102 protein-coding genes, 1 tRNA gene, 3 rRNA genes, 7 pseudogenes and 1 riboswitch (2 of these 114 only partly in view) are annotated in these 115343 nt (G+C 71.5%); of the genes and pseudogenes, 38 read left to right on the plus strand and 75 right to left on the minus strand.

All coding sequences use genetic code 11. The features are described 5' to 3' along the window. The 23 genes and pseudogenes from WBK50_RS17965 to WBK50_RS18075 form a co-directional block, all read right to left on the minus strand. A protein-coding gene (locus WBK50_RS17965; RefSeq protein WP_341339426.1) for a copper transporter crosses the window boundary here: on the minus strand, positions 1–423 show its start. The gene continues 498 nt to the left of window position 1, outside the view; 423 of the gene's 921 nt are visible here — the first part of the coding sequence; its start codon is at positions 421–423; its stop codon lies off the left edge, out of view. After that, on the minus strand, positions 420–1607 hold the full coding sequence (steA, locus tag WBK50_RS17970) for a putative cytokinetic ring protein SteA (protein ID WP_341336728.1): 1188 nt from the start codon (positions 1605–1607) through the stop codon (positions 420–422). The genes WBK50_RS17965 and steA overlap by 4 nt, the downstream gene beginning before the upstream one ends. Positions 1608–1709: 102 nt before the next feature. Further along, positions 1710–3483 (minus strand): annotated as a pseudogene (gene recN / locus WBK50_RS17975) (DNA repair protein RecN). A gap of 58 nt (positions 3484–3541) precedes the next feature. Continuing rightward, the gene (locus tag WBK50_RS17980; RefSeq protein ID WP_341336729.1) at positions 3542–4456 is read right to left on the minus strand and encodes an NAD kinase; all 915 of its coding nucleotides are present in this window, start codon (positions 4454–4456) and stop codon (positions 3542–3544) included. Beyond that, positions 4453–5253, minus strand: a complete 801-nt coding sequence (locus WBK50_RS17985; protein ID WP_341336731.1) for a TlyA family RNA methyltransferase — start codon at positions 5251–5253, stop codon at positions 4453–4455. Before WBK50_RS17985 ends, WBK50_RS17980 begins: the two co-directional genes overlap by 4 nt. A 13-nt stretch (positions 5254–5266) precedes the next feature. After that, the gene (locus WBK50_RS17990; protein ID WP_341336732.1) at positions 5267–5473 is read right to left on the minus strand and encodes a hypothetical protein; all 207 of its coding nucleotides are present in this window, start codon (positions 5471–5473) and stop codon (positions 5267–5269) included. A 79-nt stretch (positions 5474–5552) separates the two neighbouring features. After that, positions 5553–6557, minus strand: a complete 1005-nt coding sequence (locus WBK50_RS17995) for an HAD-IIA family hydrolase (protein ID WP_341336733.1) — start codon at positions 6555–6557, stop codon at positions 5553–5555. After that, a complete protein-coding gene (locus WBK50_RS18000) occupies positions 6554–7687 on the minus strand; it encodes a hypothetical protein (protein WP_341336734.1) in 1134 nt (377 codons plus the stop codon). The genes WBK50_RS17995 and WBK50_RS18000 overlap by 4 nt, the downstream gene beginning before the upstream one ends. A gap of 1644 nt (positions 7688–9331) precedes the next feature. Beyond that, a 5S ribosomal RNA gene (rrf, locus tag WBK50_RS18005) occupies positions 9332–9449 on the minus strand. Positions 9450–9628: 179 nt separating this feature from the next. After that, positions 9629–12752 (minus strand): 23S ribosomal RNA (locus WBK50_RS18010). 375 nt (positions 12753–13127) lie between these two features. Continuing rightward, positions 13128–14651 (minus strand): 16S ribosomal RNA (locus tag WBK50_RS18015). The 16S, 23S and 5S rRNA genes sit together here, the layout of an rRNA operon. 530 nt (positions 14652–15181) lie before the next feature. Further along, entirely contained in the window at positions 15182–16459 is a 1278-nt protein-coding gene (gene tyrS, locus WBK50_RS18020) for a tyrosine--tRNA ligase (protein ID WP_341336735.1), read from the minus strand. 75 nt (positions 16460–16534) lie between these two features. Next, on the minus strand, positions 16535–17506 hold the full coding sequence (locus WBK50_RS18025) for an iron-siderophore ABC transporter substrate-binding protein (protein ID WP_341336736.1): 972 nt from the start codon (positions 17504–17506) through the stop codon (positions 16535–16537). Between the two features lie 67 nt (positions 17507–17573). Next, the gene (locus WBK50_RS18030; protein WP_341336737.1) at positions 17574–18218 is read right to left on the minus strand and encodes a DNA-3-methyladenine glycosylase; all 645 of its coding nucleotides are present in this window, start codon (positions 18216–18218) and stop codon (positions 17574–17576) included. Further along, positions 18219–19625 carry an argininosuccinate lyase gene (argH, locus tag WBK50_RS18035; RefSeq protein WP_341336738.1) on the minus strand — a complete coding sequence of 469 codons (1407 nt, stop codon included), beginning with the start codon at positions 19623–19625 and terminating at the stop codon, positions 18219–18221. Then, positions 19622–20833, minus strand: coding sequence for an argininosuccinate synthase (locus WBK50_RS18040; protein WP_297494733.1), 1212 nt, complete (start codon positions 20831–20833; stop codon positions 19622–19624). Before WBK50_RS18040 ends, argH begins: the two co-directional genes overlap by 4 nt. Then, on the minus strand, positions 20830–21369 hold the full coding sequence (locus WBK50_RS18045; protein ID WP_341336739.1) for an arginine repressor: 540 nt from the start codon (positions 21367–21369) through the stop codon (positions 20830–20832). Before WBK50_RS18045 ends, WBK50_RS18040 begins: the two co-directional genes overlap by 4 nt. Beyond that, the gene (argF, locus tag WBK50_RS18050) at positions 21366–22316 is read right to left on the minus strand and encodes an ornithine carbamoyltransferase (RefSeq protein ID WP_341336740.1); all 951 of its coding nucleotides are present in this window, start codon (positions 22314–22316) and stop codon (positions 21366–21368) included. The genes WBK50_RS18045 and argF overlap by 4 nt, the downstream gene beginning before the upstream one ends. Beyond that, the gene (locus tag WBK50_RS18055) at positions 22316–23494 is read right to left on the minus strand and encodes an acetylornithine transaminase (RefSeq protein ID WP_341336741.1); all 1179 of its coding nucleotides are present in this window, start codon (positions 23492–23494) and stop codon (positions 22316–22318) included. Before WBK50_RS18055 ends, argF begins: the two co-directional genes overlap by 1 nt. Then, positions 23491–24399 carry an acetylglutamate kinase gene (gene argB / locus WBK50_RS18060; RefSeq protein WP_341336742.1) on the minus strand — a complete coding sequence of 303 codons (909 nt, stop codon included), beginning with the start codon at positions 24397–24399 and terminating at the stop codon, positions 23491–23493. The genes WBK50_RS18055 and argB overlap by 4 nt, the downstream gene beginning before the upstream one ends. Further along, positions 24383–25543: a bifunctional glutamate N-acetyltransferase/amino-acid acetyltransferase ArgJ gene (gene argJ / locus WBK50_RS18065; protein WP_341336743.1), complete on the minus strand. Its 1161-nt coding sequence runs from the start codon at positions 25541–25543 to the stop codon at positions 24383–24385. The genes argB and argJ overlap by 17 nt, the downstream gene beginning before the upstream one ends. Further along, a complete protein-coding gene (argC, locus tag WBK50_RS18070) occupies positions 25540–26559 on the minus strand; it encodes an N-acetyl-gamma-glutamyl-phosphate reductase (RefSeq protein ID WP_445942271.1) in 1020 nt (339 codons plus the stop codon). The genes argJ and argC overlap by 4 nt, the downstream gene beginning before the upstream one ends. A gap of 199 nt (positions 26560–26758) precedes the next feature. Beyond that, a complete protein-coding gene (locus tag WBK50_RS18075; protein WP_341336744.1) occupies positions 26759–26932 on the minus strand; it encodes a hypothetical protein in 174 nt (57 codons plus the stop codon). A gap of 329 nt (positions 26933–27261) precedes the next feature. Between WBK50_RS18075 and WBK50_RS18080 the strand changes: the two genes are divergently transcribed. From WBK50_RS18080 to WBK50_RS18095, 4 genes are all read left to right on the plus strand, one after another. After that, on the plus strand, positions 27262–27828 hold the full coding sequence (locus tag WBK50_RS18080; protein ID WP_341336745.1) for a hypothetical protein: 567 nt from the start codon (positions 27262–27264) through the stop codon (positions 27826–27828). 238 nt (positions 27829–28066) lie between these two features. Then, positions 28067–28396 (plus strand): hypothetical protein, encoded by a 330-nt coding sequence (locus tag WBK50_RS18085; protein ID WP_341336746.1) that lies wholly within the window; start codon positions 28067–28069, stop codon positions 28394–28396. After that, a complete protein-coding gene (locus tag WBK50_RS18090; RefSeq protein WP_341336747.1) occupies positions 28397–29443 on the plus strand; it encodes an LLM class flavin-dependent oxidoreductase in 1047 nt (348 codons plus the stop codon). 142 nt (positions 29444–29585) lie between these two features. After that, entirely contained in the window at positions 29586–30164 is a 579-nt protein-coding gene (locus WBK50_RS18095) for a TMEM175 family protein (protein ID WP_341339428.1), read from the plus strand. Positions 30165–30171: 7 nt separating this feature from the next. Here the strand turns inward: WBK50_RS18095 and pheT are convergent, their stop codons facing one another. From pheT to uvrA, 7 genes and pseudogenes are all read right to left on the minus strand, one after another. Continuing rightward, positions 30172–32670: a phenylalanine--tRNA ligase subunit beta gene (gene pheT, locus WBK50_RS18100; RefSeq protein ID WP_341336748.1), complete on the minus strand. Its 2499-nt coding sequence runs from the start codon at positions 32668–32670 to the stop codon at positions 30172–30174. 33 nt (positions 32671–32703) lie between these two features. Beyond that, positions 32704–33747 (minus strand): phenylalanine--tRNA ligase subunit alpha, encoded by a 1044-nt coding sequence (gene pheS, locus WBK50_RS18105; RefSeq protein WP_341336749.1) that lies wholly within the window; start codon positions 33745–33747, stop codon positions 32704–32706. Between the two features lies 1 nt (position 33748). Next, on the minus strand, positions 33749–34573 hold the full coding sequence (locus WBK50_RS18110) for a TrmH family RNA methyltransferase (protein ID WP_341336750.1): 825 nt from the start codon (positions 34571–34573) through the stop codon (positions 33749–33751). Positions 34574–34607: 34 nt separating this feature from the next. After that, positions 34608–34997 carry a 50S ribosomal protein L20 gene (gene rplT, locus WBK50_RS18115; RefSeq protein ID WP_297494774.1) on the minus strand — a complete coding sequence of 130 codons (390 nt, stop codon included), beginning with the start codon at positions 34995–34997 and terminating at the stop codon, positions 34608–34610. 79 nt (positions 34998–35076) lie between these two features. Then, positions 35077–35271 carry a 50S ribosomal protein L35 gene (rpmI, locus tag WBK50_RS18120; RefSeq protein WP_297494777.1) on the minus strand — a complete coding sequence of 65 codons (195 nt, stop codon included), beginning with the start codon at positions 35269–35271 and terminating at the stop codon, positions 35077–35079. A 201-nt stretch (positions 35272–35472) separates the two neighbouring features. Beyond that, positions 35473–36027: pseudogene (gene infC, locus WBK50_RS18125) on the minus strand (translation initiation factor IF-3); the annotation flags it as partial. Between the two features lie 530 nt (positions 36028–36557). Further along, positions 36558–39449, minus strand: coding sequence for an excinuclease ABC subunit UvrA (gene uvrA, locus WBK50_RS18130; protein ID WP_341339429.1), 2892 nt, complete (start codon positions 39447–39449; stop codon positions 36558–36560). 459 nt (positions 39450–39908) lie between these two features. Here uvrA and WBK50_RS18135 point away from each other — a divergent pair, with 459 nt between their 5' ends. Further along, positions 39909–40583 carry an MBL fold metallo-hydrolase gene (locus tag WBK50_RS18135; RefSeq protein WP_341336751.1) on the plus strand — a complete coding sequence of 225 codons (675 nt, stop codon included), beginning with the start codon at positions 39909–39911 and terminating at the stop codon, positions 40581–40583. A gap of 27 nt (positions 40584–40610) precedes the next feature. Here the strand turns inward: WBK50_RS18135 and WBK50_RS18140 are convergent, their stop codons facing one another. Then, positions 40611–41387, minus strand: a complete 777-nt coding sequence (locus WBK50_RS18140; protein ID WP_341336752.1) for a helix-turn-helix domain-containing protein — start codon at positions 41385–41387, stop codon at positions 40611–40613. Positions 41388–41445: 58 nt separating this feature from the next. Here WBK50_RS18140 and WBK50_RS18145 point away from each other — a divergent pair, with 58 nt between their 5' ends. Further along, positions 41446–42042: a TIGR03086 family metal-binding protein gene (locus WBK50_RS18145; protein ID WP_341336753.1), complete on the plus strand. Its 597-nt coding sequence runs from the start codon at positions 41446–41448 to the stop codon at positions 42040–42042. A gap of 75 nt (positions 42043–42117) precedes the next feature. Here WBK50_RS18145 and WBK50_RS18150 read toward each other — a convergent pair whose 3' ends face one another. Then, on the minus strand, positions 42118–42684 hold the full coding sequence (locus WBK50_RS18150) for a TetR/AcrR family transcriptional regulator (RefSeq protein WP_341336754.1): 567 nt from the start codon (positions 42682–42684) through the stop codon (positions 42118–42120). 138 nt (positions 42685–42822) lie between these two features. On the opposite strand from WBK50_RS18150, the gene WBK50_RS18155 reads away from it, so the two are divergent. Continuing rightward, positions 42823–43227, plus strand: a complete 405-nt coding sequence (locus WBK50_RS18155; RefSeq protein WP_445942272.1) for a nuclear transport factor 2 family protein — start codon at positions 42823–42825, stop codon at positions 43225–43227. A 153-nt stretch (positions 43228–43380) separates the two neighbouring features. On the opposite strand, the gene WBK50_RS18160 is transcribed toward WBK50_RS18155, so the two are convergent. Continuing rightward, the gene (locus tag WBK50_RS18160; RefSeq protein WP_341336755.1) at positions 43381–44544 is read right to left on the minus strand and encodes a citrate/2-methylcitrate synthase; all 1164 of its coding nucleotides are present in this window, start codon (positions 44542–44544) and stop codon (positions 43381–43383) included. 70 nt (positions 44545–44614) lie between these two features. Here WBK50_RS18160 and WBK50_RS18165 point away from each other — a divergent pair, with 70 nt between their 5' ends. The 7 genes and pseudogenes from WBK50_RS18165 (at position 44615) to WBK50_RS18195 (ending at position 51415) form a co-directional block, all read left to right on the plus strand. Continuing rightward, the gene (locus WBK50_RS18165; protein WP_341336756.1) at positions 44615–45847 is read left to right on the plus strand and encodes a citrate synthase; all 1233 of its coding nucleotides are present in this window, start codon (positions 44615–44617) and stop codon (positions 45845–45847) included. 59 nt (positions 45848–45906) lie between these two features. Further along, a complete protein-coding gene (locus WBK50_RS18170) occupies positions 45907–46071 on the plus strand; it encodes a hypothetical protein (RefSeq protein ID WP_341336757.1) in 165 nt (54 codons plus the stop codon). A gap of 200 nt (positions 46072–46271) precedes the next feature. Continuing rightward, complete coding sequence (locus WBK50_RS18175) at positions 46272–47339, plus strand: maleylacetate reductase (protein ID WP_341336758.1); 1068 nt, start codon at positions 46272–46274, stop codon at positions 47337–47339. Beyond that, the gene (locus tag WBK50_RS18180) at positions 47336–48220 is read left to right on the plus strand and encodes an intradiol ring-cleavage dioxygenase (RefSeq protein WP_341336759.1); all 885 of its coding nucleotides are present in this window, start codon (positions 47336–47338) and stop codon (positions 48218–48220) included. Before WBK50_RS18175 ends, WBK50_RS18180 begins: the two co-directional genes overlap by 4 nt. A 68-nt stretch (positions 48221–48288) precedes the next feature. Next, a pseudogene (locus WBK50_RS18185) lies at positions 48289–49302 on the plus strand (FAD-dependent monooxygenase); the annotation flags it as partial. A 406-nt stretch (positions 49303–49708) separates the two neighbouring features. After that, entirely contained in the window at positions 49709–50014 is a 306-nt protein-coding gene (locus WBK50_RS18190; RefSeq protein ID WP_341339430.1) for an aromatic-ring hydroxylase C-terminal domain-containing protein, read from the plus strand. Between the two features lie 165 nt (positions 50015–50179). Beyond that, on the plus strand, positions 50180–51415 hold the full coding sequence (locus tag WBK50_RS18195; RefSeq protein WP_341336760.1) for an LCP family protein: 1236 nt from the start codon (positions 50180–50182) through the stop codon (positions 51413–51415). Between the two features lie 10 nt (positions 51416–51425). Here the strand turns inward: WBK50_RS18195 and WBK50_RS18200 are convergent, their stop codons facing one another. Then, positions 51426–51620 (minus strand): hypothetical protein, encoded by a 195-nt coding sequence (locus tag WBK50_RS18200; protein ID WP_341336761.1) that lies wholly within the window; start codon positions 51618–51620, stop codon positions 51426–51428. A gap of 142 nt (positions 51621–51762) precedes the next feature. Between WBK50_RS18200 and WBK50_RS18205 the strand changes: the two are divergent. Continuing rightward, positions 51763–53868, plus strand: a pseudogene (locus tag WBK50_RS18205) (prolyl oligopeptidase family serine peptidase). Positions 53869–53967: 99 nt separating this feature from the next. Here the strand turns inward: WBK50_RS18205 and WBK50_RS18210 are convergent. Together WBK50_RS18210 and WBK50_RS18215 are read right to left on the minus strand one after the other, a co-directional pair. After that, complete coding sequence (locus WBK50_RS18210) at positions 53968–55377, minus strand: MFS transporter (RefSeq protein WP_341339431.1); 1410 nt, start codon at positions 55375–55377, stop codon at positions 53968–53970. Between the two features lie 177 nt (positions 55378–55554). After that, positions 55555–56439: an MOSC domain-containing protein gene (locus tag WBK50_RS18215; RefSeq protein ID WP_341336762.1), complete on the minus strand. Its 885-nt coding sequence runs from the start codon at positions 56437–56439 to the stop codon at positions 55555–55557. Between the two features lie 121 nt (positions 56440–56560). On the opposite strand from WBK50_RS18215, the gene WBK50_RS18220 reads away from it, so the two are divergent. Together WBK50_RS18220 and WBK50_RS18225 are read left to right on the plus strand one after the other, a co-directional pair. Next, the gene (locus tag WBK50_RS18220) at positions 56561–56935 is read left to right on the plus strand and encodes an FKBP-type peptidyl-prolyl cis-trans isomerase (protein ID WP_341336763.1); all 375 of its coding nucleotides are present in this window, start codon (positions 56561–56563) and stop codon (positions 56933–56935) included. 8 nt (positions 56936–56943) lie between these two features. After that, positions 56944–57444: a metallophosphoesterase family protein gene (locus WBK50_RS18225; RefSeq protein ID WP_341336764.1), complete on the plus strand. Its 501-nt coding sequence runs from the start codon at positions 56944–56946 to the stop codon at positions 57442–57444. 80 nt (positions 57445–57524) lie between these two features. On the opposite strand, the gene WBK50_RS18230 is transcribed toward WBK50_RS18225, so the two are convergent. Continuing rightward, entirely contained in the window at positions 57525–58643 is a 1119-nt protein-coding gene (locus WBK50_RS18230) for a TerC family protein (RefSeq protein WP_341336765.1), read from the minus strand. Positions 58644–58920: 277 nt separating this feature from the next. Between WBK50_RS18230 and WBK50_RS18235 the strand changes: the two genes are divergently transcribed. From WBK50_RS18235 to WBK50_RS18250, 3 genes and pseudogenes are all read left to right on the plus strand, one after another. Next, complete coding sequence (locus tag WBK50_RS18235; protein ID WP_341336766.1) at positions 58921–59220, plus strand: antibiotic biosynthesis monooxygenase family protein; 300 nt, start codon at positions 58921–58923, stop codon at positions 59218–59220. Positions 59221–59254: 34 nt separating this feature from the next. Continuing rightward, positions 59255–62202, plus strand: a pseudogene (locus WBK50_RS18245) (alpha/beta fold hydrolase). Next, the gene (locus WBK50_RS18250) at positions 62199–63092 is read left to right on the plus strand and encodes an ABC transporter permease (protein WP_341336768.1); all 894 of its coding nucleotides are present in this window, start codon (positions 62199–62201) and stop codon (positions 63090–63092) included. Before WBK50_RS18245 ends, WBK50_RS18250 begins: the two are co-directional and overlap by 4 nt. Before the next feature lie 13 nt (positions 63093–63105). On the opposite strand, the gene WBK50_RS18255 is transcribed toward WBK50_RS18250, so the two are convergent. The 4 genes from WBK50_RS18255 to WBK50_RS18270 form a co-directional block, all read right to left on the minus strand. Further along, positions 63106–63873: an acetoin reductase gene (locus WBK50_RS18255; protein WP_341336769.1), complete on the minus strand. Its 768-nt coding sequence runs from the start codon at positions 63871–63873 to the stop codon at positions 63106–63108. Continuing rightward, positions 63870–64940 (minus strand): 2,3-butanediol dehydrogenase, encoded by a 1071-nt coding sequence (locus WBK50_RS18260; protein ID WP_341336770.1) that lies wholly within the window; start codon positions 64938–64940, stop codon positions 63870–63872. Before WBK50_RS18260 ends, WBK50_RS18255 begins: the two co-directional genes overlap by 4 nt. Positions 64941–65035: 95 nt before the next feature. After that, positions 65036–66016 (minus strand): GAF domain-containing protein, encoded by a 981-nt coding sequence (locus WBK50_RS18265; protein WP_341336771.1) that lies wholly within the window; start codon positions 66014–66016, stop codon positions 65036–65038. A 368-nt stretch (positions 66017–66384) separates the two neighbouring features. Continuing rightward, complete coding sequence (locus tag WBK50_RS18270; RefSeq protein WP_341336772.1) at positions 66385–67308, minus strand: EamA family transporter; 924 nt, start codon at positions 67306–67308, stop codon at positions 66385–66387. A 71-nt stretch (positions 67309–67379) separates the two neighbouring features. Here WBK50_RS18270 and WBK50_RS18275 point away from each other — a divergent pair, with 71 nt between their 5' ends. Beyond that, positions 67380–68327: a LysR family transcriptional regulator gene (locus WBK50_RS18275; protein ID WP_341336773.1), complete on the plus strand. Its 948-nt coding sequence runs from the start codon at positions 67380–67382 to the stop codon at positions 68325–68327. On the opposite strand, the gene WBK50_RS18280 is transcribed toward WBK50_RS18275, so the two are convergent. The 3 genes from WBK50_RS18280 to uvrB all read right to left on the minus strand — a co-directional run bounded on the left by WBK50_RS18280 (position 68279) and on the right by uvrB (position 72208). Beyond that, positions 68279–68617 (minus strand): MmcQ/YjbR family DNA-binding protein, encoded by a 339-nt coding sequence (locus tag WBK50_RS18280; RefSeq protein WP_341336774.1) that lies wholly within the window; start codon positions 68615–68617, stop codon positions 68279–68281. The two genes, WBK50_RS18275 and WBK50_RS18280, sit on opposite strands and share 49 nt — an antisense overlap. Further along, the gene (locus WBK50_RS18285; RefSeq protein ID WP_341336775.1) at positions 68614–69837 is read right to left on the minus strand and encodes a glycosyltransferase 87 family protein; all 1224 of its coding nucleotides are present in this window, start codon (positions 69835–69837) and stop codon (positions 68614–68616) included. The genes WBK50_RS18280 and WBK50_RS18285 overlap by 4 nt, the downstream gene beginning before the upstream one ends. 169 nt (positions 69838–70006) lie before the next feature. Beyond that, positions 70007–72208, minus strand: coding sequence for an excinuclease ABC subunit UvrB (uvrB, locus tag WBK50_RS18290; protein ID WP_445942273.1), 2202 nt, complete (start codon positions 72206–72208; stop codon positions 70007–70009). An 83-nt stretch (positions 72209–72291) separates the two neighbouring features. Between uvrB and WBK50_RS18295 the strand changes: the two genes are divergently transcribed. After that, positions 72292–72828, plus strand: a complete 537-nt coding sequence (locus WBK50_RS18295) for a DUF402 domain-containing protein (protein WP_341336776.1) — start codon at positions 72292–72294, stop codon at positions 72826–72828. Positions 72829–72831: 3 nt separating this feature from the next. Here WBK50_RS18295 and WBK50_RS18300 read toward each other — a convergent pair whose 3' ends face one another. The 5 genes and pseudogenes from WBK50_RS18300 to rpsA form a co-directional block, all read right to left on the minus strand. Further along, positions 72832–73431 (minus strand): hypothetical protein, encoded by a 600-nt coding sequence (locus tag WBK50_RS18300; protein ID WP_341336777.1) that lies wholly within the window; start codon positions 73429–73431, stop codon positions 72832–72834. Next, complete coding sequence (locus tag WBK50_RS18305) at positions 73428–74129, minus strand: RNA polymerase sigma factor (protein ID WP_341336778.1); 702 nt, start codon at positions 74127–74129, stop codon at positions 73428–73430. Before WBK50_RS18305 ends, WBK50_RS18300 begins: the two co-directional genes overlap by 4 nt. A 107-nt stretch (positions 74130–74236) precedes the next feature. After that, positions 74237–75430, minus strand: a complete 1194-nt coding sequence (gene coaE / locus WBK50_RS18310) for a dephospho-CoA kinase (protein ID WP_445942371.1) — start codon at positions 75428–75430, stop codon at positions 74237–74239. 36 nt (positions 75431–75466) lie between these two features. Continuing rightward, entirely contained in the window at positions 75467–76174 is a 708-nt protein-coding gene (locus WBK50_RS18315; RefSeq protein WP_341336780.1) for a hypothetical protein, read from the minus strand. Positions 76175–76461: 287 nt separating this feature from the next. After that, positions 76462–77887 (minus strand): annotated as a pseudogene (gene rpsA / locus WBK50_RS18320) (30S ribosomal protein S1). Positions 77888–78322: 435 nt separating this feature from the next. Here rpsA and WBK50_RS18325 point away from each other — a divergent pair. Then, a complete protein-coding gene (locus tag WBK50_RS18325; protein ID WP_341336781.1) occupies positions 78323–79141 on the plus strand; it encodes a class I SAM-dependent methyltransferase in 819 nt (272 codons plus the stop codon). 118 nt (positions 79142–79259) lie between these two features. Further along, entirely contained in the window at positions 79260–79655 is a 396-nt protein-coding gene (locus WBK50_RS18330; RefSeq protein ID WP_341339433.1) for a PaaI family thioesterase, read from the plus strand. A 45-nt stretch (positions 79656–79700) separates the two neighbouring features. On the opposite strand, the gene WBK50_RS18335 is transcribed toward WBK50_RS18330, so the two are convergent. The 6 genes from WBK50_RS18335 to WBK50_RS18360 all read right to left on the minus strand — a co-directional run bounded on the left by WBK50_RS18335 (position 79701) and on the right by WBK50_RS18360 (position 86401). Continuing rightward, on the minus strand, positions 79701–80423 hold the full coding sequence (locus WBK50_RS18335; RefSeq protein WP_445942274.1) for an ABC transporter ATP-binding protein: 723 nt from the start codon (positions 80421–80423) through the stop codon (positions 79701–79703). Continuing rightward, on the minus strand, positions 80423–81406 hold the full coding sequence (locus WBK50_RS18340; protein WP_341336782.1) for an ABC transporter ATP-binding protein: 984 nt from the start codon (positions 81404–81406) through the stop codon (positions 80423–80425). The genes WBK50_RS18335 and WBK50_RS18340 overlap by 1 nt, the downstream gene beginning before the upstream one ends. Further along, a complete protein-coding gene (locus WBK50_RS18345) occupies positions 81403–83166 on the minus strand; it encodes a branched-chain amino acid ABC transporter permease (protein WP_341336783.1) in 1764 nt (587 codons plus the stop codon). Before WBK50_RS18345 ends, WBK50_RS18340 begins: the two co-directional genes overlap by 4 nt. Next, positions 83163–84092 carry a branched-chain amino acid ABC transporter permease gene (locus WBK50_RS18350; protein ID WP_341336784.1) on the minus strand — a complete coding sequence of 310 codons (930 nt, stop codon included), beginning with the start codon at positions 84090–84092 and terminating at the stop codon, positions 83163–83165. Before WBK50_RS18350 ends, WBK50_RS18345 begins: the two co-directional genes overlap by 4 nt. Before the next feature lie 100 nt (positions 84093–84192). Next, positions 84193–85425 (minus strand): branched-chain amino acid ABC transporter substrate-binding protein, encoded by a 1233-nt coding sequence (locus WBK50_RS18355; RefSeq protein ID WP_341336785.1) that lies wholly within the window; start codon positions 85423–85425, stop codon positions 84193–84195. 346 nt (positions 85426–85771) lie between these two features. Beyond that, positions 85772–86401 carry an ANTAR domain-containing response regulator gene (locus WBK50_RS18360; RefSeq protein ID WP_341336786.1) on the minus strand — a complete coding sequence of 210 codons (630 nt, stop codon included), beginning with the start codon at positions 86399–86401 and terminating at the stop codon, positions 85772–85774. A gap of 127 nt (positions 86402–86528) precedes the next feature. On the opposite strand from WBK50_RS18360, the gene WBK50_RS18365 reads away from it, so the two are divergent. Next, positions 86529–86602 (plus strand) — tRNA-Leu (locus WBK50_RS18365). A gap of 572 nt (positions 86603–87174) precedes the next feature. Here the strand turns inward: WBK50_RS18365 and WBK50_RS18370 are convergent. From WBK50_RS18370 to WBK50_RS18410, 9 genes are all read right to left on the minus strand, one after another. Then, the gene (locus WBK50_RS18370) at positions 87175–88158 is read right to left on the minus strand and encodes a hypothetical protein (protein WP_445942275.1); all 984 of its coding nucleotides are present in this window, start codon (positions 88156–88158) and stop codon (positions 87175–87177) included. Continuing rightward, a complete protein-coding gene (locus tag WBK50_RS18375; protein WP_341336787.1) occupies positions 88158–88349 on the minus strand; it encodes a helix-turn-helix transcriptional regulator in 192 nt (63 codons plus the stop codon). Before WBK50_RS18375 ends, WBK50_RS18370 begins: the two co-directional genes overlap by 1 nt. Positions 88350–88475: 126 nt before the next feature. Next, a complete protein-coding gene (locus WBK50_RS18380; protein ID WP_341336788.1) occupies positions 88476–89522 on the minus strand; it encodes an AAA family ATPase in 1047 nt (348 codons plus the stop codon). 116 nt (positions 89523–89638) lie between these two features. Next, positions 89639–90577 (minus strand): bifunctional DNA primase/polymerase, encoded by a 939-nt coding sequence (locus WBK50_RS18385; protein WP_341336789.1) that lies wholly within the window; start codon positions 90575–90577, stop codon positions 89639–89641. A 318-nt stretch (positions 90578–90895) separates the two neighbouring features. Next, complete coding sequence (locus WBK50_RS18390; protein ID WP_341336790.1) at positions 90896–93136, minus strand: cell division protein FtsK; 2241 nt, start codon at positions 93134–93136, stop codon at positions 90896–90898. Further along, positions 93136–94056: a hypothetical protein gene (locus WBK50_RS18395; protein ID WP_341336791.1), complete on the minus strand. Its 921-nt coding sequence runs from the start codon at positions 94054–94056 to the stop codon at positions 93136–93138. The genes WBK50_RS18390 and WBK50_RS18395 overlap by 1 nt, the downstream gene beginning before the upstream one ends. Further along, a complete protein-coding gene (locus tag WBK50_RS18400; RefSeq protein ID WP_341336792.1) occupies positions 94053–94376 on the minus strand; it encodes a hypothetical protein in 324 nt (107 codons plus the stop codon). Before WBK50_RS18400 ends, WBK50_RS18395 begins: the two co-directional genes overlap by 4 nt. Next, positions 94373–94954: a hypothetical protein gene (locus tag WBK50_RS18405; protein ID WP_341336793.1), complete on the minus strand. Its 582-nt coding sequence runs from the start codon at positions 94952–94954 to the stop codon at positions 94373–94375. The genes WBK50_RS18400 and WBK50_RS18405 overlap by 4 nt, the downstream gene beginning before the upstream one ends. Continuing rightward, positions 94951–95235: a hypothetical protein gene (locus WBK50_RS18410; RefSeq protein ID WP_341336794.1), complete on the minus strand. Its 285-nt coding sequence runs from the start codon at positions 95233–95235 to the stop codon at positions 94951–94953. The genes WBK50_RS18405 and WBK50_RS18410 overlap by 4 nt, the downstream gene beginning before the upstream one ends. Before the next feature lie 116 nt (positions 95236–95351). Between WBK50_RS18410 and WBK50_RS18415 the strand changes: the two genes are divergently transcribed. The 3 genes from WBK50_RS18415 to WBK50_RS18425 all read left to right on the plus strand — a co-directional run bounded on the left by WBK50_RS18415 (position 95352) and on the right by WBK50_RS18425 (position 97078). Next, entirely contained in the window at positions 95352–95690 is a 339-nt protein-coding gene (locus WBK50_RS18415) for a GntR family transcriptional regulator (RefSeq protein ID WP_341336795.1), read from the plus strand. 141 nt (positions 95691–95831) lie between these two features. Next, entirely contained in the window at positions 95832–96590 is a 759-nt protein-coding gene (locus tag WBK50_RS18420; RefSeq protein WP_341336796.1) for a helix-turn-helix domain-containing protein, read from the plus strand. A gap of 5 nt (positions 96591–96595) precedes the next feature. After that, positions 96596–97078: an NUDIX hydrolase gene (locus tag WBK50_RS18425; RefSeq protein ID WP_341336797.1), complete on the plus strand. Its 483-nt coding sequence runs from the start codon at positions 96596–96598 to the stop codon at positions 97076–97078. Here WBK50_RS18425 and WBK50_RS18430 read toward each other — a convergent pair. Together WBK50_RS18430 and WBK50_RS18435 are read right to left on the minus strand one after the other, a co-directional pair. After that, a complete protein-coding gene (locus tag WBK50_RS18430; RefSeq protein WP_341336798.1) occupies positions 97070–97546 on the minus strand; it encodes an HD domain-containing protein in 477 nt (158 codons plus the stop codon). The two genes, WBK50_RS18425 and WBK50_RS18430, sit on opposite strands and share 9 nt — an antisense overlap. Before the next feature lie 265 nt (positions 97547–97811). Further along, on the minus strand, positions 97812–98021 hold the full coding sequence (locus WBK50_RS18435) for a hypothetical protein (protein ID WP_341336799.1): 210 nt from the start codon (positions 98019–98021) through the stop codon (positions 97812–97814). A gap of 650 nt (positions 98022–98671) precedes the next feature. Here WBK50_RS18435 and WBK50_RS18440 point away from each other — a divergent pair. Further along, the gene (locus WBK50_RS18440) at positions 98672–99397 is read left to right on the plus strand and encodes a PAS domain-containing protein (protein WP_341336800.1); all 726 of its coding nucleotides are present in this window, start codon (positions 98672–98674) and stop codon (positions 99395–99397) included. A gap of 359 nt (positions 99398–99756) precedes the next feature. Here WBK50_RS18440 and WBK50_RS18445 read toward each other — a convergent pair whose 3' ends face one another. The 6 genes from WBK50_RS18445 to WBK50_RS18470 all read right to left on the minus strand — a co-directional run bounded on the left by WBK50_RS18445 (position 99757) and on the right by WBK50_RS18470 (position 103894). Beyond that, positions 99757–100482 (minus strand): hypothetical protein, encoded by a 726-nt coding sequence (locus WBK50_RS18445; RefSeq protein WP_341336801.1) that lies wholly within the window; start codon positions 100480–100482, stop codon positions 99757–99759. A gap of 186 nt (positions 100483–100668) precedes the next feature. After that, the gene (locus WBK50_RS18450) at positions 100669–100968 is read right to left on the minus strand and encodes a hypothetical protein (RefSeq protein ID WP_341336802.1); all 300 of its coding nucleotides are present in this window, start codon (positions 100966–100968) and stop codon (positions 100669–100671) included. A 993-nt stretch (positions 100969–101961) separates the two neighbouring features. Next, the gene (locus tag WBK50_RS18455; protein WP_341336803.1) at positions 101962–102552 is read right to left on the minus strand and encodes a universal stress protein; all 591 of its coding nucleotides are present in this window, start codon (positions 102550–102552) and stop codon (positions 101962–101964) included. Between the two features lie 19 nt (positions 102553–102571). Then, positions 102572–102925 carry a fluoride efflux transporter FluC gene (locus WBK50_RS18460; RefSeq protein ID WP_341336804.1) on the minus strand — a complete coding sequence of 118 codons (354 nt, stop codon included), beginning with the start codon at positions 102923–102925 and terminating at the stop codon, positions 102572–102574. After that, positions 102922–103518 carry a fluoride efflux transporter FluC gene (locus tag WBK50_RS18465; protein ID WP_341336805.1) on the minus strand — a complete coding sequence of 199 codons (597 nt, stop codon included), beginning with the start codon at positions 103516–103518 and terminating at the stop codon, positions 102922–102924. Before WBK50_RS18465 ends, WBK50_RS18460 begins: the two co-directional genes overlap by 4 nt. Positions 103519–103615: 97 nt before the next feature. Beyond that, on the minus strand, positions 103616–103894 hold the full coding sequence (locus WBK50_RS18470) for a DUF3040 domain-containing protein (RefSeq protein ID WP_341336806.1): 279 nt from the start codon (positions 103892–103894) through the stop codon (positions 103616–103618). Between the two features lie 248 nt (positions 103895–104142). Continuing rightward, positions 104143–104207: riboswitch (Fluoride riboswitch) on the minus strand. A gap of 392 nt (positions 104208–104599) precedes the next feature. Between WBK50_RS18470 and fmdA the strand changes: the two genes are divergently transcribed. From fmdA to WBK50_RS35185, 6 genes and pseudogenes are all read left to right on the plus strand, one after another. After that, positions 104600–105853, plus strand: coding sequence for a formamidase (fmdA, locus tag WBK50_RS18475; protein WP_341336807.1), 1254 nt, complete (start codon positions 104600–104602; stop codon positions 105851–105853). A gap of 353 nt (positions 105854–106206) precedes the next feature. Further along, positions 106207–106857, plus strand: a pseudogene (locus tag WBK50_RS18480) (transposase); the annotation flags it as partial. 183 nt (positions 106858–107040) lie between these two features. Next, positions 107041–108801 (plus strand): aa3-type cytochrome oxidase subunit I, encoded by a 1761-nt coding sequence (gene ctaD, locus WBK50_RS18485; protein WP_445942276.1) that lies wholly within the window; start codon positions 107041–107043, stop codon positions 108799–108801. Positions 108802–109031: 230 nt separating this feature from the next. Then, a complete protein-coding gene (locus WBK50_RS18490; protein WP_341336808.1) occupies positions 109032–110036 on the plus strand; it encodes a cytochrome c oxidase assembly protein in 1005 nt (334 codons plus the stop codon). 186 nt (positions 110037–110222) lie between these two features. Then, the gene (locus WBK50_RS18495; protein WP_341336809.1) at positions 110223–110753 is read left to right on the plus strand and encodes a M4 family metallopeptidase; all 531 of its coding nucleotides are present in this window, start codon (positions 110223–110225) and stop codon (positions 110751–110753) included. Positions 110754–110804: 51 nt separating this feature from the next. Then, positions 110805–111017 (plus strand): protealysin inhibitor emfourin, encoded by a 213-nt coding sequence (locus tag WBK50_RS35185; RefSeq protein WP_445942277.1) that lies wholly within the window; start codon positions 110805–110807, stop codon positions 111015–111017. Positions 111018–111051: 34 nt separating this feature from the next. Here the strand turns inward: WBK50_RS35185 and WBK50_RS18500 are convergent, their stop codons facing one another. Beyond that, positions 111052–111225: a hypothetical protein gene (locus WBK50_RS18500; protein WP_341336810.1), complete on the minus strand. Its 174-nt coding sequence runs from the start codon at positions 111223–111225 to the stop codon at positions 111052–111054. Next, positions 111200–111712: a holin gene (locus WBK50_RS35190; protein WP_445942278.1), complete on the minus strand. Its 513-nt coding sequence runs from the start codon at positions 111710–111712 to the stop codon at positions 111200–111202. The genes WBK50_RS18500 and WBK50_RS35190 overlap by 26 nt, the downstream gene beginning before the upstream one ends. 67 nt (positions 111713–111779) lie before the next feature. On the opposite strand from WBK50_RS35190, the gene WBK50_RS18505 reads away from it, so the two are divergent. Together WBK50_RS18505 and WBK50_RS18510 are read left to right on the plus strand one after the other, a co-directional pair. Continuing rightward, positions 111780–112469, plus strand: a complete 690-nt coding sequence (locus WBK50_RS18505) for a patatin-like phospholipase family protein (protein ID WP_341336811.1) — start codon at positions 111780–111782, stop codon at positions 112467–112469. Next, entirely contained in the window at positions 112466–112873 is a 408-nt protein-coding gene (locus tag WBK50_RS18510) for a DUF3734 domain-containing protein (RefSeq protein WP_341336812.1), read from the plus strand. The genes WBK50_RS18505 and WBK50_RS18510 overlap by 4 nt, the downstream gene beginning before the upstream one ends. 249 nt (positions 112874–113122) lie before the next feature. On the opposite strand, the gene WBK50_RS18515 is transcribed toward WBK50_RS18510, so the two are convergent. Further along, positions 113123–113335 (minus strand): hypothetical protein, encoded by a 213-nt coding sequence (locus tag WBK50_RS18515; protein ID WP_341336813.1) that lies wholly within the window; start codon positions 113333–113335, stop codon positions 113123–113125. 199 nt (positions 113336–113534) lie between these two features. Here WBK50_RS18515 and asnB point away from each other — a divergent pair, with 199 nt between their 5' ends. Beyond that, on the plus strand, positions 113535–115343 hold the 5' portion of the coding sequence (gene asnB / locus WBK50_RS18520; RefSeq protein WP_341336814.1) for an asparagine synthase (glutamine-hydrolyzing). It continues 48 nt past the right edge of the window; the window shows 1809 of its 1857 coding nt (coding positions 1–1809); it begins with the start codon at positions 113535–113537; its stop codon lies off the right edge, out of view.

Consider the following 115343-nt stretch of genomic DNA (forward strand, 5'->3'; position numbering starts at 1 on the left):
GGCCGGGAGCAGCCGGGAGGTCAGCTCGTTGAGCTGGTCCGCGCGGGCCGGGTCCCCGACGGCGTCGGTCAGCGCGACGGTGCCGGTGACCTTCCCGCCCGCCTGCCCGACGAGATCGGCGACGGCGTCCGCGTCCGCCCGGGATCCCCCGGCGTCGACGAGCGCAACGGTCTTGTTGGTGAGCAGCCCGCTCACGGCGGCCGGGGCGACGCGCGCCGCGAACTGGTCCGCCGCACCCTGCTGGGCCACCAGCGCGTCGCGCTCGGCCGTCAGCCGGGTGACCTGTGTCCCGAGGTCGTCGCGCTGCGCGGAGACGGCCGAGAGCAGCCGGTCCGACAGGCCGCTCGCCCCCAGGACGACACCGACCGCGAGCGCGAGGAACACCGCCGCGATGGAGATCGCGTGGTAGCGCATCGAGATCACCGTACGAACCAACCCTTGATCGTCTCGAAGAGGCCCAGCCCGAGGTTCGTGACCCACGCGACGACCGCGTCGCCGGCGTCGGACACCAGCAGCGCCGCGACCACCGCGACGATCGCGGCGCCGAGCAGCAGGAGGAGCGCGCCGGTGGAGATGCGGCTGCGGTACAGCTGGGCGATGACCTGCCCGTCGACGAGCGTGCCGCCGGTCTGCAGGCGGGTCAGGAACGTGGAGGCGTTGGAGCCGGACCGGCCGCGGTCCAGGAACTCGGCCATTGTCGCGGACAGCCCGACCGTCACGATCATCGACGCGCCGTGGTGGTGGGCCAGCAGCAGCGCGAGGTCCTCGGCGTTGGCCGAGCTGGGGAACGTCACCGCGCTCGCGCCGAGGTCCTGCACCCGGTGCAGGCCGGGCGCGTGCCCGTCCGCGAACGCCGGGACGACGACGTCCGCGCCGCTGGTCAGGGCCTCCGTGGAGACGTCCGCCGGATCCCCCACGATCAGGTGCGGCTTGTGCCCGGCGGACATCAGCGCATCCGCGCCGGCGCCGACCCCGACGAGGACCGGCTGGTACTCCTTGATGTAGTTCTTCAGCTTCACCAGCTCGGGCACGTGGTCGAACCCGGCCGCGACGACCAGCACCTGCTTGCCGGCCAGGGACACGTCGACCTTCGGGACGCCGTGTCCGTCGAGCAGCAGCGCACGCTCCTGGCGCATGAACTCGATGGTGTTGGCGGCGAACGCCTCGAGCTGGTGGGTGAGCCCGGACTTGGCCTCGACCAGTGCGTCCGCGACGGAGTCCGTGGTCTGCACCGAGCCCCGGGCCAGCTCCACCTCACCGGCGTAGACGACGCCGTCGTGCAGCCGGATCCGCGTCCCGTCCTTGATCGCGTGCATCCCCTCGGCCCCCACGCCGTCCAGCAGCGGGATGCCGGCGTCCATCAGGGCCTCGGGGCCGAGGTTGGGGAACCGTCCCGAGATCGACGGCGACGCGTTGACGACGGCGGCGACCTCGGCCGCGACGAGAGCGTCGGCGGTCGCGCGGTCCATGTCGATCTGGTCCAGCACGGCGATCTCGCCGGGGCGCAGCCTGCGCAGCAAGGAGTCGGTGCGACGGTCGACCCGGGCCACGCCGGCAAGGCCGGGCAGCTCGGGGCGCGAGCGGTGCAGCAGCCCGGAGAGCTTCATGGGGGGCACTGTGACATTCGGGACGCGTGGTGCGGCGAAGGCACGCCGAGGGGAGGCCGCACCGTCACCGTCCCGAACGACCACACCGGCCGCGAGTTGCGGTCAGCGGCGCCGTGTGCATGCGGGCTTGCGGTCCGACTCCCGGTGGGCCCGGGCGGCGGCGAGCAGCTCCTCGGCGTGCGCCCGGCCGGTGTCCGTGTCGTCCAGACCGGCGAGCATCCGGGCCAGCTCGACGATCCGGTCCGCGTCCTGAAGCGTCCGCACGCTGCTGCGGGTCACCCCTTCGCCCCGCTTCTTCTGCACGACGAGGTGCCGGTCCGCGTAGGCCGCCACCTGCGGCAGGTGCGTCACGACGATCACCTGGTGGCGGGCCGCGAGCCTGGCCAGCCGCCGGCCGATCTCGACCGCCGCGCGGCCGCCCACCCCGGCGTCGACCTCGTCGAACACCATCGTCGGTACCGGGTCCGCCCCCGCGAGGGCGACCTCCAGGGCCAGCATCACGCGGGACAGCTCGCCGCCGGATGCGCCCTTGTGCAGCGGCTGCGGCTGCGAACCGGGATGCGGGACGAGCCGGAGCTCCACCTCGTCCACCCCGTCGGTCCCGGCCACCACGTACTCGCCGTCGACGAGCAGGGCGTCGTTGGCGTCCGGGCCCGAGGCCGCGCGGGGCGCGACCGACACGTGCAGCTCGGCATCCTTCATCGCGAGCCCGGACAGCTCCGCGGTGGTGTCCGCGGCGAGCCGCCCGGCGGCCTCGGCGCGCGCCGCGGAGAGCGCGACCGCGTGCCCGGCGAGGTCCGTGGCCAGCGCATCCCGTCGCGCGGCCAGTGCCGCGAGCGCCTCGTCGGACGTGTCCAGCCCGGCCAGCCGCTCCCGGGCGTTCGCCGCCCACTCGAGCACGCCGTCCGTGTCCGCCGCGTACTTGCGGGTCAGGGCCTTGAGCTCGGCCTGCCGCGACAGGACGACGGCGAGCCGCTCCGGGTCCGCGTCGAGGCGGTCCAGGTAGCCGCCCAGCTCCCCCGCCACGTCCGTCAGCACCGCGAGCGCCTCGCCGAGCCGCGGGTCCAGCACCGCGAGCTCCGGGTCCCCGGAGGCCTGCAGCCGGTTCCGCGCCTCGCCGACGAGCCCGACGGCGCCCGGGCTCTCCCCGTCGTCCGAACCGGCGAGCACCGCGCGCGCCAGCCCGGCGGCCTCGCGCAGGTCGTCCGCCTCGGCGAGCCGCTTGCCCTGTTCGACGAGCTTCCCGGTCCTCGCCCGGCTGCGGGTCCACGGACTCGATCTCGGTGAGCCCGAGCCGGAGCATGTCCGCCTCCTGGGCCAGCCGCCGCGCGCCGTCCCGCCTCTCGACCAGCTCGGCGCCGACCTTCAGCCATTCCGCGCGGGTCTCCCGGTAGGCGGCCAGCGGCTTGGCGACGGCGTCCCCGGCGTAGCGGTCCAGCAGCGCGCGCTGGTCCGCCGTCCGGAGCAGCCGGAGCTGGTCGTTCTGGCCGTGGACGGCGAGCGTCGCCTCCGCGAGCCGGCCCAGCACCCCGACGGGCACCGAACGGCCCCCGAGGTGCGCGCGGGACCGCCCGTCCGCCGACACCGTGCGGACCGCGATCAGCGTGCCGTCCTCGTCGACGTCCGCCGCGACCTCCTCGGCCAGCGCCAGTGCCGACGTCCCCGCGTCCTCGAACCTGCCCTCGACCACCGCACGCGGCTTGCCCTCGGACACCCGGGACGCCTCGGCCCGGCCCCCGCCGAGCAGGGACAGCCCGGTGACCACCATCGTCTTGCCCGCGCCCGTCTCACCGGTCAGCACCGTGAGGCCGGGGTCCAGTTCCAGCGTGGCGTCGTCGATCACGCCGAGGCCCTGGATGCGCATCTCGGCCAGCATGGGGCGCACGATACGGCGCGGGTCCGACAGCCCGGGGCGGAACACCCCGAAGTCCTCCTCAGTGGTCCTCGTCCGGAGCTCCGCGCCAGCCGCGAACCGGCAGGTCGAACTTGCGGACCAACCGGTCGGCGAACGGCTGCGCCGCCAGGCGCACCATCCGGACCGGGTCCTTCCCGCGGGTCAGCTCGACGCGCGCGCCGGGCGGCAGCACGAACGTCCGGCGACCGTCGCAGTCCAGCAGGGCGGGTGGGCCCGAGGCGGCGATCTCGATGGCGACCTCGCTGTCCGGGGAGATCACCATCGGCCGCGCGAACAGGGCGTGCGCGTTGCTCGGCACCAGCAGCAGCGCCTCGACCTGCGGCCAGATCAGCGGGCCGCCCGCGGAGAACGCGTAGGCCGTCGACCCGGTCGGGGTGGCGCAGATGACGCCGTCGCAGCCGAACGCCGAGACCGGCCGCCCGTCGACCTCGAGCACGACCTCCAGGATCCGCTCGCGCGAGCCCTTCTCGACGACCGCCTCGTTCAGCGCCCACGTCCGCGCGACGATGTCGCCGTCGACCCGGACCGCGGCGTCGACCGTCATCCGCTCCTCGACCTCGTAGTTCTTGTCGACGAGCGCCGCGAGCGCCTCGTCCAGGGACTCCTGCTCGGCCTCGGCGAGGAACCCGACGTGCCCGAGGTTGACCCCGAGCAGCGGGACCTGCGCCGCCCGGGCCAGGTCCGCGGCGCGCAGCAGCGTGCCGTCCCCGCCGAGGACGAGCACGGCCTCGGTCTCCGCCGCGCACGCGGGTGTGCCGTCGACGACCTTGGGTTCCATCCCCGGGGGCAGCGACGAGCCGTTGCCCACCTCGGCCCACTCGTCCGCGAGGACGCGGAGCCGGATGCCGTCGTCGGCCAGCCGTTTCGCGACCGCGGCCGCCACCCGCCGGTTGGTCTCCCGACCGGCGTGCAGCACCACCAGCAACTCCCTCACGCGGGTCCCTCCGCCACGGCCCTCGCCAAGGCCTGGTCGCCCACGTCGTCGCCGGTCCGGGACAGCCGCAGGAAGAACTCCACGTTGCCCGACGGTCCGGGCAGCGGGCTCGCCACGGCGCCCAGCAGGACGAGCCCATGGCCGCGCGCCGCGGCGGCGACCTCGGTGAGCGCGGCCAGCCGCAGTTGCGGGTCCCGCACCACGCCGCCCGCGCCGAGCCGTTCCTTGCCCACCTCGAACTGCGGTTTCACCATCGGCAGCAGGGTGCCCGTGTCCGTCGTGCACGCGACGAGCGCCGGCAGCACCGTGCGCAGCGAGATGAACGACAGGTCGGTGACCGTCAGGTCCGCCGCACCGCCGATGGCCTCCGGGGTGAGCGCCCGGACGTTGGTGCGGTCGTGGACGTGCACCCGCTCGTCGGACTGCAGGCGCCACACGAGCTGTCCGTACCCGACGTCGACGGCGACGACCTCGCGCGCCCCGCGGGTGAGCAGCACGTCGGTGAAGCCTCCGGTGGAAGCCCCGGCGTCGAGACAGCGCGTGCCCTCGACGACGACGTCCGGGAACGCGTCCAGGGCCCCGAGCAGCTTCTTCGCGCCGCGCGACGCCCAGTCCGGCTCGTCCGACACCTTCTCGACCTCGACGGGGGTCGCGCGGTCCACGAACGTCGCGGGCTTCGCGGCGGGCATGCCGTTCACGGTGACCCGGCCGGCCGCGATCAGTTCGGCGGCCTGCTGCCGGGAGCGGGCGAGTTTGCGACGGACGAGTTCGGCGTCCAGCCGGGCACGGGTCGGCACTGCGGTGATCCGGTCAGGCCTGGGGCCGGCCGGCCGCGAGAGCCGCGCCCAGTGCGGCGTGCACCCGCTCGAACGCCGCGACGTGCTCCGACGCCGGGGTGCCGGCCAGACCGTCCAGCGCCGCCATGGCCGCGTCGACCTCGCCGCGGACGGCCTCGATCGGCCGGGCGGCGACCGGGCGGGGGTCGCCCGGGCGCGGGGACGGGTTGGGGTACGTCATGGTCGGCGGCTCCGTGATCGGGACGTGCGGGATCGGGCGTCGGCCGTCACGGTAGTCGAGGGGCCCGACGGTCGGCCGGTCATCCCGAGGCGAGCTTCAGGGTCGCGAGGACCTTCGCCGCCGCATCCCCCTCGGCGCGGACCGCGGCGGGGCCTCCGCCCGACGCCCAGTGCGCACCGCAGAGAGCCCTCAGCGCGTCCAGCTCGGGCTCCGGCGAGCCGTCGCCGTCGCCGGTCAGGACCAGGTCGTCGGTCACCTGCCAGCCCGGCCGCGGGCCGGGAGCCAGCTCGTCCGCGGGGCGGGTGAGGGAGGACAGGTCCGCGGCGAGGTACGCGGGCCGCTGGTTCTCCGGCGCCGCCAGCACGTCCGCCGGGGTGGACACCCCGGTGAGGACGAGCAGGGTCGGGAGCCCGACGGCGTTGCCGCCGGCGATGTCCGTGTCCAGCCGGTCCCCCACGACGAGGCCCCGCTCGGCGCCCGTCGCGTCAGCCGCCTCCTGGATCAGCCGCGGTGCGGGCTTGCCCGCCACCTGCGGCTCCTTCCCGCTCGCGATCCGCACGACCCCGACCATCGACCCGTTGCCGGGCATCGGGCCGCGCTCCGTGGGCAGCGTCGGATCGACGTTCGTGGCGACCCAGAGGGCACCGCCGCGTACGGCGGCGGTGGCCTCGGCGAGCTGGCGCCAGCCGGTGTCCGGGGAGTGTCCCTGGACGACGGCGTCCGCCCCCTCGGCGGTGTCCGTGACGGTCAGCCCGCGACCCGTGACCTCCTCGACCAACGCCACCGTGCCCACCACCAGCACCGACGCCCCGGCCGGCAGCTGTTCGGCGAGCATCGCCGCGCCGGCCTGGGAGCTGGTGCGCACGTCGTCGGTCGCCGCCGGGAAGCCGAGCTCGGCCAGGTGCGCCGCGACCTCCGACGGCCGCCGCGACGCGTTGTTCGTGACGTAGGCGGTGCGGACGCCGCGGGCGGCCGCGTTCACGACCGCCTCGACGGCGCCCGGTACGGCGTCCTTGCCCGCGTAGAGGGTGCCGTCGAGATCGGCCAGAAGGACGTCGTGCCGGGCGAGGAGGTCGTCGGTCACGGGGTGGGGCCGCCGTCGGGGGTGTCGGCGGAAGGGTCCGCCCTGTCCTCGGACGTCTCGTCCGTGGCCTCCTCGTCGGCGGCTGCCGCGTCCGCGGTCGTCTCCGGCTCAGCCGGCGCCGCTCCGTCCGTGTCCGTGTCCGCGGCGAGGTCCTCGCCGGCCGACGCCTCGATGTCGACGACGTCGTCGGCATCCTCGTCGCTCGGCGGGTCGGCGAGCCCCGATTCGTCCGCGTCGTCGAGCTCGGCGTCGTCGTCGAGCTCGGCATCGGCGAGCTCCGGATCGTCGAGCTCGGCGTCCTCGGGCGGGACGGTGTCGTCCGCCTCGTCCTCGTCCTCGTCCGTCTCGTCGGCGACCTCCGCGTCCGTCGCCTCACCGGCGACAGCCGCCGCCGAGGCCCGCTGCTCCGGAGCGTTCTCCTCGACGCCGAAGACGATGTCGTCCTCGTCGTCCTCCGGGAGGTCCTCACCGGTCAGCTCGGCGATGCGGCTGAGCGCGTCCGTCTCGCCGTCCGTGTCCGCATCCGCCGCGTGGACGAACCACTGCACCGCGTCCGACTCGCGGCCGGCGGCGAGCAGGTTGTCCGCGTAGGCGTAGAAGAGCCGCGAGCTCCAGGGCTCCCGCCGCTTCGGGTCCAGGTCCTCGACCTGCAGCCCGACGACGGCGGCCTCGATCTCGCCGAGGTCCCGCCGCGCACCGGCGGCGACGATGGCGAGCTCGATCCGGTCGGCCCGGTCCAGTTCCTTCACCTCGGGACCGCGGGCCAGCTCGAGCGCCCGCTCCGGGCGGCCGAGGGCCCGCTCGATGTCCGCCATGACGGCGATGTGCCCCGGACCGCCACCCATCCGGCGGGCTGCACGCAGCTCGCCGAGGGCCTCGTTCCACTCGCCCGCGTGGTAGGCCACGATGCCCGCGGCCTCCCGCACGACGGCGATCCGCGACGCGCGGCGACGTGCGTAGCGGGCGTGCTCGAGGGCGCGCTCCGGCTCCTCGTCGACGAGCATCCCGGCGGCGACGAGGTGCCGCGCGACCTTCTCCGCGGTCTCCTTCTGGAGGCCCCGCAGGTCACGGCGCACCTCGGTGTCCAGTTCGCCCGCCTTGATCTCGTCCGGCAGGCGTGGCTCGGCCACGAACCCGGGCTCGGCGGATGCCTGCGCGAGCCGCGAGGGCTCGTCGCGGCGGAATCCGCCGCGGTCGTCCCTGCCGCGGTCGGCTCTGCCCCGGTCGCCGCCGGGCCGTTCGCTCCGGCGGTCTCCTCCGGGCCGGTCCCCACGGTCCCGGCCACCGGCGGCACCGCCGCGCCGCTCGCCGGACCGGGAGAACCCACCGGGACCACCACGCTCGCCGGCGCGCTGCGGACGGTCGCCGCGGGGCCCGCTGTCGCGGCGTTCGCCGCGGTCTGCCGGGCCGCGACGGTCCTGCGCGCCCCGGTCGTCCGAGCTCCGGTCCTCGCGGTCCTGGTGGCGAGGGCGGTCGTCCCCGCGGTAGCCGGAGGAACGGTCCTCCCGCGGCCTGTCGTAGCGGGGCTTGTCGTAGCGGGGCCGGTCGCTTCCGGGTCCGCCGCCGCGAGGCCGGTCGCCCCCGGGCCTGTCGGCAGGAGATCGGTCGTACCGCGGCTTGTCCTCACGCGGCCGATCGTCCCTGGAACGCTCGTACCGCGGCGCGTCGTCGCGAGAACGCCCGTAGCGGGGGCTGTCGCCCTGTGAACGGTCCGAAGACCGGCTCCCGTAGGACCGCTCGCCGCCCTGGCGCTCGTCCCGCCGGGAGTCACCAGGCCGGTCGTCCGGACGCTGGTGGCCGCCCCTGGAACCCCCGGAGCGGTCGTCCCGCGAGTAGGTGCCGCGCCCCTCCCGGTCGCGGTCCTGCCACGAGGTGCGGGGGCGGTCTCCACCGCGATCCGTCCCGCGGTCGCTGGAGGAGCGCCCGCCGCGGTCCTCACGAGGGGCGGACCTGCGGTCGTCGTCCCCGCGGTAGCCGCGGCGTTCCCCCTGCCCCGAACCCCGGGACTCACGGTCGCGGGAGTCCCGGTCGCGGGAGTCACGGTCGCGGGAGTCCCGGTCGCGGAAGTTCTTGCCCTCGTAGCCGCGTCCGCCGTCCCGCGGACCGCTGCCGCGCTCCGCTCCTCCGCGGCCGCTTCGCTCCGGGCCGGGCCGGTCCGAACCGCCACGGCGGTCGTCGTCACGGCGGAACGAGGGGCGACCCGCGCCGCCCCGGTCGTCGCGGCGGGGGGCGCCGCCGGGACGTCCACCCGGGGCCTTGCGGTCGTCCCCGCGGTAGCCCCCGCGCCGGTCACCGGTGGCGGGACGCCGGTCGTCGCCCCAGCTGTCGACGTATGGCTTCTTGTCACTGCCGCCCGTACCGCCAGGGCGGTCGCGGCGGTCGTAGCCGCCGGATCGCTCCGGGCGGCCACCGCCCTCGCCGCGCCCGCGCTCGGGACGGCCACGGCGGTCGTCGCCGCCATGGCTGTCGGCACGTCGGTCGGACGCCCGAGGGGCACCGCCCCGCCGGTCGTCACGGCCCCGCTCGTCGGCGCGGCCGCTCCAGCCGCTGCCGACCCGGCCCGTGGTCGAGCGGTCACGGCCCTGGTCTCGCCCGCCGCTGCCGGCGCGGGCGTCCCGGTTGCCGGAACCACTTCGGGATGATCGTTCTTTTCGGTCCCGGGGTTCGCGCTCGTTACGTCGCGGATTATCGCCGGAACCATCCGCGATACTCACGCCCACCAGAATACAAAAAGCAGGCCCCCACCTGACGGCGGGGGCCTACTTGATGTTGAATGTCGGCGGCGACCTACTCTCCCACACCCTGACGAGTGCAGTACCATCGGCGCTGGAGGGCTTAGCTTCCGGGTTCGGGATGGGACCGGGCGTTCCCCGCTCCGCCAAAACCACCGACAACACTATTCACCTATCCCCGCCCCGACCCCCACCGGATTCGAGAAACCTCGAACCCGAAAACGGGAAACCGACCCGGGTCGAACACCAACCCGCCACCCCCGAACCCCCGGTTTTCCCGGGGTATCGGGTGATGAGGGTTGTGTGCTCAGGGTCACACAGTGGATGCGAACAACTTGTTGTGGCAAGCCCTCGGCCTATTAGTACCAGTCAACTCCACCCCTCACAGGGCTTCCATCTCTGGCCTATCAACCCAGTCGTCTACTGGGAGCCTTAACCACGCAAGGTGGTGGGAGACCTCATCTTGGAACGAGCTTCCCGCTTAGATGCCTTCAGCGGTTATCCCTTCCGAACATAGCCAACCAGCCATGCCCCTGGCGGGACAACTGGCACACCAGAGGTTCGTCCGTCCCGGTCCTCTCGTACTAGGGACAGCCTTCCTCAAGTCTCCTACGCGCGCGGCGGATAGGGACCGAACTGTCTCACGACGTTCTAAACCCAGCTCGCGTACCGCTTTAATGGGCGAACAGCCCAACCCTTGGGACCTACTCCAGCCCCAGGATGCGACGAGCCGACATCGAGGTGCCAAACCATGCCGTCGATATGGACTCTTGGGCAAGATCAGCCTGTTATCCCCGGGGTACCTTTTATCCGTTGAGCGACACCCCTTCCACAAGGTGGTGCCGGATCACTAGTCCCGACTTTCGTCCCTGCTCGACCTGTCAGTCTCACAGTCAAGCTCCCTTGTGCACTTACACTCAACACCTGATTGCCAACCAGGCTGAGGGAACCTTTGGGCGCCTCCGTTACTCTTTAGGAGGCAACCGCCCCAGTTAAACTACCCACCAGGCACTGTCCCTGAACCAGATCATGGCCCGAGGTTGAGACACCCAATTCGACCAGAGTGGTATTTCAACAACGACTCCACAACCACTAGCGTGGCCGCTTCACAGTCTCCCACCTATCCTACACAAGCCGAACCGAGCACCAATACCAAGCTATAGTAAAGGTCCCGGGGTCTTTCCGTCCTGCCGCGCGTAACGAGCATCTTTACTCGTAGTGCAATTTCGCCGAGTCTGTGGTCGAGACAGCGCCCAAGTCGTTACGCCATTCGTGCAGGTCGGAACTTACCCGACAAGGAATTTCGCTACCTTAGGATGGTTATAGTTACCACCGCCGTTTACTGGCGCTTAAATTCTCCGCTTCGCCCCCGAAGGGACTAACAGGTCCTCTTAACGTTCCAGCACCGGGCAGGCGTCAGTCCGTATACATCGTCTTGCGACTTCGCACGGACCTGTGTTTTTAGTAAACAGTCGCTTGGGCCTGGTCTCTGCGACCGCCCAACCCTAGCCCGCAAGGGGCTTCAAGTCAGACGGCCCTCCTTCTCCCGAAGTTACGGAGGTATTTTGCCGAGTTCCTTAACCACAGTTCGCTCGATCGCCTCGGTATTCTCTACCTGACCACCTGTGTCGGTTTGGGGTACGGGCCGCAACAGCACTCGCTAGAGGCTTTTCTCGACAGCATGGGATCACCCTACTTCGCCTCAATCGGCTACGCATCACGTCTCACCCGTCACGACCCCCGGATTTACCTAGGAGTCGGGCTACACGCTTACACCAGGACTACCACCGCCTGGCGAGGCTACCCTCCTGCGTCACCCCATCGCTTGCCTACTACCGGATCGGGTCCCACGCTCCACCACACCCACCGCTCCCGAAGGAACAGGCGGGGGGCTTCGGATGGTTAGCATCACCGGCCTCGGCACGGACGCACTATCACGAGCACGGGAATATCAACCCGTTGTCCATCGACTACGCCTGTCGGCCTCGCCTTAGGTCCCGGCTCACCCTGGGCGGAACAGCCTGGCCCAGGAACCCTTGGTCATTCGGCGGAAGAGATTCTCACTCTTCATTCGCTACTCATGCCTGCATTCTCACTCGCACACCCTCCACGACTAGCTCACGCTGCCGCTTCACCGGATGCACGACGCTCCCCTACCCATCCCAACGACTACACCCAAAAACCGAAATCCTCGGGCGGATCAATGCTGGAATGCCACGGCTTCGGCGGTGCGCTTGAGCCCCGCTACATTGTCGGCGCAGGACCACTTGACCAGTGAGCTATTACGCACTCTTTCAAGGGTGGCTGCTTCTAAGCCAACCTCCTGGTTGTCTGGGCGATCCCACATCCTTTCCCACTTAGCGCACGCTTAGGGGCCTTAGCCGGTGATCTGGGCTGTTTCCCTCTCGACTACGAAGCTTATCCCCCGCAGTCTCACTGCCGCGCTAAAAGTACCGGCATTCGGAGTTTGGTTGATTTCAGTAAGCTTGTCGGCCCCCTAGACCATCCAGTGCTCTACCTCCGGTACCCACCACGCGACGCTGCACCTAAATGCATTTCGGGGAGAACCAGCTATCACGGAGTTTGATTGGCCTTTCACCCCTAACCACAGCTCATCCCCCAGGTTTTCAACCCTGGTGGGTTCGGGCCTCCACGTCGTCTTACCGACGCTTCACCCTGGCCATGGCTAGATCACTCCGCTTCGGGTCTATACCCCGCGACTATAAGCGCCCTATTCAGACTCGCTTTCGCTACGGCTACCCCACACGGGTTAACCTCGCCACGAAGCATAACTCGCAGGCTCATTCTTCAAAAGGCACGCCATCACCCAACAAGTAGGCTCTGACGGCTTGTAGGCACACGGTTTCAGGTACTATTTCACTCCCCTCCCGGGGTACTTTTCACCTTTCCCTCACGGTACTCGTCCGCTATCGGTCATCAGGGAGTATTTAGGCTTACCGGGTGGTCCCGGCAGATTCACAGCAAATTCCACGAGCTCGCTGCTACTCGGGGACAACGTCCAAACCGCTCACAATGTTTTCGCGTACGGGGCTCTCACCCACTACGGCGACCCTTTCCAGAAGTCTTCCACTAACACTGCAACACGGCTTCGCAGGCACGGCAGCGCCCACACGACGAAACCCCACAACACCGCATCCGCAACGCCTGCCGGCTATCACACGGACCCGGTTTAGCCTCTTCCGCTTTCGCTCGCCACTACTCACGGAATCACGGTTGTTTTCTCTTCCTGTGGGTACTGAGATGTTTCACTTCCCCACGTTCCCCCTAACACCCTATGAATTCAGATGCTAGTGACGCGTCATGACACGCGCCGGGTTTCCCCATTCGGACACCCTCGGATCACAGCTTGGTTGACAACTCCCCGAGGACTATCGCGGTCTCCCACGTCCTTCATCGGCTCCTGATGCCCAGGCATCCACCATGTGCCCTTAAACACTTGACCACAACAAGATGCTCGCATCCACTATGCAACACTCAACACACAACCACACCCCAACCAATCCCTGACCACCACCACCCCCACCCACCACTGGAAAAAACCCAGCGGCGCGGGAGGCGTTAGACGGTCCAGGCCGGGAGCAGCCCGAGAACCACACCGATCACCGGTGTCTCCTCAGGACCCAACAGTGTGCCAAGCCTCGCCGCCCCCCGAAAGGAAACGGCCTGCTGTCTCGTTCAGCATGAATTGGTATTTTGTGTTCCACCCAGCCACCCACCGACCCCAGGCCGGCGAAGCGGATTGTGTGAAAGGAGACCGACCACCCGCGGGGCATACCCACGGCGCCGGTTCAACCTCACCAACCGGTGAGCTCCTTAGAAAGGAGGTGATCCAGCCGCACCTTCCGGTACGGCTACCTTGTTACGACTTCGTCCCAATCGCCGGTCCCACCTTCGACAACTCCCTCCCACAAGGGGTTGGGCCGTCGGCTTCGGGTGTTACCAACTTTCGTGACGTGACGGGCGGTGTGTACAAGGCCCGGGAACGTATTCACCGCAGCGTTGCTGATCTGCGATTACTAGCGACTCCAACTTCATGGGGTCGAGTTGCAGACCCCAATCCGAACTGAGACCGACTTTAAGGGATTCGCTCCACCTCACGGTCTCGCAGCCCTCTGTATCGGCCATTGTAGCATGTGTGAAGCCCTGGACATAAGGGGCATGATGACTTGACGTCATCCCCACCTTCCTCCGAGTTGACCCCGGCAGTCTCCCATGAGTCCCCGGCATAACCCGCTGGCAACATGGAACGAGGGTTGCGCTCGTTGCGGGACTTAACCCAACATCTCACGACACGAGCTGACGACAGCCATGCACCACCTGCACACCAACCACAAGGGAAGCCCTATCTCTAGGGATGTCTGGTGCATGTCAAACCCAGGTAAGGTTCTTCGCGTTGCATCGAATTAATCCACATGCTCCGCCGCTTGTGCGGGCCCCCGTCAATTCCTTTGAGTTTTAGCCTTGCGGCCGTACTCCCCAGGCGGGGCGCTTAATGCGTTAGCTGCGGCACAGAGACCGTGGAATGGCCCCCACACCTAGCGCCCACCGTTTACGGCGTGGACTACCAGGGTATCTAATCCTGTTCGCTCCCCACGCTTTCGCTCCTCAGCGTCAGTATCGGCCCAGAGACCCGCCTTCGCCACCGGTGTTCCTCCTGATATCTGCGCATTTCACCGCTACACCAGGAATTCCAGTCTCCCCTGCCGAACTCCAGTGATGCCCGTATCGACCGCAAGCTCAGAGTTAAGCCCCAAGTTTTCACGATCGACGTGACACACCGCCTACGAGCTCTTTACGCCCAATAATTCCGGACAACGCTCGCACCCTACGTATTACCGCGGCTGCTGGCACGTAGTTGGCCGGTGCTTCTTCTCTACCTACCGTCACCCCGAAAGGCTTCGTCGATAGCGAAAGAGGTTTACAACCCGAAGGCCGTCATCCCCCACGCGGCGTCGCTGCGTCAGGCTTCCGCCCATTGCGCAATATTCCCCACTGCTGCCTCCCGTAGGAGTCTGGGCCGTGTCTCAGTCCCAGTGTGGCCGGTCGCCCTCTCAGGCCGGCTACCCGTCGTCGCCTTGGTAGGCCATCACCCCACCAACAAGCTGATAGGCCGCGGGCCCATCCCCAGCCGAAAAAACTTTCCACCACACACCATGCGACATGTGGTCATATCCGGTATTAGACCCAGTTTCCCAGGCTTATCCCAGAGCTGAGGGCAGGTCACCCACGTGTTACTCACCCGTTCGCCGCTCGTGTACCCCGAAGGGCCTTACCGCTCGACTTGCATGTGTTAAGCACGCCGCCAGCGTTCGTCCTGAGCCAGGATCAAACTCTCCAACAAAAACTGGCCCTACAAAAAAATGCCGACCGACGCATCAGGGACGGGGTCCCACGCCGGCCGAACTCATCTGGCACAAAAACCACCAAACAAGAAAACAAGCTCGACACACTGTTGAGTTCTCAAAAGACACCCGCACACCATCACCGGTCTCGCAACCAGCTCCGGGGCTCCGTCTGTCAGAAGCCTACCAGACCAACCCGGCCTGAGGCAACTCTCTTATGTTACGCAAGCCCCCCAGCGGCGTCAACCCCTGAAGTTCCCGCGCCCGGCCGATCCTCCCCCCACCAGGAGGGACCACCAACCGGAAGCTCGCCACCCACATCCCGGACCCTGACTCTGGGCCGAAGAGCTCGTCCCGGTCTGTCGTGCTGTCCGTTCCTGGCGACGAAGAGAAAGTTACACGCCCCGTCCGAGGCCCGTGAAAGGGGGGTACCCCTTCGGGGTTCTCGCAGTTCAGAGGGTCCTTCCGGCCCCTGCGGCTCGGGCGGCGGGGCATCCCGCGGAACGCGCCCACCACCCGTTGCCCCGCCTCAGGACTCGACGCGCACCCCGGCCAGGTTTCGCTTGCCCCTGCGCACCACGAGCCAACGGCCCGCGAGGAGGTCCCCCGCGGTCGGGGTCCACTCCTCGTCCGGCACCTTCACGTTGTTCACGTACGCACCGCCCTCCTTCACCGCGCGGCGTGCGGCGCCCCGGCTGTCCACCAGCCCGGTCGACAGCAGGAGGTCGACGATCGTCGGCTTCTCCTCGAGGCGAGTCGTCGCGTTCGGCACCTCGGACATCGCGGCGTCGAGGGTTGCGGCATCCAGCCCACCCAGCTCGCCGCGACCGAACAACGCCTGGCTCGCGGCGATCACCTGCTCGGTCTGGTGCTTGCCGTGCACGAGCGTCGTGAGCTCCTCGGCCAGCCGCTTCTGGGCGGAGCGCAGGTGGGGGCGTTCGACGACGTCGCGTTCGAGCGCCTCGATCTCCTCGCGCTCCAGGAAGGTGAACAGGCGCAGGTAGCGGCCCACCTCGGCGTCCCCGACGTTCACGAAGTACTGGTACCAGGCGTACGGCGACGTCATCTCCGGATCCAGCCAGATGTTGCCGCCGCCCGTGGACTTCCCGAACTTGCGGCCCTCGGAGTCCGTGACGAGCGGCGTCGTCAGCGCGTGCACGCTCCCGGAGTCCACCCGCCGGACGAGCTCCACGCCGCCGACGATGTTGCCCCACTGGTCCGAGCCGCCGATCTGCAACCGGCAACCGTGGCGCCGGTAGAGCTCGAGGTAGTCCTGGGACTGCAGGAGGAGGTAGCTGAACTCGGTGTAGGACAGCCCGTCGGACTCAAGGCGCCGCTTCACCGTTTCGCGGCCCAGCATCACGTTGACGGAGAAGTGCTTGCCGACGTCCCGGAGGAAGTCCAGCACCCCCTGCCCGCCCGTCCAGTCCAGGTTGTTCGCCACCAGCGCGCCCGTCGGGGAGTCGTCGAACTCCACGAAGCGCTCGAGCTGCCCGCGGATGCGCTCCGACCAGTTCCGGACGACGTCCGCGCTGTTGAGGGTGCGCTCCCCCACCTCCCGCGGGTCGCCGATCATCCCGGTCGCCCCGCCGGCCAGCACGATCGGGCGCGCTCCCGCCTTCTGGAAGCGCCGCAGCGTCAGCAGCGGGACCAGGTGCCCGGCGTGCAGGCTCGGGCCGGTCGGGTCGAAACCCGAGTACAGCGTGAGCGGTTCGGGACCGTCGAGGTCCCGCCGGAGCGCGTCGCGGTCCGTGCTCTGCGCGATCAGGCCGCGCCAGTCCAGCTCGTCGAGGATGTGCGTGCTCACGGGATCCATACTCCCCGGTCACGACGACGGCCGGTGCCTCGGGTGGGACACCGGCCATCCGGTCGGAGGAAGGCGTCAGCCGAGCGTGCCGGCCAGCTGACCCGGGAGCGTGTCCAGCACGGTCGGCAGGCTCAGCACGCTGGAGAAGGACAACGCCGCGGACGCCTGGTCGTCGAGTGTGACGACCTTGCCCTGCTGCACGTCCGTCAGGTTCGCATAGCCGGGCAGGGACTGGAACGCCGTCCGCTCGGCCTCGCTCGCGGTGATCAGCACCAGGACGTCCGCCTGGTTCAGCTTGCCGATCTCCTCGGTGGAGATCGTCGCGTAGAAGTTCCCGCCCGCGAGCTGGTCGAACTCGGCGGGGATGGTCATGCCGAGCGACCGGAGGAACCGGGCCCGCAGGTCCTGCGACCCCCATACGAAGAACGACGCGTTGTCCGCGGTGCTCGGCCGGACTCCGGCGGCGGCCTTGCCCACGAGCGCCGGGTACTGCTGCTTCACCTGCGTGAACCGGGCTTCCAGGTCGCCGACCAGCTTCTCCGCCTCCGCGGATTTCCCGAGCGCCTGCCCGGTGAGCCTGGTGGCGTCCTGCCACGGGGTGCCGTAGTCGATGAAGCCCTGCGGCGACGCGACCACGGGAGCGATCTTCGAGTACGTGTCGTACTGCTCCTGCGTCAGGCCCGCCGAGATCCCGATGATCAGGTCCGGGTGCAGCGCCGCGATCGCCTCGGTGCCGACCTCGCCGACCGGCAGCACCGTCGGCGTCTGCCCCTGGAGCCTGTCCTGCGCCCACTCCCACGTCGCGGACGGCTTCTGCCCGGTGAACTCGCGGATCCCTACCGGAACGGTGCCGAGCGCGAGGATCGCGTCCTGGTCCGTGTACCCGAGGGAGACGACGCGCTGCGGGGCCGCCGGAATGGTCGTGCTGCCGTACTTGTGCGACACCGTCACCGGGAAGGCGCCGCCGGGGGCCGCCGCGCCGGAGGACGGGGCCGATCCGCTCGCACCCCCGTCCGAACTGCACGCGGCCAGCGCGAACGCGGCCACGAGAACGAGGGACGAGGTCCTCAGAAGTCGGCGGATCGGCCGACGATCATTCTTCACGTAGGTGAGGTTAGGATGCCCTATCTGCAGGGTCCACTACCGGGGTACGGATCTTGCCCGGCCGGTACTGGCTCACCGCCGGGGAGCCGTCGATCCAGAACCGCCACGGCAGGTCGGCGGCCGCCGCGACACCCACCCGCGGGCCGCTGCGGATCACGCTGCGCGGCACCGGCTCGCCGGCCCGGACCCGGACCGGGGACGCCGGGTCGGTGACGTCGACGCCGTTGCGTTCGCGGGTGAGCCCCAGCAGCGACGCGAGCCGGGCCGGCCCCCGGGCGAGGTCGACGTCCCGCTTGGCGGCGGGCCTGCGGACGCGGGCCACCCCGGGGTCGGAGAGCACCTCCCCGGCGCGGAGCAGGACCGCACCCGCCTCCCCGTCGGCCATGCAGGAGACGTTGGCACAGAAGTGCATCCCGTAGACGAAGTACACGTAGAGGTGTCCGGCGGGGCCGAACATCACGGCGTTGCGCGGGGTCCGGCCGCGGAAGCTGTGCGACGCGGGGTCATCCGCCCCGCGGTACGCCTCGACCTCGACCAGGCGCACCTCGACCAGGCCGTCCGGCGTGTCCGCCTCGACGATGCAGCCGAGCAGCCTCGCCGCCGCGGGGAGCACGTCGGTGGCGAGCTCCTCGCGGCGGATCAGTCCTTCCGACACTCAGGCACTCACCCACGCACGGGCGTCCTCACTCGCGTCCCGCAGCTCGTCGAGCTGCTCGGCGACCCGCTCCCCCGCCGTCCCGCCGCGGGAGTTCCGCGAGGCGATCGAGCCGGGGACGGTGAGGACCTCGCGGACCGCGGCCGTGAGCGCCGGGTGGACGCCCGCGAGCTCGACGTCCGTCAGCTCCTCCAGGCCCACGCCACGGGCCTCGGCGGCCCGGACGCAGCCGCCCGCGGCCTCGTGCGCGACCCGGAACGGGACGCCCTGGCGGACGAGCCACTCCGCGATGTCCGTCGCGAGGGTGAACCCCGCCGGGGCCAGCGCGGCCAACCGGTCCGTGTGGAAGACCAGCGTGGCCACCATGCCGGCCACCGCGGGCAGCAGCAGGTCCAGCTGCTCCGCGGAGTCGAACAGCGGCTCCTTGTCCTCCTGCAGGTCCCGGTTGTACGCCAGCGGCAGGCCCTTGAGCGTGGCCATCAGCCCGGCGAGGTTGCCGATCAGCCGGCCGGCCTTGCCCCGCGCGAGCTCCGCGACGTCCGGGTTCTTCTTCTGCGGCATGATCGAGCTGCCGGTGGAGAACGCGTCGTCGAGGGTCACGTAGGAGAACTCCGCGGTGGCCCACAGGATGACCTCCTCGGCCAGCCGGGACAGGTCCACCGACACCATGGCCAGCACGAACGCCGCCTCGGCCGCGAAGTCCCGGGACGCGGTGCCGTCGATCGAGTTCGCCGACGACGAGTCGAAGCCCAGCTCCGCCGCTACGGCCTCCGGGTCCAGCCCGAGGGACGAGCCCGCGAGCGCACCCGACCCGTACGGCGAGACCGCGGCCCGCTTGTCCCAGTCCCGCAGCCGGTCGACGTCCCGCAGCAGCGCGTGCGCGTGCGCGGCCAGCTGGTGGCCGAGGAGCACCGGCTGCGCGTGCTGCAGGTGCGTGCGGCCGGGCATCGGCGCGTCCGGGTGCGCGGCGGCCTGCGCCACCAGCGCGTCGACAACGTCCAGGACGCCCGCGCCGATCCGGCGCGTCGCGTCGCGCAGCCACATCCGGAACAGCGTCGCCACCTGGTCGTTGCGGGACCGGCCGGCGCGGAGCTTGCCGCCCAGCTCCGGTCCGGCCCGCTCGATCAAGCCCCGCTCGAGCGCGGTGTGCACGTCCTCGTCGTCCGGGGCGGGCCCGAACGCGCCGGACTCGACGTCCGACTCCAGCTTCGTCAGCGCGTCGAGCATCCCGGCGAGCTCGTCGCCGCTGAGCAGGCCCGCCCGGGCGAGCACCCGGGCGTGCGCCTTCGAGCCACGGATGTCGTAGGGGGCGAGCCGCCAGTCGAAGTGCGTCGACTTGCTCAGGGCGGCCAGCGCATCGGCCGGACCGGACGCGAACCGGCCGCCCCAGAGAGCAGCCCCACTCACTGCGAGGAGCCCCCCAGCCGCTGCGCCCGGCGGGCGGCGATCTTGCTGGGCAGGCCCCAGAGCTGGACGAAGCCCTTGGCGAGGCTCTGGTCGAACGCGTCGCCCTCGTCGTAGGTGGCGAGGTTGAAGTCGTACAGCGACGCGTCCGAGCGGCGGCCCGTCGGGGTGGCGTTGCCGGCGTGCAGCGTCATCCGCACCTCGCCGGAGACGTACTCCTGGGTCTGCGCGACGAACGTGTCCAGCGCGTACTTCAGCGGGGAGAACCACAGGCCGTCGTAGACCAGCTCGGTCCAGCGCTGCGAGACCGTCCGCTTGAACCGGGCGAGGTCCCGCTCGACGGTGACGTTCTCCAGCTCCTGGTGCGCGGTGATCAGCGCGATCGCGCCGGGCGCCTCGTACACCTCGCGGCTCTTGATGCCGACGAGCCGGTCCTCGACCATGTCCAGGCGGCCGATGCCCTGACCACCGGCACGGCGGTTGAGCTCCTCGATCGCCTGCAGCACGGTGACGGGCTTGTCGTCGATCGCGACCGGCACGCCCTTCTCGAAGCGGATGACCACCTCGTCCGCGTCCCGCGGCTCGGCCGGGTTCTGCGTGTAGGAGTAGACGTCCTCGATCGGCGCGTTCCAGATGTCCTCGAGGAAGCCCGTCTCGACGGCGCGGCCCCAGACGTTCTGGTCGATCGAGTACGGCGACTTCTTCGTGACGTCGATCGGCAGGTTGTGCTGCTCGGCGTACTGGATCGCCTTCTCGCGGGTCCAGGCGAAGTCACGGACCGGCGCGATGCAGTTCAGCTCGGGCGCGAGGGCCTGGATGCCGACCTCGAAGCGGACCTGGTCGTTGCCCTTGCCGGTGCAGCCGTGCGCGACCGTCGAGGCGCCGTGGTACTTGGCCGCCTCGACCAGGTGCTTGACGATCAGCGGCCGCGAGATCGCGGAGACCAGCGGGTAGCGGTCCATGTAGAGCGCGTTGGCCTGCAGCGCCGGCAGGCAGTACTGCTCGGCGAACTCATCGCGGGCATCGGCGACCACGGCCTCGACCGCACCGCAGGCCAGCGCCCGCTTGCGGATCTCCTCGAGGTCCTCGCCGCCCTGGCCGACGTCGACGGCCACGGCCACCACCTCGGCACCGGTCTCCTCGGCGATCCATCCGATGCCCACCGAGGTGTCCAGCCCGCCTGAGTAGGCCAGTACGACCCGGTCCGTCATGGGAGTTCTCCTTCGTGCTGTTTGTTCGTGGGTAGTGCCTGGAGGCGCTGCGCGAGCCCGGCGCCGGTGAGTGGCTCGCGCGCGATCACGAAGATCGTGTCGTCCCCGGCGATGGTGCCGACGACGTCGTGCAGGGCCGCCCGGTCCAGCGCACTCGCAAGGTAGTGCGCCGCGCCGGGCGGGGTTCGGAGCACGGCCAGGTTGCCACTCGCGTCCGCCGACACGAGCAGCTCCCCCAGCATCCGGCTCAGCCTGGCGGTGCCGCCCTCGACACCGCGCACCGGGCTGCCGTCCTCCGGGATGACGTAGACGGGCGTGCCGCCGTCCGCACCGCGCAGCTTGACCGCACCCAGGTCGTCGAGGTCCCGGGACAGCGTGGCCTGGGTGGTCTCGATGCCCGAGGCCTCCAGCAGGGCGAGCAGCTCAGCCTGGCTGCGCACGGCGCGCTTGGTGATCAGCTCGACGATGCGGGCCTGCCGGGCGACCCGGGTGGCGGTACTGGAGCGGGCACCGCCGCTGGTGCGGGCGGTGGTCATCGTCCCGCTCGCCCCGGGTCAATCAGCCAGGCGAGGAGCGCCTTCTGCGCGTGCAGCCGGTTCTCCGCCTCGTCCCAGACCGCGCTCGCCGGACCGTCCATCACCTCGCCGGTGATCTCGTCCTCGCGGTGCGCCGGCAGGCAGTGCAGCACGATCGCGCCCTCGTTCGCGCGGGCGAGGAGCTCGGCGTTGATCTGGTACGGACGGAACGGCGCCGCCCGGTCCAGCCCGTCGTCCTCCTGGCCCATGGACACCCAGGTGTCCGTGACCAGCACGTCCGCACCCTCCACGGCCGCCTGCGGATCCAGGATCAGCTCGGCGCCGCCGCCGGTCTCCACGGCCCGGGCCTTCGCGTCGCGCAGGACGTCCGGGTCCGGGGTGAAGCCCTCCGGCGCGGCGATCCGGACGTGCATGCCGGCCGTCGCGCCGCCGAGGAGCAGCGAGTGCGCCATGTTGTTCGCGCCGTCGCCGAGGTAGGTCAGGGTGAGGCCGGCGAGGCGGCCGAAGCGCTCCTGGATCGTCTGCAGATCCGCGAGGACCTGGCAGGGGTGGAACTCGTCGGTCAGCGCGTTGACGACCGGCACCGACGACACGCTCGCCATCGCCTCGATGCGGCTCTGCCCGCCGGTCCGCCACACCACCGCGTCGACGAAGCGGGACAGCACCCGAGAGGTGTCCTCGATCGACTCGCCCCGGCCGAGCTGGCTGGTGGCGGCGTCGAGGATGACCGGACTGCCGCCGAGCTGGCTGATCCCCACCTCGAACGAGATCCGGGTCCGGGTCGACGGCTTGTCGAAGATCACCGCGACCGGCCTCGGCCCGGCCAGCGGGCGGTGCGCGAAGCGGTCCTTCTTCAACTCGGCGGCGAGGCCGAGGACCTCGGCCTGCTCGGTGGGCGAGAGGTCGTCGTCCCGCAGCATGTGCCTGGGTTCGGATGCGGAGGCCATCAGACGGTCCCGCCCGCGGAGTCCAGGATCCCCGGCAGGGCGTCGAGGAACCCACGGGCCTGCTCCTGGGTGAGGACCAGCGGCGGCGCGAGCCGGATCCGGGTCGGTACCGCGTTGTTGACCAGGTACCCCCGCTCCCGGGCGACCGAGGCCACGGCCGCGGAGACGGGCTGGTTCAGGCCGACGCCGATGTGCAGCCCGGCCCCCGACACGTCCGTGACCATCGGGTGCTTCATCTCCTCGATCGTGGTCGAGATCTCCTTGCCGAGCTGCGTGACGTGCTCGAGCAGGCCGTCGTTCGCGATCGTGCCGAGCACGGCGAGCGCCGCGGCGCAGCTGACCGGGTTACCCCCGAAGGTCGTCCCGTGCTGGCCGGGCTCGAGCAGCGCGCCCGCGTCACCGATCCCGATGCAGGCGCCGATCGGCAGGCCGCCGCCGAGCCCCTTCGCCAGGGTCACCACGTCCGGGACGATCCCGAGCGGCTGGTGCGCGAACCACGCGCCGGTCCGGCCGATCCCGGTCTGCACCTCGTCGAGCACCAGCAGCGCGCCCTTGGCCGCGGTGATCTCCCGGGCCGCCCGCAGGTAGCCCTCCGGCGGCACGATCACCCCCGCCTCACCGAGGATCGGCTCGAGGAACACCGCGGCGGTGTCCTCGGTGACCGCGGCCTCGAGCGCCGCGACGTCCCCGAACGGGATGTGCGAGACGCCCGGGGGCATCGGCTCGAACGGCTCCCGCTTGGCCGGCTGCCCGGTGAGCGCGAGGGCGCCCATGGTGCGGCCGTGGAACGCGTCCTGGCAGGCGACGAGGTGCGGGCGGCCGGTCCGCCGCGCGATCTTGAAGGCGGCTTCGTTGGCCTCGGCGCCGGAGTTGCAGAACAGGACCCGGGCGCCCGGCTGGTCCAGCAGCCCCAGGAGCTTCTCGGCCAGCTGCAGCGGCGGCTCGGTGATGTAGAGGTTCGACGTGTGCCCCAGCGTGGAGATCTGCCGGGTCACGGCCTCGACGACCGCCGGGTGGGCGTGGCCGAGCGAGTTGACCGCGATGCCGCCGACCAGGTCCACGTAGCGGCGGCCCTCGGCGTCCCACACCTCGGCGCCCTCACCGCGGACCAGCGTCAGCGGCGGGGTGCCGTAGTTGTTCATGAGCGAGTGCTGCCACCGCTCCGCGTACGTTGTCATGACGGCACCACCATCGTTCCGACTCCTTCGCTCGTGAACACCTCGAGCAGCACCGAGTGCGGCATCCGCCCGTCGATCACGTGCGCCTGGGGGACCCCGCCCCGGACCGCCCGCAGGCAGGCCTCCATCTTCGGCGCCATCCCGCTCTCGAGCTGCGGGAGCATCGGCTCCAGCTCGGCGGCGGTCAGCTCGCTGATGATCGACTCGGGATCGGGGTAGTTCGCGTACAGGCCCTCGACGTCCGTGAGCACCACGAGCTTCGTGGCGTCGAGGGCGGCCGCCAGCGCCGCGGCGGCGCTGTCGGCGTTGATGTTGTAGACCTGCCCGTCCACGTCCGGCGCGACGCCGGCGACGACCGGGATCCGGCCGGCCTTCACGATGTCCAGCACCGCGTCCGGGTTGACCTCCACGACGTCGCCGACCAGGCCGATGTCCACGGCTTCGCCGTCGACGAGCGCCGTGCGCTTCTCCGCGGTGAACAGGCCGGCGTCCTCGCCGGAGAGCCCGACGGCGTAGGGGCCGTGCTGGTTGATCAGCCCGACGAGCTCGCGCCCGACCTGGCCGACCAGCACCATCCGGACGACGTCGATCGTCTCGGGGGTGGTCACCCGCAGCCCGCCGCGGAACTCTCCCGGGAGACCGAGCCGCTTCAGCATCGCGCTGATCTGGGGGCCGCCGCCGTGCACGACGACCGGGTGGATGCCCGCGAGCCGCAGGAACATCATGTCCTGGGCGAACGCCTGCTTCAGCTCGTCGTCGATCATGGCGTTGCCGCCGTACTTGACCACGACGATCTTCCCGTGGAACCGCTGCAGGTAGGGCAGGGCCTCGGCGAGCACGCCCGCCTTCTCCCCCGCCCGCTTCAGCCGGGTGGCGAGGCCGGTGGTCTCAGGAGGAGTAGGCACTGTTCTCCTCCACGTACGCGTGCGACAGGTCCGTCGTGAGGATCTCCGCGACACCGTCCCCGAGGCCGAGCGACACCTCGACGAGGATGTCCTCGCCCGACAGGTCCGCCGCGGTACGGTCCCCGGCCGCGACGCCGCCCGCACAGAGCAACGCCCCGTTGATCGTGACGTCCAGCTTCTCGGGGTCGAGGTCCGCGTCCGCGTAGCCGGCGGCCGCGGCGACCCGGCCCCAGTTCGGGTCCGAACCGAACAGCGCGGTCTTGACCAGGCTGTCCCGGGCGACGGTACGGGCGACCGTCACGGCGTCGTCCTCGCTCGCCGCCCCGGTGACCCGGACCAGGATGCGCTTGGTGACGCCCTCGGCGTCCGCCTGCATCTGCTTCGCCAGGTCCTTGCAGACCGCCGTGAACGCCGCGGTGAGCGCGGCCGGCGCGGGGGTGACGCCGGAGGCGCCCGAGGCCAGCGCCAGCACGGTGTCGTTGGTGGACATGGAGCCGTCGACGTCGAGCCGGTCGAAGCTGACCCGCACGGCCGCGCGGAGGGACTCCTCGAGCGTGGCAGCGTCGACGACCGCGTCCGTGGTGACCACGGACAGCATCGTGGCCATCGACGGCGCGATCATGCCCGCGCCCTTGGTGAGGCCGCCGACGCTCCAGCCCGCCTCGTCGACGTGCCGGGCCTCCTTGGGCACCGTGTCCGTCGTCATGATCGCGGTGGCGGCGGCCAAGCCGGTCTCGGCCGTGGACTCGAGCGCGCCGACCGCCTTCTCGACCCCGGCCAGCACGGTCTCGCGCGGGAGCTGCGCACCGATCAGCCCGGTCGAGCAGATCGCGATGTCGATCGCGCCGCACCCGAGGAGCTCGGCGGCCTTCTCGGCCGTCGCGTGCGCGGTCTGGAAGCCCTCCGGACCGGTGCAGGCGTTGGCGCCGCCGGAGTTGAGGACGACCGCGCGCAGGGTGCCGGTGGACACGACCTGCTGGGACCAGAGGACGGGCGCGGCCTTGACCTTGTTGCGGGTGAAGACGCCCGCGGCGGTGAACTCGGGCCCGTCGTTGACGACGAGGGCCAGGTCCGGGCGGCCGTTGACCTTGATCCCGGCCGTGACGCCCGCGGCCCGGAAACCCTGGGGACCGGTGACGCTCACGGTGCGACTCCCGTCGTCGGCAGGCCGGCGGTCTCGGGGAGACCGAGGGCCAGGTTCATGCACTGGACGGCGCCGCCGGCCGTGCCCTTGGTGAGGTTGTCGATCGCCGAGACGACGACCAGCCGCTTCGCGTCCGCGTCCACCGCCACCTGGAGCTGGACGTTGTTGGAGCCGAGGGTCGCGCCCGTCGTGGGCCACTGGCCCTCGGGCAGCAGCTGGACGAAGGGCTCGTCCGCGTAGGCCTTCTCGTAGACCTCGCGCGCGTTCGCGCCGTCGCCCGTCAGGGAGGCCGAGCAGGACGCGAGGATGCCCCGCGGGAGCGGGGCCAGAACCGGGGTGAAGCTCACGGAGACCGGTGTACCGGAGGCCCCCGACAAGTTCTGGGCGATCTCCGGGGTGTGCCGGTGCACGCCCCCCACGCCGTAGGCGGAGAGCGAGCCCATGACCTCGGCGCCGAGCAGGTGCGGCTTGAGCGACCTGCCCGCACCGGAGGTCCCGGTCACCGCGGTGATCACGACGTCCGGCTCGACGAGGCCCGCGACCAGCGCGGGGAACAGGGCGAGGCTCGTGGCCGTCGGGTAGCAGCCGGGGACGGCGACCCGCTTCACGCCGCGCAGGGCGTCCCGCGCGCCGGGCAGCTCGGGCAGGCCGTACGGCCAGTGTCCGGCGTGCTCCCCGCCGTACCAGCGGTCCCACGCCGCCGCGTCGTTCAGCCGGTGGTCCGCGCCGCAGTCCACGACCACGGTGTCGTCCCCGAGCCGGGCGGCGATCTCCGCGGACTTCCCGTGCGGCAGCGCGAGGAAGACGACGTCGTGGCCGGCGAGGACCTCCGCCGTGCTCTCCCCCAGGACCCGGTCGGCCAGCGGCGCCAGGTGCGGCTGGAACTCGCCCAGTCGCCTGCCCGCGTTGCCGCCCGCCGTCAGCGCGCCGATCTCCGCATCCGGGTGCCCGAGGAGCAGCCTGAGCAGCTCTCCCCCGGCATACCCGCTGGCCCCTGCCACCGCGATCCGTACCACGCGGATGAGTATGCAGACCGATGCAATCTCATGCAAGCCGGTTCTGTCGGACCTCACTCTCACGGTGCGCCTCGTGATTGCTCCCGGCGCGCCGCGCGTCGCGGAACCCCGGCCCCCTGGCTGGTCGAGGCGCTGCGGACCGGCCCGGCGGCCGTCGCGGACCCGGAGGCGCGCCCGGCGCTCGCCGGGCGGGAGGCGCTCAGGCACCTGTGACGAGCAGCTCCGCGAGGCCGTCGGGGTAGAGGACCGCGCGTTCCTCGCGGACGTCGGTGAGCGGGGGCCAGAGCACCGGCTCGGCCGTGTCCAGCACCACGAGGTCGTCCCGCGCGTACAGCGCGGCGTCCCGCAACGTGGCGTCGAAGAGCAGGGCCACCTCGTGCCAGGGCCGCGGCCTCCGCTCCGGTCTCGCCGAACTCGACGCCGCCGCCCAGAGGCCGGTGGAAGACCTTGCCGGTGGCGGGGTCGTCCCCGCGGAAGACCAGCAGATCGTCCCCGCGCGTCACCAGGGCGAGGGCGAGGACCCTGATCCGGCCGGCCGGCCGGGGGTGCGCACGCGGCGACGCGGTACGCGCTGCCGCTGCTGTTCGGCGGCCCCGTGGCCGGGAGCACATGGCCGCCGTCGTAAGGCATGGGCAGCACGCTGGCGGGAACAATTCCGCGAAACGGCCACGAGCGGGCACGGCGCGTCGCTACCGTCCGCCCGTGCGCCGAACACGCCCTCTCCGCGCGCTGAGCGGCGGTCTCCTCCTCGTGGTCGTGTCCAGCGGATGTGCGCGGACGATCGAGGGGAACGCCGTCGCCGAGCCGCCTCCGACCACGGGCACCGCGGTGGCGGCGCCCGCCCGGAGCACCGGCCCCGTGCTGCTCGGCGACGCGGTCCGGGACGAGTGCCTGCTCGACGCCGCCGAGCTCACCGCGCTGCTCGACACCCCGGTCGATCCACCGGAGAACCGCACGACGACGCGCGCCGACGGCACCACGGCCCGCGGCTGCACCGCCGCCGCCACGGAGGGCGACCCGCCGGCGCTCGCCGCGGTGAACGTCTACGGCGTCCGTGACGGCGCACCGGCCGACGTGGTCCGCTCGGGTCTCGGGCGACGGGAGTTGTCCGAGGTGGGCGATGCGGCGGCGGTCGTCGACACCGCGAGCGGCCCGACGATGCAGATCGCGTCGCGGAAATACCTGGTCACGATCGCGGTGGCCGAGCGGAGGCCGTCGGACGCGCAGTGGCGGGCCGCGGGCCGCGCGGCGTTGTCGCGCCTGCCCTGACCCGGTCCATTCGTGGCGGACCGGGTGATCTGGGTGGCGCTGCTGGTCGTGCTCGGCGCCGGCAGCGCGGCGTTCCGCGTCCCTTCCCGGCGCAAGCGGCGCGGCACCGGCACCGGGACGGACCGGGACACCGCCGTGGACCTGCTCCAACAGCACGGCGGCGGCACCGTCTCCTCACCGTCTCCTGGATGGCGACATGGCCCGAGAACCGGTACTTCGGCAGCGACGACGGGCGGTCGTGCCAGGCCTGGCAAACCCACGCCGCGTCGCGATCGGGCGGGGGGACCCGATCGGGCCGCCGGAGGACCGGGTCGCGGTGCTGCGGGAGTTCGCCCGCAGCAGCGAGATGTCCGGGCTGGTCCCGTGCGTGTTCTCCGCCTCCGACGCGACGGCCCGCGAGGCCCGAGCGCTGGCCGCTGGTGGCGACGTCATGCGGCGCCGGGACGACGGCGCCTTCCGCCCGGTGGTCGAGTTCCTGATCGCGTCCAGCTGCCCGGCACCTCGGTGCGGGAGCTGCTGCAGCTCGTCCGATCCGGCTGACCGGCGCTCCGGGAACAGGAGCGGATGATTGATCGTTCAATCCGGCGTGGAACTGGGCGTGTACACCTTCGCGGACATCGATCCCACCGGCGCGGGCGTCGGCCCCGCACAGCGGGTGCGGGAGGTCGTCGAGGAGATCGAGCTGGCGGACCAGGTGGGCCTCGACGTCTATGGCGTCGGTGAACACCACCGTGCGGACTACGCCGCGTCCGTCCCGGCGATGATCCTCGCCGCGGCCGCGGAACGGACCGAGCGCATCCGCCTGACCAGCGCGGTCACCGTGTTGTCCTCCGACGACCCGGTGCGGGTGTTCCAGCAGTTCGCGACGCTGGACCTGCTGTCCGAGGGTCGTGCCGAGATCATGGCCGGCCGCGGGTCGTTCACCGAGTCCTTCCCGCTGTTCGGCCACGACCTCGCGGACTACGACGAGCTGTTCGCCGAGAAGCTGGACCTGCTCCTCGCCGTGCGGGCCGACGAGCGGGTGACCTGGTCCGGAAAGCACCGCTCCGCGCTCACCGACCAGCCCGTCTTCCCGCGCCCGGTCCAGGACCCGCTGCCCCTGTGGGTCGCCGTCGGCGGCAATCCGCAGTCCGTGGTGCGCGCCGGGCTGCTGGGCCTGCCGATGGCGCTCGCGATCATCGGCGGCATGCCGGAACGCTTCGCCCCGCTCGCGGATCTGCACCGGCGCGCCCTCGCCGAGGGCGGGCACGGGCCGGCGCCGCTGAGCCTCAACCTGCACGGCTTCGTCGCCGACGACGCGGAGCGGGCGGCGGACATCTACTACCCCGCGCACTCCGGGGTGATGAACCGCATCGGGCAGGAGCGCGGCTGGGGCCCCACCTCCCGCGCGGCGTTCGAGGCGATGACCGGGCTGCGGGGCGCGTACGTCGTCGGGGACCCCGGGCTGGTCGCGGAGAAGATCCTCTTCCAGCACCGGTTGTTCGGCCACGACCGCACACTGCTGCAGCTCCCGATCGGTGACGTGCCGCACGCCGACGTCATGCGGGCGATCGAGCTGCTCGGGACGAAGGTCGCGCCGCTGGTGCGGTCGGCGATCACGCAACGCGCCGACTGACGCGGCACTGGGCTCCGCACATGGCTGACGCGCCCGGGGAGCCGGACCTGAGCGCCGTCGCGAGCCCCCCGTCGGGTATCCCTGCCGCGCAGGACTACGGCGCGGAGGACTTCGGCTCCACCGAGCGGGCGCGGCGGAACGCCTGGCGTTCTTCTCCGACGCGGTGGTCGCGATCGCGATCACCCTCCTGGCGATCGAGCTGCGGGTGCCGCAGGGCGACTCGGTGGCCGAGCTCGCCGCGGGCTTCGCCGCGAACTGGAACCAGTACCTCGCGTTCCTGATCAGCTTCGCGGTGATCGCCCGGCACTGGACCCTGCACCACCGGGTGTTCCGCTACGTCGGCCGGGCCTCGACCGGCGTCATCTGGCTGAACATGGCATGGCTGCTGCTGATCGTGGTCACCCCGTTCATGACCCGGGTGATCGAGGAGGGGCACCTCGGCCTCGCCCGGTTCGGCGTCTACGCGCTCGCGCAGTCCCTGCAGGTCGGTGTGTTCGCCCTGATGGTGGCCCTGGTCGCCCACCAGCGCGCGTTCGTTCCCGGCACCCCGGAGCACCTGCGCCGCCGGGGCTGGGTGCTCCCGGTGGTCACCGGGATCGGCTTCCTGACCTCGGTCCCGCTGGTCCCGCTGGTGGGCCCGTGGGCGTTCGCCCTCTGGGCCGTGATCCCGGCGGTACTCGGCCGGATCCTCCCGGCGACGGGCGTCATCGGCCGTACCTGAGCCGAGGTCAGCGCAGGACGGCCCCGCAGCGCTCCGCCGCGACGGCGATCGCCGCGTCCCGCGCGGCGTTCGCCTCCTCGTTGGTGAGGGTCCGGTCGGCGGCGCGGAAGCGCAGGGAGTAGGCGAGCGAGCGGTTGCCCTCGCCGACCTGGTCCCCGGTGTAGACGTCGAAGAGCCGGACGTCCTCCAGCAGGTCCCCGCCGCCGGCGGTCAGCGCGGACGCCACCTCGGCGGCCGGCACGTCGTCCGCGGTCACCAGCGCCACGTCGACCGTGACCGGCGGGTACGGCGAGACGCGCGGCGCCGGGCGCCGGTCCTGCAGCGGGATCGCGTCCAGGTCCAGCTCCATCGCGCAGGTCCGCGGCGGCAGCCCGAGGGCCTCGACGACCTTGGGGTGCAGCTCGCCGGCGTGCCCGACGACCCACTCCCCCACCCGCAGCGCGGCGCAGCGACCCGGGTGCCACGGTGCGAGCGCCGCCTTCGTCACCTGCAGCTCGACGCCCGCGACGGCGCCGACCAGCCGGCCGGCCTCGATCGCGTCCGCCCAGCCGGCCTGCCGGCCGCGTCCCCACCAGCCGAGCGGCTCGCGGTTCCCGGCCAGCACGGCACCGACGTGCCGCGGCTGCGCCGGCAGGGCGGCCTCGATCATGGCGATCTCGGCGTCCGACGGCCGCCCGGTGACGCCCGGGTCCGGCATCGGCACCTGCTGTGCGTGCGGCAGCACGACCTGGCCGATCTGGAAGAGCGCCAGGTCGTCGAACCCGCGCGCCTTGTTCCGGACCAGTGTCTCGAGCAGCCCGGGCAGCAGGGTCGTGGTGAGCCTGGGCCGGTCCGCGTCCAGCGGGTTGAGGACCTTCACCGTCCTGCGGCGGACGTCGCCGGCGTCGAGACCCAGCGCGTCCCACATCGCGTCGCCGACGAACGGGAACGGCTCGACCTCGACGAACCCGGCCTCGGCCAGCGTGCGGGACACCGCGCGGGTCCGGACCTGCGCCGGGGTGAGCCCGCGGCCGGCGGGCGCGGCGGGCAGCGTCGACGGGATCGTCTCGTAGCCCTCGAGCCGCAGCACCTCCTCGACGAGGTCCGCCGGGGAGTCCAGGTCCGGCCGCCAGGACGGCGGCGTCGCGACCACCACGCCGCGGCCGTCCGCGCCGGTCTCCAGCTCGACGGTGCAGCCGACCTGGGTGAGCCGCTGCACCGTGACACCGCGGTCGTAGGTCACGCCCGCGGTCCGGTCCGGCAGGTCCAGCGCCATCCTGACGGGCGGGAGCACCGGCGCGGCGCCCACGTCCGTGCGGCCGGGCTCGACGGTGCCGCCGCCGTACTCGGCCAGCAACCTCGCGGCTCGCTCGGCGGCGATGGGCGGGAGCTGCGGGTCCACGGCCCGCTCGAACCGCTTGGACGCCTCGCTGGGCAGCTTGTGCCGGCGCGCGGACCGGGCGATCGAGGTCGGCTGGAAGTGCGCGGCCTCGATGACCACGTCGACGGTGCCCTCGGCGGACTCGGGGATCTCGGTGGAGGCCCCGCCCATGACCCCCGCGAGGGCGATCGGGCCGGAGTCGTCCGTGATCACCAGGTCGTCCGGGTCCAGCGTGCGCTCGACGTCGTCGAGGGTGCGGAGCTTCTCGCCCTTCGCGGCCCGGCGCACGACGATCTCGCCCTGCAGCCGGGTGGCGTCGAACGCGTGCAGCGGCTGGCCGAGATCCAGCATCACGAAGTTCGTGACGTCGACGGTCAGCGAGATCGGTCGCATCCCGGCGGCGAGCAGCCGGCGCTGCATCCACCACGGCGTCGGGGCCGAGGCGTCGACGCCCGAGACGCGCCGGGCGACGTACCGCGGGCAGCCCACCGGGTCGTCGATCCGGACGGGCCAGGAGTCGGCCTTCTCCTCCGGCACCTCGACGCGGGCCGCCGGGTCCGTGTAGTCCTCGTCCAGGGACGCCGCGAGCTCGCGCGCGATCCCGCGGACCGCGAAGCAGTAGCCGCGGTCCGGCGTGATGGCCAGCTCGATCACCGGGTCGTCCAGGCCGAGGACCGGCAGGGCGTCGTCGCCGGGCTCGGCGGAGCCGGGCGGCAGCACGAGGATGCCGCTGTGGTCCGCGCCGAGTCCGAGCTCCTTGGCCGAGGCGATCATGCCGTCGGAGACGTGGTCGTAGGTCTTCCGCGCGGCGATCGGGAAGGGACCGGGCAGCACGGCGCCGGGCAGGGCGGCGACGATCAGGTCCCCGACGGCGAAGTTCCGTGCGCCGCAGACGATCCCCCGCCGCACCGGGGTGCCGTCCGGGCCGGGGCCGAACTCGACCTGGCAGTACCGGATCGGCTTCTTGAAGCCCGTGAGCTCCTCGATCTCGGCGACGCGCCCGACGGTCAGCGGCCCGGTGACGTCCGGCGTGCCGTGGATCTCCTCGACCTCGAGCCCGACGCGGACGAACGCGTCCGCCACGGCGTCGACGTCCGACGGGACGGACGCGACGTGGTCGGCGAGCCAGGACAGGGGGACGCGCACGGGCTTACTCCTCGACTGTGGTGCTGAGAAAGGTCAGACGCCGAAGGCGCAGCTGAAACGCACGTCGCCCTCGACCATGTCCCGCATGTCCGGCAGGCCGTTGCGGAACTGCAGGGTCCGCTCGAGGCCCATGCCGAAGGCGAAGCCCGAGTAGACGTCGGGGTCGATGCCGCAGGCGCGCAGGACGTTGGGGTTGACCATGCCGCAGCCGCCCCACTCGACCCAGCCGGCGCCGCCCTTCTTCTCCGGGAACCAGACGTCGACCTCAGCCGACGGCTCGGTGAAGGGGAAGTACGACGGGCGCAGCCGGGTCCGGGACTCACTCCCGAACATGGCACGGGCGAACGCGTCGAGCGTGCCCTTGAGGTGGGCCATCGTGATGCCCTTGTCCACGGCCAGGCCCTCGACCTGGTGGAACACCGGGGTGTGGGTGGCGTCCAGCTCGTCCGTGCGGAAGGTGCGGCCCGGGCAGACGACATAGACGGGCAGCTCGCGCTCCAGCAGGGCGCGGACCTGCACCGGCGACGTGTGCGTGCGCAGCACGAGGCCGGACTCCTGCGAGTCACCCAGGTAGAAGGTGTCCTGCATCGTCCGTGCGGGGTGGTCCTTACCGAAGTTCAGCGCGTCGAAGTTCAGCCACGACGACTCGACCTCGGGGCCCTCCGCGACCTCCCAGCCCATCCCGACGAACACGTCCGCGATCTGCTCGGAGATCTGCGTGAGGGGGTGCCGGGCGCCGCGCGGGCGGCGATCCCACGGCAGGGTGACGTCGACCGACTCCTCGACGAGGACGCGGGCGTCCCGCTCGGCGAGCAGGACCTCACGGCGCGCGTCGTAGCCGGCCTGTGCCTCCTGACGGGCGGCGTTGACCCGCTTGCCCGCGTCCGCGCGCTCCTTGCCGGGCAGCGAGCCCAGCGAGCGGCGGGCCAGCAGCAGCGGCGCCCTGTCCCCCAGGTGCGCAGGCTTGACCGCGGCGAGCGCGTCGAGATCCGCCGCCTCCGCGAACGCCTCCGCCGCGGCCTTGACCGCGGCGTCGAGGGACGCCGGATCGAGCAGGTCGGAGTCGTTCTCGGTCATCTCACACCTTTTTGATTGCTTCGTGGCTGCTACCGGGTGTCACGGGGACGCCGGTGATCCTAGAGCGCCGGGCTCCGGCGCTCGCGTACAGGCAGACCGCCGCGGCGGTGGCCAGGTTGAGGCTCTCTGCACGGCCGTAGAGCGGGACGCGGACGCGGTGGTCGGCCGCCTCCGCCACGCTCTCCGGGAGGCCGTGCGCCTCGCCACCGAATATCCAGGCGGTGGGGCGCGCCAGCACCTCGGCGGCGGCGGGATCGTGCAGGTCCAGCTCGCCCTGGCCGTCCGCGGCGAGCAGGGTGAGGCCGGCGGCGCGACAGGCGTCGAGGACGGCGCCGGTGTCCCTTTCGCGGGCGAGGGGCAGGTGGAAGACGCTGCCGGTGGAGGCGCGCACGGCCTTGCCGTTGTGCGGGTCCACCGTGTCCCCGGCGAGGACGACGGCGTCCGCCCCGGCCGCGTCGGCGGCCCGGACGACGGTGCCGGCGTTGCCGGGCTCCGCGACGGCGGCGAGCACCGCGACCAGCGTGGGAGCGCCGTCCAGCGCCGTGGACAGCGGCACGTCGAGGAGATCGCAGATCGCGATCAGCCCCTGCGGGGTGACGGTGTCCGAGAGCGTCTCCGCCGCCCGGTCCGTGACGATCGTGACCGGGACGCCGTCCGCCTCGGCGGTGGCGATCAGGTCGGGATTGCGCTCGAGGGCGGCCGGGGTGACGAAGAGATCGTGGACCCGGGCTCCCCCGAGCGCCTCGCGAACGGCCTGGGAGCCCTCGACGAGGAACTTCCCGGCCTTCTCACGACCCGCGCGCCGCAGCAGCTTGCGGGCTGCCACGACGCGCGGGGTTCGTTCAGTGCCGAGCACCTGATCAGGCGGCGGTGTTCTCGGACTTCTCGCCCTGGGCCGGGACGTTGGCCCGCGACACCTCGACGAGGGCGGCGAACGCGGCCGGGTCGCTGATCGCGAGCTCGGACAGGTTCTTGCGGTCCACCTCGACGCCCGCGACCTTCAGGCCCTGGATGAAGCGGTTGTACGTCATGCCGTTCGCACGGGCCGCCGCGTTGATGCGGGTGATCCAGAGCTGGCGGAAGTCGCCCTTGCGGGCGCGGCGGTCGCGGTAGGCGTAGTTCAGCGAGTGGAGCATCTGCTCCTTCGCCTTGCGGTACAGCCGCGAGCGCTGGCCTCGGTAGCCACTGGCCGCCTCGAGGGTGCTGCGGCGCTTCTTCTGGGCGTTGACCGCGCGCTTCACGCGTGCCATGGGTCAGTCCTGTCTCTCGGTCGACCGTCCCGGTGCGGGTGACGCACCGGCCGGCCGGGGGTTCAGCGGAAGGAGGGGATCAGCGTCCGAGCAGCTTCTTGATGCGCTTCTGGTCGGGCTTGGCCACCTCGACGACGTGCGACAGGTCGCGCGTCTCCTTGCTCGACTTGACCTCGAGGCGGTGCCGCAGGCCGGCCTGCTGACGCAGGAGCTTGCCGGTGCCGGTCACCTTGATCCGCTTCGCGGTGCCTTTGTGCGTCTTGTTCTTGGGCATGGCTGATCCGTTCAGTGGTGACGTCCGGGGGCGGGCGTCAGTGTCGTGTGGTGCGCTCACGACCCGCGCACCGGGGTGCGCGGAACCGTGTCAGGCCGTCGTCTCCTCGACCGGAGCCTTGGGCGCGGTGGCCTCGGGCACGGCAGCCTCCGACGCGGCGGCCTCCGACGCGGCGGCCTCCGACGCGGCGGCCTCGGCCGCGGCAGCCTCCGACGCGGTCGGGGAACCCGGCCCGCGCTTCACCGGCTTCTTGGTCGGAGCGATCACCATCGTCATGTTGCGGCCGTCCTGCTTCGGGGCGGCTTCGACGACACCGAGCTCCTCCACGTCCTTCGCGAGGCGCTGCAGCAACCGGTACCCGAGCTCGGGTCGGGACTGCTCGCGTCCGCGGAACATGATGGTGACCTTGACCTTGTTGCCACCCTCGAGGAAACGGACCACGTTGCGCTTCTTGGTCTCGTAGTCGTGGGTGTCGATCTTCGGCCGGAGCTTCTGCTCCTTGATCACCGTGAGCTGCTGGTTCCGCCGGGACTCCCGGGCCTTCTGCGCGCTCTCGTACTTGAACTTGCCGAAGTCCATGAGCTTGCAGACGGGCGGGCGGGCCTGGGCCGCGACCTCGACGAGATCCAGCTCGGCCTCTTGCGCCAGCCGCAGGGCGTCCTCGATACGCACGATGCCGACCTGCTCGCCGTTGGGTCCGACGAGCCGGACCTCGGGAACGCGGATTCGGTCGTTGATGCGTGTCTCAGTGGTGATGGGGTCTCCTCATATTGACGTCGTTTCAGGCGACGACAAGCAAAGACCCGTCGATCGTGACGGACGGCGCCACCCACGCGAGGTGTTGCTGCGCCGAGCCGTCGGACCGGGACCCGGACACCTGATGATGCTTCGGTGAGCGGGTGGGAGCGGGGCTCCACTTGAACGCCCTGACGCGCATATCAACGCGCGACGGGGTGGTCGCATTCCGAAGGGTAGCAGCCCCCGACTCACGGACGCGAAACGGGTCTCCGGTCAGAGCCGGGGCGGCTCCGCCTTCGGCCGCCCGCCGCGCGCCCGGGTCGGGACCGGACAGCGGGTGTGACCCAGGTCTCGAGGACCTGGCGTCGCCCCCGCCTCGACCAGGAGGACACGGGAGGCCGGCGTCACGGCCTACCGACGACCTGCGCGCCGCCGACGTCCGGCCGGACATCGGGCCTGCGACCCCGGTCGTCCACGACGCGGGCACGGGCGAGATCACACCTCGCTGATCCGGTTCGATCCCGGCGGGGTCCGTCGGGATCGACCGCTCAGCTGGCCGCCGCGACCTTCTTCCGGCGGGTCTTGCGGACCGGCGGCGCGGCGGGCTCGACCAGGTCCTTCAGGAACTGGCCGGTGTAGCTCGCCTCGGTGGCCGCTACCTGCTCCGGTGTGCCCTCGGCGACGACCGTGCCCCCGCCCGAGCCGCCCTCCGGACCCATGTCGACCACCCAGTCCGAGGTCTTGATGACGTCCAGGTTGTGCTCGATGACGATCACCGAGTTGCCCTTGTCGACCAACCCGTTGATCACCAGTAGCAGCTTGCGGATGTCCTCGAAGTGCAGGCCCGTCGTCGGCTCGTCGAGGATGTAGACCGTCCGGCCGTTCGAGCGCTTCTGCAGCTCGCTCGCCAGCTTCACGCGCTGCGCCTCGCCACCGGAGAGTGTGGGCGCGGGCTGGCCGAGCCGCACATAGCCGAGCCCGACGTCCACGAGCGTGCGCAGGTACCGGGCGATCGAGTTGATCGGCGCGAAGAACTCCGCGGCCTCCTCGATCGGCATGTCCAGGACGTCCGCGACGGTCTTGCCCTTGTAGTGCACCTCGAGCGTCTCCCGGTTGTACCGGGCGCCCTTGCACACCTCGCACGGGACGTAGACGTCCGGCAGGAAGTTCATCTCGATCTTGATCGTGCCGTCTCCGGAGCACGCCTCGCAGCGGCCGCCCTTGACGTTGAACGAGAACCGGCCGGGCTGGTAGCCGCGGACCTTCGCCTCGGTGGTGGCCGCGAACAGCTTGCGGACCTGGTCCCACACACCGGTGTAGGTGGCCGGGTTCGAGCGCGGGGTGCGGCCGATCGGCGACTGGTCCACCCGCACGAGCTTGTCCAGCTGCTCCACGCCGTTGATCCGGGTGTGCCGGCCGGGCACCTGGCGGGCACCGTTGAGCCGGTTCGCCAGGACCGTGGCGAGGATGTCGTTGATCAGCGTGGACTTGCCCGACCCGGACACCCCGGTGATCGAGACGAGCCCGCCGAGCGGGATGTCCACGTCGATCCCGCGCAGGTTGTGCTCCCGCGCGCCGACGATGGTCAGCTTGCGCTCCGGGTCCAGCTCGCGCCGCTTCTCCGGCACCGGGATCGAGCGCCGACCGGACAGGTAGGCGCCGGTGAGCGACGTGTCGTGGGACTCGAGGTCCGCGACGGTACCGCTGTGCACGATGAACCCGCCGTGCTCGCCGGCGCCCGGGCCGATGTCCACGGCCCAGTCCGCGGCACGGATGGTGTCCTCGTCGTGCTCGACGACGATGAGCGTGTTGCCCAGCTCCTTGAGCCGGGTCAGCGTCTCGATCAGCCGCCGGTTGTCCCGCTGGTGCAGGCCGATCGACGGCTCGTCGAGCACGTAGAGCACGCCGACCAGGCCGGAGCCGATCTGCGTGGCCAGCCGGATCCGCTGCGCCTCACCGCCGGACAGCGTGCCCGCGGCCCGGTCCAGCGACAGGTACTCCAGGCCGACGTCCAACAGGAAGCCCAGGCGGGCCTGGATCTCCTTGAGCACCCGGCCTGCGATCATGGCCTGCCGGGAGTCCAGGACCATGCCGTCCAGGAACTCGGCGCACTCGGCCACCGACATCGCCGAGACCTCGGCGATCGACCGGTCCCCCTGCTCGCGGTGCCCGAGCGTGACGGCGAGGACCTCGGGCTTGAGCCGCGCGCCCTTGCAGGCCGGGCACGGCACGTCCCGCATGTAGCCCTCGTAGCGCTCCCGCTGGGACTCGGACTCGGTCTGGTCCAGCCGCCGGTCCAGGAACGGGATGACGCCCTCGAAGCTCGCGTAGTACGAGCGCTCGCGGCCGTAGCGGTTGCGGTAACGGACGTGGACCTGGTCCTCGCTGCCGTGCAGCACCGCCTTCTGCGCCTCGGCCGGCAGCTTCCGCCAGGGTGTGTCCATCCGGAAGCCGATGCTCTTGGCCAGGCCGGAGAGCAGCCGGCCGAAGTACTCCGCGTTGTGCCCGTTGTTCCACGGCGCGATGGCGCCGTCCGCCAGGCTGAGGTCCGGGTCCGGGATGACGAGCTCCGGGTCGGTCTCCTTCTTGACGCCGATGCCGTGGCACTCGGGGCAGGCCCCGTAGGGCGAGTTGAAGGAGAAGGTGCGGGGCTCGAGGTCGTCCATGGTGAGCGGGTGGCCGTTCGGGCAGGCCATGCGCTCGGAGAAGCGGCGCTCGCGGCCCGGGTCCGTGTCCGCGAGATCCACGAAGTCCAGGACCACCAGGCCGTCCGCCAACCGCAACGCCGTCTCGACCGAGTCCGTCAGCCGTTGCTTGGCGCTCGCCTTGACCGAGAGCCGGTCCACGACGACGGAGATGTCGTGCTTCTCCTGCTTCTTCAGCTTCGGCGGGTCGCTGAGCTGGTGCACCGTGCCGTCGACCAGCACTCGGGAGTAGCCCTGCGACTGCAGCGAGGAGAACAGGTCCACGAACTCGCCCTTGCGGGTCCGCACGACCGGGGCGAGCACCTGGAAACGGCTGCCCTCGTCCATCTCCAGGACCTGGTCCACGATCTGCTGCGGCGTCTGCTTGCGGATCACGCTCCCGCAGACCGGGCAGTGCGGGACGCCGGCGCGCGCGTAGAGCAGGCGCAGGTAGTCGTACACCTCGGTGATCGTGCCGACCGTGGAGCGCGGGTTGCGGTTCGTGGACTTCTGGTCGATCGACACCGCGGGCGAGAGGCCCTCGATGAAGTCCACGTCCGGCTTGTCCATCTGGCCGAGGAACTGCCGGGCGTAGGCCGAGAGCGACTCGACGTACCGGCGCTGGCCCTCGGCGAAGATCGTGTCGAACGCGAGGCTGGACTTGCCGGAGCCGGACAGACCGGTGAAGACGACGAGGCTGTCCCGGGGCAGGTCGAGATCGACGCCGCGCAGGTTGTGCTCGCGGGCGCCGCGCACGACGAGTCGTGGGGCGTCACCGTCCGGGGTGTGGACGGTGAACCCCTCGGTCTCGTTCGTCCCGACAGGGCGATCTGCCACGGAAGGCGCCTCCTCAAGTTCCGATCCGATCGAGCTCGACCAGGCCCGATCAGGGTCCGAGCCGGGTCGGCGCGCACGCCGGACCCGCCTCGCGTCGATGCTAAGCGGGGGGTACGACAGTTCCGCTGCTCGGTGCCGGACTCCGGCACCCCGGTCGGTGGACGAACACCGGCGCGCGCCGGGCGTCCACCACGGGTGACCGGAGCAGTACCGCCGACCACCCGGGTCAACGTGCTACCCGCCGGCCGACTTCCCGAACCGGAGATGTCGGTGCCCACACCCAGAGTCGCACACATGTTCGAGGACGATGTCCGCAGCCCTTCCCCCGCCCCGTCCCGACGGGTCTCGGCGGCGCGGCCGCCGCGTTAGGCTGCGGCCGTGGACGTCCTCGAGGAGTACTCCGGTCACACCGATCCGGGCGGGCCCGCGATCCGTCGCAGCCTCGCGCCGCTGACGATCAGCAAGTTGTCCGTCGGGCCGATGGACAACAACGCGTACCTGCTGGTCTGCACCGCCACGCAGGAGGCGCTGCTGATCGACGCGGCGAACGAGCCGCAGCGGATCGCGGACCTGGTCGGCGCGGGCGACACGCGACCGGAGCTGCAGCACCTGGTCACGACCCACCGGCACAAGGACCACTGGCAGGCGCTCGGCGCGGTCGCCGGCATGTTCCAGACCCGGCAGATCGCGCACCCGCTGGACGCGCCGGAGCTGCCGATCCCGATGGACGAGCTGGTCTCGCACGGGGACACGGTCGCGTTCGGGCAGATCGAGCTGGAGGTGATCCACCTCCGTGGGCACACGCCCGGTTCGATCGCGCTGCTCTACCGCGGCCCGGACCGCCCGCACCTGTTCACGGGCGACTCCCTCTTCCCGGGTGGACCGGGAAAGACCTGGTCGGCCGAGGACTTCGGTTCCCTGGTGTCCGACCTGGAGTCCCGCGTGTTCGGCGAGCTGCCGGACGACACCTGGGTCTACCCGGGGCACGGGGACGACACGACCCTCGGCAAGGAGCGGCCGTCGCTGCCGGAGTGGAAGGCGCGCGGCTGGTGAGCAGGCGGGCCGGTGCCCGCCGGCCCGTCAGTACCGCCGCGCGTACCGCGTCGGGGGTTCGCCGAACAGTGCGGCGAAGTCCCGGCTGAAGTGGGCCTGGTCCGCATAGCCGAGCTCGCCCGCGAGGTCCGCCCAGACGATCGCGTCCCCGCGCTCCATCCGCTCGGTGGCCTCGTGCAGCCGGTAGCGGCGGATCACCCACTTCGGCCCGACGCCGACGTGCTCGGCGAAGAGGCGCTGCAGGCGCCGGACACCGGCGCCGACCCGAGCGGCCAGCTCGTCGACGCGGGTGATCGTGGGGTCAGCGGCGACCTCGTCGACCACGCCGGCGACCATCTCCGCGGCGGGATCCGGTTCGGGTCCGGCCGCGAGAAGCCACCGTTCGACGGACGCGACGTCCGAGGCTCGCCGTGACCACGGCGGGAGCCCGGGCACGTCGGCCGCGGGCAGGACAAGGTCCGTCAGGCCGGACACCGACGCGCGGAGGAACGGCCGGAAGCCACCCGGGCGGAACTCGACCCCGAAGACCCGTCCCCGCCCCTCGAGGACCCGGACCACGTGCCCGCTCGAGACTCCGTGCACCTGCGGCGCGCCGCCGTCGCGGAAGATCAGATGCACGTGCGGGTACGGGACGATCAGCTGGTGGTAGGGCTCGTCGTAGTCCCACTCGACGATCCAGTACCGCCGGACGAACGGCGCGAGCTGCGCCGACGGCCCGGGGAAGTCGTGGCGCTGGAACCGGGCCCAGGCCCCGCCGAGCGCACGGGAGTCCTCGGGTCCGGGGCGGGGCGGCACGCCGTCCATGGTGGCACCTGTCGCGTTCCTTCAAGACGGGCCGCGGTCGACGCTCTACCGTGCGGGCATGCCCCCGACCGACCTCGTCGCCGCGTCCGTCCTCCCCGCCGCCGTCGCGCCGATCTCCGCGCTGATCCGCGCGGTCGACCCCGCCCGGCTCGACGCCCCGACCCCCTGCGCCGACTACGCGGTCCGCGACCTGCTCAACCACCTGCTCTTCTGGGGCCCGGTCCTGGCCGCGGCCGGGCGGCGCGAGACCGCGCTGCCGCCCGCGGAGTCGGAAGCCGACGTCGACCTGGTGGTCGGCGACTGGCCGGCGGCCTTGACCGCGGTGTTCGCGGACGTCGCCGAGGCGTGGGGCGACGTCGGGGCCTGGGAGGGGACGACGTCGATGGGCGGGCCCGAGCCCCTGCCCGCCTCGATGGTCGGCGGGATGGCGGTGGGCGAGCTGGTGGTGCACGGCTGGGACCTCGGACGCGCCCTCGACCTGGAGCCGATGTGGGCGCCGGACGTCCTCACGGTCGTGCACGCCGAGGTGGCGGCCACCGCAGAGATCGGTCGGGAGATGGGCGTCTACGGCGCCTCGGTGCCGGTCCCGGAGGAGGCGCCGGTGCTCGACCGCCTGCTCGGCCTCACGGGCCGGGACCCGCACTGGAGGCCCTGATCGAGCCGGCTGCGTGAGCCGCTCGAGCGGCGCAGAGTGGCGCTCGAGCCACTCGAGCGGCGGAAACCGCCCCACTCACGCGGCGGACGCACTCACCAGCGCCTCCGCCGCTGCGCGAGCCTGGGCCGCCGGCGCAGCCGTACCCAGGATCCCCGCGGCGACCATCGCCCCCTCCGCGAGCAGGAACACCTGCGGCGCGAGAGCCTCCGGCAGGCCCGCCTCGCGGACGAGCCCTGCGACGTAGTCCGCGAAGGCGCGCTTGTGCTCGCGGGCCAGCCCCGCCACGACGTCCGACGTCGCCCCCAGCTCGCCGTGGCCGTTGATCCAGGCGCAGCCGCGGAAGCCGGGTTCGCGGAACCAGGTCTCGAGCCAGTCGAACACCGCGAGGACGCGCTCCCGGGGGTCGTCGACCTGCTCCACGAACGCCGCGAGCCGGCCGCGCCACCGGACGTCACGCCGCTGCAGGTACGCCTCGACGAGCTGCTCCTTGGCCGGGTACAGCGAGTACAGCCGCTTGAGCGAGACGCCGGAACCGCCGCGGATGTCGTCCATGCCGACGGCCTGGATACCCCGGGCGTAGAAGAGGTCCTCGGCGGCGTCGAGCAGCCGGGTGCGGGCGGTGTCGGGATCGAGCGGGGCCATCCGGAGTCCGTACTTGCGAAGGAGAACTGACGTTCTCTAGCCTACGGGGAGAACGCCCGTTCTCATACTCGCGAGGAGTCCACCGATGGCCGACCGCCCGCCGCTCCCCCGTTCACGCTCGAGACGGCGCGACAGAAGGTGCAGGCCGCCGAGGACGCGTGGAACACCCGCGACCCCGAGAAGGTGGCGCTCGCCTACACCGAGGACTCCGTCTGGCGCAACCGCGACACCTTCGTGCAGGGCCGCGCCGAGATCGTCGCCCTGCTCAAGGCGAAGTGGGAGCGCGAGCTGGACTACGCGCTGCGCAAGGCCCTCTGGACGTTCGCGGACAACCGGATCGCCGTCCGGTTCCAGTACGAGAGCCACGACGCGGCCGGCATCTGGTACCGCAGCTACGGCAACGAGAACTGGGAGTTCGACTCCCACGGGCTGATGGTCCGGCGCGAGGCCAGCATCAACGACGTCGTCATCGACGAGTCCGAGCGCAGGATCTTCGGGCCGCGCCCCGAGTCGGAGCGCGGCCAGGAGATCCCCCTCCGGTAGGTCACGCGGGCGGTCCCGCGCCGCGCGCGCCGTCGGCGGAGCGGGTAGCGCCGGACGGCGCGCACGACGCCGCACGACGCCGCACGACGCGCCTCGCGCCACGTGGCGCGCATGCCGCGGAACGGCGCACGCCGGGCCCGCCCTCGGGGGCGGCTACGCCGCCGGGACCGGTTCCGGCGCGGGCGGCCCGACGTAGCGGGCGGCCGGCCGGATGATCCGCCGCTCGGTCGCCTGCTCCAGGACGTTGGCCGTCCAGCCGACGACCCGGCTCACCGCGAACGTGGGCGTGAACATCGAGCGCGGGATCCCGCAGAGCTCCATGACCACCCCCGCGTAGAACTCGACGTTCGCGTACAGCCGCCGCTCGGGCTTGAGCTCGGCGAGGATCTCGACGACCCGCCGCTCCACGGTCATCGCGAAGTCCGCCAGCTCGCCGCCCAGCTCCGCGGCGACCTCCCGCAGCATCAGCGAGCGCGGATCGTCCGTCCGGTAGACGGCGTGACCGAAGCCCATGATCCGGTCGTGGGCGAGGACCCTCGCGCGTACCCACTCGTCGATCCGGTCCGGCGTCCCGATCTCGTCCAGGCCGGCCAGGGCGCGGTCCGGGGCGCCGCCGTGCAGCGGTCCGGAGAACGCGCCGATCGCCGCCACCACCGCGGACACGACGTCCGCGCCGGTCGAGGCCACGACCCGGGAGGTGAACGTCGAGGCGTTGAACCCGTGGTCGATCGTCGCAACCAGGTACTTCTCCACCGCGGCGGCGTGCCGCGGCGGCGGGACCGAGCCCGTGACCATGAAGATCCAGTTCGCCGCCGCGGAGAGGTCGGCACGCGGCTCGAGCGGCTCCAGGCCGGACCGCAGCCGGTGCAGCGCCGCCAGGACGGTCGGCGTCACGGCGCAGACGAGGAGCGCGTTCTCGCGCCGGGTCGCGGCGTCGGCGTCCCACAGCGGCGGGACGTCCCGGGCGCTGCCGATCAGGGAGAGCGCGGTCCGCAGCGCCATCAACGGCTGGAGCCGCTCCCCCGCCGCGGCGATCGCCGGCAGCACCTCGCGCAGCTCGTCGGGCAGCACCCGCAGCGGTGCCACCTCGCCGGTGAAGCGCCTCGCCTCCGCCGGCGTGGGCAGGCGCCCCTCGACGAACAGGAACCAGACGTCCTCGAAGGTCCTACCGCGCGCGAGGTCGACCGCGGAGTACTGGCGGTAGTGGTAGAAGCCCTCGCTCCCTCGCACGTCCCCGATCTCGGTGGACGTGACGACGACGTTGCGGAGCCCGGGCGGGACGGTGATCGGACCGTCCGTGTCGGTCGTGAGAGTCATGCCGTGACTGTCGACCCGCCGATCAACTATTGTCAATATTGATCCAGTCAACATGGGAGGGCCGAGGACCATGGCCGGAGACACGTTCCTGACCACCGCGGAGGCCGCGAAGCGCCTCGACGTGAAGCCCGAGACGATCTACGCCTACGTCAGCCGCGGGCTGTTGACCAGCGTCCGGTCCGGGGCGCGGCGGGGCAGCCTCTTCGCGCAGGACGACGTCGACCGCCTCGCCGAGCGGGGCCGCGAGGGCCGCGCCCCCTCCGGGGCGATCGAGCGGATCCGCACCGCGATCACGCTGCTGGAGGACGACGAGCTGTACTACCGGGGCCGCCGGGTGACCGACCTGGCACGCACGGAGTCCTTCGAGTCCGTCGCGCACCTGCTCTGGACCGGGCGCCCGGAGCCACGGGCCTTCACCGCGCCGGCGGCGCTGGTGGACGTCGCGGGCACCGCGATCGCGGCCCTGCCGCCGTCGGCGGAGCTGACCGACCGGATCCGGGTGGCCGTCGCGGCCGTCGGCGCGGCCGATCCGCTGCGGTACGACCTCGCGCCGGACGCGGTGGTGCGAAGGGCGGAGTCGCTGCTCGCGATACTGGCGGAGTCGCTGTCCGGAGCCTCCGGCGGCAGCATCGCCGAGCGGCTCTGGCCCGCCCTCGCACGCCACCCCGAGCCGGGTCCCGGCGGCCCGGATCCCGACGACCAGGGCGGGGACGGTTCGGACGGCCGAGTGGGCCCGGCCGTCCTGGACCTGCTGCTCGTCCTCCTCGCGGACCACGACCTGGCGGTGTCGACCCTTGCCGCACGCGTCGCCGCGAGCGCCCGGGCGAACCCGTACGCGGTCGTCTCCGCCGGGCTCGGCGCCATCGACGGGCAGTACCACGGTGGCGCCAGCGCGATGGCCCACCGCTTCCTGGCGGACGCCCTCGACGATCCGGTGCGGGCGCTCTCGGACCGGTTGCGCACCGGCGTCCGGGTTCCCGGCTTCGGTCATCGCGTCTACCGCCACCACGACCCGCGGGCGGACCTGCTGTTCGCCGTGCTGCGGGACCGCGTTCCGGACGCTCCCGTCCTCGCCGCCGTGGACCGGGTGGTGGAGGGTCTCGCCGGGAGGCCCGGGCTGTTCGCCAACATCGATCTCGGGCTCGCGGCGCTCTCGCACGCCCTGGACCTGCGCCCGGATGTCGGCGAGGCCGTCTTCGCGATCGCGCGCACGGCCGGGTGGGTCGCGCACGCGCTCGAGGAGTACGACGAGCCGGGCCTGCGATTCCGCCCGGAGGGCGTCTACGTCGGCCCGCGCCCCTGACCGATCACCGCGACGTCGAGGTCCGGGTGCGCCGCGGCGGCGGCTCCCGGCGGCGGCAGGTGCAACAGCCCCAGCTCGGCCCGCCGAGCGCGGACGTCCGCGAGCAGCCGGCGCGCACGGCCCAGGAGGTGGGCGCCGGCGTCGGTGAGGTCGACGCCGCGGCGGTGCCGGACCAGCAGCCCGGTGCCGAGCTCGTGTTCCGGGCGCGCGAGCTGCGCCGCTGAGCGGAGGGTGGGTGAGGTGGAGCCGCGCGGCGACCCGGGTGAGGGGACCGCTCCTCCGCGACCGTCACGAAGTACCGGAGCTGCCGCAGGTCCCACATTCGAGAGTGAGCCTCATATCACCGATGAGTAGTGGACAGATGACAGAGCGTGCACAAGGGTGGTCGCGCAACCCCTTTTGGACGACGAACCCCGGAGGTCCGGTGGATCGCTTCACCTACGACGCCCTTCCCGGCCGGGTCGTCTTCGGCGCCGGCACCTCACGGACGGAACTGGCCCCCGAGCTGGCGAGGCTCGGTGCGCACCGGGTGCTCCTGGTGGCCAGCGGCTCCGCCGTGTCCCCGGCCCGGGAGCGCACGAAGGGCCTCCCGGTGGTCGGCGAGTTCACCGAGGTCCGTGAGCACGTCCCCGTCGCCGTCGCCGAGCGGGCCCGCGCGCGGGCCGTCGAGGTCCGCGCGGACGCCCTGCTGGCGTTCGGCGGCGGGTCGTCGGTCGGGACCGCCAAGGCGGTCGCGCTGACCACGGGCCTGCCGATCCTCTGTGTCCCGACGACGTACGCGGGCTCCGAGGTCACCCCGGTCTGGGGCATGACCGAGGGCCGCCGCAAGACCACCGGGCGCGACGAGCGCGTCCTGCCCCGCGCGATCGTCTACGACCCCGAGCTCACCTACGGGCTCCCGGTGCGGATCGCCTCGGCGAGCGGGCTGAACGCGATGGCCCACTGCGTCGAGGCGTTCTGGGCGCCCCGCGCCAACCCCGTCTCGACGGTCCTGGCCGAGGACGGGGTCCGGGCCCTCGCCGAGGGCCTGTCCCTGATCGTCGACGAGCCGTCCGCCGAGGCCCCCCGTGCCGACCTGCTCTACGGGGCGTACCTCGCGGGCGCCTCCCTCGCGGGCGCGGGCTCCGGTCTGCACCACGCGATCTGCCACGCCCTCGGGGGCGCCTACGACCTGCCGCACGCGCTGACGCACGCGACCGTCCTGCCGCACGTCGTCGCCTACACGCTGCCGTACGCGGCGGAGGCGGCGCGGCGCATGCGCCGCGCCCTCGACACCGACGACCCCGTGGGCGCCCTGCGTGCGCTCGCCACCCGGCTCGGCATCCCCGCCGGGCTACGCGAGCTGGGCCTGGCCGAGGACCAGCTCGAACCGATCGTCGAGAGGCTCGACGGACACCTCCCCCCGGGCCATCCCCGACCGACCGACCGTGACGCGCTCCGCGCCCTGCTGCACGACGCCTGGGCCGGCACCACCCCGAAGGAGACCGTGTGACCAGTACCGACAGCGAGCAGACGGCGAGAGAGCAGGCCGTCACCGACGAGGTCGTCGCCAGCTTCGCCGAGGCGAAGGACGACCGGTACCGCGAGGTGATGGAGAGCCTCGTCCGGCACCTGCACGCCTTCGCCCGGGACGTGCGGCTCACCCAGGAGGAGTGGGATGCGGCGATCGCGTTCCTGACCCGCGTCGGGCACCTGACCGACGACCGGCGGCAGGAGTTCATCCTGCTCTCGGACGTCCTGGGCCTGTCGATGCTGACGGTCGGGATGAACGCCCCACCGCAGCAGGACGCCACCGAGTCGACCGTGTTCGGCCCGTTCTTCGTCGACGGTGCCCCCGAGATCGAGCCCGGCGGGGACATCGCACAGGGCGCGCCCGGCATCCCGTGCTGGGTGTCCGGCAGCGTCCGGGCGACCGACGGGAGCCCGGTCCCCGGCGCCCGGATCGACGTCTGGGAGGCCGACGAGGACGGCTTCTACGACGTCCAGTACGAGGGGAACCGCACGCAGGGCCGCGGCTGGCTGCGCTCCGGCGCGGACGGCGGCTACCGCTTCTGGTCCGTCCGCCCCTCGCCGTACTCGATCCCCGCCGACGGCCCGGTCGGCGACCTGCTGGCCCGCGGCGGGCGCGGCCCGATGCGGCCGGCCCACCTGCACTTCATGGTCAGCGCGCCGGGCTTCCGGCGCCTGGTGACCCACATCTTCGTCGACGGCGACGAGTACCTGGACCGCGACGCGGTCTTCGGGGTGAAGGACTCCCTGGTGTACGCGTTCACGGAGCGGAACGGCGGGGCGGCGCCGGACGGCAGTGCCCGGGAGGGCGTGTGGAACGAGGTCTCGTTCGACATCGTGCTCGCCCCCGAGGAGGCCGCGTGAGCAGCTCGGCCGACGCCGCCGGCGGCGTGGACATCGAGACCGCCGGCTCCCTGACGACGGACGTCCTGGTGATCGGCAGCGGGCCGGCCGGCGGTGGTGCGGCGCTCGCCCTGGCGACCCTCGGCGTCGACCACCTGGTGATCACCAAGTACCGCTGGACCGCGAACACCCCGCGCGCCCACCTCACCAACCAGCGCACGGTCGAGATCTTCCGGGACCTCGGCATCTCCGACGACGTCCTCGCCCAGAGCACCCCGCACGCGCTCCTGGGCGACACGGTGTTCTGCACCAGCCTGGCGGGCGACGAGATCGGTCGCCTGCGGACCTTCGGTACCCACCCCGCACGCGTGGCGGACCACGCCCTCGCCAGCCCGTCGCCGCTCTGCGACATCCCGCAGACCCTGCTGGAGCCGATCGTGGTCGGGCACGCGGCGTCGAGGGGCAGCCGGTTCCGGTTCGACACCGAGTACCTCGGGCTCGAGCAGGACGCCGACGGCGTCACCGTCCGCTGCCGGGACCGGCTGACCGGCGCGGAATTCACGATCCGGGCGAAATACGTGATCGGCGCGGACGGCGGCCGGAGCCGGGTCGCCGCGGACCTCGGGCTGCCGTTCGAGGGCGAGATGGACACCGCCGGCAGCATGAACATCGTCTTCCACGCGGACCTCACGCACCTGGTCGAGCACCGGCCGAGCAACCTGTACTGGGTGCTGCAGCCCGGGTCGGACGTCGGCGGGATCGGCATGGGCGTGGTGCGGATGGTCCGGCCGTGGAACGAGTGGATGGCGATCTGGGGCTACGACATCACCGCCCCTCCCCCGGAGCTCGACGACGCCGAGGCCACCAAGATCGTCCACGAGCTGCTCGGCGACGCGTCGATCCCGGTGACGATCCGCTCGACCTCCCTGTGGGGCAACAACAAGATGTGGGCGACGCGGTACCGCAGCGGCCGCGTGTTCTGCGCCGGGGACGCCGTCCACCGGCACCCGCCGTCGAACGGGCTGGGCTCCAACACGTCGATCCAGGACTCGTACAACCTCGCCTGGAAGCTCGCGTACGTGCTGCGCGGCGCCGCGGGCGAAGGCCTGCTGGATTCCTACGACGCCGAGCGGGCACCCGTCGGGAAGCAGATCGTCCTGCGGGCCAACAAGTCGATCGAGCAGTTCGGGCCGATCTTCGAGGCGCTGGGCCTGTCGGACGGCGCCGAACCGGAGGTCATGCGGGCGCGGATCGACGCCCGGCTCGACGACACCCCGGAGGCCGCGGAGCAGCGGGCCAAGCTGCGCGACGCCCTGGAGCTCAAGAACTACGAGTTCAACACGCACGGGGTGGAGCTCGGGCAGCGCTACGCCTCCGGCGCGGTGGTGCCGGACGGAACGCCCGAACCCGAGTACACCCGGGATCCCGAGCTCTCATTACCACCCGACGACGTGGCCGGGCGCGCGGTTGCCGCACGTCTGGCTCGTCGAGCGGGAGTCCGGGCTGAAGGTGAGCACGCACGACGTCGTCGGCAAGGGGCGGTTCGCCCTGCTCACCGGGATCAGCGGCGGGGCCTGGGCGGACGCGGCGGCGAAGGTCGCGGACCAGATCGGGATCGAGATCGCCGCGCACGTGATCGGGCCGGGCCGCGAGCTGACCGACGCCTACGAGGACTGGGCACGGGCCCGGGAGGTCGCCGAGTCCGGCTGCGTGCTGGTGCGCCCGGACGGTCACGTCGCCTGGCGCTCGGCCTCGCTGACCGACGATCCGATGGCCGAGCTGAGCCGCGTGCTGACGACGGTCCTGAGCCTCTGAACGGCGGCCGGACGGGCGTCGCGGCTGGTCCGGACGGCCGAATCTGATCACACGCGTCGCGCGGGTGCGGGCCGGTCGCAGTAGTGTCCTGCGATCGGCTGCACCCGTCGGCCGAGTCTCGACGGACCGAGCAGCGTCGCCTTGTCCTGGCCTGGAGAGGACCGGATGGCCGAGTCGCGCGCGCGTGCCGTGCTCGTGGGTGCGGGACGGACCGCGCTCGCGCTGGTGTCGATCGGGGTCCTCGTCGTCACGGGGTACGCGTGGAACGCGTACCGCTCGATCTCCACCCAGCTCACGACGAGCACCGTGCTGGGCGGCACGCTCCCGCCGCCCGCCCCGTCCGGCGCCGCCCGGCAGGCGTTCACCGCCCTGCTCGTCGGGCTGGACAGCCGGACGGACGCCCAGGGCGACCCCCTGCCGGCCGACGTCCTCGCGCAGCTGCACGCGGGGGGCGATGACGGTCAGCTGCACACGGACACGATCATCCTGGTGCACGTCCCGGCCTCGGCGACGGAGCCCGTCGTCGCGGTGTCCTTCCCGCGGGACTCCTACGTCCCGATCTCCGACGGCAGCGGCCGACACAAGATCAATTCGGCCTTCGGGCGGGGGTACCGGGCCGCGGAGGCGCAGCTGCAGGCGCGGGGCGTCGGTGGCGCGGAGCTGGACCGGCGCGCCCGGGAGGCCGGGCGGCGCACGCTCGTCGACACCGTGGAGGCCGTCTCCGGCATCACCGTCGACCACTACGGCGAGATCAACCTGGCCGGGTTCGTCGAGCTGACGAACACCCTCGGCGGGATCCGGGTGTGCCTCAACGGCGCGGTCGACGACTCGGCGTACTCAGGGGTCGAGCTGCCGGCCGGCCCGCAGACGCTGCAGGGCGCCGGCGCGCTCGCGTTCGTGCGGCAGCGGCACGGGCTGGAGGACGGCGACCTGGACCGGATCACCCGCCAGCAGGCCTTCCTCGCGGGGCTCACCAACCAGCTGCTCTCGACGGGCACCCTCGGGGACCCCGTGCGGATGTCCGGCCTGATGTCCGTGGTCACCCGCTACGTGGTCGTCGACGCCGGGTGGAACCTCGACGCCGTCGTCGGGCAGCTCGGCTCCCTCGCCGGGACGGACGTGGTGTTCCGGACCGTCCCGACGATCCGGCCGGACCTGCAGACCCCGGTCGACGGGATTGCCGTCGAGGTCGACGACGCGCGGGTCCGCGGGTTCGTCGCGACGGTCCTGAACGGCGACCCGCGGGCCGGCGACGGGGAGTCGGCCGCGGCAGGCCCCGTCCGGGCCGGCGCCCCGGCGGGCGTGACCCCGACCCCGACGGCGGGGCCGGGTCCGTCCACGGCCGCTCCCCCGAGCAGCCGGCCGGTGATCGACGCCGGCGGCGTCACCTGCGTGGACTGACCGGCGCCCGTCAGGTCTCCGGGTCCGCCCTGCGCTCCAGGCTGGCGGCGCGCGCCCGGATCGCCTCCGCCGGCCAGCCCGCGACCTCGCGGAGCTGCTCCGCGACCGCCACCTCCACCGCGGCGTGCACCGCCGCGGGCGAGACGGACGGATCGACGTCACGGGCGGCGGCCAGCGTCCGCGCGGACAGGTACACAGTGATCATCGGCGCTCCACCTCCATCGGGGGAATACCCCTCCAACGCCTCGGGGCACCCCAGGCAGCGCCCCGGACGGGTGGCTGACCGTGAACGGTCCGCCTCCCGGGGTCGGCGGGACCCCGGAACCGTTCGCGGGCAGACTGACCCTGTGACCGAGTCCTTCCCGCGTCTGCAGGCCCGTACCCGGCGATTCACCCTCGGCGCCCCGCGCGGCGTCACGATCTCCCCGGACGGCGGCCGCGTGGTCTTCCTGCGCAGCCGCGGCGGCACGGATCCGGTGACGTGCCTGTGGACCTACGAGCTTCTCCTCCGGGGAGGAACGCCTGGTCGCGGACCCGCGTGAGCTCGACACCACGGCCGAGGAGGACCTGCCGGCCGAGGAGCGGGCCCGCCGCGAACGGGCCCGCGAGCAGGCCGGCGGCGTCGTCGGCTACGCGACGGACCGGGCCGTCACCAGCGCGTGCTTCGCCCTGTCCGGGCAGCTCTACCTGGCCGACTTCGCGGGCGGGCTGTCCCCCGGCTGATCGAGACGGACGGCGCGGTGATCGACCCGCGGCTGGACCCGTCCGGGGCGCGGATCGCGTTCGCCTCCGGCGGTGGGCTGCACGTGCACCTCGTCGCGGGCGGGACGACGGAGACGCTCGTCTCCCCGGACGGCGAGAACGTCACGTGGGGCCTCGCGGACTTCGCCGCCGCCGAGGAGATGAACCGGATGCGCGGGTACTGGTGGTCCCCGGACGGCGACGCGCTGGTGGCCGCGCGGGTCGACGAGTCCCCGGTGCGGCGCTGGCACATCGCGGACCCGGCGAACCCGGACCGCACGCCGACGGCTGTCGCCTACCCCGCGGCGGGGACGCCCAACGCGGCGGTCACCCTCGAGATCGTCCGGCTCGACGGGAAGCGCGTCCCCGTCACCTGGGACGTCGACGCGAACGAGTACCTCGCGGACGTCGTGTGGGACGCCCACGGGCTGATGATCGTCGTCCAGCCGCGGGACCAGAAGGCCCTGCGGACGCTCGCCGTGGACGTCGCGACCGGGGAGACCACCCCGCTGGACGAGCGCACGGACCCGATCTGGGTGGAGATCGTCCCCGGGGTGCCCGCGCGGACCGGCGACGGCACGCTCGTCCAGATCGACGACCGGGACGGCGCCCGCCGGCTCGTGGTCGGCGGGGGGCCGGTGACGCCGACCTCGCTGCAGGTCAGGAGCCTGCTCGACATCGACGACGACACGCTGCTCCTCACCGCGTCCGAGGCCCCGGAGACCATCGGGCTGTGGACCTGGTCGGCGTCGGCCGGCCTGACCCGCCTCTCCCCCGAGGGTGGCCTGCACTCCGGGAGGCTCACCGGCGGGACCCTGGTGCGGTCCTCCACCGATCTCGACTCGCCGTCGTCGATGACCGTGGTGGCCGACGGCGTCGAGCACGTGATCCCGTCGTTCGCCGCGGACCCCGGGCTGGCGCCGTCGGTGACGCTCCTTCGGGCGGGGCCGCGGGAGCTCAGCACCGCCGTGCTGCTGCCGTCCTGGTGGGCGCCCGGTACCCCACTGCCCGTGCTGATGGACCCGTACGGCGGGCCGCACGCCCAGCGCGTCCTCGCCGCCCGCAACGCGCACCTGACCAGCCAGTGGTTCGCGGACCAGGGGTTCGCGGTCGTCGTCGTCGACGGGCGGGGGACGCCGGGGCGCGGCCCCGAGTTCGAGCGCGCGGTGCACCTGGACCTGGCCCAGCCCGTGCTCGACGACCAGATCGACGCGCTGCGGGACGTCGCGACCCGCTACCCGGACCTCGACCTGGACCGGGTCGGCATCCGCGGCTGGTCCTTCGGCGGGTACCTCGCGGCACTCGCGGTGCTGCGCCGCCCGGACGTCTTCCACGCCGCGGTCGCGGGGGCGCCCGTCACGGACTGGAGGCTCTACGACACCCACTACACCGAGCGGTACCTCGGCCACCCGGACACCGAGCCCGCGGCGTACGAGCGCTCGTCGCTGTTCGGAGACGCCGCGGTGCCGCCGTCGGAGGACCGGCCCAACCGCGCGTTGATGCTGATCCACGGCCTGGCCGACGACAACGTGGTGGCCGCGCACACCCTCCGGCTCTCGTCGGCGCTGCTCGCCGCGGGGCGGGCGCACGAGGTGCTGCCGCTCTCCGGGGTCACACACATGACGCCGCAGGAGGTCGTGGCGGAGAACCTCCTGCTGCTGCAGGTGGAGTTCCTCCGCGAGGCGCTCGGGGTACCTGCTCCCCCGTCGTGATCACCGGGGCGATGAGCGGTCCGAGCGTCGCGTGGACGCGGTCGGAGGAGCCCTGAGGTGCCTCGCGGAACGATCAGGAGGGACGGCGGGACCGTCGCGTCACTCGTGCAGGAAATGGTGCGGCGGGCCGTCCCGGGGGTCCCGCTCGACCTCGTCGCCCGAGCCCCGTCGCTTCTCGTTCCCCAGGTCCGCGATCCCGATCCCGAGCGCGATCAGCGTGGTCGTCACCGCCACCCCGAGCGCGACGGCGATCGCGAGGTGGAAGTTCCGGCCGGTCCCCGCGAGCACCCCGAAGTAGACGCCGGCGACGATCGCCGTCCCGATCGCCGCGCCCACCCGCTGCCCGGTCTGCAGCGCGCCACCCGCGGAACCCGCCATCCGGACCGGCACGTTCCGCAGCGTCATCGTGATGTTCGGGGAGATGACGAACCCGCCGCCGATCCCCCCGAGGAGCAGGGCGGGGGCGACGGCGAACCCGGCCACCGACGGCGGGGAGAGCAGCAGGATGACGGCCGCCGCGGCGATGCCCGTCGCGACCGCCGAGAGGCCGAACACGGTCAGCCTGCGGCCGTAGCGCTCCACCAGCCGGCCGGCGACGACGGCCGAGACCGCGGAGCCGACGGCGAACGAGGTCACCGAGAGGCCGGACTGCAGCGGCGTGTAACCGAGTCCGCCCTGGTAGAACTGCGCGAACACGATCCAGACGCCGCTGAAGCCGGTGAAGTAGACGAGCCCGAGGAGCGCGCCGGGGGCGTACCCGGGGGTCCGGGTGAGCAGTCGCAGGTCGAGCAGCGGCTCCTTCTCCCGGCGCAGCTCGCGACGTTCCCACAGGACGAACACGACGCCGAGCACCACACCGATCGGGAAGAGCCAGGACAGCCGGGACAGCCCGCCGGACTCGGCCTGCACCAGCGGTAGCAGCAGGGCGAGGACCGCCCCGCCGAGCAGCCCGACGCCCACCCAGTCGATGTGCCCGCGGGGCCGGTCCGAGCTCAGCTTCGGCAGCAGGCGCGCGGCCAGGACCAGCGCGAGCACCCCGATCGGGACGTTGACGTAGAAGATCCAGCGCCAGCCGTCCGGTTCGCCGAACAGCGCCAGCAGCGCCCCGCCGACGATCGGGCCGGCCGCCGTCGAGATGCCGACCGTCGCGCCGAAGAGGCCGAACGCGCGGCCCCGCTCCGCCCCCCGGAACAGGCTCTGGATCAGCGCCGAGTTCTGCGGCGCGAGCGCGCCCGCGGCCAGGCCCTGCGCGAGCCGCGCGACGATCAGCCACGTGATGCTCGGCGCCGCCCCGGCCAGCGCACTGAACCCGACGAACGCCGTCAGGGCGATCAGGAACATCCGCCGCCGGCCGAGCGCGTCGCCGAGCCGGCCCGCGGGCACGAGCGCGAGCCCGAAGGTCAGGGCGTAGCCCGAGACCACCCACTGCGCGCCCGCCGCGCCGGTCCCCAGGCCCTGCTGGATCGACGGCAGCGCGACGGACACGATGCTGACGTCGAGCAGGGACATGAAGCCCGCGGTCAGGGTGACGCTCAGGGCGCGCCAGCGGCGCGGGTCCGGGGTGTCGTCGTCGGACGAGCCGCCGGTCGACGACCGGACGGGGGCCGTGCTCACGGAGTCGGGCTCGGGAGAGGACGTCTCACGGTGGAAAACGTACCCCGGTCCGGCGGGGCTCGCCGTCCGGACTCAGCCCGCCCAGACCGGGTCGCCGACCCGCACCGCGCCTCCGGTCGTCACGTCCGCGTAGGCGCCCGCGCAGGCCCACGTCCCCATGCCCGGGATGGTCCGACGGTTCATCCGGGCGATGGTGCGCAGCGTGTCCCGGTCCTCCGCGAAGCCCTCCTGGGCGAGCGTCGTCATGACGCAGCGCATGGTCGGCATGGTCACGATGATCCGCGCGTCGCCGACGGCAAGGGTGTCCCCGACCCACTCGTCCTCGACGAACCCGGGTCCGCCGGGGGGATCCAGCAGCAGGTTGGGCCGGTAGCGGCGGGGGTCGAAGACGGAGCCCGGCGCGGCCTCGGACAGCGCGCCGAGCGTGGCGGTCGTCATCAGGTGCAGGACCGCGAGGTCCAGGAACGACTCCCCGGGTGCCAGCCCGGCCGTCCCGATCCGGCTGACGGCCTCGCCCTCCTCGCTGTGCTCGACGGTCGTGTCGTCGATGAACTTCTGCGGCGCGAGGCCTTCGATGTCCGGCCACTGCTCCTCGAACTCGGCCCCCACGGCGGGGTCCGACGACAGCGTGACGGACCGGCCGAGCAGCGCGGACAACGCCTCGTCGAGGCCGGGCTCGTCGCTGCGCAGGGTCCGGCCGTCCGGCAGCGTGACGGCGACGGGCGCCGGCGGCCCGTCGAGCCGCGGCTCGGCGAGGAACGCGGCGCGGCAGCCGAGCAGCGCGCCCCACTTGCGCGGGTACTTGGCGCTGGCCACCGTTCCGTCGGCGGTGTCCACGACCGCGTAGGTCCGGTCCCCGAGCGCCCCGCCGGGTGTCAGGTGCAGCAACTCCACCTGCTCCCCCTGCATCGACTTGACGGGGTAGCGGTGCAGCGCGGAGACGGTCGCCAGTGCCATGGGTCCGGTATAGAGGATCTTCCGATTCTCGCGCCACCGCCGATCGGAGTGGCCCGGGTGTCTGGCACGCTTGGCTGCCGGCCGCCGCTCGGCGGTCGGACGCCAACGGAGAGGAGCCCACGTGGCCCCGCAGAAGCCCGAGGTCGACCCGATCGACGGGCCCGTGCCCACCGACCTCGAGATCACCGACATCACCGTCGGCGACGGCCCCGAAGCCACCGCCGGCAATCGCGTCGCCGTGCACTACGTCGGGGTCGCGCACTCCACCGGCGAGGAGTTCGACGCCTCCTACAACCGCGGTCAGCCGCTGCAGTTCGGCCTCGGCGCCGGCCAGGTCATCCAGGGCTGGGACCAGGGCGTCCAGGGCATGAAGGTCGGCGGCCGCCGCCGTCTCGTCATCCCGCCGCACCTGGGCTACGGGGACCGCGGCGCCGGTGGCGCGATCAAGCCGGGCGAGACCCTGATCTTCGTGGTGGACCTGCTCCAGGTCGGCTGACCGGCGTCATGACCCGCCTGCTGCTGATGTCCGACACCCATGTCCCGGTGCGGGCGAAGGACCTGCCCGCACCCCTGTGGGAGGCGGTCGACGCAGCCGACGTCGTCGTGCACGCCGGGGACTGGATGGCGGTCGAACTGCTCGACGCACTCCGGGCCCGGGCGGCACGGCTCGTCGCGGTCTGGGGCAACAACGACGGCGACGCGCTGCGCGCCCGGCTCCCGGAGGTCGCGTACGCCGAGATCGACGGCGTGCGGCTCGCCGTCACGCACGAGACCGGCGCCGCGCAGGGCCGGGAGAAGCGCTGCGCGGCCCGCTTCCCGGACGTCGACGTGCTCGTGTTCGGGCACAGCCACATCCCGTGGGACTCCACTGCGGAGAACGGGTTGCGGCTGCTCAATCCGGGTTCACCGACGGACCGGCGCCGGCAACCGACGCACACCTGGATGACGGCCGAGATCCGCGACGGCGCACTCGCCGACGTCGTCCTGCACCCTCTCGAAGGCTGATCCACGACGAGCGCTGCCGCACGACGACGCCCGGCCTCCCCGAGGAGGCCGGGCGTCGTCGTGCGGCAGTTAGTGGGCAGCTAGTGGGTCGGACGCGGGGCCGAGTGCGCCGCGTCGTCCCGGGCCTGCTCCTCGTCCACGCGGCGGTCGTGCTCCTCGATCGCCCGGGCCTCCGCGGCGTCGTGCGCGACCGGCGGGCCCTGCATCCCGCCGTGCGCGTCGGCCAGGGCCGGGTTGCGGCGCACCGCGACCAGGCTGACCACCGTGGTGATCGCCAGGACCCCGACGATGACCGCCAGCGAGAGCCCGATGCTGACCTCGGGGACCGGGATCGGCCGGCCGCCGTTGAGGAACGGCAGCTCGTTCTCGTGCAGCGCGTGCAGCACCAGCTTCACGCCGATGAACGCGAGGATCACGGCCAGGCCGTAGGACAGGTAGATCAGCTTCGTCAACAGGCCGCCGAGCAGGAAGTACAGCTGGCGCAGGCCCATCAGTGCGAACGCGTTGGCCGTGAACACCAGGTAGGACTCCTGGGTGAGGCCGAAGATCGCCGGGATCGAGTCCAGCGCGAACAGCAGGTCGGTGAGGCCGATCGCGATCATCACGATGAGCATCGGGGTGACCCAGCGCTTGCCGTCGAGCTTCACGGTGGTCTTGGAGCCGTGGTACTCGTCGGTGACCGGGAGGATCTTCCGGACGGCCTTGACGATCCGCGGTTCCTTCCACTCCTCGTCCCCGCCGCCCATGCCCTGGCGGACCATGTTGACGGCGGTGTAGAGGAGGAACGCGGCGAAGATGAAGAAGACCCAGGCGAACTGCTCGATCGCCGCCGCGCCGACCGCGATGAAGATGCCGCGCATGACCAGCGCGATCACGATGCCGACGAGCAGCACGCGGTGCTGGTGGATGGGCGGTACCGCGAACGACGACATGATGATCACGAAGACGAAGAGGTTGTCCACCGAGAGCGAGTACTCGGTGATGTACCCGGCGAAGAACTCACCGGCGTACTGTCCGCCCGCGAAGAACCAAATCCCGAGGCCGAAGAGCACAGCGAGGGCGACGTAGAAGAGCACCCAGCGGGTGGCTTCCTTGATCGTCACCGCATGCGGCTTGTGGTCGACGAGGAACAGGTCGGCCAGGATGATGGCGACCAGGCCGCCGATCGTGGCGAACCACAACCATACGGGGACGTTCATGAAAACCTCCGGGAGTCTCGGGCAGCGAGCAGCGGCCCGAGGTCTCTCCCACCGGTTCACGTGACGCGAGCCGATCGATGGCGCCGGGGTCCGGTCCCGCGGGGCGGGTCCGTCACCGTGCTGACGACGCCACCGCCAACGGGATACTCCCCTGCGGTGCACGCCCAGTCTCCCCTGCCGGTCCGCACGAGGCCAGCCGGGGTGAGCGAACACACCGGGCGTATCCCCCGAACGTGGCGGAACCGGGCGCCGCGGCGCGAGGTGCGAGGATCACCACATGGTCATCGAGATCGCCGACTTCACGGTCCGCCCCGGAACCGAGGACGAGTTCGCCTCCGCGTACCGGGAGGCCAGGCCACTGCTCGCCGCGACGCCCGGATTCCTGGGCGCCCGCATGACGCGCGGGATCGAGTCCCCGAGCAGGTTCGTGCTGCTCGTGGAGTGGGAGAGCGTCGAGGCGCACACGGACGGCTTCCGCAACTCGGACCGCTACCCGCGCTGGCGGGAGCTGATCGGGCCGTTCTTCGCGGGGGACCCGCACGTCGAGCACGCGGTCGAGGTGCCCGCGGGCGACTGAGAACCGGCTGAGGGCGGACGCGCGCCGTGGCCGGATGCTCCAATACCGTCGTCGCGTGGCCCGCCTCCGCCGGCCGACGTGCCTGCGTGCGCTCGGCCCACCCCTGCTCGCCCTCGTGCTCGTCGCGTGCTCGTTCCTCGTCGCTCCCGGGACGGCGCTGGCCGCCGATGCGGGCTCCGTGACCACGGCCGAGCAGACGATCGAGGTGCGCGGCGGCCCCGGCGTCCCGGCGCCGGTCGGCCTGGACACCACGCTCTACCTGCCCGCGACGACCCCCGCCCCGGCGGTGCTCCTCGCGCACGGTTTCGGGGGGAGCAAGGCCTCCGTCGACGCCGACGCCCGCGAGCTCGCCGGGCGCGGGTATGTCGCCCTGACCTGGTCCGCGCGTGGGTTCGGGAAGAGTGGCGGGCAGATCGCCCTGGACTCTCCGGACTACGAGGTCGCGGACGCGCAGCAGCTCGTCGACTGGCTGGCCACACGCCCCGAGGTGCAGCAGGACGGCCCCGGGGACCCGCGGGTCGGTGTGACCGGCGCCTCCTACGGCGGCGCTCTCTCCCTGCTGCTCGCGGGCTACGACCGCCGGGTCGACGCCCTGGCCCCCGTGATCACCTGGAACGACCTGTCCCAGGCGCTGTTCCCGGCCGCGGGCAGCGCCACCGACCAGCCCGTCGACACCCCCGCGCGCGGCACGTTCGGCGCGGACGGGGTGTTCAAGCGGGGTTGGGCGGGCGTGTTCTTCTCCTCGGGCTCGAGTGGGGGGTCGGGCGGGGGCGACACCGACGGCGGGACGCCCTCCGCCGACGCGAGTGGTTCCAGCACCGGCACTCCGGCCGCCTCGCCGGCACGGGGGGCGGAGCCGGAGTCCCCGCCGCCGCGGCCGCCCAGGCCGGCGCGCCGCTGAACTGCGGGAAGTTCACCGCCCAGGTCTGCGCCGCCTACACCGAGGCCGCCACCACCGGCCGGCTCTCCCCCGCCACCGCGAACCTGCTGCGCCGCTCGTCGCCGGTCAGCGTGACGGACCGGATCACCCAGCCCACCCTGCTCGTGCAGGGCGAGCGGGACACCCTCTTCGGCCTGGACCAGGCGGACGCCAACGCCCGGCAGATCGCCGCGGCCGGGGGCACGGTCAAGGTCAGCTGGTACTCGGGCGGCCACGACGGCGGCGCCCCGGACCAGGCGGTCCGGGACCAGATCGGTGCGTGGTTCGACCGGTACCTGCGCGGGGACACCGGCACGGTCGACCCGGACTCCGTCACCAACACGGAGACGACGTTCACCTACGACATCGAGAGCGGCGTCCGGGCCGGGCGCAACACCTCGACCGGGCGGACGGTCGTCGCGGGCGCCTACCCGGGCCTGCCCGGGGCCCCGGCCGTCGCCACGCAGGCGCTGCCGTTGCAGGGCGAGCCGCAGGTCGTCGTGAACCCGGCAGGCGGGAACCCGTCGGCGATCACGTCGTTGCCGGGCCTGGGCGGGTCGCTCGGCAACCTCGCCGGCCAGCTGTCGTCGTTCACCTCCGACCTGCCCGGCCAGTCCGCGTCGTTCCCGGCCGCTCCGCTGGACCAGCAGGTCGTGGTGGCCGGCGCCCCGCGCGTCGACCTCACGGTCTCCCGGGTGCCCGGCCAGCCGGCGGGCGACGAGGCGGTCCTCTTCGCGCGGACCTACGAGGTCGGCCCGGACGGGCTGCGGCAGCTGCTGGGCAGCGCGGTCGCGCCGATCCGGGTGCCGGTCCCGGCCGACGGCTCGCCCGCGCGGGTCTCGGTGACGCTGCCGGGCGTCGTCGCGCCGATCGAGGCCGGCAACCGGCTCGTCGTCTCCGTCGCGACCACGGACCAGGGTTTCACCACCCCGGCCGAGCCCGCCGTGTGGCAGGTCGGCCTGGCCGACGGTTCCCAGCTCGACATCCCGGTCGTGCCGGGCCGCTCGGTGACCGCGAACACGGTCCCGTTCGCGCCCTTGATCGGGATCGGCGTGGTGCTGCTGCTCGGCCTCGTCGCCTGGGTCGGCGCGCGGATCCGGCGGCGCCGGGCGGACGTCCCGAGCGCCGGCGCCGGGAACGCCCCGCCGCTGGAGATCACCGGCCTCGCGAAGACCTACAAGGGCGGGTTCAGCGCGGTCAAGGACGTGTCGTTCACGGTGCAGCCCGGCCAGGTGCTCGGGCTGCTCGGCCCGAACGGCGCCGGCAAGACGACCGTGCTGCGCATGCTCATGGGTCTCATCCGGCCGACCGCGGGCACCATCCGGGCGTTCGGCGAGCCCGTCGGGCCCGGTGCCCCGGTGCTGGCCCGGATCGGCGCGTTCGTCGAAGGGCCCGGGTTCCTGCCGCACCTCTCCGGCGCGGACAACCTGCGGCTCTACTGGGCGGCCACCGGTCGTCCGGTGGCGGAGGCGCACTTCGACGACGCCCTGGAGATCGCCGGGCTCGGCGCGTCCGTCGAGCGGCGGGTCGGCACGTACTCCCAGGGCATGCGACAGCGGCTCGCGATCGCCCAGGCGATGCTCGGCCTGCCGGAGCTGATGGTGCTCGACGAACCCACGAACGGGCTCGACCCGCCCCAGATCCACGCGATGCGCGAGGTCCTGCGCCGCTACGCCGCCGGCGGCCGGACCGTGCTGGTCTCCAGCCACCTGCTGGCGGAGGTCGAGCAGACGTGCGACCACGTCGTCGTCATGCACCAGGGCAGGGTCGTGGCGGACGGGACGGTCGAGGAGATCATCGCCGGGGGCGGGGCCGCGACGTTCGGGGTCGACGAGCCGGACAGGGCCGCCGAGGTGCTCGGCGCGCTCGCCGGGGTGCGCGAGGTCGCCGTCGAGGGCCGGTCGGTGCACGCGGAGCTCAACGGCACCCCGCGGGCGTCGGCGGTGCAGGCGCTGGTCAGCGCGGGGGTCTCGGTGGAGTCCGCCGGCCCACGGCGCCGGCTCGAGGACGCGTTCCTGCAGCTGGTCGGAGAGACAGTGGACACGAAGGACGGCACGCCATGACCGATTCACCGTCCACGAGGAAGGGACACGTCGGGTCGTTGGCGGCCGACGGGTCCGTCCGGGCGCCGTACCGCCCCGGCCACACGCTGCCGCTGCGCGTCGAGCTGGTCCGCCAGCTCAAGCGCCGCCGCACCCAGGTGGCGTTCGGGCTGGTCGCGCTGCTGCCGATCATCCTGTGGATCGCGTTCCAGCTCAGCAGCGACGACTCCCCCGGGACCTCGCTGAACCTCGTCGACCTCGCGAAGGGCAGCGGCACGAACTTCGCCGTCTTCGCGCTCTTCGCCTCGGCGGGGTTCCTGCTGGTGGTGGTCGTGGCCCTGTTCTTCGGGGACACGGTGGCCTCCGAGGCGTCCTGGTCGTCGCTGCGCTACCTGCTCGCGGCGCCCGTGCCGCGGGCCCGGTTGCTGCGGCAGAAGGCGATCGTCGCGGGCTTCCTGTCGCTCGCGGCGCTGCTCCTGCTGCCGATCGTGGCCCTGATCGTCGGGACGCTCGCCTACGGCACCGGAGACCTGGTCAGCCCGACCGGCGAGTCCCTGACGTACGGGGCCGCCGCCGGCCGGGTGCTGCTGGCGGGCATCTACGTGGCGCTGAGCCTGCTGTGGGTGGCGGCGCTGGGCCTGCTGCTCTCGGTGGTCACGGACGCGCCGCTGGGCGCGGTCGGCGGCGCGGTGATGGCGTCGATCGTCTCGCAGATCCTGGACCAGATCACCGCCCTGGAGGACCTGCGGAACTACCTCCCGACGCACTACGCCACGGCGTGGTCGGACCTCCTCGCCACCCAGATCGACTGGGGCGACATGACCAGCGGCGTCTTCTCCTCCGTGGCGTTCGCCGCGATCTTCTTCGCGGCGGCCGCCTTCCGCTTCCAGCGCAAGGACGTCACCAGCTGACCCACCCGCCGGGTCACACCATCACGATGCCTCCGTCGATCATCACCGCCTGGCCGGTCATGTAGTCCGCGTCGCGGCCGGCCAGGTAGCTGACGAAGCCGGCCACGTCCTCCGGGGTCTGGACCCGTCCCAGCGCGATCAGCTGGGAGTACTGCTCCAGGGTCTCGCCCTTGGCTTTGCCGTTGTAGGCGGACATCCGCTCGTCGATCAGGTCCCACATGTCCGTGCCGACGATACCGGGGCAGTACGCGTTGACCGTGATCCGGTGCTTCGCGAGCTCCTTCGCCGCCGCCTGGGTGAGGGCGCGGACCGCGAACTTCGTGGCCGAGTAGTGGCCGAGGAAGTCGAAGCCCGAGTGCCCCGCGATCGACGACGCGTTGATGATCTTGCCGCCGGTGCCCTGCTCGATCATGCGCTCCGCGGCGGCCTGCAGCCCGTAGAGGACGCCGTACACGTTGACGGCGAAGATCGCCTCGAGGTCCTCGGGCGTCACCTCGAGCAGTGTCTTGACCTGGGCGATCCCGGCGTTGTTGACCATGACGTCCACGCTGCCGAGCTCGCCGGCCACCTCGTCGACCATGGTGAACACCGCGGCGCGGTCCGTGACGTCGCACGCCAGCGCCGTGCTCGTCCCTCCGGCCTCGGCGATCTCCGCGGCGACCGCCTCCGCCCCCGCCTTGTTCACGTCGACGACCGCGACGGCGTGCCCGTCCTTCGCCAGCCGGAGCGCGATGCCCCGGCCGATCCCGCGGCCGCCGCCCGTCACGATCGCGGTGCTCATGCCAGGACCTCCTTCGGGGAGACGAGGATCTTCACGTTCTCCTCCTTGTTGTCGATCAGCTCGCGGAACCCGCCGGACACCAGGGCGTCGAGCCCGATCCGGCCGGTGATGAACTGCTCGGCGTCGACCTTCCCGTCCTGCAGCAGCGCGATGACGTCCGGGTGGTCGCCGCAGTACGCGAGCGACCCGATGAGGTTGACCTCGCCCATGACCAGGTCGTTCACGGCGACGGACGGCACGTGGCCCCAGATCGCGACGTTGCAGACGGTGCCGCCGGGGCGCACGGACCCGATCGCCGAGGCCAGCACCGCGTCGATCCCTGCGCACTCGAACGCGACGTCCACGCCCACGCCGTTCGTCAGGTCGCGGATCGCCTGCGGGGCGTCGTCGGTCGTCGGGTCGAGGACGACGTCCGCGCCGGCCCCCGACGCCTTCGCCTTCCGGGCGGCCGCCGGCTCGACGACGATCACCTTCGCCGCCCCCGCCGCGCGCAACGCCGCGGCCGTCACCAGCCCGATCGGCCCGGCCCCGAACACCGCCGCGGTGCCGCCCTCGCGGATCCCGGACAGCCGGACCGCGTGGTACCCGACGGCCAGCGGCTCGACGAGCGCACCGAGGTCCGTCGGCAGGTCACCGAGCGGGTGGATCCAGCGCCGGTCGACGACGCAGCGCTCCGCGAACCCGCCCTGGTCCCCGGCCAGGCCGACGAAGCCGAGGCTGCGGCAGATGTTGTAGCGGCCGGCCTCGCAGGCCGGGCACTTGCCGCACACCCAGTAGGGCTCGACGGCGACCCGGTCCCCCTCGGAGATCCCGGTGACACCCGAGCCCACCGCCGAGACGACCCCGGCGAACTCGTGGCCCAGCACGACGGGCATCTCGACGCCGGTGAGCGGGTGCGGCGCACCCTTCGGCGGGATGAAGATCGGGCCTTCGAGGAACTCGTGCAGGTCGGTGCCGCAGATGCCGCACCAGTCGACCGAGACCTCGACCTGGCCGGGCTGGACCTGGGGGTCCGGCACGTCGTCGATGCGGATGTCGCCGGGACCGTGGAACCGCGCTGCTCTCATCAGACCTCCTGGGACGGCGTGACTCCGGCGTCACGCGATCCTCAGTCCAACCCCCGGCGCGCGGCGGCGCCAGGGTTGCAGCGGGGTTGCACGCGCTACCGGCGCAGGGTCGCGAGCCCGCGGATCCCCGGCGCGCTCGACTCCCGCAGCAGCGCGACCTCCCCGGGGTCCGGCATCGCGACCTCGACCTCCGGCGCGATCCGGTACGGCCGCGCCAGCAGCAACCCGCCCAGCGAGCGGCGCAGCCGCGACATCTCGGCCCGGACGGTCACCAGATGCTCGCGGTCCCCGTAGAGCGCGACGGACAGGGCGGCCGCGTCCATCCCGGCGGCACCGGCGTAGGCCAGCAGGACCAGCAGCTCGGCGTGCCGGGTCGACAGCGGATGCACCCAGCGCGTCGAGCCGCCGACGATCGCGCGCGGCGGGCGGGCCGCGAGGTCCAGGCCGAGCGACAACGTCCGGGTGTCCGCGAGCCGCAACAGCCAGCCCCCGGGCACGGGCTCGGGCACGCAGACGCCGACGCCGTGCACCGCCAGCGGCAGGTCCGCCCGCGGCACCGCGACCCGCTCGATGCTCGGCATGCCGGTGACGGCGGCGACCCAGCCGTGGTCGTCGACGACCAGCCCGGCGCCCCCACGCAGGCCGGAGAGCAGCGGCGCGGCGACCCCGCGGAGGGTCTCGAGCCTGCTCTCGTGCTGGCGCCAGAGGCTCGCCTCGGCGAGCTTCACGGCGGTGCCGACGAGCGCGACGGTCGTCGGGTGGATGGTCTCGGCCGGCCCGCTGACGTCGACGACGCCGAGCAGCTCCCCGGTCCGCGGGTCGTGCACGGGGCACGCCGTGCAGGTCCAGACGTGGTGGCTGCGCACGAAGTGCTCGGCCGCGAAGACCTGCACCGGGGCGTCCTCGGCCAGAGCGGTGCCGATCGCGTTGGTGCCGACGGAGGCCTCGGACCAGTCGACGCCCTCGGTGAAGCCCAGCGCGTCCGCGCGGTGGCGGACCCGGTTGGAGCCCTCGCGCCACAGCAGCACGCCGTCCGCGTCGGTGACGACCATGACGTGCCGGGCGTCCTCGGCCACCGACGTCAGCGACGACCGGGAGCTCGGGCAGCACCCGGTGCAGCGGGGACCTGACGCGGCGCCGCTCGATCTCGTCCGGCCCGAGCGGGCCGGCGGGCTCCCCGTGCTCGGGGTCGACCCCCTGGGCCCTTGCCCGGGTCCAGGACCGCGCGACGAGCCGGCGGAGGTGCGCGGGTGGCGTGTCCCCGGAGAGCACCGCGTCGTGCACCTGGGCCAGCATGCGGGCGTGCCGGCCGACGTCGGTCCCGGGCCGGACCGCGCAGACGCCTTCCTCCACCAGACCCTCCCGACCGTCCCGGTACGACGGCGACGCCGGGACGTGAGCCTCACCATAGTCGCCGGGACGGCGTTCGGCCCCCGCCGGACGGTCAGGCCGCGGCCGCGGAGGTCTCCTCCTCGGTCCCCACGACCTCGTCCGGCGTGGTCCTGGCGGGCCGCGGCGTCCCGAGCATGACCCCGCCGACGATCACGACCGCCGCGACGAGCTCGACGACGCTCGGCCGCTCCCCCAGCACGATCGCGGCCAGTGCGATCCCGACCACGGGGACCAGCAGCGAGTACGGCGCGACGACGCCGGCCGGGTACCGCTGCAGCAGCCACGTCCAGATCCCCGAGCCGACGACCGTCGCGAACACCGACAGGTAGACGACCGCGCCCAGCCCGGGCAACCCGTCGAGGGCGAAGGAGGCCCACAGCGAGTCGATGCCCGCGGTCGGGCCCTCGGTGAGGGCGGACATCGCGAACAGCGGGACCGGCGGGACCACGCACATCCAGAGCGTCAGGTGCAGGGGCTTCGGGGGAGCGGCGAGGCGGCTGCACAGGTTGCCGAAGGCCCAGCCCAGCGCCCCGCAGAGGGTCAGGAGCACCGGCAGCACCGCCGCGCTCTGGGCCCGCGCGACGGCGATCACCGCCAGGCCCAGGACGGCCAGCCCGATCCCGGCCGCCTGCCGCGCCGACATCCGCTCCCGCAGCAGGACGGCCCCGAGCAGCACGGTGAACGGTGCGGAGGCCTGCAGCACCAGCGAGGCGAGACCGGTCGGCATCCCGACGTCCATCGCGACGAACAGGAAGACGAACTGGACCGTCCCGAAGCCGAGGCCGTAGCCGAGCAGCCAGCGGACGGGCACCTGCGGGCGCGGCACGAACAGCAGCGCCGGGACCGCGATGACGAGCATCCGCAGCCCTGCGAGGAACAGCGGCGGGAAGTGCTCGAGGCCGACGTGGATGGCGAGGAAGTTGCCGCCCCAGAGGGCGGCCACGAGGACGGCGAGCAGGCGGTCACGGGTGGTCACCGCTCCACCGTCCGTTCTCCTGTCTTGAAAGACCAGCGATAGGAAATGAAGAGACTGTTTAGAGTGGCTTCATGGATGTCCAGCGCCTGCGGGTGCTCTGCGAGCTGGCCGACCGGGGCTCCGTGACGGCGGTCGCCACGGCCCTCTCGTTCACCCCCTCCGCAATCTCGCAGCAGCTCAAGGCCCTGGCGGACGAGGTCGGCATGCCGCTGACCGAGCCGGCGGGCCGGGGGCTGCGGCTCACCGCCGCCGGGCAGGCCCTCGTCGGGGAGGCGGAGCACGTGCTGGCGGCGCTGGCCCGCGCCGAGGCCGCGGTCGGCCGGCTGCGGACGACACCGCAGGGCGTCGTCCGGATGGCGCTGTTCCCGTCCGGCGCGCGGTTGCTGCTGGCGGGGCTGCTGCACCGGGTCAGCGCGATCGACGGGGTGGAGCTCCAGGTCAAGGACGTGGACATGCCGCCGACGGCCGTGCCGACGCTGGCCGCGGACCACGACATCGTGCTCACCCACCGGGACGAGCGCAGGGAGCCGCAGCGCAGCGCGCGGCACCGGATCGTGCCGCTGGTCCGCGAACCGCTCGACGTCGCCCTCCCGCCGCGGCACCCGCTCACCCGGCACCGCAGGCTGCGGCTCGAGCAGCTGGCCGACGAGCCGTGGATCAGCGTCGAGGTCGGCTGGCCCATCGACGACGTGCTGCGCTCGCTGACCACGCTCACCGGCACCCGGCCGCGGATCGTCCAGCGGATCAACGACTTCTCGGTGACCGAGGAGCTGGTGGCCGCGGGCGTCGGCGTCGCTCTGCTCCCCCGCTGGTCGACGGACGACCGCGGTGGCCGGCGGCTGCTCATGCGCGAGCTGGCCGGGGTGCGGGCGGCGCGCATGGTGGAGGTGGTGATGCGGGAGAGCGTGGCGGAACGGCCGGCGGTGCGGGCCGTCGTCGAGGCGCTGCAGGACACCGTGCGGGCGGTCACTCAGCCCGGGCGCCTGGCCTTGGGCAGCCGCGACACCACCGCGTCGTAGGACTCGTCGACCAGCTCCAGCAGCTCGTCGTCCGGCACCGTGCCGTCGAGGCTGACCACGTTCCAACCGTAGCGCCCGATGTACGGGGAGGCCGTGACGGCGCCGGGGAACCGTTCCCGCAGCTCGGAGGCCTCGTCCGACGTCCGGCCGCACTTCACGCCGATCCCCTCGCCGCCGAGGAACACGAAGATCTTGTCCCCGACCTTCGCGACGAGATCCCCCTCCCAGGGCCGGTCCTCGACCGCACCGGGCTTGGCGAGGGCGTAGGCGGCGATCTCCTCCGGCGTCATGACGCGGGAGTGTGCTCTGTCCGCCGCGAGTAGTGCCACCAGCCGACGGCCAGCAGCGCCACGGCGACGACGACGTAGCTCGCGCCGGCGAGCTGCTGCAGCGGGTTCCAGCTCAGCTCGGCCCCGTTGTTGCTCGGGAGCCAGCGGAACGGCGCGACGTAGAACGCCACGACGAGCACACCCCCCACCACGGCCCAGCCGCGGGAGCGGTCCCGCAGAACGTGGGCGCCGACCGCGACCAGGGCCGGCGCGACCCAGACCCAGTGGTGCGACCAGGACGTCGGCGAGACGACCAGGGCGAACGCCGCGACCGCGGACAGCGCGATCGCCGGGTCCGCCCGGCGCACGATCGGGACGGCCAGGAAAAGCAGGATCAGCGCCACGACGAACCAGACGGCCGTCAGCGCGGTGCCCGTCATCCCGAGGCGCGCGAGCACGGCCTGCACGGTCTCGTTGGTGTAGAAGACCGAGCCGCTGACGCCGGACGCGGGGCCGCCGAACCAGTACCGTGCCGACGCCGACGCGTCGACGAGGAACCCGAGCCCGGTGGCGACGACGCCGGTGACCACCGCGACCGCCGCGGACCGGAAGTCCCGGCGGAGCAGGAAGTAGAGGACGAACGCGGCGGGCGTCAGCTTGATCGCGGCGGCCACGCCGACGAGCACGCCCCGCGGCCAGCGGGTTCTGGGCGCCAGGCAGTCCACCGCGACCAGCGCCATCAGGATCAGGTTGACCTGGCCGAACTCGAACGTCTCCAGCACCGGCTCGATGACCAGCATCAGCGGCAGCGCCACCGACGCGACGGACAGCGCTCCCCCGCGGCCACCGGCGGGCCAGGCCCGCACGGCGACGACGTACAGGGTGACCGCGAGCGAGGCCAGGGACAGGACGAACAGCAGGATCCAGGCCGCGCTCCACGGCAGCAGGGCCAGCGGCGTGAGCACCATCGCCGCGAACACCGGGTAGATGAACGGCAGGGCCAGGCCGCTGATCGTGGGCGGGAGCGAGCCGTACATGTCGCCGCCGTCGAGCCACGCCTGCACGCCGAGCCGGTAGACCTCGAGGTCGATGTGGTAGCCGTGCGTGTGCAGCAGCAGCCCGGCGAGGACCAGCGCGAGCACCGGGATGCTGATTCGCAGCGTCGTCCTGGGGGACGCGATGCGGAGCCGGAACCGCCCGACGGCGTCGGCTGCGCCCGGCGGGGTGCTGGAGACGGTCAAGCGCGGTCCTTCGCCGGGTTCCTGCGACGGAACGTGATCGGGTGGTGGTCGTGCGGTACACACCGTAGCCCGGGTGGTGGGAATGGCCGACAGCGGGCGAACGGGTGGCCTATCACCTCGAGCGTCGACGGGGGCAGGCCGGGAGCCCCGACCCGAGGGCGGCCCTGCGTCAGCTGATCCCCGCCGCGTCCATCCCCCGCAGCTCCTTCTTCAGGTCCTGGATCTCGTCCCGCAGGCGTGCGGCGAGCTCGAACTGCAGGTCCCGGGCCGCGGAGAGCATCTGGTCGCTCATCGACTGGATCAGGTCCGCGAGCTGGGCGCGGGGCATGTTCTTGGTGTCCTGCCCGCTCGCGACGCCCGAGCTGGCCCCGGCGCGACCCGGCTCCCCCGCGGCCCGCTTGCCCCGGGACTGGTTGCGCCCCGAGCCGCCGATCTGGACCTCCGTCTCCTCGGCCTCCCGGTAGACCTGGTCCAGGATGTCCGCGATCTTCTTCCGCAGCGGCTGCGGGTCCAGCCCCTTCTCCTCGTTGTAGGCGATCTGCTTGGCGCGGCGGCGGTCCGTCTCGTCGATCGCGTACCGCATCGAGTCCGTGATCTTGTCCGCGTACATGTGGACCTGACCGGAGACGTTGCGCGCCGCGCGCCCGATCGTCTGGATCAGCGAGGTGCCGGAGCGCAGGAAGCCCTCCTTGTCCGCGTCCAGGATCGCGACGAGGGAGACCTCGGGCAGGTCCAGGCCCTCCCGCAGCAGGTTGATGCCGACCAGCACGTCGTACTCGCCGAGCCGGAGCTGGCGCAGCAGCTCGACGCGGCGCAGCGTGTCGACCTCCGAGTGCAGGTACCGGACCCGGATGCCCAGCTCGAGCAGGTAGTCCGTGAGGTCCTCGGCCATCTTCTTGGTGAGCGTGGTGACCAGCACCCGCTCGTCCCGCTCCGCGCGGTCCCGGATCTCGCCCACCAGGTCGTCGATCTGGCCCTTGGTGGGCTTCACGACGACCTCCGGGTCCACCAGGCCGGTGGGCCGGATGACCTGCTCGACGAACTCGCCGCCGGTGCGGGAGAGCGCGTAGGGCCCCGGGGTGGCGGAGAGGTAGACGGTCTGGCCGATCCGGTCCGAGAACTCCTCCCAGGTCAGCGGCCGGTTGTCCACCGCCGACGGGAGCCGGAACCCGAACTCGACGAGGTTCCGCTTCCGGGACATGTCCCCCTCGTACATGCCGCCGATCTGCGGGACCGTCACGTGCGACTCGTCGATGACGAGCAGGAAGTCGTCCGGGAAGTAGTCGATCAGGGTGGCGGGCGCCGTGCCGGCGGCGCGGCCGTCGATGTGCCGGGAGTAGTTCTCGATGCCCGAGCAGAACCCGACCTGGCGGATCATCTCCAGGTCGTACTGGGTGCGCATGCGCAGCCGCTGGGCCTCGAGCAGCTTGCCCTGGTTCTCCAGCTCGGCGAGCCGTTCCTCCAGCTCCTTCTCGATGTCCCGGACCGCGCGCTCCATCCGCTCCGGGCCGGCGACGTAGTGCGTGGCCGGGAAGATCCGCACCTGGTCCACCTGCTTGACGACGTCCCCGGTGAGCGGGTGCAGGTAGTAGAGGGCCTCGATCTCGTCACCGAAGAACTCGATCCGGATCGCCAGCTCCTCGTACGCCGGGATGATCTCCACGGTGTCCCCGCGCACCCGGAACGTGCCGCGGGCGAACGCGAGGTCGTTGCGCGTGTACTGCACGTCCACCAGGGCGCGGAGCAGCGCGTCCCGCTCGACCTCGCCCCCGACCGTCAGCTCGACGGACCGGTCCAGGTACGACTGCGGGGTGCCCAGGCCGTAGATGCAGGACACCGAGGCGACGACCACGACGTCCCGCCGGGACAACAGGTTCTGCGTGGCGGAGTGCCGCAGGCGCTCGACGTCGTCGTTCACCGAGGAGTCCTTCTCGATGTACGTGTCCGTCTGCGCGATGTACGCCTCGGGCTGGTAGTAGTCGTAGTACGAGACGAAGTACTCGACGGAGTTGTTCGGGAGCATGTCCCGCAGCTCGTTGGCCAGCTGCGCGGCGAGCGTCTTGTTGGGCGCCATCACCAGCGTGGGCCGCTGCAGCCGCTCGATCAGCCAGGCCGTGGTGGCCGACTTGCCGGTACCGGTGGCGCCGAGCAGCACGACGTCCTGCTCGCCCCGTTGGATCCGGGCCTCGAGCTCCTCGATCGCCGCGGGCTGGTCCCCCGCGGGCTCGAACTCGCTGACCACCTCGAAACGGCCGCCGGTGCGGGGGATCTCCCCGACCGGGCGGTGCTCGGAGTGCGCGAGCGGGGTGTCCTGCTGTGCCTGCTCACCCCGGTGGGCCGCCGATCCGGGAACCTCTGTCGCAAATGCCACGCGTTCCAGAGTACGAGCACCTCCCGACAGTTTCCGGCCCGCGAGTCCCCCGCACGACCGGGAAGTCCGGCAGGATCGGCGAGATGCACCCGCCGAAGATCCAGACCTTCGACGTGCCGGCCGGCGTCAACATCGACAACAAGGGGTTCCGCCGCGAGGTCGCCGAGTACCGGGAGGCCCCGTTCGGCCTCTACATGAGCCGGGCGATCGTCGGCCGTGCGAGCGCGTACTGGATCGAGTCCTGGCTGCTGCCGGACCTCGGGATCTGCGTGAGCGACTGGTCCTGGAACCCCGGCCACCACCGGGACCAGGACTTCTACCTGGACATCGCGCTGATCGAGCCCGAGCCCGGCGGGGTGTGGCGGCTCACCGACCTCTACCTGGACATCGTGGTCGGCAACGGCCGGTGGAGCCGCGTGCTGGACGTCGACGAGTTCGTCGAGGCGGTGGGCGCCGGCCTGATCGACGCCGCGGCGGCCGAGTACGCGATGCACCGCACGCTCGGGGCCGTGGCCGCCCTCGCGGCCCACGGCCACGACCTGGACGCCTGGCTGGACACCGAGGGCATCGCGCTCACGTGGAGCGGTGCCCCCGGATCGGGGATCCGACCGGCCGGCTGACGGTCAGGCGAGCGAGGCGTCCGCGGAGCTCGACGTCGACGGCTGGCTGCTCGACGACGGCGGCAGCGCGGTCGCCGACGAGGTCGGCGTCGGGTCCACCGTCCCCTCGTCGTCCGGCTCGGTGGTCGCAGTGGTGGTGGAGGGTGGCTTCGAGCTCGTGACGGACGGTTTCGTCGTCGGGGGTGTTCTGGTCGTGACGACCGGCGCCGGGGCCACGGGCTCGACGGCCGGCGGCGGGGTCGTCGTGGTCCGGCGCGGGGTGCGGCGCGTCGTGGTCGTCGGGTCGGCCTCCTCCACCACGGGGGACGGCGCGGCGACCGGCGCCGGGGACGTCGTGGTCGTGACGGGCGCAGTGGTGACCGGAACCTCGCCGGCGGGCGCGGTGGCGACCACGTTCGCGGCGGGCGCGGTGGCGACCCCGACCGCGGTGACCCCGCCCAGCCCGCCGACGCTGATCACGGCGGCGGCCGCGGCGGTGCTCGCGCGGGTCAGCGTGCCCGCGCGCCGCAGCACGACGTCGAGAGGTGGGAGCGTCACCCCGGCCGCGAGCTCGTCGTCGAGCCGGCGCAGCTCGGCCGAGACCCGTCCGTACGGGTTGGTCACCGGGAAGTCCCCTCGTCGTCGGTCCAGTCGTAGCCGCGGTCGTACGGGCTCGAGTACTCCGCGTGGACGGGCGGAACGTCCGGGTCCACCCCGAGCACCTGCGGCAGCACGTCCGCCATGCCCTCGGCGACGACCCCGCGGGCCCGGGACAACCGGGCCGCCACGGTGCCGGCCGACACGCGTTCCAGGGCGGCGACCTCCGCCGGCGCCATCCCCGCCATGTGCGTGAGCACGATGCACCGGCGTTCGGGGGCGCCGAGCCGGGCCAGGGCGCCGAGCACGGCCCGCGTCCGCGGGTCCACGTTCTCGGAGTCCGGTACGTGGGGCGAGCGGAGGCCGACCCGGGAGAGCATCTGCCGCCAGCTGCGCATCGAGGAGCGGACGGCGACCCGGCGTACCCAGCCGGCCGGGTCCGGGCCCTCGCGGACCTCCGACCAGCGGCGCCAGACGCGCGAGTAGGCCTCCTGGACCAGCTCGTGGGCCTCGCCGGAGTCCAGCGTGATCGCGAAGAGCTGGGCGACGAGGCGCGGGTAGTGGGCCTCGAAGTGAGCCCCGAAGTCCGCCCGGAGGTCCGTCCCCGGAGACGTCCATCCCTCGTGGTCCGGCTCGACACCGGCGGGTCCGGCAGCGTCGGCCAGCCGCACGGCGCCGCCGTCCGCCTTCCCGCCGACGATGTCGTCCTCGGCCAGTGCGCTCACCGTTCGTCCCCCTCGGCACGACCTCGGGCTCGGCCGTCACGGATGCCCTGTCTACCTTTCGAAGAACGAGAGGACCCCGTTACAGGTTCGCCCTTGCTCCGATCGGCCTAGTGATTCGGCTCATCGATCGTGTCGGCGGGGGACCATCCGGTCTCTTCCGCCCACCGCTCCGCGCTCGGCAGCACCGTCTCGGACCGCGCTTCCGTGCGTCCGGCGCAGCGGGACGCGCCCTGCTCCCCGGCGGGCTCCGCCGCCCCGGCACGCCCGGCGGCCAGGAGCTCCGCCCGGGCTGTGGCGTCCGCGCGCAGCCAGTCCCGGACCAGCAGGGCCTGGCGCCAGCCCGACGAGCCGTGGACCCGCACGTGCAGGAGCGCGGGGCGGCCGGGGTCCGCGGAGGCGTGCCGGCACGTGCCACGCGCATCGTCCTGCGTGCTCGGCACGCAGGCGGGGAAGCCCGCCTCCGCCAGCGCGTCCGCGACCGTCACCGCGTCCTCGACCGACGCGACCGCGAGCTGCAGGTCGATCACGTCCTCGGCCGGGAGGCCGGGGACCGCGGTCGGGCCGACGTGCGCGACGCCGAGGCTCTTCTCCCCCGCCGCCGCGGCGATGCGCGACCGGAGCCGGCTCGCCTGCGCCGGCCAGGACCCGTCCGGGTCGACGAGGCCCCGGGCGCCGCCCCGGGCCGGCCGGCGCAGCCGGAGGTTCTCCTCGAACGGGAGCAGGCGCTCGTGCCACAGCGCGTCGACGGCGGCGGTGAGCGCGTCCGGGGAGCCGTTGTTGTCCAGCCAGACGTCCGCTGCGGCGCGCCGCTGCTCGTCCGTCGCCTGCGCGGCGATCCGGGCGCGGGCGTCCTCCTCGGACATCCCGCGGCCGCCGACCAGCCGGGACACCCTCACCTCGGCGTCCGCGTGCACGACCACGACCAGCGGCGAGGCGGCGGCGATACCGCTCTCGACCAGCAGCGGGCTGTCCTGCACGACCACGGCGTCCGGCCCGGCCCCGGCGACCAGCTCCGCGGCCCGCTTCCCCACGAACGGGTGCACGATCCCGTTGAGCGTCCTACGGGCCTCCGGGTCCCCGAACACGAGCGACGCGACCTTCGGCCGGTCCATCTCGCCGTCGGGCCCGAGGACCTCCTCGCCGAACGCCTCGACGACGGCGGCGAGCCCCTCGGTCCCGGCGGCGACGACCTCGCGGGCGATCTGGTCCGCGTCGACGAGGACCGCGCCGAGCTCGACCAGCCGTCGCGAGACGGTGGACTTGCCCGATCCGATCCCGCCCGTCAACCCCACCCGCAGCACGTCGATCACGCTACACAGGGCGGTCTCCGCGCGATCTCAGCGGTTCTGCGCCGCCACGGCGCTGGGATCGGGCGCGCGTGTGCCGTCCGACGCCGGGGTGACCCCGGCCGGCGGCGTGGTCGTCGGCGGCCCGGCAGGCTGGGTGGCGCCGACCTTCGGGAGCACCCGCAGCGCGAGGTCGACGAGCCGGTCCCCCGGGGACCTGCCGGCCACCGGTTGCGACGCGGGCAGGATGAACGTCAGCGTGTCGACCCCGTAGACGACCGCCAGCACCGTCTCCGAGGAGCGCTCGACCAGGACGGCCGAGGCGCTCCCCAGCATGATGTCCCGCGACGGCGAGCCGTCCCGCTCGGCGGCCGTGTTGAGCTGCCACTGCTTCGACGCCGCGGCGGCGTCGGTGTAGCGGCCGACGTTGAGGTCGAGGAGCTTGCCGCCCTTGGCCTCCCCGGCCGTCCCGGTGTAACCGCAGGCCACGCGCTCGGTCCGGTTCACCGACGGTTGCGCCACGCCGCGCACCGTCCGCAGGCTCACGGACCCGAGTGGCCGGGCGTCCAGGGCGGCGAAGTCCTCCGCGGTGAGCAGCTTCGCGCAGTCGTCCGGAAGTCGCTTCTCCGCGCCGCCGCCCGCCGCGCTCTCGGTGGCACCGGTGGAGTCGCCGAAGGTGGGCACCGGTAGGGAGTCGGGATCGGCCGTGCCGCAGCCGGCCAGCACCAGCACGAGGACACCCAGGACTACCCCACGCATGCCGACGCTCGACCGCCGGCTGGCCCCCCACCGCACGCACCAACCGTAAGCGCCACTTCATGATCAGGTCAGGCGACGCACCGTCCGGTCACGGAATGCAGCACAACTGTGATCCTGCGTTCCCCTGATCGATACCCGGCGTGATCATCGGGCGGATACGGCACGCCACGGGCGAGGGGTGGCCCGGACATGCCACGGCCCCGGTGACCGAGTGGTCACCGGGGCCGTGGCGGAACGTCAGGAGCGTGAGATCAGGCCTTCACCCGATCCACCGCGCCCGCCGGGGCTCACGCCCCGCCGGACAGCTTCTCCCGCAGCGCGGCGAGCTGCTCGTCGCTGGCCAGCGAGCCACCGCTCTCCGCGGGGGCGCCACCGCCCTCCGAGGAGTAGTTCGCGGCACCGGCGCCCTCGACGGTCGCCTCGGCCTCGGCCTCGGCGGCCTTCCGGATCTGGGTCATGTGCTGCTCGTAGCGCTCGTGCGCCTCGGCGTACTGCTTCTCCCAGGTGGCGCGGGCCTCGTCGTAGCCCTCGAGCCAGTCGCCGGTCTCGACGTCGAAGCCCTCGGGGTAGATGTAGTTGCCCTGGTCGTCGTACTCGGCGGCCATGCCGTAGCGGGTCGGGTCGAACTCGGTCTCGACCGTCATGCCCTCGTTCGCCTGCTTCAGCGAGAGCGAGATGCGGCGGCGGTCCAGGTCGATGTCGATGACCTTGACCATGGCGTCGTCGCCGACCTGCACGACCTGCTCGGGGATCTCCACGTGGCGCTCGGCCAGCTCGGAGATGTGCACCAGGCCCTCGATGCCCTCCTCGACGCGCACGAACGCACCGAAGGGAACGAGCTTGGTGACCTTGCCCGGGACGATCTGGCCGATCGCGTGGGTCCGGGCGTAGAGGCGCCACGGGTCCTCCTGCGTCGCCTTCAGCGACAGGGAGACGCGCTCGCGGTCCAGGTCGACGTCCAGGACCTCGACCGTGACCTCCTGGCCGACCTCGACGACCTCGGAGGGGTGGTCGATGTGCTTCCAGGACAGCTCGGAGACGTGCACCAGGCCGTCGACGCCACCGAGGTCGACGAACGCACCGAAGTTGACCACCGAGGAGACGACGCCCTTGCGCACCTGGCCGCGGGCCAGCTGGTTGAGGAACTCGCTGCGGACCTCGGACTGGGTCTGCTCCAGCCACGCGCGGCGGGACAGGACCACGTTGTTGCGGTTCTTGTCCAGCTCGATGATCTTGGCCTCGATCTTGCGGCCGACGTACGGCTGCAGATCGCGGACGCGGCGCATCTCGACCAGCGAGGCCGGGAGGAAGCCGCGGAGCCCGATGTCCAGGATCAGGCCGCCCTTGACGACCTCGATGACGGTGCCCTCGACCGGCTCGTCGGCCTCCTTGAGCGCCTCGATCGTGCCCCAGGCGCGCTCGTACTGCGCACGCTTCTTGGACAGGATCAGCCGGCCCTCCTTGTCCTCCTTCTGGAGGACCAGGGCCTCGACGAACTCGCCGACCGAGACGACCTCGGCCGGGTCGACGTCGTGCTTGATCGAGAAGCTCGCGGGAGGGGATGACGCCCTCGGTCTTGTAACCGATGTCGAGCAGGACCTCGTCACGGTCGACCTTGACGATGGTGCCCTCGACGATGTCGCCATCGTTGAAGTACTTGATCGTCTGATCGATGGCGGCGAGGAAGTCCTCCTCCGACCCGATGTCGTTGATGGCGACCTGCGGGGTCGTGTGGGTCGGGGCGGCGGTGGTGTCGGTGGACATGTAGTGGGGTGCTCCGGTGGATGTCTTCGTGGTGGCCGCTTCTGCGACCTCTCTGATGGTGTCTAGCCGTGACTGGTGGTGCGTGTGACAGTCACCCTCGATCGTCGGTTCCGTGGTCTGCACTGACGGGATCGAACTTCGGCGAAACCCGGTGTGCCCGTAGGCCTCGCGGGCGAGGCGTTACGTTGACCACAGTGCGCTCGTCATGCTACGCGGGTCGGGAACAGCAGGGCAATGCGGCCCCCTCGTTCCGAACTGGGACGATCCGGTCGTGGAACGCGGTTCGAGCATGCTCTGTGCAACATCATCCATGACCGGGCTCGCGAGGGCATCACCGGCACAGCGCCTGCGCGCAGCGCCGAGCCCGCGCAGCGGACGAGTGCGATGAGTGCCGAGGAGGTTCTCGGCACTGCCGGGGTCGCCCGGCGGGCCGTCGGGTCGGCCGAGTCCGAGCGCGCGAGCCGGGCCTGGTGGGACGCCGACGCGGACGACTACCTGGCCGAGCACGCCCGGGACATCGGCGACGCGGACTTCGTGTGGTGCCCCGAGGGGCTGCGCGAGGCGGACGCCGGGCTCCTCGGCGACGTCCGGGGCGCGCGCGTGCTCGAGATCGGCTGCGGCTCCGCGCCCTGCGCGCGCTGGCTGCGGGCCCACGGCGCGCGCGCCGTCGCCCTGGACCTGTCCCGTGGGATGCTGCGGCACGCGGCCGAGCTGAACGCGTCGACGGGGATCGCGGTGCCACTGGTCCAGGCGGGCGCCGAGCGCCTGCCCTTCGCCGACGCGACGTTCGACGTCGTGTGCTCGGCCTTCGGCGCCGTCCCGTTCGTCGCCGAGCCCGTGACCGTGATGCGTGAGGCGTTCCGGGTGCTGCGGCCCGGGGGGCGCTGGGTGTTCGCGGTGAACCATCCCATGCGCTGGATGTTCTCCGACGACCCCGGACCGGACGGGCTGACCGTCACCCAGTCGTACTTCGACCGGACCCCCTACGTGGAGGTCGACGACGAGGGCCGCGCCACGTACGTCGAGCACCACCGGACGCTCGGCGACCGGATCCGGGACGTGACGGCCGCCGGTCTCGTGCTGGACGACCTCGTCGAGCCGGAGTGGCCCGAGGGGCACGAGCGGGTGTGGGGCCAGTGGTCGCCGCTGCGGGGCGAGCTCTTCCCGGGTACCGCGATCTTCGTGACGCACCGGCCGCGCTGACGCACGGGTTCGGGCCCGGGCGCACGAGCCGTGCGCCTGTGCGCGATCCCACGGACCCGTGCGGGAGCGGCCGGTCTAGGGTCTCCCGGTGCCGATCGACGCCTCTGAGCTGCCCGAGATGAAGCCCGAGATGCTTGCCGAGCAGCTCGCCGAGAAGATGGGGATCGAGATCGTCAGCCGGTCCCTCGAGGAGGTCGTCGGCCGGATGCCCGTCGCGGGCAACCGCCAGCCGTACGGCCTGATGCACGGCGGCGCCAGCGGCGTCCTCGCGGAGACCCTCGGCTCGACTCTCTCGGCCCTGCACGCGCTGCCCGAGCGGTTCCCCGTCGGCGTGGAGTTGGCGTGCACGCACCACCGCGCGGCGACGGACGGCTGGGTCACTGGGGTGGCGCGGCCGCTCCACGTCGGCCGCAGCACCTCGACCACGGAGATCGTGCTGACCGACGACCAGGGCCGCCGGATCTGCACGGCGAAGCTGACCTGCCTGCACCGGGACACCCTTCCCGGCGAGTGAGCCTCCGCCGCTCGGGCGTCCGGAGGGACGCCCGAGCGGCACGGATCAGGTGGACGCACCCTCGCCGAGGTAGGCCTCCTGGACCCGCGGGTCCGCGAGGAGCTCGCGGCCCGTGCCGGAGAGCGTGGTGCGGCCCAGGTCGATCACGTAGGCCTTGTCCGACAGGGCCAACGCGGAGAGCGCGTTCTGCTCGACCAGAAGCACCGTGGTGCCCGAGTCCCGCAGCTCCTTCACCGTGTCGAAGATCTTCTGCGTCATGATCGGCGAGAGGCCCATCGACGGCTCGTCGAGCATGAGCAGCTTCGGGCTGGACATCAGCGCGCGGCCGATCGCCAGCATCTGCTGCTCGCCGCCGGAGAACAGGCCCGCCTTGTTGCCGCGCCGCTCCCCCAGCACCGGGAACAGGTCGTAGACGCGCTGCATGTCCTTCAGCACGCCGGCCTCGTCCTTGCGGGTGTAGGCCCCGAGACGCAGGTTCTCCTCGACGCTCATCCGCGCGAAGAGCCGGCGGCCCTCCGGGCTGTGCGCGACGCCTTTCGACAGGATCTGGTGCGCGGGGAGCTTCTGGATCGGCTCGCCGTTCAGCAGGATCTCGCCCGACACCGGCCGCAGCAGGCCCGAGACGGTGCGCAGGGTCGTCGTCTTCCCGGCCCCGTTGCTGCCGATGAGGCTGACGATCTCGCCCTCTTCGACGTCGAACGAGACGCCGCGGACGGCCTGGATCGCGCCGTAGGCGACGACCAGGTCGCGGACGGAGAGGAACGCCATCAGTCGGTACTTCCTTCCTGCAGGCCCGGGCCGCCTGTGCCCGGTCCCGCGGTGGCCCCGGCGTGGATCTGCGCCTCGACCTCGTCGGGCGGTGCGCCCAGGTAGGCCTCGACGACCCGCGGGTCGCCGCGCACCTCGTCCGGCGAGCCCTCCACCAGCAGCTCGCCCTGCACCAGCACGAGCACCCGGTCGCACAGCGTGAAGATGAACTTCGTGTCGTGCTCGATCACCACGACCGAGACGCCGAGGTCCCGGATCGCGAAGATCAGCTGCCGGGTGGCCTCGGTCTCCTGCGCGTTCATCCCGGCCGTCGGCTCGTCGAGCAGGAGCACCGACGGGTCCGTCGCCAGCGCGCGGGCGATCTCGAGCCGCCGCTGGTCGCCGTAGGGCAGGTTCCGGGCGAGCTCGTCGGAGAAACGCCCGAGGCCGACGAACGCGAGCAGCTTCTCCGCCCGGTCGTGCGCCTCCGCCTCGCTCCTCCGGAACCGGGGCCCGTGCAGCAGCGACGAGAGCGGGCCCTGCTTCATCCGCACGTGCCGGCCGACCAGGACGTTCTCCATGGCCGTCATGCTCGGGAAGAGGCGGATGTTCTGGAACGTCCGCGCCACGCCCGCCTGGGTGACCCGCGCCGGGTCCTTCGGCATGGGCTTCCCCCGCAGAGTGACCTGCCCGGAGGTCGGCGAGTACAGCCCGGTGAGGCAGTTGAAGAAGGTGGTCTTGCCGGCGCCGTTCGGCCCGATCAGGCCGATGATCTCGCCCTCGCCCAGCGAGAACGTGACGTCGCTCAGCGCCCGCAGGCCGCCGAAGACCATCGAGACACCCGACGACTGCAGGATCGGCTCGCGGGTGCCGGTCGCGACGTGCATCTCCTCGGCGAGGACGGCCACGACCTCCTCCGGCGGCGCCTGCAGCTCCTGCGGGAGCTCCTCCTCGGTGGTGGTGCCGATCTCGTGGTCGGGGCTCATCGCCTGCTCCTCGCTCACGGCTCCACCCTCGTCGGCAGGGCCCCGGGGGCCTCCTTGGCGGCGTCCTCGGGTTCCTCGGCCAGCTCCGCGCGGCGGTGCTTGTCCGCGATGATGCCCTGCGGCCGGAACCGCATGATCAGCACGAGCGCGAGGCCGAAGATCAGCAGCCGGTAGTCCGAGAACTCGCGCAGCTTCTCAGGCAGCACGAACAGGATCGACGCGCCGAGCACCGCGCCCGGGATCGTCCCCATGCCGCCGAGGATGACCGCGGAGAGCAGGGTCACCGACTCCAGGAACCGGAAGCTGTCGTAGGCGACGACCCCGGTCTTGTGTGCGAAGAACGCACCGGCGAGGCCCGCCAGCGTGGCGCCGAGCAGGAACGCGAGGATCTTGATCGGGCCGGTGCGGATGCCCATGGCACTCGCCGCGTCCTCGTCCTCCCGGATGGCGATCCATGCCCGTCCGAGCCGGGAGTACTTCAGGTTGCCGAACACCAGCATCACGCCGGCGACCAGCAGGACGATCATCACGTAGTACAGGACGCCCGACGGCAGCTGGACCGACCCGATGGTGATCGAGTCGTTGAACCGGAAGTCCCCCACCCCGACCGCCGGGATGTTCGGGATCGCGTTCGCCCCGCCCGTCAGGCCGCCGATGTTGTTCTGCGCGCTGCGCACGAAGATCTCACCGAAGGCCAGGGTGACGATCGCGAGGTAGTCCCCGCGCACCCGGAGCGTCGGGGAGCCGACGATCGCGCCGAAGATGCCGGCGACGACCGCCGAGATGACCATGACCAGCACGAACGGCAGGTGGATCCCGACGGCCGAGGCCGTGGCGCCGGACAGGTTCGCCGCGACGAACGCGCCGATGCCGAGGAAGGCGACGTAGCCGAGGTCCAGCAGGCCGGCGAGCCCGACGACGATGTTCAGCCCGATGGCCGTCGCGGCGTAGACACCGATGTTCGACGCGACCGTCATCCAGTACTCGGTGCCCGCGCTGGTCAGCGGGAGCCCCAGCGCCACGATCAGGAGGACGATCACGCTGAACACCCGGTGCCGCTCGGAGAGCGTCGCCACGTAGCCGAGCAGGCCGGACGCGTTCAGGCCGGCGAAGGCGCCGCCCGCCGCGCTCAGGAAGGACAGGAACACCGCGCCCGAGTACGGGTTGACGACGCCGCCCTGGCCACCGCTGGTGAGGCCCGCGGCCACGACGAGCAGCATCAGCACGTAGATCACGACGAGCAGCAGCCACTCGACCCAGAGCGGGAGTTTCCAGTCGAGCTCGGGCCGGCGCTCCGCGCCGCCGGCCGCGCCGCCCAAGATGGCGAGCACGCCGCCGATCAGGGCGACGACCGACCCGAACGCCACCGCGCCGTCCGCGGCGGTGATCGCGCCCAGACCGCCGCCCTCGACGGTGATGTAGAGGCCGTTGATGACAGCCACCGCGACGATCCCGATGCCGAGGTTGCGGACGATCCGGTCGGCCGCCGGCACCCGGATCGCGGCGACGACGATCGCCGCGAGCCCGAGGATCACCAGGTGCAGCCGGAAGCCGGTGAAACCGAAGGGCAGCGTCGCGAGCTCGGGGTAGGCGCCCTGATTGAGCACGAAGGTCGCCCACGGCAGCTGGGAGCCGAGGATCGCGACGATTCCACCGACGATCTCGAGGAGGCGCGCCCGCGGGGCGAGCGCGTCGAGCAGGCCCGCGAGCCGGCCCGTGTGCCGTGGCGGGACCGCCTCCGGCGTCGACGCGGGAGGTGCTTCGGTCACGGTGCTCATGCTCGGACCCTCTCCGTCTCGCCGAAGAAGCCCTGCGGCCGGAACACCAGCACGATGATCAGCACGACGAAGATCCAGACGTAGTCGTAGGCGGTGCCGCCGGGCAGGTACTGCCCGCCGAGCGCCTTGACCAGGCCGATGACGAGGCCACCGATCACCGCGCCGCGGATGTTGCCGATCCCGCCGAGCACGGCCGCGGTGAACGCGAAGATGCCGTTCTGGAAGCCCATGTCGATGTTGATGTTGTTCAGGTAGCTGCCGTAGAGCACGCCCGCGACGCCGGCGAGCGCGCCGCCGATCGCGAAGGTGAGGACGATGATGCGGTCCGGGTCGACGCCCATCAAGCGGGCGACGTCGCGGTCCTGCGACGTGGCGCGCATCGCGCGGCCCATCCGGGTGCGCTCGATGAACCGCTCGAGGCCGAAGGCCAGGACGAGCGAGACCACGATGAGCAGGATGCCGGTGTAGCGGATCGGCACCCCGTCGCCGATCGGGATGATCCACGTGCCCTCGACGAAGAGGTTCGGGAACGGGATCGCCGCCGTCGCGCCGGGGTAGAAGACGCGGACGGCCTCCTGCAGCGCCACCGACACACCGAGCGCGGTGATCAGCGGGGCCAGGCGGGGCGCGTTGCGGAGCGGCCGATAGGCGAACCGCTCCATCGCGACGGCCACGAGGACCGAGATGAGGGAGCCGCCGACGAGCACGATCGGGAGCGCGTAGTACCAGCGCTGGGCGATGAACGTCGGCATCAGGTAGGTCAGGGTGGCGAGGCCGCCGTAGGCACCGACCATGAAGATCTCGCCGTGGGCGAAGTTGATCAGCGTGATGATCCCGTAGACCATCGTGTAGCCCAACGCGATCAAGGCGATCAGCGAACCGAGCACCAGCCCGTTCGCGATCTGGGACAGGAACGTGGACAACAAGTGAGGGTTCTCCTCCACCACGTGCAGAGCGGGGACGGGGTGTCGTCCCCCGCCCCCGCTCTACCGTTGACGATCCGGTCGGTCCCTCCTGGGGCCGACGTCAGCTGGCCTGGAACTCGCCGCTCTCCACCGGGGCGAACTTGCCACCCTGCACCGAGTAGATGGTCAGCACCTTGTTCGTGGTGTCGCCGTACTGGTCGAAGGAGACCTTGCCGCTCGCGCCGTCGAGGTTGGTGTCCTGGACGGCGGTCAGCAGCGCGTCGCGCGTCGTGTTGCTGAAGGTGCCGGAGCCGACGGCGGTGGTGAGGCCCTGGATCAGCACGTTGGTGGCGTCGTAGGTCAGCGCGCCGTACGTACTGTAGGGCTCCTTGTAGCCGGCCGCCGAGTAGGCGTCGATGAAGGCCTTGGCACTGGGCAGCTGGTCCGCCGGGGCGCCGACACTGGTCGCGAGGTCGCCCTCACGGCCACCGAGCGACACGTAGGTCTCGTCCTGGATGCCGTCGCCGCCCATCAGCGGAACGTTCAGTCCGGCGGCGGCGAGCTGCTTCGAGAGCGGGCCCGCGACCGGGTACTCGCCGCCGTAGTAGACGGCGTCCGGGTTGAGCGGCCGGATCTTGGAGATGACGCCGGAGAAGTCCGTGTCCTTCTCGCCCACCTTCTCCTGCGCGACGACCTTGGCGCCGCGCTTCTGCGCCTCGGCCGCGAAGGCCGCCGCCAGGCCGGCCCCGTAGGTCTTGCCGTCGTCGATCACGGCGATGTTCTTCTTGCCGGCCTTGTCGACGAGGTACTGCGCGGCGAACGGGCCCTGCACGGCGTCCGTGGTGGCGACGCGGAAGTACGTCGGGTTGGGCCGGGACGCGGAGGCCGGGTTGTCGCCCTGGGTCAGCGACGGGTTGGTGTTCGCCGGCGAGATCTCGACGATCTTCTTCTGCCCCAGGATCGGGGCGACCGACTGGGCGGTGGAGGAGTTCAGCGTGCCGATGACGCCGACGACGTTCGGGTCCGACGCGAGCTTCGTCGCGGCCTGACCGGCGATCTGGGCGGTCGCCTGGTCGTCCTCGGCCTGGAGCGCGAGCTTGTAGCCCGGCACCTTGCACGCCTGGTTCGCCTGGTTGACCGCGAGGTCCGCGGAGTTCTTCATGCCGAGACCGAGGGCCGAGAGCCCACCGGAGAGCGGCGCGACGAATCCGACCACGAGCGTGCCCTTGCTCGTGTCGCAGGACGAGCCGCTGCTGGCGCCGCCCGTCTCCGTCCGGTTCGTGGAGCAGGCCGTCAGCGCGAGCGCCCCGGCGAGCAAGGCGGCAGTCGCGACGACCGTCCGCTTCCGATCCATGTCATGTCCTTCCGTGCAACCACGTCGACGGCGGCCCCGACGCCACCGGGCCCCCGCGGAGCTGCCGAGAGCGTCGCGGACGTTAGGTCACCGACGGGTTCCGCGTCACCACACCGCCGGGGCTCTTTACCAGACCGCAACCGGATCCAGCGTTGTGTGACCACCCTCCCACACAGCGTGACTCCAAGGTCACGATCGTAGTGCAAACAAGATCATCAGGTAACGCCCTGAGCTGGGGGAAACCGCTTACCTTTGCTTACGATCATGTGTCGTCGAGATGTTCGGCACGAACGACGAAAGCCGTCCCGACAGCGTCGGGACGGCTTTCACGGGTGGAGCGGAGCGGTCACGCCTTCGGGGTGGCTAGCCCTTCGATGACGGCCTCGGCGACCGCCTTCATCGTGGTCCGGCGGTCCATGGCGGTGCGCTGGATCCAGCGGAAGGCCTCGGGCTCGGTCATGTTCTGCCGCGCCATCAGCAGACCCTTGGCGCGGTCGACGACCTTGCGGGTCTCGAACCGGTCGTTGAGCGAGGCGACCTCGTCCTCGAGCGCGCGCTTCTCCGCGAACCGGGAGACCGCCAGCTCGATCGCCGGCACGAGCTCGTGCCGCGCGAACGGCTTGACCAGGTACGCCATCGCGCCGGCGTCCCGGGCCCGCTCGATCAGATCGCGCTGGCTGAACGCGGTGAGCATGACGACGGGAGCGATCTTCTCCTCGACGATCTCCGCCGCCGCCTCGATGCCGTCCTTCTTGGGCATCTTGACGTCCATGATCACGAGATCCGGCTTGAGCTCGCGGGCCATCTGCACCGCGGCCTCGCCGTCGGGGGCCTCCCCCGCGATCTGGTAACCCTCTTCGCCGAGCATCTCGGTCAGGTCGAGGCGGATCAGCGCCTCATCCTCGACGACGAGGACGCGCCAACCGACGGCCGGTCGGTCCTCGGCGTGCTGTTCCTCGGATACCTGCTGGCTCACCGGAGCTTCTCCTTCAACGGGCGGGTCGAACGCAGGGCTCGATGCTACCGGGATAAGGTGACCATCCCTGAGGTTATTCGGTACTTCGTGTGCGGAAACACTGCACACGAGGTGCGGAGGACCCCAGGCCCCCGTAGCCCAATCGGCAGAGGCAGCGGACTCAAAATCCGCCCAGTGTGAGTTCGAATCTCACCGGGGGCACACCTTCCGACCGGCCCTTTTGGGCCGGTCACCTGCGCAAACACCACCAACGGCCGGTCACGGCTGTCCGACCGTGCCGGATGCCGTCCGGCCGTCGGCGGCTTGCTGCGGCCTATGCGTGGCCGAGCTGCGGCCTATCTGCGGCCGAGGGATCAGCGTCTCCCGCCACCTCAGCCGGCAGCCCCAGGGCGGTCTCGATACGCCGTCGTGCACTGTCCTCTTGGCCAGCGATCACCTTCGCGTAGATCTGGTGCAGGACCGCGACCGAGTGACCCGCCCACTCGGCGACCTGGGTCGACGGCACTCCCCCACCCAGCCATGTCGACACGCAAGCATGTCGAAGGTCGTATGGGCGGCGAGCAAGTGGCGAGGCGTACTCCGCTTCGGTCAGGGCCGCCTCGCGCGCCTTCCTCCACACCCGCGCGACCGTCGACTCCGCGACGTCGCTGCCGTAGAGGCCCCGGAACAGTCGGCCGTCGGTGGCAACGCCGTGCCGGCCCAGGTGGGCATGTAGTAACTCGGTGAGCGGCGGAGGCGACGGGACGTGCCTTACCTCCCCCTCCCCCGCTGTTTCAGCTGCCGTCGGTCCCGACGCTCCCCGAGTCGGTCCACGCCGCGCCGGCGACCGGGGCGGTCTCGGACAGCAGCAACTCGCCCCACCCGTTCTCCGGAAGCTGGAGATCCTGCTTCCGGAGCATCGCGGCCTCTTCCGGCCGAAGTCCCGCGTAGTACATGACGGCGAAGTAGGCCGTCAGCATCGGTCCGGAGGACCGGCGGGGCTGCCCGTCGATGAACTGCGCTGCAACAGCGGAGAGCAGCTTCCGGGCCTGGTCCGGATTGATCACCACCCGCTTGTCGATCGACTTCACGTCCTTCGGCGGTGTCCACTTCACCTCCGGAAGACGGTTGCGGTTGAGCACCTTCAACTCGACGGCGTACTCCAGCGCGTTGTGCAACACGGCGCGCTTACGCGCGACCGTCTTCGCCGCCGCTGGCTTGCCGTCCATCCGCACCGAGATCTGTTCGAGCGCTCGACGCGCCATGGCCGGATCGTCGAGCTGCGAGACCGGAACCGTGTTGTCCTGGAGCCATCTCAGCGCCCGCTCGACGTCCGCCGGCTTCGCAGCGTCCCGGCGCTTTGCGTTGAACGCCCAACCGGTCATCGCCTTGCGCAGGACCGCGTCGTCCGGGCGTCCACGGCTGCTTGATAGGAGGACCGGGGTGACGGTGGCTAGCGTGTCCGCGTTGCCGGCCCGCGACTTGCCCGCTGCTCTGGGCCACTTCATATCGATGTACCGCTGCGCGAAGTCGAACCAGCTCATCTCGTCGGCCTGCCTGGCGACCGACACCGGCAGGCCGTCGAGTAGCCGGAACGCTTCTCCTTCCTTTTGAGCCCGCTCCAACCGTGAGCGGAACCCGTTGGCGAGCGCGCGAGTCGGGAACGTGTCCGCCCACGGCTTCTTCGCCACCAGCCACCGGACCTCGTAGGCCTTTCTGCCGGTCCGTCCCTCACGGGCACGGATAGCCCACACACGGACGTCGTAGGTGGTGTCCATCAGGCGGCCACCTCCTCAAGCGAGTCCAGCCAGTTCTCGAAGTCGGTACGGCGGATGCGGATCTCACCGTTTGGGAGCTTGATGCAGCGCGGGGCGCGTCCTTTGGCGCGCCAGTCGTAGAACGTCGAGCGTGAGACACCGAGTTCGGCGCAGAGGTCCTGGACCGTGAGGCGGGCGGGCGGCCGGCTCATCTGTTCTCCCGGGTCGGAGTGACAGTCACTCGACTGTCACTCGGTTTGTCACAGCTGTTTGCGCAGTTCAGGCGGGGTGGGGTGACGCAGTGACGGAAGTAGGCCCCAGCGGGTGGTCCGCGGCTGTCACTCCCCCGCCGATGCGCCGTCACGACGATTCCCCTGGTCAGACGGGGCCGAGTGACTGAGTGACAGCAGTGACAGCGGCTCCGGAGGGGTGATGTCACTGCTGTCACTGGTGTCACTGAGCGGGTGGTATTGCCCGCCCGCGGTCGCGCGGAGCTGGCCGTCGAGGACCATCCGCCGGCAGGTCTGGCGGACGGTGTTCGCGTCGAGCTGCAGCGCCTCGGCGATCTGTTTCGGCCGCTGGCCGGGAAAGTCGCGGACGTAGCGCATGACGAGCGAGCGGGTGTCACGCAGTAGGTAGTCCTCGGCACGGCCGTCGAGGACCCGCCATGACCCGGCGTCGGAGTCGAACGAGAGCGCGTAGTCGGTTTCGTCGACGTCGCGGCCCGTGACGTGCAGAACCCCGTCCGCCTGCGCCCGTGCGCGTTCGAGGACCAGCACCGCATCCGCCGCGCCGGCGAGCCCGTTCGTCCCCGAGACCGTGGCCAGAAAGTCCTCCGCCGCCGCCTTGCGGACGTGGTGCACGAGCAGGACCGCGACTCCGTGTCGGTCGGCCACCCGCTTGATCCGCCCCATCGCCGCGTAGTCCGCGTCATACGCGGCGACCCCGGCGGGCGGGGTGCCCCGGACCTTGGCGAACACGTCGATCACGACCAGGCGGGCGCCGGGGTGGGCGGTGAGCCAGGTATCGATCTCGACGTCCCCACCGGCCGGCATCGGCGAGCACGCGATCGACAGCGTCAATCCCTCGGGCGCCGGCCGCCCGCCGAGCACCGTGCGCATCCGGGACTGCAACCGGCGCGGGGTGTCCTCCAACGCGAGGTAGAGCACCGGGCCGGCTTCGACCGGGATCGAGCCGAGCGCGGGACGGCCGGCGGCGATGTCGAGGGCGAGGTTGAGGCCCATCCAGGACTTGCCGACCTTCGGCGGACCGGCGAGCAGAGTCACGCCCTCGCAGATGATCCCGGGGACGGCCCAGCGGGGTTCGGGAAAGGTCAAGGACATCAGATCGGTGGCCTCCCAGGCGGTCCGACGCGGTGGGGGCACGGCTTCGAGTCCTCGACGGTCCCGGCCCGACACAGGGCCACTCGCGGGCCCCTGATCTGCGTCGTGCAGGCCTTTCGGGTCGGGGTCGGGGTGATGGGCCGGGGTCGGGTCCGGGTTCATGCGGCGTCCTCGATCCGACGGGGTCGTTTCGCCCCGGCCCGCAGACCGGAGGCGATCGTCTGCTCGGCCTGCCGCCGGCTGTAGGCGCGCAGCGCGAGATGCCGGGCGGCCGCGGAGAGCAGCACCGCACGGGCCTCGGTCTCGTCGAGGGAGCCGCCGGCGACGAGCTGACCCAGGGCGACGGAGGCGACGTAGAGGCAGGCGTTGCGCTGCGAGGCCGGGGCCTGGTGGACCCGTGCTGTTTCAGCCCGTAGCGCCCCGTCGAGATAGCGATCCCGCCGCCCGGACCCGGTCCGGATCGGGCCCACCGGAACCGCGGGCGGCAGAGCCGGGCGGAGTCGCTGTAGCAGCCAGCCGGGCAGCTCGGCGACCGGCCGGTCCACGGTGACCGCGTAGACGCCGGCCGGGGTGATCGAGCCGGGGGCCACGACATAGCCGCCGTGGGCCCGGGTGTCGATCTTCCAGCCGAGCAGGCCGGCGGTGTTACGCAGCTCGATCCCGCCCGGAGCCCAGTAATAGAGATGTGTCCCGCCGGACGGGGTGGTGACGGTGAACGTGACCGGCAGGGTGGCACCGGCCTGCTCGGCGAGCCGGGCGAGGACGTCTGCGCCGCCGGTGGCGCCGGCCCATTCCTCGGGTGGCCCAGCGTCCGGGCCGTCGGGGACGGTGGGGGTGTCGCAATCGACGACCAGCAGCCCGGCCGGTCCGGTGGCGAGCCCGATGTTGAACGCCCGCCCTCCGGTCCAGGCGCCGCGGATCCGGTCGGGGTCGGTGGTCGCGCGCTGCTCCCACCCCTGATGTCCGGTGGCGCAGGGTCCGTCGCCGGGGCAGCGGGTGTGTCCGTGCAGCGCGGGCCGCTTGGTTCCGGGGCACAGCGGGAACACCGGCCACCCCCGGCCGGCGGCGTCGAGCGCGGCGGCCAGCAGCCGGGCCACGCCGTCGGCACCTGGTCTCACGTCTCCGGCTTGGTGACTGTGTGTTGCCATCGGGGCTCCTGTTTTCGGCACGCGTCGACCGCCGCGACATCCGGTGTGGGGTGTCGTGTGGGGTCGGGCGGGTAGTGAGGTCGGCGGGTTAGCTGCCGCGGGTGGGGTTAGGTCTTTCACTCGGCCGCGCTGGTAGGGCACTGGCCAGCTGATCTGCGGAAAGTGATCGAGTGAGCCGAGTGAGGCCGAGCCCCATCCGGGCCGGAAACGGGCTCTGGCACGCAAGGCCGGCGCGCGGGCTCGACCTCACTCGGTCAGCCGGGCGGGCTAGCCCTCGTCGTCGAGATCCTCGGTCGCACGCTTGGCCAGTGCTTCACGCACGGTGATCGGATCGAGGGGCCAGCGGTTGCCGGTCGAAGGCACCTTGACCCCGTACTCGGCCGAGAGTCGGGCGCGCAGCGCCTTGCCGGTCAGCGCTCGGTACGGCGTCCAGCCCGGCGCATACGCGGCCAGCAGGGCCGGGACGTCGGCGATCGGGACCGGCTGCTCGCCGAGCACGGCGTCGAGGTCGTCGAGCAGGTCTCGGGCGGCCTGAACTGTGGGTGCCGTCGTGGCCGAGCCGGGAAGGGGCCGGCCGCTCCGGGCGATCGCGTCCAGGGCGCGGGCGATGATCGGAGTGACCTGGTCCCCGGTCCCGGAGTCCTTGTCCACGGACAGGAAGTAGACCTGCACGATGTCGCTGCGTTGCCCGGAGAAGCCCTTGACCACCGCGGTCCCCCGGTCGGTGCCCGGGATCAGCTCCGTCGCGCGGTGGCCGGCGGTGTACGCGCCCTGGCCGAGGAGGGCGTCGTTGGCGACGTGATCCCCGACGGCGAACGCGATCCCGTTGGAGCAGTTGCGGGTCACGTCGCGCGGCATGGAGTCCTTCGTCGGCGCCTGCGTCGAGACGAAGACGTGGATGCCGCGCTTGCGGCCCAACCGAACGATGTCGACCAGCAGTTTCGCCGCCTCGGCCCCGTGGGTGGGGTGCTGGATAACCACATGGGCTTCCTCGAGCAGACAGAACAGCGGGTGCAACCCGATGTTCTTCGAGGCGTACTCCCGCGTCACCGCCGGGATCTCGTAGCGGACGAGCAGCTCACCGCGGGACTGGACCTCCGCGTGCAGCTCACGCAGGTGCTCGACGATCTCGGCGATCTTCTCGTCCTCGGCACCCATCACGTACCGCGAGCACCGCGGCCGGAACGCCTCGAAGTCGAAGTTGGCATCCGGTACCCAGATCCGCAGCTCCGCCGTCGGGTCCAGGGCTACGCCGGCGGCGACCGCGCGGGCCGCCGACGACTTGCCCTGTCCGGGCATCCCGCCACCGAGGGAGTTGCGCTCCATGAACGGCGCCAGCATCGGCGTCCCCCGCAGCGTGCGACCGAACGGGACACCCTTGAACACGTCCACGGCACCGTCGTCGAGCAGCGGATACGGGCCGGCGCCCTCGGCGAGCGCGCCCTTGTCCGCCACCCAGAGATCCAAGATCCCGGCCTCGCCGCCGGTGGTCGGCCACACCTCCTTCGCCAACCGGTGCAGACCGGTGGCGAGGTCCGCGCGGCGGCGGGCGATCTTCTCCGCGGTCACCCCGGCCGGCAGCCGGATCACCGCATGCGTCCCTCGGCCATCGACCCGGGCCGGGGTGAGGAACTGCAGCGGCGTCCCCTCCTTCAGGAACGCGGTGATCTGCGGGATCCGCAGCGCCGACAACGCACGGGCGATCGTGGTCTCGTCGATCGTCGCGTCTGCGTCCCCGTCGGACGCGGTGGCCAGCCACGCCGGCGCCCGACCCCGGCGCCGGCCCTCCCGCCACGCCCCCAGGACCAGCAGGACGGGCGCAGCCATGACGAGCGGCGTCCAGGCCAGCGCGATCGCGGCGAACGACCAGCGGATCACGTCCGCGACGCCGATGATGACGTTCGTGAACTCCCCGGCCCCAGAGAGCTGTACCGCACCGGCGATGGCGAGGATCAACACCGCGATCCCGGCGGCGGCGCCGAGGGCGACGCGGACCGCGGCGGCGACCATCGCCGGGGTGTCCATGATCCAGGCGTGCCGGCGGGCGGCGGCGGTCTCCTTGCGCTCCAGCCACTCTGCCAACCGCGCCTGGTCCCCGACCGCCTCGGCGGCGCGGATCTGGCGGCGATAGACGCCCATCGTCGAGGCGTCCCATCCCCGGCGGGCCCAGGACTCGAACCCCTGCGCCACCGTTACTCCCGTCCGGGCGACCAGACGCACGCCCTGAACCGGGCGCTCGGACTCCCGCAGCGTGGTGATGACGTGCACGGTCTGCCTGCGCGCCACCGTGCCCGCCCGACGCACCAGCGCCGTCCCCGGCCGGCCCACCGGCGTGCTGGCTTCCGCGGCGGGATCGGTGACGATCTCGCCCCCCACGACGAACGGTGCGCCGTCCCCACTGTCCGCGGTCGGGTGGGTGGTGGGGTGCAGGTGGACGACGTTGTCCCGCTCGTCGTCGCCATCGTCGTCGGGGTTGTGGGGTGTTCCGGTGTAGGTCGACGTGCTCATCAGGCAGCCTCCTGCCGCTCGGCGACGGGCATCGGGTCAGTAGCGGGTGCGGGGTCGCGGAGGGCGGCGGCGAGCTTGACCGAGGTCCCGGCCGAACAGCCGGTCACCGCCCGGCACCACGCCGGCGACAGGTCCACCCGTTCCCCCGCACCCGTGGCGCGGTCGAGCTCGGCGCGGGCCTCGGCGAGGTAGTCCGCGAGCAGCCGGCGCGGCCGCGGGGCCGGCTTCCGCCGCGCCCGCCGAACCGGGCGTTCACAGGCCGGCTCACGAACCGCGTCCACGATGGACTCACGAACCGGCGCCTCCACCGCGCCCGACGACGGCGGCGGGTCCTGGTGAACCTCCATGCCCTCGGCGGCCGGTGTGCGCTCGATGAGCGCGCGATGCACGGCCTCGGTGAGCCGATCCCGCAGACCCGGGCCGGTCTCCGCCGTGGCGAACACGACCAGCGGCGGCACCGAATGCAGCACCACCCCAGCCGCGGAGAACGGGTGATCGGCCAGGCCCCACGACGTCCAGGTGTTCATGACGTAGGTGGCGGCGAAGGTGAGCCACTTCGTCCGCCGGCCCCAGGCCGGCAGGCTGACTTGGTAGCGGGCGGTGACCTGCTCGGCGCGCAGGACCGCGAGCAGCACCAGGGACACCATAGGGTCGAGCAGCCAGGCCACCCACCAGCCCGCCGAGAAGGTCGGCGAGCCGGCAGCGGCGAATCCCTGGACGTTGACCATCGTGAAGGCCAGGCCGAGCACGATCCCCGCCCACAACAGGGCGTCCACTTGCGAGCGCACCCGCTCGACACGGAGCGCGATCACGTCAGGATCCGTCGTCAGCGCCCGGACCCGGGCGGCGTTGGCAGCCTCGGCCGCCAACCGGGCCACCTTCCCGACCGGCCGGTTCTCTGTGGTCGTCTGGACGGTCATCGGTAGCCACCTCCGTGGATCGAGCGCGGCAGCTCACGCACCGAGAACATCCGCGCCAATGCCGCCCCGGCGACCAGCGCCGGCACCCCCAATACCCCGGCCATCACCGCCGGCGGGGCGTCGTAGGCGATGACCGTCCACTGCACCCCGACGATCAGCGCCGCGATGAGCAGCGTCCGCCCGGCCGTGCTCGACCGCCGACCCGCCGAGGCAACCCCTCGTTCGATCGTCCGGCCCGCTCGCGCGCCGGAGGACCACACCGAGATCAGACCCACGCCGGCGAGCACGACCAGCGCCACGGTCATCTGTGTCGTGCTCACCGGACCTCACCGCCCGGAGCCTCGGCAGGCGCGCCCGCCGGGCGGGCCCTGTTCGCCTCTACCATCGCGTTCTCTCCGTTCACCTGCTGGTGGTTGGGGAGACCCAGCCCGGCGGCTACTTCCGCCAAGAACCCGTCGCCGGGCTGGACTCCCATGAACTCGCCGCGATCCAACGCGGCCTCGTACTCCCGCTCCGCCAGGGTCGGCAGGCCCGACAGGCGTGCCGTGACGTGTCGCTCGTCGATGTGGTCGCAGCGCCCGCACAGCCGCCACAACCAGCCGCAGCCCTCCCACGACGACGGGTCCTGCCACGGCTCGTGCCCGTCGTGCTCCGGGATCGACCGATCACACGCGCACACCCGCCACGACCCCGGCTCGTAGTCGTGCCCGAACGACCGGCACCGCTGCCGGTCCGCACACACCGGGCACAGCAGCCGGCCAGACAAGCGCCGAACCCAGGACAGCCGCTCCGCCGCCCCGAGAGCCGCCTCCGCGGTCTCGAACCGACCTTCGTCCCCGCCCTCGCGCTGCTCGACCGCACAGCCATCACAGGCGGCCACCACCGCTCGGACGATCACGCCGCCTCGCCACCAGCGGTCGGCGCCGAGAAGACGGCCGCGGTACCGAGGGCAGGAACGGAGCGAAGCCGGCGGGACGGCCGGATCTCGGCTCGCTCCTTGTCGTCCATCAGCAGCCATGCGGTCGGCTCGGGTCGGCGTTCACGAGCGATGTCCCGGTAGGCGTCCCACTGGATCTCTCGGACGTCGTCCGGCGTCAGACCGTCTGGCGACCAGGACTCCTCGATGTCGAGGCTGTCGAGGGTCACTCGGTGCATTGCGTCGAGGCGGTGAACGTTCATGGTGTCTCCCGGTTCGTGAACCACATAGCACCACAAGGTGCTATGTGGTGCTTCGTCTGTCAAGGCTCGTGTTTGTGGTGCTGTGTAGTGGCCTACGCGGCCGGTAGCCTGTCGCGGTGGCGATCGATCCGAACAGCGCCGTCCCGCTCAGCGCGCAGGTCAAGGCCGACATCGTCGAGCGCATCAACTCCGGCGAGTACGCCGTGGGCGAGAAGATCCCGTCCCTGCGCAGCCTCGCCGCACAACACGGAGTGGCAGAGCTGACCGTGCACGCCGCGGTGAAGGAACTTCAGTACGAGGGCGTCCTGGAGTCCGCGAGCGGACGCGGCACCTTCGTGCGGGCGCTCCCGGGTGTCGGGCCCAGCGATCTCGTGAAGGCCGTCGAGGAGTTGCGCCGGGAGGTTGCCGAACTCCGTGACCGTGTCTCCGCGATCGAGAGCACCGACCGCATCTGACCGGCTCGCAAGGTGTTCCTTGAAGTTCATGGGTACATAGGACCGCGGAACCGCGGACGCCAACACCGCACTTCACAGGCCGTTTCTGGACGTCCCGGACGGACCCGATCTCTCGAAAACGTCCCCGAAACGTCCCGAGATGTGGATGATGAACCGGTGCCCAACGACCGACTCCGCGCCGCCATGGACGCAGCCGGGCTGACTATCGAAGATGTCTCCGCCCGCGTAGAGGTCGACCCCAAGACGGTCGGCCGGTGGGTCTACGCCGACGGCCGGCGGCCCCACCGAACCACGCGAACTCTCGTCGCCGAGCTACTCCGTGTCGAGGAAACCCACCTGTGGCCAGCGGAAAAGCGGCCCGCGAGCTCACCGGCCGTCGCCGAGCTAGTCCACCTCTACCCGACCCGATCCGCCGTTCCGTTCGCCCTTTGGACAGACCTCATCCGTGGCGCCACCGAGGCCGTGGACGTGCTGGTGTTCTCCGGGCAGTTCCTCGTCGAGCAACACGACCTACTGCCGGTCATCCGCGCCAAGGAAGCAGCCGGCGTCCGGTTCCGAATCGCCGTTGGCGACCACACCTCGTCGGCCGTCGTGCAACGCGCTGCGGAGGAGGGCACCACCGGCGGGCTCGAAGGCCGAGTGCAGATGATGCGCCGCTACCTGCAGGACGTTGCCCACCTCCCCGGCGTCGAGATCCGCACCCACGGCACGATCCTCTACAACTCGATCTACCGATTCGACGGCCAGGCCCTCATCAACGGCCACGCCTTCGGCTCCCTCGCCGGCCAGAACCCCATGCTGCACATCCGCCACGTCCCCGACGGGACCATGTGGGAGCACTACATGCGTTCGTTCGACCGCGTCTGGGACCTCGCCCGACCCGAACCCACCGAGAGGTAAAGCCCATGGGACGCATCGACTACTTCGACGACCCCGCCGCACCCGCGATCAACAGCGTCGTCCCCTCCGTCACCGTCGCCGCCCGCGACGACACCGGCCGGATCTTGCTCATCCACAAGATCGATAACGGGTACTGGGCGCTCCCCGGCGGCGGTCACGACCCCGGCGAGAGCATCATCGACACCGCCGTCCGCGAGGTCCGCGAAGAGACTGGCATCACCGTCCGCATCACCGGTCTGGTCGGCACCTACACGGATCCCCGTCACGTCATGAAGTACAACGACGGCGAGGTCCGCCAACAGTTCTCGCTGTGCTTCCACGCCGTCCCGCTCGAGGAGGCAGACGCACCCCGGCCTGACGGCACTGAGACCAAAGCCGCCTCGTGGATCGAGCCCGACGACGTCCCCGGACTCAGCATCCACCCATCCATGCGGTTGCGGATCGACCACGCGCTCGACGAGCAACGCACCGAGCCCTACCTAGGCTGACCCAGCCGCCAACCGGGCCTCTGTCCGGCGGACCGACTCCGCCAGGATCGGGCCCGCCGTCAGCCACGCCTCATGCACCGGATCGTTGGCTGGATAGCGGTCGAGAATCTCGGAAATCCGCTCGTCATAGGTCAGCCGCTCACCGGAGGGCCCCGTCGTCAGATCCGCGGTCACCAACGCGTCAAGCAGCGGCCCATCTGGGAACGGGAACTCCGCCAGCTCCGCGCCGAGCCCACGCTGTTCGGCCTCGTAACGCGCCCCCGAATGGTGCGCCACGAGACCAACGATGACAGCCGACCAACCCTGATCACGTAGATAGCGGGCCCCATCGAGCGGGTGGAAGCGCGTGTGGCCGATCTCCGGCGAGTACCCGATGTCGTGGAGCCACGCGGCGGCGACGAGACGGTCACCATCCCCACCAGGGACGGCGCCGCTCAGCTCATCAGCGCGGGCGGCGACAGCCTGCACATGCGACCACCGCCGACCCAGCGGCACCACAAGCCGCTCAGCGAGCCGGCGCGCCTCGGGAACTAGGTCAGCAGGCATCAGCGACAGTCGTTCCGAGGTCTGTGAGGGGCCTGTCGTCCCAGGTTTCTCCACGACGCCCGACGCTACAGATTGGACGGCACCCTCGTCGTGTACAGCACCCGCGGCCCCACCCAGGTGTCCCCCGTACGGCTGAGGCCACTCTGGGGGGCACCGCCACGACGCCGCCGGGCAGTCCCCACCGTCGTCAGCCGATGATGAGGCCACCATCTGTGCGGCCCGTGTGGGGGCACGGGAACCACGTATCAATGTCGGTCCGCTCTCCGTGGGGGTCGAGGATGTCCCGCAGCTCTTTCCAGACCTGTTCGGGGATCTCCTCGTCGTGGAGGTCCACGGCCAGGTGCTCGGAAAGCGTGTAGGCCACATCTGACGGGTCGAGGTAGAGCCTGCCGGCCACCTCGTCGAGAGTCCGGGGAGCCGGGATCTTCACGAGTGACTCTGGGAGTCACCAGGCGCGTGCATCTCCGATGCGCTCACGCCTCATCCAGGGGCAGACTGAGCCGGGCCCACGCAGGCACCTTGCTCGGAGTTGTGAGTTCCGGCCTCCGGACCTGGAGCATCTCGGACGCATATCGGACGGCCTGCTCAGCGTCTCTGCGGGTTTTGCCCCTGCCGGACACCCCGACGCCGGGGATCCTCACAACCCACACGTAGCCGTCATCGGTTCTCCGTACCGTTCGCAGCTCCACGCGGTGATCATAAGGCGCCGATGAGGCACCGAACAGCCACGTGACGCTCAGGGCACCGATCGACTACGTGACGTATCTACGTGACGGGAACGATCTGGTATCCGACGCTACAAATATCAGGCTTCAAGATCAAGGATCAGGTCGCACCTAGGCATCGTCATCCAGAGGCCGCCGCGGACGCGGCGTGGCTACAGCGAAGGCATCGACTCCCGCAGGGCGGCAGCGTGATGACGTTCGGGGAAGTCGGTGTCGCGCCAGAGACCGCGGTGCCACCCCATGCCGATTTAAGCCGAGTGGGGGATAGTCACGCTCGCACCGATCAGGTCTCGACGGTGCAGGCGACTCGGGGAGCTGCGCGATGGCCGCAGGGAATGGAGAGCAGCGGCTGCACGATTCGTCCGGCGATTCGGTCTTGGTGTGGGTCCAGGACTTCGACGGTTACACCTTGTCGATCAACGCGGGGCACCGGGCGGTGTTGGGGTGGTCGTTGGACGAGCTGTCGGCGGTGCCGTTCTGGGAGCTGGTGCACCCCGACGACCAGCAGCGGTTGATGGAGGACCGGGAGCGGCTGGTGCTGCGCGGGCCGGGTCGGATGCCCGCCCGGCGGGTGCGGATGCTGCGCCGGGACGGCTCGCACCGCCTCATCGCCTGCGGGATGCGGGCCACGCCGGAGGAGGAACGCATCTACCTCTCCGGTGAGGACGTCACCGACCACCAACCGAACGTTTGCGGAGAGCGGTTCCTCGTCGGGTCCTGGGACTGGGACATCAGCCGGGACTCCGCGACGTGGTCGGAGGGCATGTACGAGATCTATGGGCTCGAGCCGGGGACGGGGCACAACCTGGACATCGCCCTGCAGCGCATTCACGAAGACGACCGAGCGGCCGTGACCGAGGCGATCGGCTGGGCTCTGGCGACCAAGGAGTCCTATGCCGCCAGCCATCGGATCGTGCGGCCGGACGGCGCGGTCCGGTGGCTGTACTCGACGGGCCGGGTCTTCGTCGGGGAGGACGGGGAGCCCGCGCGGATGCGCGGCCTGACCTGGGATGTCACCGACCGCTGGCAGAGCCCGCCCGACGGTTAGCGCCGCGTGCGGGTCCGAACATTGCCGCTGAAGGTTGCTGCGAGCTCCTCGGCGTCCTAGCCCTGCAACGGCACTCACCGGTCTCCTGGGAGAGGATGCACCGTCCACGGCGTTGCTCCTTGACCGTCCGGCTGCACCCTGACCGAGCCCGCTTCCCCCGGGCCCGCGTTACGGCGTACCAAGATCCTCGGGGAAGAATCGCCGTGAACGACGCCGAACGTGAGGCGCTGCTGCTTTGATCTGTCGTCGCCGGGCAGCGGATGGCCGATACCGGTCCAGCGCGTGTCGTCACCCAGAGGCGCCAGCGGGCGCCCTCCCGTGACGTAGCGGAGGGCGCCCGCCGGAGGAACGTGAGTCGCTCAGTGCCTGTTCGCGTCCCGGGCGCCGGTGCTCGCGATCTCGGTCATGTTGGCCCAGGTCTTCTGCTGCAGCTTGATCATGTTTTCGAGCAGCGAGGCGAAGATCTGGACCGGAGTGAACGCCATGGCGAGGCCGGATTCGAGGCCGGCCGCCTTCGACGTCGCCGGCCTGGTCCACTCCGTCGCCTGCTGGGGCTGACGGCCGGGTTCGGGAGCCCAGCCCTGCTGTCCCTGCGGGCCCGGCAGCCCCTGCGGCCCGGGCTTGCCCTGCGGCCCGGGCGGGCCGGCCGGTGCGACCGGACCCGGCTCGCCGCGCTCGCCCTTCTCGCCGCGCTCGCCCTTCTCGCCGCGCTCGCCCTTCTCGCCGGCCGGGCCCGGCTCGCCGCGCGGGCCCGGCTCGCCGCGCTCGCCCTTCTCGCCGCGCTCGCCCTTCTCGCCGGCCGGGCCCGGCTCGCCGCGCGGGCCCGGCTCGCCGGGCTCGCCCTTCTCGCCGGCTGGCCCCTGCTCGCCGCGGGGGCCCTTGTCGCCTTGCTCGCCGCGCGGCCCCGGCTCGCCGTGCTCACCACGGGGCCCGGGCTCACCGGGCTTGCCCGGCTGACCGGGCAGGCCCTGTTCGCCCTGCGGGCCCTGCTCGCCGCGGGGGCCGTGCTCGTCGACCCCCGGGCGGTCGGTGGCGGTGGTGGTGCGTCGGGGTCCCGAGGACGGCTGGTTGGCTGCCTGTGCCATTGCGCTCCTTCGTCGTGAGATCAGGTTCTTCGTCGTGCGATCAGTGCTCGGCAGTGCGCCGAGGCCATCTCGCGTGGGATGTCGGGTGCTGTGCAGTGGGGGGTGCTCGTCGCCGGGTGGCTACGGCACCGGGGAGAACGGGGCGCCCAGCCGCCGATCACCGTGGCGGCTGGGCAGGGATCCCGCTCAGGCGTCGTAGTGGTCGCGGCTGCCGGCCTTGGCCAACCCGCGACTGATCATGTAGCCGATCGTGAGCAGCGTGATGTAGAACCACGCCTTGTCGGCCAAGAATGGGTCGCCCCGGCCGTCGGTCTCGTTGACCAGGTAGGAAGCGACCAACACCCCGGCGACGGCGACGAGGAAGACGACGAACTCGGTCGTCTTGAACGCGGCCTTCGTCTCGGTGGAGCGTCGCGGCGTTTCGGTGGGGCGTCGCGGAGACGCAGTGGCGGTGGCGACGTCGGTCGTTGAAGGCTGTTGGCTCATCGGTACCTCTCTTGCAGTGCTCGTGCCGGATCTCGCCCGCCTACCTCGCCGGGGGAGCGGTAATCCGAGATTCGCAAAATTAGGCCGAGCGTCCACATCACCGCGGGCCGCCCGCAGCACGCCGGCCGCCTATGTGGCCGAGTTCCGCTCCGCGCCCATGGTCAGACTGTGATCAGCGCAATGACCTGCGGCTCCGCTGGCAGTCGCGCCGAGATCACCTGGACCGACGTCGGCACCAAAACGACAGGAGCAATCGACGCTCTGGACCTCGCTGAAGGCTGCGTGGCCGCCTGGCAGACCTTCATCTCTCCTACAACAATATCTGTCACTATCTACCTCTACATGCGCTGGCCTGCGAAAACGGCAGTGACAGAGAGAGTGACAGCGGAGCGGCTGTCACTCTCCCCCGCGGCCGGCGTCCAGCCCCCGTTCCCAATACGTACCCAAATCGCCGATCGGGCCGTCGTCGAAGACGCATCACCGCAGGTCAGAGGCTTGACGAATTCGACCCTCCGCCCGCTCTCCTAAAGCGGAGCGCTCTGCGGTCGCAGGAGCGCCGCCAGTCCCTCTCCCGCCTCCACGACTTCAGGCTCCGGCCTATCCGTGGCCGAGGCGAGCACGGGTGGCGAATAGTTCCTGGTCATCGCCACATCGGCGGCCGCCCTCAAAATCCGCCCAGTGTGAGTTCGAATCTCACCGGGGGCACCGCCTTCAACCCCACACATGTGCCCTTGACCTGGGCAGACACCACTAACCCGTCAGCAGCGGCGTCCGGCCGTCAGCGGCTCTGACCTACCGTCGGGTCACTGCGGCCTATTCGCGGCCTGGCTTGCCGGAGAGGTAGCCCGCGCTCGGCATACGGCATCAACGCTGCCTTGCGCGGCATCGTGACGTCGAGGCTGGACGCTGGGTGGGGAGTGCCCCCCAGCGCTCGGTACGGAGTCGGTCGGCTGAGTCGGCCGCGGCCTGTTGAGAGCGTGAGGAGGTCGACGGTCATGTCGCCCGGGGCTCCGCCGTGGTCGGCTTCTCGCGCGCGGGATCGGGCACGACAAGGACAGGTCGGCGCTGGTGGGCGATCAGGCCGTGGGACACCGATCGCTTCAGGATGCGATCGAAGACCGAGCCGAGGCCTTCCCCACGCGACCCCACGATGATCATCAGCGCGTCCGTTTCCTCGGCCACCGCGGCGAGCAGCTCGACCGGGTCACCGCGCCAGGCGTGATAGCTCCAGCCCAGAGCGCGGTCGGCGAGGGCATCGGCTACCCGCTGTTGCTGGGTGTCGAGGGCGTGCTGGGCCTGGGCCTCCCAGTCCGCGCTGTCGGGGTCGATCGGGTAGTCGGACAGGTCGATCCCGTGCACCACATGCAGATGCGCGCGCAGTCGCCGGGCCAGGTCCGCTGCTACCGGGAGGGCGGCTTCGCTGAAGTCGGAGCGGTCATACCCCAGAACGAGATGAACCTCTGGCGGGGTCGCCGGTTCGGCCGTGCGACGGATCCTGTGCGAGGTGCTTTCGATGGTGTCCGAGGTGTGGTCAGGGGACGGGCCGCTCGCCGGTGGCAGGGTCGGGGGCGGTGGTTCGGTCACGGTGGGTTCTCCCGCCTGCTCAGATTCCGGTGCCGATGACCAGGCCGGCCGTGGCGGCGGCGATCCCGACGAGGACGCTGGCCACCACGTTGGTGACGCCGACGAGGCGGTTGCGGCCTTCGATGAGCCCCACCGTCTCGTAGCTGAAGGTGCTGTAGGTGGTCAGCGCCCCACAGAAGCCGGTCCCCATGATCGCCGAGACCGACGGGCCGGCGGTTGCGGTGACCAGCCCGAGGACGAACGAGCCAACCACGTTGACCACGAACGTGCCCCAGGGGAAGCGGCCTGGGAACATCCGTTGCAGGGCCCGGTCGGTGAGGAAACGCAGTGGCGCTCCGACCGCCGCCCCGGCCGCCACGAACAGCACGCTCACCGCTCCGCCTCGTGGTCGCGCGCGGCCGTGCCCTTCGCGGTGGTGGCACCGTCGGCGGCGGGCCCGCTTGTGGCCCCCCCACGGTGACGCGACCGCGCGGCGGCGGCGAGGGCCCGGGTGAGGGTGGCCCCCACCGCAGCAGCGACGATCGCGATCACCGGCGTGGCGACCAGATAGCCGAGCGCCAGGGGTGTGCGGCCGGCGCGGGCCAGGGTGAGGACGTCGACGGTGTAGGTGGAGAAGGTGGTGTAGCCGCCGAGGAATCCCACACCGAGGAACGGGCGGGCCAGCGGATGCGCCTGGATCAGTTCGGTGATCACCACCATCAGCACGCCGATCGCCACACAGCCGCTGGTGTTGATCAGCAGGGTGGACCAGGGCCACTGCGCGGGGCCATGCGGCAGTGCCGATCCGAGCCCATACCGGGTCTCGGCACCCAGCACGCCGCCCGCAGCGACCGCCGCGACCGAACTGATCAGCCGCGGCTCACGCCACCGCGGCCCCGGGCGGTCGGATTGGAGGTCGGGGTCAACGTTGGAAGCATGCCCCCCGTCTGACCGATCGGACGGCGAGGAGTCGCCGGGGAACTTCATATCGCACCTACCTTGATACGGCGTTCACGTCTGCCCGTGAGCGCGCCCGAGGTCCGCCGCCGATGGTGAGCTCCGCGTGGCCGGCCGAGGGTGGCGGTCATCGTCGTGCCGAGTCCGAGCCGTACTGCCACGGCACCCAGCAGGTCAACAGCACGATCGCGCCCAGTGTGACCGCCGTTGATGCCGAGAGCAGGTCCCCGCCGAGCACCATCAGCAGGCCCAGCACGAACATCACCCTGCCGATCACCACCCCGACATGGGTTCGCGCACGGCGCAGACCTGGTCGGGACAGCTGCTCGGCGAGGCCCGGGTCGTCCTGCGCGAGCTGCTGCCCCAGCGCGGCCAACTCACGACGCTGTCTACGCGTCAGCTTCATCGGGGGGCCCTCCCCACTCCCGGCTTGATCCGAGTGGGCCGTCCTCGCCCGCCGCGGACGCCGCGGCCGGGCACGTTGATGCGTTCCTGCCGACCTCGGGGTTGTGATGGCAGGGACGATGACCACGATGTCGTGCCGAAGGTCGTGGCGGTAGCTCGTCGAGGACACCAGACGGTGCGATGCCGCAGCCGAGAGCGAGCCGACGGCGGAAGAACTTCGATGGCCGGTTCACGACGCACTCCTACCTAGATCAGGTAGGGGCTATCAGCCCGGCGTCGGGCGGTTAAGGGCGAGCTCCATCGCCGCTGACCACTCTAGCCTGACGACGGTGGGCGCCGCGAGGTGCGGCAGTCGCAAATCGAGCGCCTTCTCCGCCCTGCCGACCGCATGGGCGTCGCCCGGCTGCCGGTGGTCGGGCCACCACGCCCACCGGCGGACAAAACCGCCGCCGGCGGCGTGGGCCATCCGTGTGACGGGTCTCCCGGTGAGCAGCACGCAGGTCTAGCCTCCCTGGTCCCATAACCTATGGGTGATGGAACTCGCTCGAACCGCAGCATTGATCGCTGACGGCCCCTAGTCGCTCGCCTGAGCGACTAGGAGGCTGCATGAGCTACCCCATGAGCTACCCCGGGGGCCGAATTCGCATCAACGTCCGGTGCGCAATCCATAGCTGTATGGCTCCGCGTCGGCATAGGGAGAGGTCCAATGCCCGAGGTTGTGTTCCCGCTCGACAACACCAAGAAGTTCACCGAACAGCAGATCGTCGGCCACAACCGGTGGCACCCCGACGTCCCGGCGCAGGTGCAGGTCAAGCCGGGGGACGCCTTCCGAGTGGAATGCCGGGAGTGGTTCGACGGCGCGATCCATAACGACGACTCGGCCGAGGACGTGCTGAACGCCCCGTTGCCCAGCGTGCACGTGCTCAGCGGGCCGCTCGAGGTACAGGGCGCGCAGCCCGGGGACCTGCTGATGGTCGACATCCTCGACGTCGGCCCGGTCCCCCAGGAGGACTCCGGCCCGCTGGCCGGGCAGGGCTGGGGGTACACCGGCATCTTCGCCAAGCAGAACGGAGGCGGGTTCCTCACCGACCAGTTCCCCGACGCCTACAAGGTGATCTGGGACTTCCGCGGCGGTGTGGCGACCTCGCGGCACATCCCCGGGGTGTCCTTCACCGGCATCGTCCACCCCGGCCTGATGGGCACCGCACCCTCGGCGGAGCTGCTGGCGAAGTGGAATGCTCGCGAGCAGGAACTCATCGACACCGACCCGGAGCGCGTGCCGCCGCTGGCCCTGCCACCGCTGCCCGACTCGGCCGTCCTGGGCAACCTGTCCGGGGACGAGTTCGACCGGGTAGCCCGGGAGGCCGCGCGCACCGCCCCGCCCCGGGAGAACGGCGGAAATCAGGACATCAAGAACTTCACGAAGGGGACCCGGGTGTTCTACCCGGTCTTCGTCGACGGCGCGAAGCTGTCGATGGGTGATCTGCACTTCTCCCAGGGCGACGGCGAGATCACGTTCTGCGGGGCGATCGAGATGGGCGGGTTCATCGATCTCGGCGTCGATCTGATCAAGGGCGGGATGGAGACCTATGGCGTCTCCGAGAACGCGATCTTCATGCCGGGCAACACACCCCCGCAGTACAGCGAATGGCTGGCCTTCTCCGGCACGTCGGTGACCCTGGAGGGCAAGCAGCACTATCTCGACGCCCAGCTTTCCTACCAGCGGGCCTGCCTGCATGCTATCGACTACCTGACCAAGTTCGGCTACAGCCCGGAGCAGGCCTACATGATCCTGGGCGCGGCACCGATCGAAGGTCGCCTCTCGGGTGTGGTGGACATCCCGAACTCGTGCTCAACGGTCTACATCCCCACCGCGATCTTCGACTTCGACGTCCGCCCGGGCAAGGCCGGTCCGCACCAGATCGACCCAGGCCAGGGCGTGCCCAAGGCCAGCTTCTGAGGCGACCGGGACAGGCGGGCAAGGCGGACGGACAGCCTTCCCGCCGGACTGATGGACTACCAGCCGGCCACGTCGTTCGCGGCGCGCTGCCGCGCCGACACCTCCGCCCGGTACGCAGCCTCCGCCCGCCGTCCCGCGAGCTCCGCCCGGCCCGCGTCGGTGAGGGGCGCGGCGGCCTCGAGGCGGGCGTGGACGCCTCGGCATAGACCGGCACGTCGGCGCTGCGGTCTCTGGCGCGACGCCGCGACCAAGAGCGACCGGCAAGTGAGGCCTCGGCGTGTCGTCGCAGGTAGAGGCACGGACCCGCGAGCGATCATCGGATTGCTGAAGTCTGATGGTCATCTGGAGGGTCCGTGCCTCTGCTGCCAGCATCTCTGACCGAGCCCTTGTGGGTCGAGTTCGCTGCCCTGATCGGGTCGAGCGAGCGCTCGGAGTTCTCCCGGCCCGTCCCTGGGGGTGGCACCGCCGCCGGATCGGTGACCGGGTCGTGTTCGACCACGTACTCGCCGCACCGGTGCACGGCAGCGGCTACGAACGCATCGCCACACCAGGCTGCTCGGACCGCACCATCCGACGGCGCCTGGTCGAGTGGGCCGAGGCCGGTGTGGGTCAGGAGCTGCTGCGGATCGGGCTCGACGCCTACGACCGGATGATCGGCCTGGCCCCGGAGGACCTGTCCGTCGACGAGTCGATCACGAAGTCCCCGCGCGGTGGTGAGGTGTCCGGGCGCAGCCCGGTTGACCGGGGCGAAAAGGCACCAAACGGTCCGTGGCCTGTGACGGGACGGGAACGGGCTGCACCTGGTCGCCGCCCGCGCGAACGATCACGACTCGCCGCTGCTCGAGCCGACCCTGGCCGGGATCTGCGACATGGTCGGCCCAGTGCCTGAGCGGCCGTGCCTGCACCTGGACCGCGGCTATGACTCCCGCAAGACCCGCGACCTGCTCGACATGCCGTTGCAGTACTCGGCCAGGTGCCCAGCGCCACGCCCACCACCGACAGGCTGAGCCCGACGGGACAGGGTCGGGTGCCCGGCCTTGTTCTGGCAGGACCAGGCCCGGTCCGTAATGCACGACGATCCTGGTGTGATGGCTCCGCGAGCCGAGCGGGCCATGGCTGCCCGGCGTGGGCATTCTCGCTCGCCGCCATCGTCACGCCGTGCTGACCGGACATGGCTGGAGGTTGATGTGAGCACGACCGTACCGAGGCGGCCCAGCACGGTCCCGTTCCCGTATCCAGTCCGGCGGGCGGCCAAGGGGTCCCGGCTGCTGAAGATGATCGGGACTACCGACCCGAAACAGATCGGCATCTTGTATCTGGTCACCGCGGTCGGGTTCTTCATGGCCGGCGGGCTGATGGCGCTGCTGATGCGGGCCGAGCTGGCACGTCCGGGGCAGCAGTTCCTGTCCGCCGAGCAGTACAACCAGCTGTTCACCATGCATGGCACGATCATGCTGCTGCTCTACGCGACGCCGATCCTGTTCGGCTTCGCCAACTACATCGTGCCGCTGCAGATCGGCGCCCCCGACGTGGCGTTCCCCCGGCTCAACGCGCTGTCCTACTGGCTGTTCCTGTTCGGCGGGCTGATCGTGCTCGCCGGGTTCGTCACCGCCGGTGGGGCACCGGACTTCGGCTGGACCGCCTACATCCCGCTGTCCGGCCCGATCCGCCAGCCAGGTCCCGGCGGCGACCTATGGTTCATGGGGTTGGCGATCGCCGGGCTGGGCACCATCCTGGGCGCGGTCAACTTCATCACCACGATCGTCTGCCTGCGCGCCCCGGGGATGGTCATGTTCCGGATGCCGATCTTCTGCTGGAACATCTTCGTCACCGGGATCCTGATCCTGATCGCGTTCCCGGTACTCACCGCCGCACTGCTGGTGAACGAGGTTGACCGGCACCTGGGCGCGCACGCGTTCGATCCGGCCAACGGCGGGGCGATCCTGTGGCAGCACCTGTTCTGGTTCTTCGGCCACCCCGAGGTCTACATCGTCGCGCTACCGTTCTTCGGCATCGTCACCGAGATCATCCCGGTGTTCAGCCGCAAACCCCTGTTCGGCTACAAGGGCATGGTGTTTGCCACGATCGCGATCGGATTCCTCTCCGCCGCGGTGTGGGCGCACCACATGTTCGCCACCGGCGCGGTCCTGCTGGCGTTCTTCTCCTTCACCACGTTCCTCATCGCGATCCCGACGGGCGTCAAGTTCGTCAACTGGATCGGCACCATGTGGCGCGGCAAGCTCACGTTCGAGACGCCGATGCTGTTCTCGGTCGGCTTCCTGGCCACGTTCCTGCTCGGCGGCCTGACCGGGGTGCTTCTAGCTTCCCCACCACTGGACTTCCACGTCACCGACACCTACTTCGTGGTCGCGCACTTCCACTACGTGCTCTTCGGCACGATCGTGTTCGCGACCTACGCCGGCATCTACTTCTGGTTCCCGAAGATGACCGGCCGGATGCTCGACGAGACCCTCGGCAAGATTCACTTCTGGACCACGTTCATCGGGTTCCACCTGACGTTCCTGGTGCAGCACTGGCTGGGCAACGAGGGCATGCCGCGCCGCTACGTAGACTACCTGCCCACCGACGGGTTCACCACGCTGAACATGATCTCCTCGATCGGCGCGTTCCTGCTCGGCGCGTCGATCCTGCCGTTCATCTGGAACGTGTTCAAGAGCTACCGCTACGGCCGGGTGGTCACCGTGGACGACCCGTGGGGTTACGGCAACTCCCTGGAGTGGGCCACCTCGTGTCCGCCGCCGCGGCACAACTTCACCGAGCTGCCCCGGATCCGCTCCGAGCGCCCTGCGTTCGAACTGCACTACCCGCACTACGTCGAACGGATGCGCGCCGAGGCCCACGTTGGCCACGCCCCGGCGCCCTCCGAGATCGCCGCCCACCACGTCGGCCGGGAGGAGATGCCCGACGACGACCCGCGCTCCCGGTGACCGCGCCCGCCGCCCCACCCGAGCACCCCGGCGCGGCCGCCCTCGGGTGCTGTCGGGTGCGCATCCGGCCCGGCCAGACGAGCAACGAAACTCCAGCCCCGATGCACGCTGTCAGCCGCATCGCACGGGCGTGCTGATCACCGGCGCGACCAGGCTCACCCGAAGCGCTGCAGGCACACTGTGGGCGGTGCCCCGGAATCCGGGGTTGCCGTGCGGGAGGAGCGTCCATCATGGTCACCGTTGTCGCGGTCGCGAGCTCACCCCTCCCGCCGCTGTCCGTGATGCGCACGTTGACCGCGTGGCGGTTCGCGCCGGGCGTCGTCGCCGTGGCCGGCGGCCTGCTCGGTGGCTACGGCGCGGGGGTCCGGCGCTGGCAGGCGAGTGGGAAAGGGCCGTGGCCGCGGTCGAGGACCTGGTGCTTCGGGCTCGGTGTGCTGGTTCTGCTGCTGGTCGGCTGTTCCTTCGTGGGGGTCTACGACGACATGCTGTTCTGGGTCCGCGCGGTGCAGAACATCGTGTTGTTGATGGTCGTCCCGATGTTTCTGGCGGTGGGTGCACCGCTCACGCTGTTGGCCTCCGCGGTGTCGCCATCGGTGCGGACGCGGCTGTCGCGGGTTCTGCACTCCCGTCCGGCGGTGTTGGTGACGTTGCCGCTGGTGGTCACGGTCGTGCTGGTCGTGCCCATCCTGGTGCTGTACACGTGCCCGATCTACGAGGCCACGTTGCGTGACCCGGTGGTGTCCGGGGTGGCGGGGACCGCGCTCGTGGTGGCGGGTTTCGTCTATTTCTGGACGCGGTTCCGGATCGATCCGACCCCGCGGCCGGGATCGCACCTGGTGACGCTGGCGATCACGATCGTCGAGGTCGTCGGGGACGCCGTACTGGGGGTCGTCGTATGGCTGGGCCCGCTGATCGCTGCGGGCTTCTACACCGCTCTGAACCGCCAGTGGGGGCCCGATCTACGGACCGACCAGCTGCTCGGGGCCGGGGTGCTGTGGGTCGGTGGTGACGTCGTCGGGCTGCCGTTCATCGGCATCGTCCTGGCGCGGATGGTGCGTGAGGACGAGGAACACGCCCGCATCGTCGACGCCGTGCTCGACCGCGGAGACGCCGGTTCCGCCGGGGCAGAGGAAGTGCCGGGCGCCGGTGCGGCAGCGGAGCCTGGTTCAGCGGCCGGGCGATTGTGGTGGGAGGACGACCCGCAGCTCGCCGATCGCTTCCGGCATCCGCGCTGACCCGCGAACGACGCCGGTGGGCTTCGAAGGACGGCCCCATACCGCTGATGGCGAGGCGGCGTCATCAGCCGGCTCAACGATGAGGGCGGTCGGTCGGATGCAACACCAGCGCGGTGGCCACCGGCTCCGACAACTCCTCCCCGGGGTTCGGTACGGCCGCGTCTTGGGGCAGCTCAGCCCTGCTTCATGGGCTGCAGCCTTGTTCGTTTCCAACGCGACTCGATCGACGGCGCCGGTCAGCAGCTGCTCGGCATAGTCCACTTCGGCAGGAACTACGACAACGCGTTCTACGACGGCGCCGGGCACATGTTCTTCGGCGACGGCGACGGCCGCATCCTGACCCGGACCACCGCTGGCATTGATGTGATCGCGCACGAGCTCACCCACGGGGTGACGCAGAACACCGCGAACCTCGTGTACTCCGGGCAATCGGGGGCACTCAACGAGTCGGTCTCTGACTGCTTCGGGATCATGGCCAAGCAGATGGAGCTCGGCCAGAGCGCGACGCAGTCGGACTGGTTGATCGGCGCGGACATCGTTGGTGATCTGCTCAAGCCCGCCTTGCGTTCGATGAAGGCTCCGGGCACGGCACATATGGGCGACGACCAGCCAGCGGACATGGACAGCTATGTGCCCTCCGGCGACGGGCACACCAACTCCGGCATTCCCAACCGAGCTTTCTACCTGGTGGCCTCGTCACTCGGGGGCAACTCGTGAGATGCCGCGTGGCCCTATGGCGTGGGTCGCGTGTCTTACAGGATCCGATCTGTGCCGCACTACGCGGGTGAGCTCGACGCATTGCCCTGGGGACGCACGGTGCCGCCCGCGGTCCGTCCTGATCAGTTCTACTACGAGGTGACCATCGAGCAGGATGGGGCGCGTCGCTCCGCTGTTCTGTCTGACGATGAGGTTCCGCCCGCTCTGCGACCCCTCCTCGAGCGACTCCCGGAGGTCGGTGAGATCCCGCCGCCCTCCGGTTGAACGGTCTGATTCGCGGCGCGGGCATTCGGCTCCATCAATCGCTCGCGGTGCTGATCACGTTCACGGATACCGCGGCTGGCTGCTCGTCGGGGCGGCCGTACAGATCCAGGATCCAGGATGCGGTCATAGCCCGTCTGGTGCGCCGGCCGGTAGAAATCATCCGGCCGCAGGACTCGACCACATCAGCCATCGCGTCCTTGCTCAGCAACTGGCGTGAATGAGGACACCTTCTCGGACAGCGCGCTGCACGTGGGGCCCCTCCCCCAACAAATCCAGACCGATGAGGATCGTCCGGATGCCGAACAGGCGGAAGGCGTCAATCGCCGCCGGGCTCGGCTCCCGGTCTGGATCGAACCTCTGGATGAATAACTGTGTCGCGAACAGGCCGATACTCCCGTTCCCCACGGTTCGACGCAGGCTCCCGCTGCCACGCTCGGCGTCTGCCGTTGGCCGATCGGCTCCGAGACCAGTGAGGTCAGCAGCGACAGCAGGACCGCCATCCCCGCCGTCGACAGCGCCGACGCCCATAGGGCGCTCAACAGCCCGTTTCTTGTGAACAAGGATCGGGCGAAACACCAGAGTTCCCGACGGAGCCCACCCCCGAGACGTGAGTGCGTTCCCCCGGTCTTCAGGTAGGCGGACAGCACCACCGGCCACCAGCCCCGGGCCGTACGTACAATTGCGCATTTTCCCATTCGGCCCGGCCCGGCCAGGATCGGGCAGGGTTCCTCTCATACCGGGTGCGGGGGTGTCATGGCGGCCGTGAAGCGCACCATCCAGACCGCGATCGTCCTGCAGGGGGGCGGCGCGTTGGGCGCCTACGAGTACGGCGTCCTCAAGGCCCTCTATGAGCAGCGACCCGGCTTCCGCCCGGTAGCGGTGGCGGGGATCTCCATCGGCGCAATCACCGCAGCGGTGCTCGGGGGCGCGAAGGGCAACCCGCTAGACGCCCTGGACACGCTCTGGCGGAAGAAGCTCACCGTGCCACCGGTGCCCGCACCCTGGCTCCCGTCTCCGATCGCGCAACGGCTCGCCGCCCTCGGCAACCCCGGCATGTACAAGCTGCGGCCCGGGCTGTTCACGCCGGCGCCGTGGCTGCTCACGAGCATCTACGACACCGCGCCCTTGCGCCGCACACTCGCCGACCTCGTGGATCCGGCACGCCTGAACGACGACGCGACACGCGTGATCGTCGGAGCGATCAACGTGGGCACGGGCGAAATGGAGTACTTCGACCGGGACCAGCCAGGCGGCCTCACCTTCGAGCACGTGGCCGCCAGCGGCAGCCTGCCCCCGGGTTTTCCGATGACGTGCATCAACGGCAACCACTACTGGGACGGCGGCCTGTTCTCCAACACGCCGCTAAGCCCGGCGATCGACGTCCTGGAGGAGGCGGCAGGCGGTGACCGCTCCGTCGAGCGGGAGTCGTCGTCGTCGAGCTGTTTCCGATGAAGGCACCGATCCCGCACACCTTCCCCGAGGTGCTGCAGCGGATGCTGCAGCTGCAGTACACAAGCCGCCTGACCCTTGACAGCGACTTCTTCGACCAGATGAGCCACGTCGTCGACCTCATCGCGCAGGTCGAGGACGAGCTCCCAACCGACAGCACCATCCACACCGACCCGCTGTTCACCAAGCTCCGCGACCACCGCAAGATCAACCACCTCAACGTGGTGACCTCCAGCCTGCCCCGCCGCCTGTCCGATGCCACGGACTTCTCCCCCTCGTCGATCCAAAAGCGAATCGAGGCCGGATACCAGGACGCGATCGAGCAGGGAATCGGCGATGTGGACGCCCCAGGGCTCCGCTCCGGGGTCACCTCGGCCGCGGCCGAGCGGGTCGGCGGTCCCGCCTGACTCCGGGCCCAGCCCCCGCCCAGTCCCCTGAGGCGTCGGCGAAGCGACATCCGACAACAACGATGCGTCTTCCACCACCGGGTCCAACACTTCTCGATCCCACTCGAAGACCGCGTTCGCGAGCTCGACGCGGGTGCGCCGGCGCTGCCGGTCGAGCAGCTCGGTCCGCATCCGTCCCCAGAACGCCTCGGCATCGGCGTTGTCGTCCGGCTCGCCGACGCTGCCCGACGATGGCAGCAGTGTCCGGTGTCAGGGGTCGAGCTCGTAGACCATGACGGGGCTGGCCAGCGGATGAGCCGGACGGTGGTCTTCCCGGGCGGCCTCGGCGCGGCGGTCCGCGATCAGCTCGTCGACCACCGAGCCCTCCCCGGTCCAGGACTCGGCGATCTCGCGGCGGATCCGCTGGGCGAGTTGCTCCCGGGTCTCGATCACGACCCGGCCGTCCTCGACGTAGACCACCATCGGGTGATCTTCACCGATGATCTCCGGAGTCGAGGCGCCCCCTCCTCAGCCGAAACGACCCCTCCGCCCGCCGCGGACTTCGATCAGTCCTGCGACTTGGTTGCGATAGCTAACGAGATGGTCCTACGGTCGAGATGTCACAGGCAGGTGGCCGCTTGTTGCCGGTGCGTAACCGGGCGACAAGGAGGAGGCAGGCGCTATGTGTGGCATTGCAGGACAGTGCGACTTCCGGGGGGACCTCGAGCGCGAGCGGACTCGCGTGCAGCCGATGGTCGACACCATGGCCTGCCGGGGCCCGGACGACCAGGGGCTGTGGACGAGCCGGCACGCCGCGCTCGGTCACCGCCGGCTCGCGATCATCGACGTGCCCGGCGGACGGCAGCCGATGACCGTCACGGAGAACGGCGAGACGCTGGCGACGATCGTCTACAGCGGCGAGGTCTACAACTTCACCGAACTGCGCGCCGAGCTGCAGGGGCGCGGCCACACGTTCCGGACCGACAGTGACACCGAGGTCGTGCTGCACGGCTACCTCGAGTGGGGCGAGGACGTCGTCGATCGCCTCAACGGGATGTTCGCGTTCGCGCTGTGGGATGCCCGGCGCGAGGAGCTGTTCCTGGTCCGGGACCGCATGGGCGTCAAGCCGCTGTACTACTACCCGACCCCCGACGGCGTGCTGTTCGGCTCCGAGCCCAAGGCGATCCTCGCCCATCCGTCGGCGCCGGCCGCACTCGACACCGACGGCCTGCGCGAACTGCTCGCCCACGTGAAGACCCCTGGCCACGGGATCTACAAGGGCATGCACGAGGTCCGCCCGGGCTCGCTGGTCCGGGTGAACCGCGACGGCCTCACCATCCGGCGCTATTGGCAGCTGGAGGCCCTCGAGCACACCGACGACCGGGACACCACTGTGGCTCACGTCCGTGAGCTGCTCGACGACATCGTCGCCCGCCAGCTGATCTCCGATGTGCCGCTGTGCTCGCTGCTCTCGGGGGGCCTGGACTCCAGCGCCGTGACCGCGCTGGCCGCGCAGAAGCTCGCCGCGGCCGGCGCCGGGCCGGTGCGCTCGTTCTCGGTCGGGTTCGTCGGCTACGAGGAGAACTTCAGCGCCGACCCGATGCGTGACACCCCCGACGGCCCGTACGTCCGTGAGCTCGCCGAACACGTCGGCGCGAACCACAGCGACATCACCCTGTCCAACGACGACCTGATGGACCCGGACGCCCGGGCCGCGGTGCTGCGGGCCCGGGACCTGCCGGTGAGCATCGGGGACATGGACACCTCGCTGTATCTGCTGTTCAAGGCGATTCGGGGTCGCTCGACGGTGGCCCTGTCGGGTGAGTCGGCCGACGAGGTCTTCGGCGGGTACCGCTGGTTCCACGACGCGGCGGCGGTCAACGCCGACACCTTCCCGTGGATGGCGGTGCCGGGTCGCAGCCCGCTCGACGAGAGCGGCAGCCTGTTCGAGCCGGGCCTGCTGCAGAAGCTGGACCTGCCCGGCTACCGCGACGCCTCCTACCGCGACGCTCTCGCGGAGGTGCCGCACGTCGACGGTGTCTCGGCGCAGGAGCGCCGGATGCGGGAGGTCTGCTACCTGCACCTCACCCGGTTCGTGCAGATACTGCTCGACCGCAAGGACCGGATGAGCATGGCCAGCGGCCTCGAGGTCCGGGTGCCGTTCTGCGACCACCGCCTGGTCCAGTACGTGTTCAACACCCCGTGGGCGCTCAAGACGTTCGACGGCCGGGAGAAGAGCCTGCTGCGGGCCGCGGCCCGCGATGTGCTGCCGAAGTCGATCCTCGAGCGGGTCAAGAGCCCGTACCCGTCCACTCAGGACCCCGGCTACGAGCAGATGCTGCGCGACCAGCTCGCCAAGCTGCTGGTAGCCGAGGACTCGCCGGTCCTGCCGCTCATCAACCGGGACGCCGCACGGGCGCTGACCGAGCAGGAGGTCGGCTCCCGGAGCCTCGAGTCGGCCCGCGCGAGGATCGAGAACGTGCTCCAGCTC

It is taken from the genome of Pseudonocardia sp. T1-2H (assembly GCF_038039215.1).
Taxonomy (GTDB): Bacteria; Actinomycetota; Actinomycetes; order Mycobacteriales; family Pseudonocardiaceae; genus Pseudonocardia.

Coding starts and splice junctions, on each gene's coding strand:
- steA (WP_341336728.1), bottom strand. CDS start 1,607: ATGAAGCTCTCCGGGCTGCTGCACCGCTCGCGCCCCGAGCTGCCCGGC.
- WBK50_RS17990 (WP_341336732.1), bottom strand. CDS start 5,473: ATGACGTACCCCAACCCGTCCCCGCGCCCGGGCGACCCCCGCCCGGTC.
- WBK50_RS18040 (WP_297494733.1), bottom strand. CDS start 20,833: ATGACGGACCGGGTCGTACTGGCCTACTCAGGCGGGCTGGACACCTCG.
- WBK50_RS18045 (WP_341336739.1), bottom strand. CDS start 21,369: ATGACCACCGCCCGCACCAGCGGCGGTGCCCGCTCCAGTACCGCCACC.
- argF (WP_341336740.1), bottom strand. CDS start 22,316: ATGGCCTCCGCATCCGAACCCAGGCACATGCTGCGGGACGACGACCTC.
- WBK50_RS18055 (WP_341336741.1), bottom strand. CDS start 23,494: ATGACAACGTACGCGGAGCGGTGGCAGCACTCGCTCATGAACAACTAC.
- pheS (WP_341336749.1), bottom strand. CDS start 33,747: ATGACCGAGAACGACTCCGACCTGCTCGATCCGGCGTCCCTCGACGCC.
- rplT (WP_297494774.1), bottom strand. CDS start 34,997: ATGGCACGCGTGAAGCGCGCGGTCAACGCCCAGAAGAAGCGCCGCAGC.
- rpmI (WP_297494777.1), bottom strand. CDS start 35,271: ATGCCCAAGAACAAGACGCACAAAGGCACCGCGAAGCGGATCAAGGTG.
- WBK50_RS18140 (WP_341336752.1), bottom strand. CDS start 41,387: ATGGACGGCGTGCCGCCCCGCCCCGGACCCGAGGACTCCCGTGCGCTC.
- WBK50_RS18145 (WP_341336753.1), top strand. CDS start 41,446: ATGCCCCCGACCGACCTCGTCGCCGCGTCCGTCCTCCCCGCCGCCGTC.
- WBK50_RS18150 (WP_341336754.1), bottom strand. CDS start 42,684: ATGGCCCCGCTCGATCCCGACACCGCCCGCACCCGGCTGCTCGACGCC.
- WBK50_RS18160 (WP_341336755.1), bottom strand. CDS start 44,544: ATGACTCTCACGACCGACACGGACGGTCCGATCACCGTCCCGCCCGGG.
- WBK50_RS18165 (WP_341336756.1), top strand. CDS start 44,615: ATGGCCGGAGACACGTTCCTGACCACCGCGGAGGCCGCGAAGCGCCTC.
- WBK50_RS18195 (WP_341336760.1), top strand. CDS start 50,180: ATGGCCGAGTCGCGCGCGCGTGCCGTGCTCGTGGGTGCGGGACGGACC.
- WBK50_RS18200 (WP_341336761.1), bottom strand. CDS start 51,620: ATGATCACTGTGTACCTGTCCGCGCGGACGCTGGCCGCCGCCCGTGAC.
- WBK50_RS18210 (WP_341339431.1), bottom strand. CDS start 55,377: ATGTCCCTGCTCGACGTCAGCATCGTGTCCGTCGCGCTGCCGTCGATC.
- WBK50_RS18215 (WP_341336762.1), bottom strand. CDS start 56,439: ATGGCACTGGCGACCGTCTCCGCGCTGCACCGCTACCCCGTCAAGTCG.
- WBK50_RS18225 (WP_341336764.1), top strand. CDS start 56,944: ATGACCCGCCTGCTGCTGATGTCCGACACCCATGTCCCGGTGCGGGCG.
- WBK50_RS18230 (WP_341336765.1), bottom strand. CDS start 58,643: ATGAACGTCCCCGTATGGTTGTGGTTCGCCACGATCGGCGGCCTGGTC.
- WBK50_RS18235 (WP_341336766.1), top strand. CDS start 58,921: ATGGTCATCGAGATCGCCGACTTCACGGTCCGCCCCGGAACCGAGGAC.
- WBK50_RS18250 (WP_341336768.1), top strand. CDS start 62,199: ATGACCGATTCACCGTCCACGAGGAAGGGACACGTCGGGTCGTTGGCG.
- WBK50_RS18255 (WP_341336769.1), bottom strand. CDS start 63,873: ATGAGCACCGCGATCGTGACGGGCGGCGGCCGCGGGATCGGCCGGGGC.
- WBK50_RS18260 (WP_341336770.1), bottom strand. CDS start 64,940: ATGAGAGCAGCGCGGTTCCACGGTCCCGGCGACATCCGCATCGACGAC.
- WBK50_RS18275 (WP_341336773.1), top strand. CDS start 67,380: ATGGATGTCCAGCGCCTGCGGGTGCTCTGCGAGCTGGCCGACCGGGGC.
- WBK50_RS18280 (WP_341336774.1), bottom strand. CDS start 68,617: ATGACGCCGGAGGAGATCGCCGCCTACGCCCTCGCCAAGCCCGGTGCG.
- WBK50_RS18295 (WP_341336776.1), top strand. CDS start 72,292: ATGCACCCGCCGAAGATCCAGACCTTCGACGTGCCGGCCGGCGTCAAC.
- WBK50_RS18315 (WP_341336780.1), bottom strand. CDS start 76,174: ATGCGTGGGGTAGTCCTGGGTGTCCTCGTGCTGGTGCTGGCCGGCTGC.
- WBK50_RS18325 (WP_341336781.1), top strand. CDS start 78,323: ATGAGTGCCGAGGAGGTTCTCGGCACTGCCGGGGTCGCCCGGCGGGCC.
- WBK50_RS18330 (WP_341339433.1), top strand. CDS start 79,260: ATGAAGCCCGAGATGCTTGCCGAGCAGCTCGCCGAGAAGATGGGGATC.
- WBK50_RS18335 (WP_445942274.1), bottom strand. CDS start 80,423: ATGGCGTTCCTCTCCGTCCGCGACCTGGTCGTCGCCTACGGCGCGATC.
- WBK50_RS18345 (WP_341336783.1), bottom strand. CDS start 83,166: ATGAGCACCGTGACCGAAGCACCTCCCGCGTCGACGCCGGAGGCGGTC.
- WBK50_RS18355 (WP_341336785.1), bottom strand. CDS start 85,425: ATGGATCGGAAGCGGACGGTCGTCGCGACTGCCGCCTTGCTCGCCGGG.
- WBK50_RS18370 (WP_445942275.1), bottom strand. CDS start 88,158: ATGGACACCACCTACGACGTCCGTGTGTGGGCTATCCGTGCCCGTGAG.
- WBK50_RS18375 (WP_341336787.1), bottom strand. CDS start 88,349: ATGAGCCGGCCGCCCGCCCGCCTCACGGTCCAGGACCTCTGCGCCGAA.
- WBK50_RS18390 (WP_341336790.1), bottom strand. CDS start 93,136: ATGAGCACGTCGACCTACACCGGAACACCCCACAACCCCGACGACGAT.
- WBK50_RS18395 (WP_341336791.1), bottom strand. CDS start 94,056: ATGACCGTCCAGACGACCACAGAGAACCGGCCGGTCGGGAAGGTGGCC.
- WBK50_RS18410 (WP_341336794.1), bottom strand. CDS start 95,235: ATGAACGTTCACCGCCTCGACGCAATGCACCGAGTGACCCTCGACAGC.
- WBK50_RS18425 (WP_341336797.1), top strand. CDS start 96,596: ATGGGACGCATCGACTACTTCGACGACCCCGCCGCACCCGCGATCAAC.
- WBK50_RS18440 (WP_341336800.1), top strand. CDS start 98,672: ATGGCCGCAGGGAATGGAGAGCAGCGGCTGCACGATTCGTCCGGCGAT.
- WBK50_RS18445 (WP_341336801.1), bottom strand. CDS start 100,482: ATGGCACAGGCAGCCAACCAGCCGTCCTCGGGACCCCGACGCACCACC.
- WBK50_RS18450 (WP_341336802.1), bottom strand. CDS start 100,968: ATGAGCCAACAGCCTTCAACGACCGACGTCGCCACCGCCACTGCGTCT.
- WBK50_RS18465 (WP_341336805.1), bottom strand. CDS start 103,518: ATGAAGTTCCCCGGCGACTCCTCGCCGTCCGATCGGTCAGACGGGGGG.
- WBK50_RS18470 (WP_341336806.1), bottom strand. CDS start 103,894: ATGAAGCTGACGCGTAGACAGCGTCGTGAGTTGGCCGCGCTGGGGCAG.
- fmdA (WP_341336807.1), top strand. CDS start 104,600: ATGCCCGAGGTTGTGTTCCCGCTCGACAACACCAAGAAGTTCACCGAA.
- WBK50_RS18490 (WP_341336808.1), top strand. CDS start 109,032: ATGGTCACCGTTGTCGCGGTCGCGAGCTCACCCCTCCCGCCGCTGTCC.
- WBK50_RS18495 (WP_341336809.1), top strand. CDS start 110,223: ATGGGCTGCAGCCTTGTTCGTTTCCAACGCGACTCGATCGACGGCGCC.
- WBK50_RS35190 (WP_445942278.1), bottom strand. CDS start 111,712: ATGGGAAAATGCGCAATTGTACGTACGGCCCGGGGCTGGTGGCCGGTG.
- WBK50_RS18510 (WP_341336812.1), top strand. CDS start 112,466: ATGAAGGCACCGATCCCGCACACCTTCCCCGAGGTGCTGCAGCGGATG.
- WBK50_RS18515 (WP_341336813.1), bottom strand. CDS start 113,335: ATGGTGGTCTACGTCGAGGACGGCCGGGTCGTGATCGAGACCCGGGAG.